Origin of the sequence: Alteriqipengyuania lutimaris, from assembly GCF_003363135.1 — a bacterium.
GTDB lineage: Bacteria > Pseudomonadota > Alphaproteobacteria > Sphingomonadales > Sphingomonadaceae > Alteriqipengyuania > Alteriqipengyuania lutimaris.
Map to the genome: position 1 here is coordinate 2,532,154 of NZ_QRBB01000001.1, position 111,173 is coordinate 2,643,326.

Sequence of the window (111,173 nt, forward strand, 5' to 3'; positions counted from 1 at the left end):
AGGCTCCTTTGCCATTAATGGAGGCGGACGAGAAACCATCATTTTCGTGGGATCGAGATTGCACCGAGACATGGGGACCAAGAAAGACAAACGGCCTCGCCTCGAGACGGCGCAGCGCGACATCGTGATGCTCGGCATCGCGACCGCAGCGATCATCATGTTCGTCGGCATCGGCGGCACGGTGATGCCCCAGGTTGCGCGCCATCTTTTCGACCGGTCGGTCGCCCCACCCGACAGTGCCCTCGTCAATGCCCTCCTCCTCAATATCGCCTTGATCATCTTCGGCTGGCGCCGTTATGCAGACCTCCAGAAGGAAATCGAACAGCGGCGCGAGGCGGAAGAGCGCGCCAAGCACCTCTCTCAGATCGATCCACTGACGGGCTGCTACAACCGGCGCTCGGCAACCGAAAAGCTCATGGAAGCGCTGCGTGCGGTGGGCAGCGCCCACAAGGGCGCAGCGTTCGTCATGATCGACCTCGACGGGTTCAAGGAAATCAACGACAGCAACGGGCACCAGGCAGGCGACGAAGTCCTGCTGGCCATTGCCCGGCGGCTGAAAAGGATCGCGCCGGCCGGAGCGAGCGTCGCGCGCCTCGGCGGCGACGAGTTCGCAGTCATCATCCCCGTGGTAGACCGGGAAGCGGAAGAGCTCGAACTCTGGGCATGCGAAATGACCGGAGCGATCGCGAAGCCGATCGACACCGAAATGGGCCCGCTGGAAGTCACGATTTCGGCGGGCATTGCGATCGAGACGCAGCCCCAGGCGGCCACGGACATGGAACGTGCGGCGCGCAAGCTGATGCACCGCGCCGACCTTGCGATGTACCATGCCAAGAAGGAAGGCCGGAACCGCTACTGCTGGTTCGACAGGGCGATGGAAGTAGAGGCACGGGTGCGCCGCGAGATGGAAAGCGCGATCCGCCACGGGCTGGAGCGCGGCGAATTCACTCCGCATTACGAACAGCAGATCGATCTCGAAACGGGCAAGCTGGTCGGCTTCGAAATGCTCGCACGCTGGAATTCGGCCGAGCTGGGCGAGGTCGCGCCCGACATCTTCATTCCCGTGGCCGAAAACTGCGGCCTGATCGGCCCGCTGTCGGAAACGCTGATCCGGCGCGCGCTCAGCGACGCACGCAGCTGGCACCACAGCCTGACCCTTTCGGTCAATATCTCGGCCATGCAGCTGCGCGATCCGTGGTTTCCGCAAAAGCTCCTGAAGCTCTTGATCAGCAGCGAATTTCCGCCGGCCCGCCTCGATGTGGAAATTTCCGAAAGCTGCCTGCAGGAGGATTTGATCGGGGCCCAGGCGATGATCCTCAGCCTCAAGAATCTCGGCGTGGGCGTCAGCCTCGACGATTTCGGCACCGGTTTCTCGACCCTCACGCAGCTGCGCAGCCTGCCGTTCGACCGGGTCAAGATCGACAAGAGCTTCGTGGGCGAACTGCGCCGCGTGGCCGAAGCGGCACCGGGCGTGGTCAAGAACCGGAGGGACGAGGACCACATCGTCAGCACGCTCGTCTCGCTCGGCAAGGGGCTCCAGATCCCCGTGACCGCCGAAGGGATCGAGGATGCCTCGATCCTCGAAACGCTGCGCCAGATGGGCGAGATGAAAGGCCAGGGCTACCTCTATGGCAGGCCCGAGGACGCGGCGGCAGTGATGACGCGGCTGAGAGAGCTGGACATGCTGGCCGAAGGCAACCAGCCGCCGCCACCCCAGGGCGAAGAGCGCAAGCGCGCCTGAGCGTCGCTCCATTGGGGCTCAGGCTCCAACCGGGCCCAAGCGGCCTTTACCTTGCCCCTGCCCCACCATAGATGCTTGGCATCATGCGGGTTCCCTTCATCAAGATGCACGGCCTCGGCAATGATTTCGCGATCCTCGACGGGCGCGAGATCGATCTGCCGCGCCTGTCCGACGCGCAGGTTCGTGCGCTGGCGGACCGGCATCGCGGCATCGGCTTCGACCAGCTGATCCTGCTGTCGCCTTCGCGAGAAGCAGACATGACGATGCGCATCCACAATGCCGACGGCGGCGAAGTAGAAGCCTGCGGCAATGCCACGCGCGCGGTCGCGGTGCTTCACGGCGCGCCTGCCAGCATACAGACCACTGGCGGTGTTCTGCAGGTGCGCCCGGCGGACGGCGCGGCGGAAGTCGCGATGGGCCGCCCCCGCTTCGGCTGGGAGGAGATCCCGCTCGCCTATGCGATGGACACGCGCGACATGCCGCTGGGCTGGGACATGCTCGAGCGGCCGGGCGCGGCGAATGTCGGCAATCCGCACGTCGTCTTCTTCATAGACGATGTGGACGCCGTGCCGCTCGACCGGCTCGGCCCCGAGATCGAGATCGACGCGCTCTTCCCCGAGCGGATCAACGTGAACGTCGCGCAGGTCGTATCGCGCGATGCGATCAGGCTGCGCGTGTGGGAGCGCGGCGCGGGCCTTACGCTCGCCTGCGGCACGGGCGCCTGCGCCACGGCTGCGGTCGCATACCGGCGCGGGCTGGTCGACGCAGAGGTTTCGGTCACCCTCCCCGGCGGCACGCTGACGATCCGCCACGACGAAGACGGCGGCATCCACATGAGCGGGCCCGCGACCGAGAGCTATCGCGGGACCTTCGAGCTGGACGATTTCACGTGAGCGCGCGCCAGGTCATTTCGCTCGGCTGCCGGCTCAACCATGCCGAGAGCGAACGGATCGCCGCCCTCGTCGACGGCGAGCGCGATCTCGTGGTGGTCAATTCCTGCTCGGTCACGCGCGAGGCGGTGCGCCATACGCGCCAGGCGATCCGACGGGCGCGCAAGGCGAACCCCGATGCCCGGCTGCTGGTGACCGGCTGCGCGGCGGAGACCGAGCGCGAGGCGCTCTCCGCGATGGAAGAGGTCGACGGGCTGGTCGGCAATGGTGCCAAGCTCGATGCGCGCAGCTGGAACCTGCCCGAACCGCAGGTGCCGCTGCGCCAGGCGGGCACCCGCGCCTTCATCGGCGTGCAGAACGGCTGCGACCATTCGTGCACCTTCTGCAGCATTCCCAAGGGCCGCGGGGCGAGCCGTTCGGACCCGGTTTCCACGGTTTTGCAGGCGGTCGAGGCACGGCTTGCCGAGGACGTAAAGGAGATCGTGCTGACCGGGGTGGACCTGACCTCGTGGGGTCACGACCTGCCCGGCGAACCGCGCCTGGGCACGCTGGTGGGGGCGATCCTCGACCGCTTCCCGCAATTGCCGCGCCTCCGGCTGTCCTCGGTCGACGGGATCGAGATCGACGACCGGCTCTTCGAACTTATCGCCTCGGAACAGCGGCTTATGCCGCACCTGCACCTCTCGCTCCAGCATGGCAGCGACCTGATGCTGAAACGCATGAAAAGACGGCACAGCCGTTCACAAGCGCTTTCACTGGTGGCACAGCTGAAGCAACGTCGCCCTGACCTCGCCATCGGCGCAGACCTGATCGCGGGCTTCCCGACAGAGGACGCATCGCACCACGCGGACAACCTCTCGATCATCGCAGAGTGCCAGATCGTCCACGGCCACATCTTCCCCTACTCGCCACGCGAGGGCACCCCTGCTGCGCGGATGCCGCAGCTCGACCGGCAGACGATCAAGGCGCGCGCTGCCGAACTGCGCTCCGCCGTCCGCCGGACGCGCGATGCCTGGCTCGAAAGCCTGATCGGCCACGAATACGAAGTTCTCGCGGAAAAGGACGGCAGCGGCTACACGCCGCACTTCGCCCGCGTCGCGTTGCCCGAGGGGACCGCGCCGGGCGCGATCGTCACAATCCGCCCCACCCGGATCATCGAAGGAATGCTCGCATGAGCGACGACGGCTCCTCCAGCTGGAGCGACCGCCTGCTGGGCGGATTTCGCAAGACATCGGATCGCCTGAGCGAGAACATCGCCCCGGTAAGCCAGGCGCGCGGAAACACGCGGCTGGACGACGCCACGCTCGACGAGATCGAGGATGCGCTGATCATGTCCGACCTCGGCCCCGAAGCCGCGGGCCGCGTACGCGCGGCGCTGCGCGAACAGCGCTTCGGCGCCGAGATTACCGAACGCCAGCTGCGCGAAGCCGTCGCGGAGGAAATCACCGCGATTTTGCGCCCGGTGGCCAAGCCGCTGGAGGTCACCGCCTTCCCGCGCCCGCAGGTGATCTTGGTGATCGGCGTCAACGGCAGCGGCAAGACGACCACCATCGCCAAGCTCGCGCACCTGTTCATGGAAGACGATTACGAGGTGATGCTGGCGGCGGGCGACACCTTCCGTGCCGCCGCCATCGGCCAGTTGCAGACCTGGGCGGACCGCGTGGGCGTGCCGCTAGTGCGCGGACCCGAGGGCGGCGACCCGGCCAGCATCGTGTTCGACGCGGTCAAGCGCGGGACCGACGAGGGCACCGACGCGCTGATTGTCGACACCGCAGGCCGCCTCCAGAACAAGCGCGAGCTGATGGACGAGCTGGCGAAGATCCGCAAAGTGCTCGGCCGCCTCAATCCCGAGGCGCCGCACGACGTCGTGCTGGTGCTCGATGCGACCAACGGCCAGAACGCGCTCAGCCAGATCGACGTGTTCAAGGAGGTGGCAGGCGTCACCGGACTGATCATGACCAAGCTCGATGGCACCGCCCGCGGCGGCATCCTGGTCGCGGCGGCGCAGAAATACGGCCTGCCGATCCATGCCATCGGCGTCGGCGAACAGCTCGACGACCTGCGTCCCTTCGATCCCGATCTCGTCGCACGCGTGATTGCGGGCGTGGCGTAACCCGGCCTCGTCATTGCGAGGAGCTGCAAGCGAAGAAGCAATCCACGGCGCCCCGCTTTTCCGCTAGAGTATCATCATGGATTGCCGCGCGGCTGCGCCGCTCGCAATGACGAAGAAAGAACCCGATGACCGAACCCGCTACCCCCGAACCCACCAAGACCAAATCCGGCTGGCTCAATGTCGCGATCGATTACGGTCCGCTGATCGTCTTCCTCGTCTCGTTCTACCTCTTCCGGCCCGATGGCGAGGACTCGGTGGGCACCCTGCTCGCGATCATGAAGTCGACCGGCGCGTTCATCGTCGCCGCCATCGCCGCGCTGATCGCGAGCAAGCTGCTGACGGGGCAAGTCTCCAAGATGCTGATGCTCTCGACCGTGCTGATCGTCGGCTTCGGCGGGATGACGATCCTGCTGCGCGATCCGTTCTACGTGCAGGTGAAGCCGACCGTGCTCTACGCGTTCTTCGGCATCGTCCTGTTGATCGGCTGGATGCGCGGCCAGGCCTATCTGCGCTGGTTGCTGGAGGCGGCGTTCGAGGGGCTGAGCCAGGAAGGCTGGCTCAAGCTGTCGCGCAACTGGGGCTTCTTCTTCCTGTTCCTCGCCGTGCTCAACGAGGCCCTGCGCATGTCGGTGAGCTTCGAGACCTGGCTCTGGGCCAAGCTGTGGGTCTTCATGGGCCTGAGCTTCGGTTTCACGCTGGTCCAGCTGCCGATGCTGCTGCGCCACGGGCTGGACCCGGAGCGCAAGGAAGGCCTGGTCGAGGAAGAGCCGCATACGGGGGCTTGAGGCTGAGACGTCATCCCAGCGAACGCTGAGATGACGCAAACCATGAAATCGGCGCCCGTTATTCGCCGGGTTCGATAGGCGGAGTGTCGTCTTTCCTTGCTTTCCGCCGGCTTCGTTTCACAACCCGGTCGGAACGCGAGGTGGAAAAGCTCCCGATGCCAGCGAGCTGACGCTGCAAAATCCAGAAATAGATTCCGGCCGAAAGCGCGAAGCCAACGGACAGGATCGCAATGCCCCATTCGTAAGAGAAACGCTCAACCAACGTGACCGGAATGAGTAGAATTGCCGAAGGAGCCAGTGCGATCAAGCGATGACCTAGCGTAGGCGAACCTGCCCAATCTACCTTGATCCACTCACGATCGATGAGTCGGCGCAGATAGGCGATCGGCCCTGTCACAACCCTAAATCCGCACCTGCGAACCCAGCTCCACCACGCGGTTGGTCGGCAGGCGGAAGAACTGCATCGCGCTGGCGGAATTCCTCAGCATCCACGCGAAGATCTTCTCGCGCCAGATCGGCATGCCCGGCTTCTCGCTCGGCAGTAGGGTCTGGCGGCTGAGGAAGAAGCTCGTCTCCATCATGTCGAACTTGCCGCCGCAGCGGCTCATGCTCTTGAGGCCTTCGGGCACGTTGGTCTCGTCCATGAAGCCGTAACGCAGGATCGCGCGGTAGAAGCCGCTGCCGATCTCGGTGAATTCGCAGCGATGGTCGGGATCCACGTAAGGCACGTCTTGGATCTCGACCGTCAGGATCACCACGCGTTCGTGCAGCACCTTATTGTGCTTGATGTTGTGGAGCAGCGCGGAGGGAACCCCGGCGGTGCTCGACGCCATGAAGATCGCGGTGCCGGGCACGCGCGTGGCGCTGTTCTGCGCGGACTTGGCGAAAATCTCGATCGGCAGCGCGACCTCGCCCATCCGGTCGCGCATCAGCTTGCGCCCGCGCGCCCATGTGGTGAGCAGGAGGAAGGCGAAGGCGCCCACCAGCAGCGGGAACCAGCCCCCATCGGCCACCTTGGTCAGGTTCGCGGCGAAATACGCCCCGTCGACGATCAGGAACAGCAGCACGATCGGCGCGGCGACGTACCACTTCCACTTCCACACGCCGACGAACAGCACGCCCATCAGCATGGTGTCGATCGTCACCGCCCCGGTCACCGCGATGCCGTAGGCGCTGGCGAGGTTCGAAGAGTTCTGGAAGGTCAGCACAAGGATGATGACCGCGACCAGCAGCGCCCAGTTGATCGAGGGGATGTAGATCTGGCCCGCTTCGGTCTCGCTCGTATGGCGGACCGCGAGGCGGGGGATATAGCCCAGCTGCATCGCCTGGTGCGTGATCGAGAACGCGCCCGAGATCACCGCCTGGCTGGCGATGAAGGTCGCGAACGTGGCGAGGAAGACGAGCGGCAGGCGCCATTGCTCCTGCGCGAGGAAGAAGAACGGGTTCTGGATCGCTTCGGCCGCGGCCTCGGGCGGGAGGCTGATGACCATCGCGCCCTGCCCGAAATAGTTGAGCAGCAGGCAGGGCATGACGAAGCCGAACCAGCTGAGGCGCATCGGCCCGCGCCCGAAATGGCCCATGTCCGAATAGAGCGCTTCGGACCCGGTCACTGCCAGCACGACCGAGCCGAGCGCGAGGAACGCGAGCCAGCCGTCGAGGATGAAGAAGTTGACCGCGTACCATGGGTTGAGCGCCCACAGCACTTCGGGATGCTGGAGGATCTGCCAGCTGCCGAGCAGCGCGATGACCGTGAAATAGACGATCATCACCGGCGCGAAGAGCGCGCCGACCTTGGCCGTCCCGCGGCTCTGCAGCAGGAACAGCGCGACCAGCAGGCCGAGCGCAATGGGGATGACGAAATCCTCCAGCCCCTCGTCCACCACGGTCAGGCCCTCGACCGCCGAAAGCACCGAAATCGCGGGCGTGATCATCGAGTCGCCGTAGAACAGCGAGGTCGCGAAGACGCCCAGCAGGATCGCCAGCCAGCCATATCTGGACTTGCCGATCGAGCGCGAGATCAGCGCGACGAGGGCCAGCGAACCGCCCTGCCCCTTGTTATCCGCGCGCATCAGGATCGAGACGTACTGGATCGCCACGATCAGCGTCATCGACCAGAAGATCAGACTGACCACGCCCAGCACGTGCTCGGTGTCGAGCGCCAGCGGATTGGGCCCGACGAAGGTCTCGCGAAACGCGTAGAGCGGGCTGGTGCCGATATCGCCGAAAACGATCCCGATCGCCCCGAACGCAAGCGTCGCGGTGGAGGCGTGGTGCGCAGTCGTGCCCTTGGCGGGCGGGGCCGCGCCGGGGCCGCCGCTAGGTTCTTGCGCTGGTGCGGAATCGCTCATGAAACAAATGCCAGTCTCAAGCCTGCGAGCCCTCGGCAGGCGTGGTCTTCACTCTTTCGAGGAGAGAGGCGCGCGGTTAGCAGTGCCAGTGTGCACTTGCAACATTGCTTGCATCGATGGCTCAGGACCCGGGCTGCGGCGCAGCAGGGGTGCGCTGCATCGCTCCGGGTTGTCCGGCCCGCTCGCCCAGCACCTCGACCACGCCCTCCAGCCGTTCGAGCTGCGCGGCCACGTAATCGCGGCCCTTCGCATCGGGCGATGAATCCTCGACCGCCTGCCGCCAGAAATCGCGCGCTTCGCCCAGCGCGCCGCCGCGCATGGCGATCAGGCCCTGGAAATAGGCCGGAGCCGGATTGCCGGGCGATTCCTCGCGCGCGCGCTGGAACGCATAGGCGACAGGCGGCGTGATCCGCCCTCGCGTATGCTCGACCAGCGCCATGCCGAGCGCGAGCCACGCCTCGCCATCCTGGGGATTCTCGTGGACCCCGTTGCGCAGCAGCCCCGCCGCATCGGCATGCTGGCCGCGCCGCGAAAAACCGTCTGCGGTCACGACATAGCGCGAGGGCAAGATTCCCTCGACATTGTAGAACCGGCGCCGTGCCTCGATCATATTGTCCGACGTCGGCGAAACGTCGCGCGAGGCCTGTGTGGGCGAGCCGGCGACATCGGGCGAACCCTGCCAGGCATAGCCCGTCAGCGCGAAAACCAGTGCGGAGGCGAGCAGCGCCCAGACCTTGCGCCCTTCCCCCGCGACAAGAAACCCTGCCCCGAACACGACGAGGGCGAGGATGCCGACCGCGATCCACACTCCGATCATTCGCCGCGCCTCCCCAGCCGCCGGAACAGGATGACCAGCGCGATCAGCACGAAAAGCAGCGGCAGCGCGTAGAGCGGCCAGGTCGCGGCCCCAAGGCCCGGGCGGTAGGTGACGTAGTCGCCATAGCGCTCGACCAGCCAGGCGCGGACGTCCTCGGGGCTTTCACCCGCGGCAATCCGGCTGCGGACCTGGTGGCGCATGTCGCCCGCCATCGGCGCGTCGCTGTCGGCGATCGATTGCGACTGGCAGGTGAGGCAGCGCAGCTCTTCCATCAGTTCCTGCGCGCGGGCCTCGGCCTGCGGGTCCTCGAGCTGGACATTGGCCAGCGGCGCGGAGGAGACCGCCTGCCCCTGGGCAAACGCCGCCCCCTGCGCGCCGAGCGCCAGAAGCGCGGCGACCATGAGCGCGAGCGGCCTCATCGCGCATCCTCCCACGCCGCATAGATCTCGTCCACGTCGTTTGCGCGGATGTCGCCGATATGCTGGTAGCGGATGACACCCTCGCCATCGATCACGAAGGTCTCGGGCACACCGCTGGAACCGAGCGCGAGCTGCACCTCGGCAATGTCGTCTTTGGCGATGGCCGCGTAGGGATTGCCGTAATTGTCGAGGAACTGCGCGATCGTTTCGGGTTCGTCGCGGATCGCCACGCCCACGATGGGCACGCCGCGCTGCGCCAGCTCCTCCAGCTGCGGTGCCTCGGCAATGCACGGGAGGCACCAACTCGCCCAGATATTGAGCAGGCGCGGCTGGCCATCGGCGAAATCGGTCGATTCAAGCCGCGGGGCCGCCTCGGGCGCGCCTTCGGGGACAAAAGCGGGCAGATCGAAGGCGGGCAGCGGCTTGCCGATCATCGTGCTGCGCACGAACTCGTCCTTGGGCTGGCTGAGCTGATAGCCGGCCACGCCGAGGAAGAGGGCGAACAGCGCGAGCGGGAGGATGACCCAGAGCTTCTTCATGCCGCAGTCCTCGCGTCCTTCTCGGCCCTGCGCCGCGCGACTTCCTCGCGGATCTTGCGCCGCCGCGCGCTCGCCCGCAGGTGGCCGAAGATCGAGAGGATGCCGCCCAGCGCGATCAGGATGCCGCCATACCAGATCAGCGTGACGAAGGGCTTCCACCACAGCCGCAGCTGCCAGCGCTCCCCGCCATTCTCTCCCGGCTCGGCCGCATCGCCGAGAATGGCGTAGAACTGCCCGTTCCAGCGCGTCATCAGCGCGGATTCGCTGGTGCTCTGCTCGGGCTGCGTGAAATAGCGGGCCTCGGGCTGCAGAACCGTCTCGCGTCCCCCGTCCGACACCGTGATCCGCGCCTGCAACGCGGTCCAGTTCGGCCCTGCAACCGGCTCGACCGCTGCGAGCGTGGCCTCGTACGGGCCCACCGCCACGCTATCGCCGCTGCGCAGCGCGACCAGCCGCTCGGTCGAGAAGGCACTCTCGCTGGCCATCCCGGCGAGCGAGACGGCGATGCCGAAATGCGCGAGCATCGAGCCCCACAGCGCCAGCGGCACCAGCTTGAGCCTGCGCCCGCGCAGCGGCAGCCAGCTGGCCAGCGCCAGCGCGGCGGCGATCGCCAGCCCGATGATCGCGAGCACGCCCGCCCCGGTGAACAGCACCAGCACGGTGACCGACGCGGCCAGGATCGCGCCCACGATGGCCAGCGGCACGGCGACGCGCGAGAGCGAGTCACGCTTCCACCGCAGCAGCGGGCCGACCAGCAGGGCGAGGAACATCGGGACCGCGAACACGGCGGTGACGGGGTTGTAATAGGGCGGGCCGATCGAGACGCGCGTGTCGAACGCCTCGGTCAGGATCGGGTAGAGCGTGCCCAGCAGCACGACCGCCAGGATCGCGCTCAACATCACATTGTTGAACACCAGCGCGCCTTCGCGGCTCACGGCGGCGAAGCGCTTGCCTTCCGACAAGGCGCCCGCGCGCCACGCGAACAGGCCGAAGGCGCCGCCGATATAGAGCGTCAGCAGCACAAGGATGAAGGCGCCGCGCTCGGGATCGACCGCGAAGGTGTGCACGCTCGTCAGGATGCCCGAGCGCACCAGAAAAGTACCGATCATGCTCATCGAGAAGGCGACGACGCCCAGCAGGATGGTCCAGGTGCGCAGCGCGTCGCGCGTGGCCAGCACACTGACCGAATGGAGCAGCGCGGTTGCAGCGAGCCATGGGAGGAGCGAGGCATTCTCGACCGGGTCCCAGAACCACCAGCCGCCCCAGCCCAGCTCGTAATAGGCCCAGTAGCTTCCCGCCGCGATGCCCAGCGTCAGCGCGACCCACGCCGCCAGCACCCACGGGCGCATCACCCGCGCCAGCTCGGGCCCCGCCTGCCGCGTCAGCAGGCCGGCGACGACGAAGCAGAACGCGACCGACAGGCCGACATAGCCGACGTAGAGAATCGGCGGATGCAGCGCGAGGCCGATGTCCTGCAGCAACGGGTTGAGCCCGGCGCCGACCGCGGCGGGCGGATCGAGCCGCTCGAAAGGATTGGAGCTGAACAGCAGGAAGGCGAGGAAGCCGAGCGCGACGAAGGCCTGCGCGGCCAGCACCGCCTTCATGAACCGCTCTTCCATCCGCTGCTCGAACGCGGCCACCAGAGCGCCGCTGATGCCGAGGATCGTCACCCACATCAGCATCGAGCCTTCGTGGTTCCCCCAGGCGCCCGACAGGCGATAGATCAGCGGCTTGTCGGTGTGGCTGTTCGCCGCAACCAGCGCGACCGATAGGTCGGTATCGACGAACACCCGCAGCAGGCACGCAAAGGCGATCACCAGCACGAGGCCCTGGACGATGGCGGCGGGCCGCGCGAGCCCGGCAACCGGCCCTGCGCCCGTGCCGCGAAGGCCGCTCGCCCCCGCCAGAAGCTGCAACACGCACAGCCCCATGGCGAGCCACAGGGCGGCAAGGCCGACTTCGGCGATCATTGCGCGGGGTATTCGGGTGTAGCGGCTGCGCTTTCTTCGAGCACGTCGTGCATCGCCTCGTCGCTCAGCCCTTCGAGCTCGCGCGGGGTGTAGTTCTCGTCATGCTTGGCGAGCAGGGTTTCCGCCTCGAAGGTGCCGCCCTCGTCGAAGCGGCCATTGGCGATCACGCCCGACCCTTCCACGAACAGGTCGGGCACGATCCCGCGATAGGTCACGGGGATCGCGTTGGCGCCCCGCCCGGTCACGCTGAAGGATATGGTCACCCCGTCGGGCAGCGTCTGGATAGAGCCTTGTTGCACCATCCCGCCGAGGCGGATCGCGCGGCCCGGCTCGGGCGGGTTTTCGGCGACGTCTTCGGGCAGGTAGAAATAGTCGGCCTGGCTGCGCAGTCCCCACGCGGCGAGCATCGCGGCCGCGATCAGCACGATCAGCGCCACCATCACGAGCACCAGCCGCTGGTGCTTCGGGGCCATCTTGCCGAGGGGGCCGCTCATTGCCCGCGCCCTTTGCGGCGCGATTCCTCGCGCGCCACATCACGGGCACGCTCCGCCCGGCGCATTCGCAGCCAGCTGAGGATCAGCAGCGCGGCAATGGCGGGGATGGCGATCGCATAGGCGGCGATCACATAGTCCCACTGGTTCAGCGATTCGCGGATCATGCGGCTTCGGCCTCCATCGCGCGGCGGCGCAGGCGCGCCTCGGCCTGCGCTTCCGCCAGCAGCGCGCGCATGTTCATCAGCATCGTGGCGGCGAACAGGCAGGTGAAGCCGAGCAGCGCGACCATCATCGGCCACAGGAACACGCCGTCGATGGCGCTGCCGCCGGTGGTGATGCTGGGCGGCTGGTGGAGCGAGTTCCACCACACAACCGAACGGTTGATGATCGGGATGTTGATCGCGCCGACGAGGCCGAAGATCGCGGGGATTCGCGGCGATGCGCCCTCGCGCTCGACCGCTTGGCTGAGCGCGATATAGGCGAGGTAGAGGAAGAGCAGGATCAGCATGCTGGTCAGCCGCCCGTCCCACACCCACCAGGTCCCCCAGGTCGGCCGCCCCCAGATCGACCCGGTGACGAGGCACAGGGCGGTGAAGACCAGCCCGGGGATCGCCGCTGCACGCGCGGCGAGCGCGGCGAGCGGGTGGCGCCAGACGATGAAGGCAAGGCTTGCGCCCGCAATCGTGGCCCAGCCCGCCATGCCCAGCCAGGCGGTGGGCACGTGGATGAAGATGATCCGCACGGTCTCGCCCATCAGCCGGTCGGGCGGCACCATTGTCAGCCCCCACGCGACCGCGCCGATCGACGCGACCAGACCCACGATCAGGAGGATCGGCGTCAGCGTCCTGGCAAGCTTCAGAAAGCGGCGGGGATTGGCGAAACCATGCATGATTTTACGCTGGTTCCTATGGGGTCAACGGCCTTGGCACGCAAGGTGGATACAAAGGTGGGTACAGGGGCAAGGCACCGGCGCGAACCGGGCGCGATCAGCCCCGCCCGATTACTTACGTCCGATCAGTTCCTGGGCCATCGCATCGGCGACGCGATCGGGCGAGGAACCGCTCGCCTCGCTGTCTTGCCAGATCTTCGTCAGACGCTCGGGGATCAGCGCGATCCGCTTGCGCACTTCGTTGATGTCGCAGGGCGCATCGTCGCGGCGGCACAGATATTCCATCGTCACGCTGATGATGCCGCCCGCATTGATGACGTAGTCCGGCGCATAGAGAATGCCGCGCTGCGCCAGCGTCGTCCCGTTGCCGGGCCGCGCGAGCTGGTTGTTCGCCCCACCCGCCACGATCTTGCAGTCGAGCCGCGCAATGCCTTCCTCGTCGAGGATCGCGCCCAGCGCGTTGGGGCTGAAGACGTCGCACCCGACCGACATGATCGCATCGGGGGCGACCGTGTCCGCACCCAGTTCCTGGGCCAGAGCTTCCACCTCGTCGGCGTCGATATCGGCCAGCGTCAGCTTCGCGCCGTCCTTGGCCAGCAGGCGGGCCACGCCGCCGCCCACGCTGCCGATGCCCTGCATGGCGACATGCACGCCTTCGACGCTGTCCGTTCCAAGCTTGTGCTGCACCGCGGCCTTGATGCCCAGATAGATGCCCAGCGCGGTGAAGGGGCCGGGATTGCCGCCCGCCTCGCCTTCCGCGACCGGCAGGCCGGACACATGATCGGTCCGCTGGTTGACCGCGACCATATCCGCCACCGTGATGCCGACATCCTCTGCGGTGACGTATTTCCCGCCGAGACCGTTCACCGCATCGCCGAATGCGGCGAGCATTTCGGGCGTCTTGCGGCGGTCTTCGTCGGCCAAGATCACCGCCTTGCCGCCGCCCATGGGCAGGCCGGCCATCGCGTTCTTGTAGCTCATCCCGCGCGACAGGCGCAGCGCATCGCGCATCGCGTCGCCGGGCTTGGCATAATGCCAGAAGCGGGTGCCGCCCGCAGCCGGGCCGAGATGGGTGGAATGCAGCGCGATAATCGCCGTCAGGCCCCGCTTTTCGTCACGAACGAAGTGGACGACCTCGTGGTCGTCGAAGTCGGGCTCTGTCCAGAAGGCATTCATCGTGATGTGCATCATCCCCAGGGTCGAAATTATCGACGGGCCTGACGGGACATGCGAGGAAAATGGGGCGATCGAGGGGTCTCGAACCCCCGACCTCCGGTACCACAAACCGGCGCTCTAACCAACTGAGCTACGATCGCCATATGACCCGGCGCGACCACGCCAAGATGGCGGCAGTTACGCGCACGAATCTCCGCGTCAAGTGCGGAACGCATGCGCGATATTCGCTTGCGGGCAAAAAGCCAAACACAAAGCGAAACCGGCTTTGGATCGGGCTGCCGCGCATCATTATTACGTGGCTTGCAAAGGGCGCGTCGCATCGCGCATGGGGATGGCATGCGCAATCCGGGCGAATCCGATGCAGGCGAACTGGCGGCCAAGGGCATGCAGCGCCTGCCCTTCCCCAAGCTGGAGCTGCTCCAGAAGCGGAATTTCCTGACGCCCGATTTCTGCGCCGAGCTGATCGCCATGATCGATGCCAAGCGCCGCCCCTCCACGCTCGCCGACCACGACGGCGACATGTATTTCCGCACCAGCGAGACCTGCGACCTGCCGCTGGAGGACCCGCGCACGCAGCGCCTCGACACGATGCTGGCCGAATTGTCGGGCATGGACCCCGCGCATGGCGAGCCGCTGCAGGGCCAGCGCTACGCCGTGGGGCAGGAGTTCAAGGCGCACTGCGACTATTTCAACCCGGACGGGCAGGACTGGGAGAAATACTGCTCGGTCGCGGGCCAGCGCACCTGGACCTTCATGATCTACCTCAACGAACCGGAAGCGGGCGGCGCGACGCGCTTCAAGGTCGTGAAGAAGAGCTTCCAGCCCGAAACGGGCAAGCTGATATGCTGGAACAACCGCCGGCCCGACCAGACCACCAACCCCAACACGATGCACCACGGGATGAAGGTGCGCAAAGGCACCAAATACGTGATCACCAAATGGTATCGCGAGCGGCCCTGGGGGTGGTGAGCAGGGGCAACTGGATCGCCTTGGCGACGACGATTGCCATGATTGCAGTGCTGATCGTCGGAGTCTTCTTCGTCGCTTCCTTTACGATCATCCACGATCCCCATGGCGTCGTGGTTGACGCGCGCCAGGTTTGGACTGGGGGATCAAAGCCCATGACCAAATTACCTTGGGGCGGGTTCATCGTCTATGTCGAGGGCGACGGCGCCGTCGAAGTCACATGCCGCGATGGTTCGGTGAGCGAAGGCGGCTACGTGACGGGTTTCATGGCCGACGACTACTCTGTCAGCGCCGACTGCGAAATCGTGCCCTAGCGCAAACGAAAAGGGACGGCCCGGCAGGACCGCCCTCCCCGTCTCGTTGTCCCGGACTTGATCCGGGACAGGGCTTCTTCCTTCCTACGGTCAGCAGAAAAAGAAGCACCGACCCCGGATCAAGTCCGGGGTGACGCCGAAGGGTAGTTCGCGCGCAGCAGCGAACCCGATCCGCCGAATGAAAAAGGGCGGCCCCGTCGGACCGCCCTTCCCTCGCGGCACGAGGCCGCAAAGCGCGTAAACGCGTTATTTCTTGAGGCTGAGCCCGCCGAAGCGCTTGTTGAACGCGGCCACGCGGCCACCTTCCTGAAGCTGCTGCTTGCCGCCGGTCCACGCCGGGTGGCTGGTCGGGTCGATTTCCAGCGTCAGCGTGTCGCCTTCCTTGCCCCAGGTGGAGCGGGTCTGGAATTCGGTACCATCGGTCATCTTGACGTTGATGGTGTGGTAGTCGGGGTGACCTTCGGCCTTCATGTCATATCTCCATAGCCACGGAACGGTGCCGACCGGTCCAGCTGTCTGGGTGGGAAAGGCGCGCGGATAGCGATGGCGCACCGCAATTGCAAGGTTATTTGGTGTCGTCGTCCGGCGCGTTCATCTTGTCCAGCTTCGCCTGCTGCTGGGCGAGGGTTTCGACACCGGCGCCTTCCCTCAACGTGTCGGACAACAGCTCCGGATCGTAGCGCCCCTGATTCGCAGGCTCGCCCGGGAAGCGACTATACTGCGTCCCATAAACCTGCGGCCGGGCGATGGCCTGGAGATACCGGTCCAGCGTTGCCGCCGCGATCCATTCCGCCTTCGCCATCCCGAGGCCGAGCGCGCGCACGGCGAGAGTGTGGGCGAGGAGGTAGTCTTCGGGTTCGCGGCCATGTTGGAACACGAACGCAGCGGCGTAGAAATCCTCCGCCGTAGTCAGCGCGCCCGCATCGAGCAGCTCGCGCGTTCTGGCGCGGCGCTCCGCATCCGCCCGCGAAACCGCAGCCCAATCCTTTACGCCACCCTGCCGCGCCTCCTGATCGGCGGCGAAGATGGCCTCCATCTCCGCATTGGCGACCGGCTCGGCATCGCCCGCCATTGCCGGAGAGGCCATCAGAAGAGCGAGGACGGCGAACAGGCGCATCATCCCTCCGGCGGATCCGCAATCATCGCCGTAAACTCGCACTCGCAGGTCGTCTTGCCGTTCACGCTCGCCTTGCCGGCGAATTTGTAGACCCGGCTGCGCTTCTGCAGGAACGAGACATGCAGGTCGAGCAGGCAGCCCGGGGTCACGGGCGAGCGGAACTTGGCGTTCTCGATGCCCATGAAGAACACGAGCTTGCCCGTGCCCGCCAGCTCCAGCGTCTCGATCCCGAGGATTGCGGCGGCCTGCGCCAGCGCCTCGATCTGGAGGACGCCGGGCATGATCGGTGCGCCGGGAAAATGGCCCTGGAAGAATTCCTCGTTGAAGGTCACCGCCTTCACCGCGTGGATATCTTCGCCCAGGTTCATGTCCTCGACCCGGTCGACCAGCAACAGCGGGTAACGATGCGGCAGGGCCTTCAGGACCTGCCGCACGTCCATGCTACGCGCTTCTTTCGCGCCGTTGTCTTGTGCGTCGGCGATGGGATCAACGCCCGGTCGGCTGTGCGGGAGCCTGCGGCTGGGCGCCCTGCTGCTGCTGCGCGATCGCCTGCTGCTGCGCGAGGCCGAGCAGGATCTGCTGCATGCGCTGCTGCAGGGTCAGGCTCTGCTGGTCGGGCTGCCAGCCTTGGGGCGGCGTGGTCTGGACCGAGGGCATGCGCTGGTCGAGCGCGGCCACGATGTCGCGCGTCACGTTCGCGGCATCGGGCGCATACTGCACCACGTCCGGCGTCAGCAGGATCTGGATGTTCTTGTTCTGAATCACCTGATTCTGCGCGTTCTCGTAATCGGCGACCAGCTGCTGGATGGCGTAGGCCTGGGCCAGCGCGATCGGCGTGTAGAGCTGGTTGATCTGCTGTTCCTTCTGCCGGATCTGCGTCACGACATTGGGGTTCGCCTGCACTTCGGCATCGGTCACCTGACCGTCCGAATTGGTGTCGAGGCTCTGCTGCAGCGTATTGAGTTCCTGCCGCGCGGTGCTGACCTGCTGGATCTGGCTGGCGTAGGTCTGGCCGATCTGCTGGTACGCGTTCACGCGCGCCTGGCTGTTGAGGATCACGGCTTCGGGATTGCTGATCGCGATCCCGTTGACCTGCGCGGCTGCGGGCACGGCGGCGAGCGTCGCGCCGAGAGCTGCGCCGAGGGCGAGAGTGGCTTTGGCGAGTTTCATCAGAATTGCGTCCCTACGTTGAATGAGAGGGTCTTGGTGTCGTCGCCCTCTTCCTTGAGGATGACATGCGAAAGATCGATCCGGAAAGGACCGAAGGGCGAGTTCCAGTTCACGCCGAAGCCCACCGAAACGCGGGGGCTGGCGCTGTTCCCGAGGAAGACCTCTTGGAACGGAGAGATCGTCCGGTTGAGCGGTGACAAGGGATTGCCGTCCGCATCGACCGTATCCGTCGTAGCACCGCCATTAGCGCCGATGAACAGCGGATTTCCGTTGTTGTCGCGCAGCTGGTACTGGATACCGTCGGGAAACGGGCTGTTCTGCAGTTGCGGAGTCTCGACATCGAAGAGCGAGCCTACATCAACGAAGAAGGACGGGCGCAGGCCCAGCTCGCGCGCACCGGAGCCGAGCGGAATTTCCAGCTCTGCCCGGCCGAGATAATAGGCATTGCCGCCGATGGCATCCTCGCGGATCCGATCGCGATCGGTGATCACCAGCGGATTGCCCTCACCATCGTCGATGATCGGTTGACGCAGCACACGCGGACCAACCCCGCGAACGTCGAAGCCGCGGAACTGCGGCTCACCCAGCTGGAACCGATCGGTGAGCAACACGTCGTCGCGCCCAGGCACGTCTTCGAGGCCCTTGATGTAGCCGCCTTCCAGCGAAAGCGAGAAGATGAAGTCGCCCAATACCTGCCAGTACTTCGAGGCCTGGCCACGCACGCGCACGTATTTCACGTCCCCGCCGAGACCGGCGAAATCGAGCCCCAGGTTGATCCGCTCGCCCCGGGTCGGGCGATAATAGCTGTTGAGCGAGTTGTAGATGTAGTTGAGGCCGAGGATCGAGCTGACGCGATCGCCCACCACGTCGCAGATGTAGCGCGTGGCGAGGAGCGGCTCGCACTCGCGGATGCCGTCGCCATCGAAATCCTCGAAGAACTCGTTCTCGTTGATCGTGACCTGGTCGTAATTGAGCGTGTAGCTGGCGACCAGCGAGGAATATTCGGTCAGCGGCACGCCGACCCGGGCCGATCCGCCGGTGGTCACCTGCTTGTAGCGCGTCTGGTCGCGATCGTTGAGACTGTAGCTGTTGACGTCCTGGCGGTAGAGATTGAGGCCCAGCGATATGTTGCGATCGAACAGGTAGGGTTCGGTAAAGCTGAGATTGACCGAGTTGGAGAAGCGCGAGACCTGCGCCGATGCGCCGATCGTCTGGCCGCGCCCGCGGAAGTTGCGCTGGCGGATCGAGCCGGAGAACAGGAAGCTCTCGATCGACGAGAAACCCGCGGAAAGCTGCAGTTCGCCGGTCGGCTGTTCCTCGACATTCGCCTCCAGGATAATCCGGTCGGGCTCGGCCGTCTGGACCTGCTGGACCTCGAAGCCTTCCTGGAAGAAGCCGAGCGAATTGATACGCGCCGTGGTCCGGTCGATCGCGGTCGAATTGAAGGCATCGCCCTCGGCGGAGCGGAACTCGCGCCGGATGACCTTGTCCTGCGTCAGCGTGTTCCCGTTGACGTCGATCCGTTCGATATAGACGCGCGGTGCCTCGTTGATCAGCAGCGTCACGTCCATCGTGCGTTCGTCGGGATTGCGACGGAACTGCGGGCGCACGTCGGCAAAGGCGTAGCCGAAGCGCCCGGCCAGCTCGCTCAGCTGCTCGACCGTGTCCTCGATCGTCTTGGCGTTGTACCACTGCCCCTCTTCGATGGTGAGGCTGTTGGTCAGCGCATCGCCGTCGAAATCGCGGATCTCGCTGGTCACCTCGACATCGCCGAACTGGTAGCGATCGCCTTCCTCGACGACGTAGGTGATGATGAAGTCGCGCTTGTCGGGGGTCAGCTCGGCCACCGCCGACACCACGCGGAAATCGACGTAGCCCTGGGTCAGGTAGAATTCGCGCAGCTTCTGCTGGTCGAAGGCGAGCCGGTCGGGGTCGTAGCTGGTATTGCCGCTCAGGAAGCTGAACAGGCTGGTCTCCTTGGTGACCATCTCGCCCTTCAGCTCGCCGTCGGAAAACTCGTCGTTCCCGATGATGTTGATCTGCTGGACGCGCGACTTGGGCCCTTCGGTGATCTCGAACACGAGATCGACGCGGTTCTGGCTCAGCTGCACGGTCTTGGGTTCGACCGTGGCGGCGAAGCGGCCCTGGCGCTTGTAGAGCTCGATGATGCGCGCAACATCCGCGCGGACCTTGGAACGGGTGAAGATCTGGCGCGGCGCGAGGCGGATTTCGGGGACGATCTTGTCGTCCTTGAGCCTTTCGTTGCCTTCGAGGATGATGCGGTTGATGACCGGGTTTTCCACCACCTCGATCAGCACGTTCCCGTTCTCGTTGCTGATCTCGTAATCGGAGAACAGCTCGGTCGCGGCGAGGTCTTTCAGCGCCTGGTCGGCAGCCGCAGTCGTGTAAGGCTCGCCCGGGCGCAGGCGCACGTAGCTGAGGATGGTCTGCGGCTCGAGCCGCTGGACGCCCTGCACCGAGATCGTCCGGATGGTGTCGCCCTGTGCCGTGTCCGCCGCGGCGTCGGGCTGCGCGTTTGCGTCCTGCGCCGTGGTGGGGGACTGTGGCTGGGCCTCAACCCCGGTGTCCTGCGCGAATGCCACTTGCGGCAGCCCCGCGAGAGTCGTGCCCGCCAGCAGGGCGAACGCGAATTTCGGAATGTTGCGCAGGCGGCGCGAGGCGCCCGTTTCGATGGCCGTCATTGGCGAAGATGTCCCGTCAAATTTACTAGACCCGGATCGCACCATGCTCTGTTTAGCGTACCGGCGTCCGGATCGAAGGTCCGGCGCCCTGTGCCCGATACGCAGGCCCCTTTCAAGCAGGTGCAAATCGCTGGTGGGTCCGCCTCTCTTGTCCCTGACCCGGTCTGCCTCAGCCGAACAGCGTGAGGCTCGCCAGGTCGTTGATCGTCACGAACAGCATCAGCGCGAGCACGAGAGCCACACCGGTGCGATACGCCATTTCCATCACGCGGGGGCCGACCGGCTTCCGGCGGATCGCTTCCGCCGCGTAGAATGCCAGATGACCTCCGTCGAGCGCCGGGATTGGCAGCAGGTTAATGAATGCCAAATTAAGTGAGATGAGCGCCACGAAATTGACGAAGGCCGAGAACCCTAGGCTCAGCTGTTCGCCCGAGAACTTGGCGATCTTCACCGGCCCGCCCAGCTCGCGCACGGAGCGCTGACCGGTCACGATCTGACTGAGGCCGGTGATCATCATCGAAAACGTGTCGATCGACTGTTCGACCGAGCCCGACAGCGCCGCGATCGGCCCCTGCGGCACGAAATCATATTCGACCCCCGCCGACTCGACGCCGAGCAGGCCGATACGCGACGTATTGCCGAAGCGATCCTCGACCTCGCGGCTCATCGTGGTGAGCGCGAAGCTCATGGTCTCGCCATCGCGCTCGACGCCCAGCTCCATGCGCTGTTCGGGGTGCAGCATGACCGCCTGCTGCAACTCTCCGAAGCTCTCCACCCGGTCTCCGTCGAGAGTCACGATCCGGTCGCCCACCTCGACCCCGGCGACCTGTGCAGGCGAGGGATCGCTGAAGCCCGCGACTGTCAGCTGCTGGGTCGCGTCGACCGGTACCGGGCGGCCGATCAGCATGAAAAAGCCCGCGAAGATCGCCAGCGCGATCAGGATATTGGTCACCGGCCCGGCGGCCACGATCAGCGCGCGCTTCCACAGCGCGGCGTTCTGGAACGCGCCCTCTTCCGCAGGCGCGGAGGGATCGGGGACGCTCGCGGGGTTCATGTCGCCCTTGAACTGGACATAGCCGCCCAGCGGCAGGGCGGAGAGGCGCCAGCGCGTTCCCTGCCGGTCGTTGAAACCGACCAGTTCCTTGCCGAAACCGACCGAAAAAGTCTCCGCCTTCACGCCGAGCATTCGGCCCACGAGCAGGTGGCCGAGCTCGTGCAGCGTCACCAGCGGGCCCAGCACCAGCAGGAAGCCGAGGACCCACATCCAGATAGGTGGCTGTTCGATCATGCGTTCTCCAGAATGGCCTGGGCCTGCCGACGGGCAGAGCTATCGATCGCCAGCACGTCGTCGAGCGTGGCGGGGCGCGAAGCATCGTTCGTGCGTTCCAGGACGTCTTCGACCACTGCCGCAATGCGGGTGAATGGAATGTGACCGGCGAGGAAGGCGGCAACCGCTACCTCGTTGGCGGCGTTGAGAATTGCTGGGCGTGCCCCGCCCGCCTCGCACGCATTGCGCGCCAGCCGGGTGGCGGGAAACCGCTCCTCATCCGGGGCGAAGAACGTCAGCTGGCCGAGCTTCGCGAGATCGAGCGGCTCGCACGGCGTCTCCATCCGCGCGGGCCACGCGAGGCACGAGGCAATGGGCACCATCATGTCCGACGGGCCGAGCTGCGCCAGCGTTGACTGGTCGCGATATTCGACCATCGAGTGGATCACGCTTTGCGGGTGGACGATGATGCGAATCCTGTCGAGGCCGACGGGGAAGAGGTGATGCGCCTCGATCAGTTCGAGCCCCTTGTTCATCATCGTGGCCGAATCGACGCTGATCTTCGCGCCCATGTCCCAGTTGGGATGCGCGACCGCCTGATCGGGCGTGACCCGCTGCAATTCTTCCGCAGAATGCAGCCTCAGCGGGCCGCCACTGGCGGTCAGCGTGATCATCCGCACCTCGGACAGCTTGTTGCCCGCCAGGCACTGGAAGATCGCGTTATGCTCCGAATCGACCGGCAGCAGCGTGGCGCCGTGCTTCGCGACCGCCTTGGTCATCACCTCGCCTGCGGAAACCAGCGCTTCCTTGTTGGCGAGTGCGATCGTGCCGCCCTGCTCGATCGCGGCCATCACGGGCGCGAGGCCTGCGCAGCCGACGATCGCCGCCATGGTGATATCGACCGGGCGGCTCGCCGCCTCGATCAGCGCGGTGCGCCCGCCGGCCGCCTCGATCCCGCTACCGCTGAGCGCATCGCGCAGTTCGGGCAGGCATGCCTCGTCGCCGACCACCGCGATCTTCGCGTCGAATTCGCGCGCGAGCGCGGCCAGCTTGGTGGCACTGCAATGCGCGGTCAGCGCCTCGACCCGCCATTCGTCGCGGTGCTGGCGCAGCAGTTTGAGCGTCGAATCACCGACCGAGCCGGTGCTGCCGAGGATGGAAATCGAACGCAAAGGTTACAGACTCACGGACACGACGATGCCGACCACGATGGCAACCGGAAGCACGCCATCGAAGCGATCCAGAAAACCGCCGTGCCCCGGGATGAGACTGCTCGAATCCTTCACCCCCGCCTTGCGCTTGAGCCAGCTTTCGAAGAGATCTCCGGCGAGCGATACGGCGGCGAGCACCGGCCCCGCGATCAGGATGCCGATCAGCATCTGCATGTTGAAATATTGCTGCGCGAGATAGGCGATGACGAACAGCGGCATGAGCGCGAGGGTCGCGCCGACCATGCCGCCCAGCAGCCCGGCCCAGGTCTTGTTGGGCGACACGCGCGGCAGGATGCGCGGCCCGCCGATCAGCGTGCCGAAGCCATAGGCGAAGACATCGGCGAAGATCACGCTGGCGAGCGTGATGTAGAGCGGCTGCAGGTCGAAATCGATCAGGATGACCGCGGCCAGCCCGATATAGGCAGCGCCGGCAAGGATGCCCGCAAGGCGAAACGGTATATTCGCCGTCGCCTTGATGACGAGGAAGATGAATTCGAGGAAGCAGATGGCCGCGACGGCGGCGATGACGATATCGATGCCCCGGTCGCCGAGGAAATACCAGGCCGCAGCCACGATGCCGAGCATCACTGCCGCCGAGACGGCCCTGATCCCCAGCGTCTTGCGCCGCGAATGCTCGCGCACTTCCTTCAGCGTCGGCGCATCCTCGCCCCCTACGCCGGTGTCGTTCTCGTCGACCGCGTCGGCGCGGGCTTCGCTATCGGCCGCCATAGCGCCTCTCCCTCTTGGCGAAATCGCCGATCGCCTCCTGCAGGTGCTGCGGCGTGAAGTCTGGCCACAGCGTATCGACGAACATCATTTCCGCATAAGCCATTTGCCATAGCAGAAAATTCGACAGGCGCACCTCGCCGCTGGTCCGTATCAGAAGATCGACCGGCGGAAGGTCTGCAGTGAACAGATTGCGCTCGATCGCTTGCGGAGTGATCTCGCCCTGCTCCGCCGCGGCTCTCGCAGCCGCCGCGATCTCCTGCTGCGAGCCGTAATTGAGCGCCACGGCCACGGTATGCGTGCCGTTCGCCGTGCGCTCCAGCGCATCCTCGAGCATGACGACGATATCGGGATCGAGCGCACGCCAGTCGCCCACGATCTTCAGCTTCACGCCATTGGCGACGAATTCCTCGAGATCGGTGCGGATGAAATTGCGCATCAGGTTCATGAGGTCCGAAACCTCGTCTTCCGGGCGCTTCCAGTTCTCCGACGAAAAGGCATAGAGCGTGACGCACTCGATCCCGCTGCCCTTGAGGCTGCGGACGAGCGTGCGCACGGCCTCCACCCCGCGCTTGTGGCCCATCGCGCGCGGCAGGCCGCGGCGCTTGGCCCAGCGGCCATTGCCATCCATGATGATGGCGACGTGGCGGGGTGGCTGGTCCTTGCTCATATGCCCGACCCTCGCGCCGCCGGATCACGGCGATCGGTGGCGCAAGCGATGCTCACTGCGTCATGATTTCCTTCTTCTTCGCTTCCACGGCCTTGTCCACTTCCTCGACATACTTGTCGGTCAGCTTCTGGACGTCGTCTTCCGAACGCTTGCGGTCGTCCTCGGAAATCTCTTTCTTCTTCTCGTCTTCCTTGAGCGCTTCCATACCGTCGCGGCGCACGTTGCGGATCGCGATCTTCGCGTTTTCGCCGTACTTGTCCGCCAGCTTGGCCAGATCCTTGCGGCGCTCCTCGGTCAGGTCGGGCATCGGAATGCGCAGCGTCTGGCCGTCCTGCATCGGGTTGAGGCCGAGGTTCGCGTGGGCAATGCCCTTTTCCACCGCGTTCACATTGCCCTTGTCCCACACCTGCACGCTGAGCATGCGCGGCTCGGGCGCGGAAACGGTCGCCACCTGGTTCAATGGCATCATCGATCCGTAGACCTCGACCTGCACAGGATCGAGCAGGCTGGTGTTCGCACGCCCCGTGCGCAGGCCCGCCAGATCGCCCTTCAGGCTATCCACCGCACCCTGCATACGGCGTTCGATATCGTTCTTGTCGTATTTCGCCATTTTCGGCCTTCCTACATCCTCGTGAAATCAAATACCTGAAATCAGTCGCTCTGCACGATCGTCTGGGCGCCCTGCCCTGCAAGCACCCGGGCCAGATTGCCCTTCTCGCGGATCGAGAAGACGACGATCGGTATGTTGTTGTCGCGGCACAAGGCCACGGCGCTGGCGTCCATCACCTTCAGGTTGTCGGCCAGAACCTTGTCGTAACTTACTGTATCGTAACGCTTGGCGTCAGCATTTTTCTTCGGGTCCGAATTGTAGACCCCATCGACGCTGGTGCCCTTGAACAGCGCGTCGCAGCGCATCTCGGCCGCGCGCAACGCCGCGCCGCTGTCGGTGGTGAAATAGGGTGCGCCGACGCCCGCAGCGAAAATCACGATGCGGCCCTTCTCGAGGTGCCGCTCCGCCCGGCGGCGGATCACCGGCTCGCACACCGTATCCATCTGCACTGCCGACTGCACGCGGGTGGGCACGCCCAGCTGCTCGAGCGCGCTCTGCATCGCGAGCGCGTTCATCACGGTGGCGAGCATGCCCATGTAATCGGCCTGCGCGCGCTCCATCCCCTGCGCCGCGCCCGCCATGCCGCGGAAGATATTGCCGCCGCCGATGACGAGGCAGATTTCCCAGCCTGCGTCCTTGGCCTGCTTCACTTCCTTCGCCAGTTCGGCGACGAAGGCGGGATCGATGCCGAACTCCTGCTCGCCCATCAGCACCTCGCCCGAGAGTTTCAGGAGGATACGCTTGGCGTTACTGATCGGCATGGGGGCAGGACTCGACGTTTAGGGGCAGGCGCTTGGCCCTAACGCGCGGGGATGCGAGTGGCAACGGCATGGACGGCATTTGATCGCGTGCTTGTCTGCCTGCCGCGCTTCGACCATCAGTGAACGGTGCTTCGACGGATCATCCCCACCGGCCGCGCGCGGATAATCGCGCTCGTCATCCTTGGCGCAATTCTGGTGGTGGGCGGGCTCGTCGCCTGGAAGGCGTGGCACGATACGATGTCCGATCCGGTGGTCCGGCGCACCAGCGTGACCCTGCCCGGTATGGCACCGGGCAGCGAACCCGTGACCGTCGCGCTCATCTCCGACATCCATGTCGCCGGGCCCGACATGCCTCCCGCCCGGCTCGAGCGGATCGTCGCGCAGATCAATGCGCTGCAGCCCGACGCGGTCCTGATCGCGGGCGACCTGGTGAGCGACAAGACGCTCGCCACCCACGTTTACGAACCGGCGGAGATCGTCGCGCCGCTGGGCGGCCTCGACGCACCTCTCGGCACATTCTTCGTGCCCGGCAACCACGACCACTGGTTCGATCTGGAAGGCCTCGCCTCGCAACTGGCGCAGCGCGGTATCACGATCCTCGCCAACGAAGCCGCCAAGGCGGGGCCACTGGTCATCGGCGGGCTGGACGACGACTATACCGGGCACGACGATATCGCCGGAACGCTGGCCGCGATGAACCGGCTGGACGGCGCACCCGTGTTCCTCAGCCACAGTCCCGATCCGCTGCCCGACTTGCCGGAAGGGTCGGTGATCCTCGCCGGCCACACCCATTGCGGACAGGTGCAATTGCCGCTGGTCGGGATCGTCTTCACCCAGTCGCGCTATGGCAAGCGCTACGCATGCGGGCGCACCGACGACCCGCACGGCATCGCCATCGTCGGCGCAGGGCTCGGCACCAGTGGTCTCCCGCTGCGGTTCGGCGCGCGGCCCGAGGTCTGGCTGATCCAATTCAGGCCGACCGAGGAATAGCTAAAGCTCGACCGTCCTGCCCTCCCGGGCGCTCTGCATCCCGGCTTCGAGCACGTGCATCGCGCCCATGGCCTCACCGATCGGCACGGGATTTGCGCCCTCGCCGCGCAGGGCGGAGGCGAGCGCATTCCAGAACACGCTATAATCGCCGCGCTCGTTGGGCACCTCGCCATGCGAATGGATATCCTCGGCGGGCGTGTAGATGCCCGGGATCGGGTCGAGGCCCAGCTCCGCATCGCCCGGCTGCGCGCCGGCAATGATCGCGGGTTCCTGCGTATCGGCCCCGTGCTTGATCCAGCTGCCGCCGGTGCCGTGCACCGCGAAGCGCAGGCCGTCGTCCGCGCTCAGCTTGCTCGAATGCAGCACGACGCGGCGGGTCGGATAGCGCAGGATCGTGTGGAACCAGTCGGGCGCGGGGCCGCCCGCCCGCAAGATCGCGAGGTCGAGCGTCACCGCCTCGGGCATGCCGAACAGGCACAGCGCCTGATCGACCAGATGCGGGCCGAGGTCGAACCACGATCCGCCCTCGCGCGCATCCTTCCAGCGCTCCGGCACATCGGGTTTCCAGCGATCGAAGTGGCTCTCGAAATGGACGATGTCGCCCAGCAGCCCTTCGCCGATCACCCGCCGCAGGGTGAGGAAATCGGCGTCCCAGCGCCGGTTGTGGAACACCGTAAGCATTCGCCCCGCCTGCGCGGCGGCGCCTTCCATCCGCTGCGCATCGGCAAGGCTGGTCGCCACGGGCTTCTCGACCAGCACGTGCTTGCCCGCCTCCAGCGCGGCGATCGCGTGTTCGGCATGCAGATCGTCGGGACTGGCGACAATCACGAGGTCGATGCCCGACTCGGCCAGCAGAGCCTCGATCGAGGGCACGACCGTCATGCCCGGCAGAGATTCCCGGACCTGTTCGGGTTTACTGGAGACGACCGCGCGCAAGCCCATCCCCTCGGTCGCCTGCACGAAGGGCGCATGGAAGACGCGCCCGCTCAATCCATACCCGACGAGGCCGACCCCGATCTGCGTCATGCGAAGCTTCCCTGTACTGGCGTGTTCATGCGCGGAGCATAGCAGAAACGAAAACGGCCGCCGGGCAGGAACCCGGCGGCCGTGAATTTTGCGCAGTGGAGAAAGGCCTCAGCCCTTCACGGCTGCCGCGACTTCGGCTGCGAAGTCGCTTTCTTCCTTCTCGATCCCTTCGCCGAGCTGGAAACGGACATAGTCCTTCAGGACGATCGGCTTGCCGGCATCCTTGCCTGCCTGCGCCACGACCTGTTCGATCGGGGTCTTGTTGTCCATCACGAACACCTGGCTGAGCAGCGCGTTTTCCTTGGCGAACTTGCCGATCGCGCCTTCGACCATCTTTTCCTGCACGTTCTCGGGCTTGCCGCTCTCGGCTGCCTTTTCCTTCGCGATCGCACGCTCGCGCTCGATCAATGCGGGGTCGAGGCCTTCGGCATTGAGCGCCTGCGGGAACGCGGCGGCGATGTGCATCGCGAGCTGGCGGCCGAGCGTTTCGAGCGCGTCCTTGTCGGCTTCGCTCTCGAGCGCGACGAGCACGCCGATCTTGCCGAGGTTCGGCGAGACGGCATTGTGCACGTAAGGCACGACGAGGCCGTTTTCGACCGCGACGGTCTTCATCCGGCGGACCTGCTGGTTCTCGCCGATGGTCGCGACATTGTCGGTCAGCTTGTCGCCGATCGTGCCGCCATCGGGGTGCGCCATGCCCTTGAGCGCTTCGACATCGTCGCTGCTTGCGGAAAGCGCGGCCTGCGTGGTCTTGCGCACGAAATCCTGGAACTGGTCGTTCTTGGCGACGAAGTCGGTTTCCGAGTTCACTTCGACCGCGACACCCCTGGTGCCTTCCACGGCCACGCCGACGAGGCCTTCGGCGGCGGTGCGGCTGGACTTCTTCTGCGCGGTGGCGAGGCCCTTGGCCCGCAGCGCGTCGACCGCGGCTTCGACGTCGCCGTCGGCGGCTTCGAGAGCCTTCTTGGCGTCCATCATGCCCGCGCCGGTCTTCTCGCGCAGTTTCTTCACATCAGCGGCGGTAAAAGCAGCCATCGATCTGTTCCTTGAAATGTCTTGAATATGGTGAGCGGCCCCGGAAGCGAGACAGTTCGCTACCGGGGCGCTAGTCAGCGATTGTGAAGCGGCGGTTACGCGCTGGCTTCGGCAGTCTCGGCGGCCGCCTCGGCGGGCGGGTTTTCCATCTCGCCCACGCCCGGATCGTTCGAAGCGTCCTTGCGTGCTGCTTCGCTGAAGGCGTCGCAGTACAGGCGCACGGCGCGGCTCGCGTCGTCGTTGCCGGGAACGGGGAAGGCGATGCCGGTCGGGTCGGTGTTCGAATCGAGCACCGCGACGACGGGAATGCCGAGCACGTTGGCTTCCTTGATCGCGAGGTCTTCCTTGTTGGCGTCGATCACGATCATGACGTCGGGAATGCCGCCCATGTCGCGGATGCCGCCGAGCGAAAGCTCGAGCTTGTCACGCTCGCGCGTCAGGTTGAGCACTTCCTTCTTGGTCAGTCCGCCGGTGTCGCCCGAAAGCTGTTCCTCGAGCGTCTTGAGACGCTTGATCGAACCACTGATGGTCTTCCAGTTGGTCAGCATGCCGCCCAGCCAGCGGTGGTTGACAAAGTGCTGGCCGGCCATGCGGGCGGCCTCGGCCACCGGCTCCTGCGCCTGGCGCTTGGTGCCGACGAACAGGACCTTGCCGCCGCCCTGCGCGGTCGCCGCGACGAAATCGAGCGCACGCGCCATCAGCGGCACGGTCTGCGACAGGTCGATGATGTGGACACCGTTGCGCGCGCCGAAGATGTACGGCTTCATGCGCGGGTTCCAGCGGTGGGTCTGGTGGCCGAAGTGTGCGCCGGCCTCGATCAATTGCTGCATCGTGACGGTAGGAGCCGCCATAGGTAAATTCCTTTCCGGTTGAGCCTCTGGAAAGCAGGAACCCGAGGCGGATGGCCCGCCAAAGGCACCGGTATGATGCGCCTTCCATGTGGATTTTCCCGCAAAACACCTCGCGGGAGGGCGCCCCTTAGCGGGCTGGACGTCGAAAATCCAGCCCTATTTTCCCGCCCCGACGCGACGACAGGTCCAATTCGGCCTTGACCGGCCGGAACAAATAGGGAACAAAGGTGCTCATCAGCGGAACATCGTGAGTCGCTGACCCATTATCAGCATGTTTTCCACAGCCGGTCCATCGCTTTTGCACCGGCCCCGTGGGGAACGAAGGCCGGAGAAAGACCATGATTGCAGTTGCCATCACGTTCCTGCTCGCACTGAGCGCGATCGTCGCGCTGGTTTCCGTGGCCCACAGCGTGCTGCGCGGCTGGCATTCCTACCGCGCGCTCGCCTCCGAATTGTGCGCGGTGCGCGCGGCTGGAAACCGGCCCGGCGCTGTCACGCGCGGCCTGCGCAAGGCGAGCGCCCGTCCTGCCCCGCGTACGGCCTGCCGCCGTCACCGCGCGGCGAGCGGCATCCGCGCCGCCGCCTGATTTCACCGATTACTGCTGGAGGCCTTCCAGCGCGACCGTTTCGCCCAGCCTGCCGATCACGGTTTCGCCCGCGATCACCCGCTGGCCCATCAGCACCTGGGGCGAGGTCCCTGCCGGCAGATAGAGATCGACCCGGCTGCCGAAACGGATCAGCCCGACCCGTTGCCCCGCCGCGACGATGTCGCCCGGCTTCACGAACGGCACGATCCGCCGCGCAAGCAGCCCGGCGATCTGCGTGATGCCCAGGATCACGCCGTCGCCGCGCTCGATCAGCAGATGCTGCCGCTCGTTCTCCTCGCTCGACTTGTCGAGCTCCGCATTCACGAACTTGCCCGGAACGTAGCTCATCCGGCCGATCGTGCCCGCGCAGGGGCTGCGGTTGATGTGCACGTCGAAGAGGCTGAGATAGATCGACACCCGCGTGAAGGGGCCGCGCCCCATGCCGCCATCGGCATCCTGGAACTCGATCGGCGGATCGACCTGCGCGATCTGCGTCACCGTCCCGTCGGCAGGCGACAGGATCAGGTTTTCCCCGCGCGGCACCACCCGCTCGGGATCGCGGAAGAAGGCGAGGATGCACAGCGAGAGAAAGCCCAGCGGCCACGCGATCGTCTCCCACGCCAGCAGCGCGGCGATGAGAGAGATGCCAGCGCAGATCAGCGCATATTTGCGCCCCTCGGGATGGACCGAGGGTAGCGCGGCACGCGCCTCTCCCCCGCCCTTGTTGTCCATGATCTCACCGGCCACGGCGTGTCGCCTCCACCCTGCGGTCCCGACGGATCGTGTGTTTCGTCATCGCGCCCACCATCATTGCGCCCGCCGCACGAAGACCGCGCCTGCCGAATAGCCTGCGCCGAAGCTGCAGATCAGCCCGGTATCGCCTGCCGCCAGATCGTCTTGGTGGAGGTGGAACGCGATGATCGAGCCCGCGCTCGACGTATTGCCGTAGGTGTCGAGCACAGTCGGGCTTTCGTCCTCGTTCGCCTCGTGGCCCAGCACGCGCTGCGCGATCAGCCGGTTCATCCCCGCATTGGCCTGGTGCAGCCAGAGCCGCCGCAGCGCCTTGGGATCGAGCGACAGGGCTTGCGCCTCGGTCACGATCATCTCCGCCACCATCGGCACCACTTCCTTGAAGACCTTGCGCCCTTCCTGGACGAACAGCTTGTCGTCGCTGCCCATGGTCTCGGGCTCGGCGCGGTTGAGGAAGCCGAAATTGTTGCGGATATTGTTGGAAAAGACGGTCTTCAGCTTCGTGCCGAGAATGTCCCAGTGGCCCGGGGGCGCAATCTCGGCATCCTCGACCAGCACGGCGGTCGCGACGTCGCCGAAGATGAAATGGCTGTCGCGGTCGCGCCAGTTGAGATGCCCGCTGGTGATTTCGGGGCTGACGACCAGCACGCTCTTCGCATTGCCCGAGCGGATATAGTCCGCTGCGGTCTGGATGCCGAAGGTAGCGGAGGAGCACGCGACGTTCATGTCGAAGGCGAAGCCGTCGATGCCCAGCGCCTGCTGGATCTCGATCGCCATTGCCGGATAGGGGCGCTGCATGTTCGATGCGGCGCACAGCACCGCGTCGACATCGCTCGCCTCTCGCTCCGCCCGCGCCAGCGCATCGCGCGCGGCGGCGACTCCGATCTCGGCCATCATGGAAAGATCGTCGTTCCCGCGCGGCTCGTGGCGCGGTTCCATGATCGCAGGATCGATCAGCGGCGGCTTGTTGATGACGTGGCGCGCCTTGATCCCGCTCGCCTTCTCGATGAATTCGACCGAACTGTGCACCAGCGGCTCGACCTCGCCCGCCTCGATCGCGTCGGCATGCTCGGCATTGTGCCGGTCGACATAGGCGTTGAAGCTTTCCACCAGCTCTTCGTTGCTGATGCTGTCCGCCGGCGTGAATAGGCCGGTGGCGGAGATGACGGGCCGTCCCGCCCGGGGTGTATCGTGCGCACTCATTGTGGGAATGGGACTAGCCAAGCGCGCCATGCGCGGCAAGCCGGATGGCTTGGTGTTCCGGCTCGATCGCGTTCATCGGATGAGAAATGGTGGACAGGGCTGGATTCGAACCAGCGTACGCTTGCGCGGGCAGATTTACAGTCTGCTGCCTTTAACCACTCGGCCACCTGTCCACAGGGTCGGTTTGCTTGGAGCAATGCAAGAAACGGAGCGCCCGTTCCGGGGCGACCGATTGCCGAGGTGCGCCCCTTTGAAGAACCTGTGCTTGCCTGTCAATGGCCGTGCTGGCAGGGCGGCTGCCATGGCAAAACCGGAAAGAAAGAAGCCCCTGCGCGGTCGTGCGGGGCGAATGAAGGGCGGACGCGGCAGCGGGCGCGCAAGTACGGGTCAGGTGCGGCTGTGGGGCCGCCACGCGGTCGAGGCCGCGCTCCTGAATCCGGAGCGCAAGCATCGCAAGCTTTGGGCGACGCGCGAGGGGATCGAATCGCTCGACGGCGAACTGCCGCCCGATTTCCCGATCGAATATGCCGATACCGGCGATCTCGACCGGCTGGTGGCGCGCGACGCGCCGCATCAGGGGCTCGTCCTCGAATGCGCGGCGCTGGAGGAACGCGACCTGATCGAAGCGATCCAGGCTGCGCCCGGCCGGCCGGTCGTCGTGCTCGACCAGGTGACCGACCCGCATAATGTCGGCGCGATCCTGCGTTCCGCCGCGGCCTTCGATGCTGCCGCCATCGTGACGCAGGACCGGCACTCCCCGCCCGAAAGCGGCGTGGTGGCCAAGTCCGCCTCGGGCGCGCTCGAGAGCGTGCCGTGGGTGCGGGTCGTCAATCTCGCCCGCGCGCTCGACGATCTGACCGCGCACGGGTTCTGGCGAATCGGAATGGCGGGCGAGGCCGAAATGACGCTGGCGCAGGCCATGCCCACCGGGCCGATCGCAATCGTCATGGGGGCCGAGGGTGCAGGCCTGCGGCACAATATCGCGGGCCATTGCGACGCGCTGGCGAAGCTGCCGATTTCGGACCGGATCGAAAGCCTCAACGTATCGAACGCCGCAGCGATCGCGCTCTACGCGCTGGCGACGCGCGAGGGCTGATCGCCCCGCGCGCGCACATCTGCCAAAGACACAAAAAAGCCCCGTCGATCCACCACTCGACGGGGCTTTTTCTGTATCGGCGCCCCGCCGAAGCGGGGCGCGAAGACCCGCGAAGGCCTTAGTTCACGGCATCCTTGAGGCCCTTGCCAGCCTTGAACTTGGGCTGGTTGGAAGCCTTGATTTCCATCGGTTCGCCGGTGCGCGGGTTGCGCCCGGTCGAAGCCTTGCGCTTGGCAACCGAGAACGTGCCGAAACCGACGAGCCGAACCTCTTCGCCACCGGCGAGGGCCTTCTGGATCGCGTCGAACACGCCTTCCACGGCGTTCGAAGCGTCGTTCTTGGAAAGGCCGCAGGATTCGGCAACGGTGCCGATCAGTTCATTCTTGTTCATTAGGAAAAACCCCTCAGTCCCAGACTTTAAAATGTGGTGATCCGCGTGATGCGAATGACCCCACCTGAAACCTTCGTCACGAGTCTGTCAAAGGCATTCTTGCAGAAAAGCGCGGAATTGAGGGATTTCTTCCTTGATATGCATTAACCTTGTGGAAAAACCCGGCCCATTACGGGAACATCTCGAGAACGCATCGGACATCAATGAGTGGTCTGGCCGCTCTCCGCGTAGGGCGGACCGGCGACCGGCTGGCTCGCGAGATCGTCCGCCTCGGTCCATTCGATGGCCTCGGGCACCCGGACGAGCGCATGCGCGAGCACTTCGTCGACATGGCTCACCGGCACGATCTCGACCCCTTCCGTGATCCGGTCGGGAATGTCGGCCAGGTCCTTCACGTTCTCTTCGGGGATCAGCACCTTGGGAATACCGCCGCGCCGTGCAGCCAGCAGCTTTTCCTTCAGCCCGCCGATCGCGAGCACGCGGCCCCGTAGCGTGACCTCGCCCGTCATCGCGATATCGGGCCGGACGGGCACGCCCGCCAGCGTCGAGACGATGGAGGTCACCATGCCGACACCCGCACTCGGCCCGTCCTTGGGCACCGCGCCTTCGGGCAGGTGGATGTGGATGTTCTTGCGGCGGAAGATCGACGGCTTGATGCCGTAGGCGGGCGCCCTCGCCTTCACGAAGCTGAAGGCGGCGGCGACGCTTTCGTTCATCACCTCGCCCAGCTTGCCGGTCGTCTTGATCTCGCCCTTGCCCGGCGTGGTGACGCTTTCGATGGTCAGCAGTTCGCCGCCCACCTGCGTCCACGCGAGCCCGGTGACGGCACCGATCTGCGCTTCCTTTTCCGCCAGACCATGCTTGTGCTTGCGCACCCCGGCGAACTCGCCGAGGTTTTCGGGCGTGATCTCGACGCTGGTGGCCTGCTTTTCGAGGATCTTGCGCAAGCTCTTGCGCGCCAGCTTGGCGATCTCGCGCTCCAGCGTGCGCACCCCGGCCTCGCGCGTGTAATAGCGGATCAGGTCGCGCAGCGCGTCGTCGGAAAGCGAGAACTCGCCTTCCTCCAGCCCGTGGTCGGCAATCTGCTTGGGCAGGAGGTGGGACCTGGCGATCTCCACCTTCTCGTCCTCGGTATAGCCTTCCAGCCGGATGATCTCCATCCGGTCGAGCAGCGGCTGCGGCAGGTCGAGCGTGTTGGCGGTGCACACGAACATGATGTCCGACAGGTCGAAATCGACCTCCAGATAGTGGTCCTGGAAACGTGCGTTCTGTTCGGGGTCGAGCACTTCGAGCAGCGCCGAGGCGGGATCGCCCCGGAAATCCTGGCCCAGCTTGTCGATCTCGTCGAGCAGGAAGAGCGGATTGGTGGTGCCCGCCTTGGTCAGGTTCTTGACGATCTTGCCCGGCATCGAGCCGATATAGGTGCGGCGATGGCCGCGAATTTCGGATTCGTCGCGCACGCCGCCTAATGACTGGCGCACGAATGCGCGGCCCGTCGCGCGCGCGATCGACTTGCCGAGGCTGGTCTTGCCGACGCCCGGAGGGCCGACGAGGCACAGGATCGGCCCCTTCAGCTTGTTGGTCCGCGCCTGCACCGCGAGATATTCGATGATCCGCTCCTTCACCTTCTCGAGCGCGTAGTGATCGTCGTCGAGGATGGTCTGCGCCGCCTCGATATCGCGGTTGAGCTCGCTCTCCTCGCCCCATGGCAGGTCGAGCAGCACGTCGAGATAGTTGCGGATGACGGTGGCTTCGGCGCTCATCGGCTGCATCGCCTTGAGCTTCTTGAGCTCGCTTTCGGCCTTCGCGCGCGCCTCTTCCGACAGTTCGAGCTTCTCGATCTTTTCCTGCAGCTCGGCGATTTCGTCGCCCTCGCCGCCCTCGCCCGAACCGCCCAGCTCGGTTTGGATCGCCTTGAGCTGTTCGTTGAGGTAATATTCGCGCTGCGTCTTCTCCATCTGCCGCTTCACGCGGCCGCGGATCCGGCGCTCCACCTGCAGCACCGACAGCTCGCCTTCCATGAAGTTGAGCAGCATTTCGAGCCGCTTGCGCGGATCGGGCTCGGTCAGCAGGGCCTGCTTGTCGGTCACCTTGATGTTGAGCGCGGCGGACACGGCGTCGGCCAGCGCGCCCGCATCGTCGACATCGCTCAGCTCTTCGGCCGCGCCTTCGTTCTTCTTGGACAGCGCGGAATATTCGGCGAACTGCTCGACCACCGAACGCATCAGCGCGGTGACCTCGCTGCCCGAGACGGTCATCTGCTCGACGGCGCGCACTTCCGCGATGGTCAGGTCGCCCTCATCATGCAGCGCGGTCAGATGCGCGCGGCTCGCGCCCTCGACCAGCACGCGGACCGTGCCGTCGGGCATCTTGAGCATCTGGAGGACCTGCGCGACCACGCCGACATCGTAGAGGTCCGAACCATCGGGCTCGTCGCAGGATGGATCGAGCTGGGCGAGCAGGAACACGTCCTTGTCGCCTTCCATCGCCGCTTCGAGCGCGGCGACGGACTTTTCGCGCCCGACGAAGATCGGCACGACCATGCCGGGGAACACCACGATGTCGCGCAGGGGAAGCAGGGGATAACGTTGAGTCATATGTATCTTTTAGCGCACGGATTGGTCGCGCGCCCGTCCTTGAGCCAGAATATGGGTCGAACCCCGGGCGCCTGCAATGGCAGGCAGCGGCGAGCTGTGGATGCGCCCCGGTGGGGGACCGCAGGGCTGCTCGCTCCGCCTTCGGGCTTTCCTACAGCGAACCGCGCCGGTAGCCTTCTCCCCGGCTCCTTCTCATTGTCGCTCGAAACGCCGAAAAACCCGTGGTCGCGCGCGGGAGGTATGCCACGCCGATTGCGGCCCGGCGCGTTAAAGAAATCGCGTTAGAAAAATCGCGCGCAAAAATGCGAATCTGTCACCCAAAGCATGCCAAACCCTTGTGGGGTAACGCAAAATTCAGGGTGACACGTGGGTGACACGTGTCACCCGCGTCACCCTCGGCACGCAGGATACCCGCGCGCTCCGCCCGATCGGGGTTACACCCTGTTCGGGGCGCCCTTCAGCCCATGCCGGGCAGGTTGAAGCCGGGGGGCAGGCCCATACTGCCCTGAATCTTCTGCATTTCCTCGTTCGAAACGCGATCCGCCTTGCCGCGCGCATCGTTGAACGCGGCGGTGACGAGATCCTCGACCATCTGCTTTTCTTCGGGCTTCATCAGGCTCTCATCGATATTGACGCCCATGATCCGGCCGCGCGCGGAGCACTTCACGGTGACGAGGCCGCCGCCCGCGGTGCCTTCGACCTCGATCGCGTCGAGCTTGGTCTGCATCTCGCCCATCTGGTTCTGGATCGTCTCGGCGGCCTGCTGCGCGGCGGCCATCATCTCTTCCATCGATTTCATGCTTGCTTGCTCCATTGGCGGGGGTTGGCACTGGCGGCCCGCTCCTTTTCGTCGAGCAGTTCCGCCTGGGGGAAGGCGGCGCGCGCCGCCTGCATCAGCGGGTGATCTTCCACGGCCCGGCGCGCAGCTGCGGCCTCGGCCTGCGCGGCCTCGGCCATGCTCGGCGGCGCTGCGGGGTCGGACACCTCGGTCAGGACCCACGCGCGGCCGGTCGCCTTGCCCAGCGCGCTGCGCAGCTCGGCCTCGATCTTGTCGGTGAATTCGGGAGCGCGCGCGAAGGTGATCGCGCCATCTTCGAGCGCGACGACCCGCATCTGCAGGCGCATGATGCTGGCCGCGATATATTCGCCCGCATCCTCCACTTTCTCGACGAGCGCGGCGAAATCGGCGGGCGCGGAGCGGGCCGGCGCACTGGCCGTCGGTCCGGGAGCAGGCGCGGCGGAGCCGGTCTCGGCCGAGGCGGCGGGCATATCCTTCGCCAGCTCCTCCAGCCGCTTGACCAGCGATCCGGGGTCCGGCGCATCGGCGGCGTGGATCAGCCGCAGCAGCGCCATCTGCGCGGAAACCAGCGGATCGGGCGCGGTCTTGACCTCGTCGTAGCCTTTCAGGAGCAGCTGCCATAACCGGTGCAGCTGGCCCGGCGTCAGCCGCTCGGCCCAGTCGGACAGCGCGCCGCGCTCTTCCTCTCCGGCGAGGTCGGGCATCGCCCCGCCGATCTGCATCACGGTGATCCGGTGGACGATCTCCATCAGCGAACGGACCAGCGCGAGCGGTTCGACGCCCAGCGCATACTGGTCCGCCACCGCGTCGAGCATCGCCTTGGGCTCGCCCTCCAGGATGCAGCCGAGCAGGCGGCGCTGCGCCCCCGCTTCTGCCAAGCCCAGCATGTCGCGCACCCGCGCGGCGGTGACCATGCTGCCGCCCTCGGCGCCTTCGTCCAGATCGGCATGCGCAATCGCCTGGTCGAGGATCGACAGACCGTCGCGGACCGATCCTTCGGCCGCCGCCGCGACCAGCGCCAGCGCCTCGTCCTCGGCCTCGACGCCTTCCTGTTCGCACACCCATGCGAAATGCTGGGCCAGCCGCTCGGTCGGGATGCGGCGCAGGTCGAAGCGTTGCGTACGGCTGAGCACCGTGACCGGCAGCTTGTCGACCTCGGTGGTCGCGAAGAGGAACTTCACATGGGCAGGCGGTTCCTCAAGTGTCTTGAGCAAGGCATTGAAAGCATTGCGAGACAGCATGTGGACTTCGTCGATGATGTAGATCTTGTAGCGCGCGCTGACCGCGGCGTAACGCACCGCCTCGATGATCTCGCGCACGTCGTCGACGCCGGTATGGCTGGCCGCGTCCATCTCGATCACGTCGATATGGCGCCCCTCCGCGATCGCGCGGCAAGGCTCGCACACGCCGCAGGGATCGATCGTCGGCCCGCCCTCGCCATCGGGCCCGATGCAGTTCAGCGCCTTGGCGATCAGCCGCGCGGTGGAGGTCTTCCCGACCCCGCGCACGCCGGTCATCAGGAAGGCATGCGCCAGCCGGTCGCGCCGGATCGCATTGGCCAGCGTCTGGACCATCGGCTCCTGACCGATGAGCTGGCTGAAGGTCTGCGGCCGATATTTGCGCGCGAGCACGCGGTAGGGCTGCGCCGGGTCGGCTGCTGGCGCGGGTGAGGTTGCGGGTGCTGGAGCGGAAGGCTGCGGCTTCGGCTCGGCGTCCCCGAACATCGCGTTTTGCCCCGCGGCCTCGAGTTCGGCGGCGGAGGGCGCTTCGGTATCGCTATCGGGAAGATCGGAATCGGACATGAGACATCAATCTAGGCGCGGCAGCCCGCTTTGTCGAAGCTTGACTTTTAGGTTTCAATCCGCAACCTACTGGCTTTCAGGGGAACATGGCCATGGGTGTTATCGCCGGACGCAAGACCGCTGCATTTTCCGGCCCGCTGGTGGTGTTCGTCATCGGGATGCGGATCAACCATTTCCACAAGATCGGCCAATGGCTCCCCGTGATGCGGGCCATGCCGCCGATGCTGGAGGAGCTCGCCAGCAACCCCGAAAGCGGGTTCCTCGGTTCGCAAAACCTGCTCGCGGGCCTGCGCCAGGTCTGCCTGCTGCAATACTGGCGCGATTTCGACAGTCTGGAGGCCTACGCCCGCTCGCGCGACCAGCAGCACTGGCCCGCATGGGTCGCCTTCAACAAGCGGGTCGGCAGCGATGGCACGGTCGGAATTTTCCACGAGACCTATGCCGTCGATGGCGGACGCTACGAGACGGTCTACGCCAACATGCCCGAATGGGGCCTGGGCAAGGTCGCGGGACTGCGAGACGCGAGCGGATCGCGCAACGAGGCGCGCTCGCGCATGAAAGCTACCGCAGAATAGGAAAAGGAGCCGAGCGACCCGCCGCAATTCACCTGGGCTGCTTCCTTCCGGACCTGACCCGGTGAGCGAACGCAAACGTCCACCCGACTCCCGCTGCCCATATGTCTCCGCTCGACGCGGAAATCAATATCAGCGAAAATTATCCGCGTAGGCCTGCAGCTTGAGCTTCTTGGGTGGAGTCGTGTGGACGCGCGCGGGGATGCCGTATTTCTCGGCATAGGCCTTCGCCTCGTCCTTGCTGGGGAAGGTCAGCTGCACCTGCACCTGCGTGTCGCCGCTGCCGGTCCAGCCCATCAGCGGATCGGCGCGGCGCGCCTCGGACTGCTCGAACTCGAGCACCCACTCATCGGTCCGTGCCTTGCCGGACTGCATCGCGCTCTTGGGACGTTGGTAGATTCTGGCTGCCATGGCGCGGTTCCTAATTCAGCCTCGCGATTTTGAAAAGGCGTTCTTCGTCTTCAGGCTCGCAACCTCGGCCCAGGGTTCCTCGGGCCAGCGATGCTTGGGATAGCGGCCCTTCATGTCCTTGCGCACATCGGCCCAGCTCCCGCGCCAGAAGGCAGGTAGATCGCGCGTCGCCTGCACCGGGCGCCCGGCGGGGCTGGTGAGCTTGAGCAGCAGCGGCACGCCCTGTCCCTTTGGCCCGATCATCGGATGGCGATCGAGCCCGAACAGCGCCTGCACCCGCACTTCGACAGCGGGGGCATCCTGCCCGGTATAGTCGATCGCGTGATGGGTGCCCGCGGGCGAGGCGAATTCGCGCGGAGCCGCCTCGTCGAGCCGCTGGCGTTCGTTCCAGTCGAGCATGCCGAGCACCGCATCGACCAGCCTGCCCCTGCCCACCGCCAGATCGCGGCGTCCGGCGAGCAGCGGCGCGAGCCAGAGATCGGCGGATGCGCGCAGGTTCTCGCGCGAAAGCCCCTCGATCCCCGCGAAGCGCGCCCGGGCGACGAGTTCGGGCGGGAGCAGTTCTCCCTGCCGTTCCCCCAGCTTTTCCAGAGCCTTTTCCACAAGCAGCGCCTGCACTGCATCCATATCCGGATCGGGGTCCGGGCCCTTCGAGAGAACCAGCGCACCCAGCCGCTCTTCTCGCCGCGCCTCGACCCGCTCGCCCGTCCAGCGCAGGGTGCGGTGAAGCTCGATCCTTTCGCCGTGCCATTGGCGCAAATCGCTTTCGTCGAGCGCCGCCGCCGTCGTGATCCGCGCGCCCTGCGGCGAACCCTGCGCATCGCCGATCACGCAGTATTCGGCTCGTGCGACCGGCGAGGTCGGGTCGAGCCGGTAGCCGCGACCGTTGGCCGCCAGCCATTGCTCGCCCGAGGTGCCGCGCCGCTTCGCCACGAAGCCCGGGCGGCCTGCGGCGAGAATAATGGCGAGGGGAAGTCCTGCCCCCGTTCGTGGTGAGCCTGTCGAACCGCGAACGTCGCGCTGCGCCCGCCGTTGGGGGTTCACCCCCTCTTCGAGTCCGACAAGCTCAGGACGAGCGGAGATCAGTTTACAAGCCAGATCGGCCCACCGGCCCGCAAGCTTGCGGCTGGCCTCGGCGCGCCCTCCCCGCTCGCCGTTCCAGCGCGAGAGCCGCGCATCGAGATCTTCGCCGCGACCGCCAAGCCCGCGCTCCTGCAACAGCAGCACCGCCCGCGCGGCCCGCTCCGCGGTGCCGTGCCGCGCTCCGAACAGCACCATCGCCGCCCCCGCCGGGTCTAGCGGTAGCTGCGCCATCGCTTCGCCCTGCGGCGTGATCCGCCCCTCGTCATCGAGCGCGCAGAGCGCCTGCAATTCGCCGCGCGCGGTGGCGAGCGACGCCTCGGGCGGCGGGTCGAGCCAGCGCAGCGCAGCCGGCTCGCTCTCGCCCCATTTCGCCAGCGTGAGCACCAGCGGAGCGAGGTCGCTGGTGGCGATCTCGGGCGGTTCGAAGGCGGGGCGACCGGCATGCGCCGGCTCGGCCCAAAGGCGATAGGCCACCCCCGGCGCCTGCCGTGCCGCGCGCCCTGCCCGCTGCGTGGCCGAGGCCTGCGAGGCCTGCACCGTCACCAGCCGGTTGCCGCCCGCCGCGCGGTCGTATTCGGCCCGCCGCGAGAGCCCGCCGTCGACCACCACGCTCACCCCGTCGAGCGTCAGCGAGGTTTCGGCGATCGCGGTCGCCAGCACGATCCGGCGGCGGCCTTCCTGATCGCGGCGGATTGCCGCGCGCTGGCCCGCGGGATCGACCAGCCCGTGCAGCGGCAGGATCAGCGCATCGCGCAGACGCTCCTCCAATCGTTCGCGCACACGCTCGATCTCGCGCACGCCGGGCAGGAAGGCGAGGATGTCACCGCTCTCCTCGCGCCACGCCTGCGCGACCGCATCGGCCATCGCATCCTCGAAACGGTCTGTACCGCTCGATCCAAGCCATTGAATACGAAGCGGATGACTGCGCCCTTCACTCTCGATCACCGAGCAGTCATCCATAAGACCTGCGAACCGCTCCCCGTCGAGCGTCGCGGACATGACCAGCAGGCGCAGGTCCTCGCGCAGCACGGCCTGCGTCTCCAGCGCCAGCGCAAGGCCGAAATCGCTGTCGAGGTGCCGCTCGTGCGCCTCGTCGAACAGCACGGCGGAGACGCCCGGCAGTTCGGGATCGGCCACGATGCGGTTGAGGAAGATCGCCTCGGTCAGCACGGTGATGCGGGTGCGCGCGGAGCGCTTGCTGTCGAGCCGGGTGAGGTAGCCGACCGTCTCGCCCGGCTTCTCGCCCAGCATGGCCGCCATCCGCTCCGCCGCGGCGCGCGCGGCGACCCGGCGGGGCGAGAGCAGCAGGATTTCGCCCTCGCACCAGTCCTCGTCCAGCAGCGCGGGCGCGACGGCGGTGGTCTTGCCCGCCCCCGGCGGGGCGACGAGCACCGCGTTGGGTCCGGCCCGCAGCGCGGCCTTCAAATCCGGCAGAACGGCGTGGATGGGGAGACTGGAATCGCCGGGCATTCGTCCGCCTCTAACCCAAGCCGTCACCCCTGCGAAGGCCGGTCGAAAACCGTCACTCCCCCTCCCAGCCGAACACGTCCTCCACTCCGCACCCGAACAGCCGCGCGATGCGGAAGGCGGTTTCGAGGCTGGGGGAATAGCGCCCCTGTTCGATCGCGATGATCGTGTGGCGCGTCACCCCCACCGCCTCGCCCAGCGCGGCCTGGCTCATCTTCCCGTGCGCCTCGCGCAGGTTCCGCACGCGGTTGGTGATCGGCGGGCGCTTACCCATCGGAGCGCCCCCTCATACCGGGCGCCGGAAGAAGTAGATCTGGAACGCGTATTCGGCGAGCTGCGCCACGATCAGCGCACCGATGATGTGGTGGAACAGCATCGTGCCACTGGGCAGCGCGACATAGGTGATGCACGAAGAGATCGCCAGCACGCCGAGCACCACGCCCGACCAGTGCCCGGCCTTGTCGATCGCGGGCTGCTCGCGCTCGTCGGCGGGAGCATTGGCTTCGCCGGGGGACGACAGCGCGAGCACCGTCTGCGCGACGATCGACAGGACGATCACCGCGAGCACATAGGGGATCAGCGGGCCGATCACCGGCGCCTGCGGCGCGGTGTAGACGAGGTTGGCATAGAACAGCCCGGTGACGAGCATGATCGCCCCCATCACCCAGGCGGATTTTTCCTTGAACGACATGGCAGCGAATCTCCTCCGTTATGTAGAACATTTTTTACATAGGAGGACGCGGGCTGGATGTCGAACATTTTTGACATCATCCCCTTGCGACAAGTATCCACAGTTGCCGTCTCACGATTAAAGGAGTGCGGTGATATGAGAGGTGGATGGGCAAGATTTCACTTTCCTCTGGTGCAGGATCAGGCGGGTTGGGTCTAATCTTGGCAGGAGCGGCGGAAGTGATCGGTGCTCGCACGGACCAAGATTGGCTACGCTACATTGGCTGGGCAGGGATGGTACTCGGCCTCGTTACCATTATCGCTAGCGTCCGTTGGAACGATAGAGAATGGTGGAAGCGCAGACCTAAAGAAGCCCTCACAACGATTGCAGCGCCGCTTCGGCTAAATAATTCGTCCACCGCGGTCTTTAGACGCTACGACGATGAACATCGCGGTTCAGCGGTAACAAACTCTTATCGGGCCTCGGACTGCCGGATAGACCTAATGGAAGCTTCACTATACTGGCCTCCGCCAAAAAGATTTCCCCGAAGAATGGTTGAGTTTGCACAAAGCATACCGGAAGATCAGCGCGAGAATTGGCTGACCACACAGGCAGCCAGCGAAGAAGTGACGAGGCTAATTTCCAGCGCGATACAATCTGGGGAATTGCCTGTTTGGGTCGCGCCGAACGACGGCGACGAAAAGTTGGTGGACCCTGGGGCAATCATAGAGATGGATCATGCTTCGGTTGTATCTGGCGTCTACCGACCGCCGAATGATCGTGGCTGGCTCTACGGGCGCCCGCTGTTCGTGAAGAAAACTGATTGGATTGAGTTTGTCGCATCGGTGCAGGCTATGAAAGGTGCCCCGAAAAGGTGGCGAAAAAAGAAAAGAAGAAAGACGATGTCAGCAGGCTTCGCTGGTATCCTAGCGGCTAGGAACGGCTCGTGCGCTGAAAAGCCATAATCAGTTAGTTGAGCATCGACTCAGGAGTCTCCAAGAGATTGTGACGAAACTTAAGCTCGTCCAGATATTTCGGAAGATGCTTCGCGGGCAAACGAGAGCATGCGCCCCGCTGCTCCCGCCATCTACGGGGAAGCACGAGCGTCAGAGCAAACCCTAATGCCCCCGCGCCACCGCAAACTGCGCGGCTTCGACCATCGCCTCACGCGCCTTGCCATCCGGAAAGATCGACAGCGCATCGGCCGCGCGCTGGGCGAAGTGCTGGGCGCGTTCGCGGGTGGCGGTGACGCAGTCGTGGCGGTCGACCAGCGCGACCGCGTGGGCGAGGTCGTCGTCCGAGGTCCTGTGCCCCGCGATCGCGGCTTCCCAGAAGGTGCGCTCTTCGGCGTCGCCGCGGGCGTAGGCGAGGATCACGGGCAGGGTCATCTTGCCCTCGCGGAAATCGTCGCCCCGGTCCTTGCCCATTTCCGCCGCGTCGGACGAATAGTCGAGCGCATCGTCGACCAGCTGGAACGCGATGCCGAGGTTGCGGCCGTAATCGTCGAGCGCCTGTTCCTCGCTGTCGCTGCATTCGGCGACCACGGCGGCGATGCGGCTGGCGGCGGCGAACAGTGCGGCGGTCTTCGCGCCGATGATGTCGAGATAGCGCTGTTCGCTGGTGGCGACCTTGCGCTGCGCGGTCAGCTGCGCGACCTCGCCCTCGGCAATGATCGCGCTGGCGGAGGAGAGGATCTTGAGCACGCGCAAGGACCCGTCCTCGGTCATCAGCTCGAACGCGCGGCTGAACAGGAAATCGCCGACCAGCACGGTCGCCGGATTGCCGAAGATGATGTTGGCGGCGGCCTTGCCCCGGCGCATCTCGCTGCCGTCGACCACATCGTCGTGCAGCAGCGTGGCGGTGTGAATGAACTCGACCGAGGCAGCCAGCTTGTGATGCCGCGTGCCCTGGTAGCCGACCAGCTCCGCCCCCGCGAGCGTCAGCATCGGGCGCAGACGCTTGCCCCCGCCCGAGATCAGGTGCCCGGCAAGGCGCGGAATCAGCGGAATCTCGCTCTGCATCCGGTCGAGGATCACGGCGTTGACGGCATTGAGGCCCGGCGCGGTCAGCGCCAGCATCGCGTCGATCGAGGCTTCGGGCTTGCCCGCCGCATTGGCGAAAGGAAGGATCTCGGCGGTCATCGGCATCGCAATGGCCAAGCCGCGCGGGTATTTCAAGCGCATTAGAGGCACGCGCGTGTCGCGTCGCACGGAACGCAGCTCCCGGACCGACCGCCCCGATTGCGGCACAAGTGTGTTATTTTGATCGCAGCCGAGCGTCTCTCTGGCCGAAATCGGCGAAAGGCGGTTGCGAGCAACTTTCACATGTCATACTCGAAGACGCTCAGGGCACTTATTGGAGAGTTTGAGATGAAGCTTGGCAAAACCTTTGCCGTAGTCGCCGCAGCCACCCTCGCCACCGCGCCGATCGCGGCGCAGGCGGACGTCCGCGCGAGCGCACCCGTCGATGGCGAAAGCGAAGTGGGCGGTGGTGCCTACACCCCGCTCATCCTCCTCGCGATCGTCGGCATCGGCATCGGCATCGCCGCATCGGGTGGCGACGACGAGGCCGTCAGCCCGTAAAATTCATCGATTTTCGTCGAGAAGGGGGGTGCGGAGCGATCCGCGCCCCCTTTTTCTTTTCCGGCCCTTCTTCGCATTGGACATGAGCGCGCGGGGGGTGCCGGGGTTCCGCGTTCCGTCGGTTCGGCGCTACACCGCCTCTTTTCGTCACCGATTGAACTATTTAGGGAACCGCAAGCGGAGCTATGGCTTGTTATCCCGTCGCCTGCGAATTCGTTCGCCAGGGACGGCCTGCAATCCGAGAAGGAAGCACGACCATGACCAATCCACGCCTAGTTGCCGCACTTGCCGGCGCCGCCCTCGCTGTAACCCCCATCGCAGCCCAAGCGGAAGCGCGCTCGGCAGCGCCCGTCGACGGTGAAAGTTCGCTGGGCGGTAGCCCGGTCGCCGCCATTATCGCGGCCGCCATTGCCGGCCTGATCGTCGTCGCCACGGTCACCTCGACCGATGACGAAGACGACGCTGTCAGCCCCTGATCGCACGACAGATATGATGAGGAGAGGGCGCTGCGGCGCCCTCTTTTTTTTGCGCGGTCGGTATTAGGCGCGAGGCAGCGAGAGTCGCACCAGCAGCCCGCCCAGATCCTCGCTCTCGGCCAGGTCGACCGAACCGCCATAGATTTCGGCCACATCGCGGACGATCGCCAGGCCCAGGCCGGTGCCAGGTTTGCCGGTATCGAGCCGTGCGCCGCGATCGAAGATCTCGATCCGCTTTCCTTCGGGGATGCCCATCCCGTCATCCTCGATCCAGATCACGCAGCGGCGATCTTCCGGCTCGGCATCGATCGTGACGAACACGCTCCCGCCGCCGTATTTGGCGGCGTTCTCGATCAGGTTGCCGAGGATTTCATCGAGGTCCTGGCGTTCTATCGCGACGCGCGCCTCGCGCGATCCGTCGAGGTCGAAACGCACGTCCGGGTAGAGCCGCTCGACCGCGCGCCGGACCGCCTCGGCACTCTCGCAAACGGGCGTCTGCGCATGGCCGACTGCACGGCGCCCGACGGCGCGCGCACGGGCAAGGTGGTGGTCGACATGACGGCGCATCGTGCGCGCTTCCCGGATCACCGTGCTGGCGAGATCGGGCGCATGCGCGGTCGCGGCATTGTTCACGACCGTCAGCGGGGTCTTAAGCGCATGTGCGAGGTTGCCCGCGTGCGTGCGCGCTTCTTCCGCCTGCCGCTCCGAATGTTCGAGCAGCATGTTCAATTCCTGCACCAGCGGCTGGACCTCCAGCGGCAGCGGATCGGTCACCCGGTTGCTACCCGAGGTGCGGATATGCTGGATCGCCGCCTCGATCCGGCGCAGCGGACGCAGGCCGACATAGCTTTGCAGCAGCACGAGAACCATCAGGCCGAGGCCGAGGATGACGAAGCTGATGACGAGAATGCGCTGGATGCGGCCGATCTGCTCGTCGATTTCGCTGCGAGACGAGGCGACGGCGAAGGTCCACATCGTGTCCCTTCCCGGCAGCGTCGTGTCGCGCTGGGCAATCCGCAGCGGTTCGCCCCGGAACTGCTCGCTGTCGTAATAGAGCGGCTCGTCCTCCAGCGAATCGCGCAGGTCGAGCGCCTCGTCCCACAATGATCGCGATGGCAGGACATCGGGATCGTTCAGGTTCACCGGCTCCCCGGCGGGGCTGATCTGGTAATAGAGGCCCGAATTGGGTTCGAGAAAACGCTGGTCGCCCATCGGCCGGATCAGCCAGATCTCGCCGGTCTGCTGGATTTCGGCCGATGCGATCAGCGCGGTCAGATTGTTGTCCAGCTGGGTATCGAAGTTGCGCTCCAGCAGGTTGGTCAGCGTGCGATCGAGCGCGAGGCCGCCGCCGAGCAGCAGGACGACGATCCAGATCGCCGAAATGGCGATCATCCGCCATGTCAGGCTGCCCGTGTGCGGCGCGACGAAATCGCGCGGGCGCTCGCGATGCGTTTCGCCCGCCACCCGGTCAGGCGCGCGCGGATCGCGCCTGCCCGAACGGCTCGCGCCGGCAGCCGCCCCCTCGCGGGGTGCGTCGGCCGCGGCGCTATGCCCGGGGGGCGTCGGCGGGGTCGTCGAGGCTGTAGCCAAGGCCACGGATCGTTGTGATGACTTCCGCGCCCAGCTTCTTGCGGATGCGCGTGACGAAGACCTCGATCGTGTTCGAATCGCGGTCGAAATCCTGATCGTAGATGTGCTCGATCAGCTCGGTGCGGCTGACCACCTTGCCCTTGTGGTGCATCAGGTAGCTCAGCAGCTTGTATTCCTGCGCGGTCAGCTTCACCGGATCGCCGCCACGCGTGACGCGGCCCGATCGCGTATCCAGCCGGACGTCGCCGGCGGTCAGCTCGCTGCTGGTGTTGCCCGAGGCACGACGGATCAGCGCGCGCAGGCGGGCGATCAGTTCTTCGGTCTGGAACGGCTTGGCGAGGTAATCGTCCGCGCCCGCGTCCAGTCCCGCGACCTTGTCCGACCAGCTGTCGCGCGCGGTCAGCACCAGCACGGGGAAGGTGCGGCCTTCCTTGCGCCACATGCCGAGCACGGTTAGCCCGTCGATCTCGGGCAGGCCGAGATCGAGGATCACTGCGTCGTAATTCTCGCTCGAGCCCAGGTAATGCCCGTCTTCCCCGTCGGTCGACAGGTCGACGGCATAGCCGTTCTGCTCGAGCGTCGATTTGAGCTGTTCGCCCAGCGTGGGCTCGTCTTCCACGATCAGGATGCGCATTGGCGTCTTGTCCTCGTCACTCGCCCGGTTTCACGAACACGGCGTTTCACTTGCAAGCCCGCTCCTTGAAGCGAATGGCGCATCATCGTCAACAACGCCGCCTGTTTTTCTGCCAGATTGCTCGCCACGCTGGCCTAGCGTGCACGATTGAGCACGCGGCCCGTGCGCGCATCGATGTCGACGAAGGTTACCCGGCTGTTGCGCATGAACTTGAGGCGGTAGGCCATTTCGCCCGGATCGTAGGCGGGGCCGAGATATTCGTAACAATCGCGCCCGTCGCGCGTGTTCGAACACAGCGGCGCGCCCAGCGTCCGGAACACGATCGCCTCGATCTGCCGCAACGGCAGTGCCCTGCCCGATTGCGTGTCGCGACGCGCCGCTTCCTGTGCCGCATTGCTTTGCGCAAGGACAGGAGCGGACGTCGCGACAAGCGCGCAACCGAGCAGCAGGGGGGCGATGATCCATTTCATTCTGCTGCCCTCAATGGCGTGAAACCATTGAATGGCCTCTGAATGTTGCCCACTGCCATACGTTCAGAATTATGCACGATTTTATTAACGATAGCGCTAGTTCACGGCTTCGTAGGTGACGGCAACGGTCACACCGGTTTCGACCATCCCGGGCTGAACGGGCGGAGCACCACCGACGCGCGAACCGGTCACCACGATGCTGTCGGCCGAGTACATCTCGCGCGCCTGCCCTTGCACGCTCTCGGAGATCTGGAGCACGCGCACGTTCGAATAGCCCGCGACCCGTGCGTAATCCAACGCCATCGTCCGTGCGCGCTCCAGCGCGCGGCGACGCGCCTCGGCCTTGGCTTCGGTATCATCCGAGACCGAGAAGCTCGGCCCGTTGATGTCGTTCGCGCCCGCCTGGACCAGTGCATCGAGCACCCCGCCCACTTCTTCGGTATCGCGCAGCAGGACGCGGACCTGGTTGGTCGCCTCGTAGCCGCGGAAAACCTGGCGCCGCGTCTGCTGGTCGTAATCGAACCGCGCGCCGAGATTGATGCGGGTGGTCTGTATGTCGCGCTCGGGAATGCCGAGCGAGCGCAACCGGTCGATCACGCGCTGCATCTGGGTGGAGTTCTGCGACAGCGCCTCCTGCGCGCTCATCGCTTCGGTGCGCACGCCCGCGCTGATCGTGACCTCGTCCGGCTCGACCTCGACCCGTTCGTTGACGACGAGTTCGATCACCGGGCCGGTCGCCTGAACCTCGATTTCGGCGGCCTGCGAAGGCTGGGCCGAAAGCGCGACGAGCGCGAGTGACAGGGGCAAGGCGGTTTGGCGGATCATCGGCATTCTCCAAAAGATTGTTCTTCGGTGTCTTAACCGCAAGCAAAGCATCGCGGAAGGCTTGTGGGATAGGCGCGCCAGCCTTAACTCGCCGCAACCATGGCGCAGCCTCCAATTCTTTCCTGGGAAAATCTCGGCCTCCAGCAGGGCGGCCGCTGGCTGTTCGGCGGGCCCGAGCAGGACAATATCGACCTGCATATCGGCCCGCGCGACCGGCTGGCGCTGATCGGCCGCAACGGAGCGGGCAAGACCACGCTGTTCCGGCTGATCGACAACAAGCTCGATGCCGATCAGGGCCAGCGCAAGGTCAAGCCCGGCACGCGCATCGTGGTGCTGGAGCAGGACCCGGACGTATCGGCCTACGACACCCTCATGGATTTCGCGCTCGGCGGCGAGCATGCCCCTGCGGAACACGAGGTCGAGGCGATCGCAGGCCAGCTCGGCATCGACATGAGCCGCGAGGCCGCGGGTGCCAGCGGGGGCGAGCGACGCCGCGCGCAGATCGCCCGCGCGCTGGCGCAGGACCCCGACCTGCTGCTCATGGACGAGCCGACCAACCATCTCGACCTCGCGGCGATCGACTGGCTGGAAAGCTGGCTCGACCGCTATACCGGCGCGTTCGTCGTCATCAGCCACGACCGCACCTTCCTCAAGCGCCTGACCCGCGCGACGCTGTGGCTCGACCGCGGCACGATGCGGCGCAAGGAGGTCGGCTTCGGCGGATACGAGGCGTGGGAAGAACAGGTCTATGCCGAGGAAGCGCGCGCGGCGGAGAAGCTCGACGCGAAGTTGAAGCTGGAAGCGCACTGGCTCGAACGCGGGGTCACCGCGCGGCGCAAGCGCAATCAGGGGCGGCTGGAAGCGCTCTACAAGATGCGCGCCCAGCGCGCCTCGATGATCGACACGTCCGGCACCGCCAAGTTGAAGCTGGCGACCGAGGAGGACTTCAAGAGCAAGTCGGTGATCGTCGCCGACAACATCTCCAAGAGCTACCCTACCCCGGAGGGCGAGCAGCGCACGATCATCCGCGACTTCAGCTTGCGCATCCAGCGTGGCGACCGGATCGGGATCGTCGGCTCCAACGGCGCGGGCAAGACGACGCTGCTCAAGATGCTCACCGGCGAGATCGAGCCGGATAGCGGCCGCGTGGACATCGCCAAGACGCTGACCGGCGTGATGATCGACCAGCAGCGCAGCCTGCTGGGCCAGGGCAAGACCGTGCGTCAGGTGCTGGCCGAAGGCGGCGACTGGATCGACGTGCGCGGAAACCGCAAGCATGTGCAGGGCTACCTCAAGGAGTTCCTTTTCGATCCCGGCATCGTCGATACCAAGGTCGATATCCTGTCGGGCGGCGAGCGTTCGCGGCTCCTGCTGGCCCGCGAATTCGCGCGCGCGTCCAACCTCCTCGTGCTGGACGAGCCGACCAACGATCTCGACCTCGAGACCCTCGACCTGCTGCAGGAGGTCATCGCGGACTACGAGGGCACCGTGCTGATCGTCAGCCACGACCGCGACTTCCTGGACCGGACGGTCACCGTCACGCTCGGCCTCGACGGGTCGGGCAAGGTCGACGTGGTTGCGGGCGGGTACGAGGACTGGGTCGCCAAGCGGCGCACGCCGATCGTGGGCAAGTCCAAGGCGGCCGCCAAGTCCGCTCCGCCGCCTCCCCCACCCCCGCCGCCGCGCGCGGACAAGCTCTCCTTCAAGGACCAGCGCGACTACGATACGCTGCCCGCCCGGATCGAGGAGCTGGAGCTGGCCATCGCGCGGGGCGAGGAGATCCTCGCCGATCCCGACCTGTACGCGCAGGATCCGCAGCGTTTCGCCAACATCTCCAAGGGCGTGGAGAACGCGCGGGCCGAGAAGGACGCGGCGGAAGAGCGCTGGCTGGAGCTCGCGGAGCGGGTCGAGGGTTGAGCACCCAGGAGCTCCACCGCCAGATCGCCGCATGCCGCATATGCGAGGCCGCGCTCGGCTTTGCGCCGCGCCCCACGGTCCAGTTCTCGTCCACCAGCCGCATCCTCATCATCGGGCAGGCGCCGGGCAGCAAGGTCCATGCGAGCGGCATTCCGTGGGACGATGCCAGCGGCGACCGCTTGCGCGAATGGACCGGGTTGAGCCGCGAACAGATGTACGACCCCGAGACCGTGGCGCTGGTGCCGATGGGCTTCTGCTACCCCGGCAAGGCCAGCGGCGGGGACAAACCGCCCCGCCCCGAATGCGCGCCGAAGTGGCACGACCGCGTGCTTGCCACCCTGCCCGAAGACCGGCTGACGCTGCTCGTGGGCACCTATGCGCAGGCCGCCAACCTTCCCGAGACCAAAGGCTGGACGATGCAGCGCCGGGTCGAGCAGTGGCGCGATTTCGCGCCCGATGTCTTCGCCCTTCCTCATCCCGCATGGCGTTCAACCATCTTCATGCGCAGGAACCCGTGGTTCGAGGCCGAAGTGCTGCCTGCGCTGCGCGAGGCGGTCGCGGCGAGGGTCAGCTGAGCCCTTCGGCCTTCATCGCCTGCTGCACACTGTCACGCTGGCTGTTCCGGTCGCGGAACGCCTGCAGCGACTGCGGCACGTCGATCCCGAACTTGTCCGCCCACAGGAGCGTCACGAACAGGTAGTTGTCGGCCACGGTCGGCCCTTCGGCCACCAGCCAGTCGCGGCCGTCCAGCAGCGTTTCGGCTAGCTGGTACTTCTCCGCCACGGTCTGTTTCGCCTTGGCTTTGGCATCACCGTCGGCCCCGCCGAACAGCGGGCCGTAGGCGCCGTGGATCTCGGTCCCGATGAAGCCGATCCATTCGTGCAGGCGGAAATGCGCTTCGCCGCCGGGCAGCGTGCCCGTGGCGCTGGCGAGATAGGGAAGCACCGCCGAATTCTCGGTCAGCAGGCCGAATTCGTCGGTGACGATCGCGGGCACGTAGCCGCGCGGGCTGATCGCGTAGAAATCCTCGCCATGCTCGGTTTCGTGCTTGGAGAGATCGACTTTGGTCGCCTCGAAATCCGCGCCGCTCTCGATCAGGGCGATGTGGCTGGCGAGGCTGCAGGCGCCGGGCGAAAAATAGAGCTTCATGGTCGGGTCTCCTCGGGTTGCGTATCCTGCACCAACAACGACGAAGACGCCCGCACGATCCGCGCAAGACTGCGAAGCACGCCGACGGCCTGACACACCTGACACAGTGTCCAGGGGCAAAAAATGCCGCCTCACCTTATGCGGTAGAAATCGGCCACCCGTTCGAGCGCGAGTTTGAGCACCAGCTTGCCCGAGCGCGCGGGCCATTGCAGCGCGCGCTCGGCTGCCGGCAGGCTCTCGCACGCACACACCACGCGCCACAGCACGTCGGACAGGCCGCTGCCCGCCGCCGCCAGCGCGCCGTCGAAACGTTCCTTCGCCGCCATCTGCCGCTCGGTCGGGGAAAGGCCGGCATCGGGCCCGCCCTTGATCCGCACCGGGTCCCACCGCATCGTGACCGAGGGGGCAAGCTGCGCGCGTTCGTAATCCATCCGCAGACGCTCGCCCGCATCGAACAGCCGGTCGCTCAGGTGCCCGCGCGCATGCAGCCAAGAGAGCGGACTTTCGGCGACGTTGAGGGTGACCGAACGGCGGCGCGCGTGCACGCCGCCGTCCTTCCCGCGCCGGGGGCCTTCGCTGGTGAGTTCGCGTTCGACGAGTTCGCGGGTCATGACTGGCTCTCCTGTGTGCAAGACGATGCAGCGGGATTGCCAAATGCGCTTGTCTGTAGGAAAGCGATTTCACCAATCTGGTAAAACAGGCACGCCCTCGATGATCAACCGCATCCGCGACATGCGCCGGCAGAAGAACTGGACGCTTGCCGATCTGGCGGCCGCGTGCGACCCGCCGACCACTGCACAGACGATCGGGCGGCTCGAGACGGGCACGCGCAACCTCTCGCTCAAATGGATGGAGCGGATCGGTGCGGCGCTGGGCGTAGACCCCGAAATGCTCGTCCGCTCGGACAAGGCCGAAGACGGTACGGCGGTCGTCGCGATGCTCGACGAGAACGGCCCGCACGCGCTGACGAGACCGCGCGAGGCGGTCGGGCCGGAGCGGATGGGCCGCGCGGGCAACCGCATGGTGATGCAGGTGAGCGCGAGCACGGGTGCCTACCGCGCGGGCGACGAGGTGTGGCTCAGCCGGATAGCGCCCGAGAATGCGGCCCGCGCGATGAACCGCGACGTGCTGGTCCCGCGCCGCGCCGGGCGCTTCGCCTTCGGGCGTCTGGTCGACCACGAACCCGGGCGGCTGGCCTTGCTGCCGACCGAGCCGGGGCGCAAGCAGCTGATCGTGGAAGACCCCGCCTGGCTCGCGGTTGCCGAAATGCTGGTCCGGCGGCTGTAACCGGATGCCCCGCCTGCTCTCCATCGCGACGCTCTATCCGAGCCGCGCGCGCCCGCACTTCGGCACCTTCGTCTCGCACGCGCTCGACGCGCTGGCCGCGCGGCCCGGTTGGGACGTGACCGTGATCAACCCCATCGGCCTGCCGCCGGTTCTCGCGGGCGAGTACCGCGCGCTGGCCGATGCGGCGGTGGACGAGCTGGACGGCGAGGTGGCGGTGCATCGCCCGCGCTTCACGCTGATTCCGCGCATCGGCGGGCGCTTCAATCCGGGACTGATCGCGCACGCCGTGCTGCCGCTGGCGCGCCAGCTTCACGCAGAAGCCCCGTTCGACATGGTCGATGCGCAATTCTTCTATCCCGACGGGCCTGCGGCGGCGGCCATCGCCGAGGAACTCGGCCGGCCGCTGGCGATCAAGGGGCGCGGGGCGGATATTCACTACTGGGGCGCGAAAGGCTTTGCCCGCGCCAAGATGCTGCGCGCCGCCCGCCAGGCCTCGCGCCTGCTCGCGGTCAGCGGCGCGCTGGCTGAGGATATGGCCGCGCTGGGCATGGATCGCGGCAAGATCGCGGTGCACCATACCGGGCTCGACCGCGATCGCTTCCGGCCGCTGCAGAACGCGGGCCTGCGGCGGATGCTGGGCGAGCGGCTGGGGGTCGCCCTGCCCCAGAAAGAGCCGATCCTTGCCAGTGTCGGCGCGCTGATTCCGCGCAAGGGGCAGGACCTGGTGCTGCGCGCGCTGGCCGATCTACCTGATGCCAAGCTGCTGCTGGTCGGGCATGGGCCCGACGACGCCATGCTGCGCGGTCTGGCCGAAGAGCTGGGGATCGCAGGCCGGGTCCACTTCCTCGGCTCGGTCGATCACGACCTGCTGCCGCTGATCCTGTCTGCCGCGGATATCATGGTGCTGCCGTCGCGCAGCGAGGGGCTCGCCAATGCCTGGATCGAGGCGCTGGCCTGCGGCACGCCGATCGTGATCGCGGATGTCGGCGGCGCACGCGACGTGGTGCGCGGGGCCGAGGCGGGCCTGATCGTGGCGCGCGATCCTGCGGCCATTGCCGAAGGGGTGCGCACGATCCTCGCCCACCCGCCGCAACCGCGGGATACCGCCGCGCTGGTCGCCGAATTCGGCTGGGCAAGCCATGCCGAGGCGCTCGATGCGATCTATTCGGAAATGGTCGAGACCGACCCCCTACCCCGCTCATGCTGAGCTTGTCGAAGCATCGTACTTCTTGAAGAAAAAGTGAGACCCTTCGGAGTCGTAGACGGCGCAACGCGCCACCGGCTCAGGGTGAGCGGATTGCCAGATACCAGCGGGCCTAAGCCTCGCCGCGCGCGACCTTTTCCTGCTCGTCGGCCTTGCCATCCTGCGGCACGAAGCTGGTCGAGGTCACGCCCAGCCAGATCAGGATCGGCGCGGCCATGTAGATCGAGCTGTAGGTACCCACGAAAATGCCCAGCGTGATCGCGGCGACCATGCCGAACAGGCTCGCCGGGCCGAACAGCAGCAGCGGCAGCAGCGCGATGAGCAGCGTCAGCGAGGTCATCACGGTCCGCGCCAGCGTCTCGTTGACCGACAGGTCGAGCAGCTCTGGCACCGGCATCTTGCGGAATTTCTTCAGGTTCTCGCGGATGCGGTCATAGACGACGATGGTGTCGTTGAGCGAATAGCCGATGATGGCGAGGATCGCGGCGATAATCTGCAGGCTGAACTCCATCTGCGTGAGCGCGAAGAAGCCCATCGTCAGCGAGACGTCGTGGACCAGCGCGAAGAGCGCGCCCACGCCGAACTGCCATTCGAAGCGGACCCAGATATAGATCGCGATCGCCAGCATCGCGGCCAGCAGCGCGTAGAGCGCGCGGTTCCGGAATTCGCCCGAGACCTTGCCCGACACGCTGTCGACCCCGTCGATGCGGATGCCCGAATATTCGCTGTTGAGCGCGGTGGTGATCTCGCGCGTCAGCCGGTCGGCGAATTCCTTGTCGCCCTCCGCCTCGGCCGGGAGCTTGACCCGGATCGAGACCTCGTTGGCCGCGCCGAAGCGCTGGACCACCGGATCGCCCGTGTCGGGCAGCGAGCCGACCGTATCGCGGATGTCCGCGATCGGCGCTTCCTGCTGGTCTGTGAAGGTCGCGCGGATTTCCTGCCCACCGGCGAAATCGACGCCGTAGTTCAGGCCCATGGTGAACACCGCGACCCAGCTCAGCACCATCAGCAGAATGCTGACGACGTAGAAGGGAATCCGCCACTTCAGGAACTTGATGTTGGTATCGTCGGGGACGAGCTTCAGGAGTTTCATGATGTGTCTCTCGTGCCCCGCCTAGATGTTGAGATCGCGCGGGCGCTGGGACTTCAGCCAGCCTGCGACCCACATGCGGGTCAGCGTGACGGCGGTGAAGACGGAAGTGAACAGGCCGATGATCAGGACGACCGCGAAGCCGCGGATGGGCCCCGAGCCGAACATGAACAGCAGCACACCGGCGATGAAGTTGGTGACGTTGGCGTCGTAGATCGCGCGGCTCGCCTCGCGGTAGCCGTTCTCGACCGCGGTCACCACGCGCCTCCCGCGCTTGCGCTCCTCGCGGATACGCTCGTTGATCAGCACGTTGGCGTCGACCGCCGCACCGACGGTGAGGACGAAGCCCGCGATCCCCGGCAGCGTCAGCGTGGTGTTGAGCGCGGCCATGATGCCCAGCACCATGATCACGTTGATGATCAGCGCAGCCGTCGCATAGACGCCGAAGCGGCCGTAGGTCACGATCATCAGCGCGATCACGAGGAAGGACCCGATCGCCATCGCGATGAGGCCGCTGCGGATCGAATCCGCGCCGAGATCCGGCCCCACGGTGCGTTCCTCGACGATCGCGAGGTCCACCGGCAGCGCGCCCGAACGCAGCGAGATCGCGAGCGCGTTGGCGGATTCGGGGGTGAAGCTGCCCGAAATCTGCGCCGCGCCGCCACGGATAGGCTCGTTGATATTGGGCGCGGACAGCACTTCACCGTCGAGGATGATGGCAAACGGCCGCCCGACGTTCTGGGTGGTCAGCTGGGCGAAGCGCTGGCCGCCTTGCTGGTCGAACTGGATATTGACGACGCTCTCGTTTGTCTGCGGATCGACGCCGGCCTGCGCGCCGGTGAGGTTGTCGCCCTGGATCCCGCCGAGGCGGCGCACGGCGATGTTCTGGCCTTCGAAATCCGATCCGGCTGCGTAGGGGAAGATCTCGCTTCCCGGAGGCGCGATGCCCTGTGCGACGTCGTTCGGCAGCGCGTCGGGATCGACCAGCTTGAATTCGAGCTGCGCGGTCTGGCCGAGCAGCGCCTTGAGCTGCTGCGGGTCCTGCAGGCCCGGGACCTGGACCACGATCCGCGTATCGCCCTGGCGGATGATCGTCGGCTCGCGCGTGCCGAGCTCGTCGATCCGGCGGCGCACCACGTCGGTCGCGCTGTCCATCGCCTGCGTCACGGCCGTGTCGATCGCCGCCTGCGAGGGCGTGAGCACCACGCGGTTGCTATCGACGAGCGTGATCTCCCATTCGCGGGTCAGGCCTTCGCCGTTCATCAGCGGGGTGAGGATCTCGCGCGTGCGATCGATCTCGCCTGCATCGTCGAGCATGAAGGACAGGCGTCCGTCAGCAGTCGAGAGGTCGCCGATGCGAATGGCCGGCTCGGCATCGGCGAGCGCGGTGCGCACGCTTTCTTCCATGTTCTCGAGCCGCTGGGCTGCGACCTGATCGCGTTCGGCCTCGAGCAGGATGTGGCTCCCGCCGGCAAGGTCGAGCCCGAGATTGACGGTCGGTTCAGGCAGTTCGTCGGGATAGGACAGGCCGAGGGCGGAGAACAGGGACGGGATGGCGCAGGCCACCACCGCCAGGGTCAGCGCCCAGAGCCAGATTTTGCGCCAGCGCGGAAATTCGAGCATTTGCTGTGACTTTCCGGGGTTAGTCGTTGCTGGCCTTGGGGCCGATCACGTCGCCGATCGTGCTCTTCACGGCCTTGACCTTCACCCCTTGCGCCAGTTCCAGCTCGACCTCGTCGTCGCGCACGGCCACGATCTTGCCGATCAGTCCCCCTGCGGTCACCACGCGGTCGCCCTTCTTCAGGCCGCCGATCTTTTCCTGGTGTTCCTTCTGCCGCTTCATCTGCGGACGGATGATGAGGAACCAGAAAATCAGGATCATGCCCACGAAGGGCAGGAACTGGAGCCAGGCCGGAGGCGCGCTTGCGCTGGCCGCGGCGGTCATGAGATCGAGCATTGAAGGTCCGGATGGCTGTTGAGAATTGCGAGAGCGAAATGGCAAGCCGGGTCGGTGTGTGCAAGCGTCCGGGTGCGGACAAATCCTGCATGCGCCTTCGGGCCAGCCCTGACCGGCGCGCCTAGCAGCCTTGGGGGCACAGAGCAATCCGATGCTGGAGGTCAGCGGCGGCGAAACTGCGCGACCGGAGGGGTACGAAAAATATGCATGCCCGCAGGCCGTCACAGCCATTGCCAGCCGCGATTCTCGCGCCTATAGGCCCCGTTCCACTGCTCGGGAAGTAGCGCAGCCTGGTAGCGCATCACACTGGGGGTGTGGGGGTCGCAGGTTCGAATCCTGTCTTCCCGACCAGTGGAATTCCTCCCCATTATCGAAAGACTTGCCCTACAGATTCGCCCCCGTTTGGGCGATGGTCAGGCTGGTATCGGACGGCCGTGACCCTATGTGGGTGACCATGACGACACGCACCCTCGCCTCGCTCCATCGCGCCATCCGCGACGATATCGACACCCTCGTCACGCGCAGGCCCGTGCCCGGCGCGGGGCTACCACAGGTCGATCCGTTCCTGTTCCTCAACCATCACGGGCCGCAGACCTACCCGCCCGGCAATGGCGGCCTGCCCTTCGGCCCGCATCCGCATCGCGGATTCGAGACCGTGACCTTCATCCTCGAAGGCAGCCTCGCCCATCACGACACCGGTGGGGGCGAGAGCATCGTCGAGGAAGGCGGCGTCCAGTGGATGACCGCCGGCAGCGGCCTGACCCATGCCGAGCTTTCGCCCGAGAGCTTCAAGCGCGAGGGCGGCCCGCTCGAAATCCTGCAATTGTGGGTCAACCTGCCCGCGCGGCTCAAGATGACGACGCCCGCCTACACCCCCGTGACCGCAGCCGAGATCCCGGCAGTCGACATGGCGCCCGGCGTGCGCATGCTTCCCGTTTCGGGCACCGAGGGCGCGCCGATCGAGTCGCTGACCGGCGTCATGCTGGCCACCGTCGAGATGGCGGCAGGCAGTTCGGCCACCCTGCCCGCGCCTGCGGGACGCAACGTGTTCTTCTACACAGTGCGCGGCGCGGCCCGCATCGGCGACGACGCCGTGCCCGAGCATACGCTCGCGAAACTGACCGACGGCGACGGAATCGACGTGGCGAGCGAGGACGGCTGCCTGCTGCTGTTCGGCCACGCGGACCCGATCGGCGAACCGATGGTCGCGCATGGTCCCTTCGTCATGAACACGCGCGAGGAAATCGTGCAGGCGATCAGGGACCATCAGGCCGGCAAGTTCTAGAACCACGCGCGCGATTGGAGGGGATCGCGCGGGTTTGGGCCGACCGCCGCGCGCCCGTTCGGCTTTGCAGCCCCGGCGCTTTGCGGTTAAGGGCGCGGCCATGGCTGCGATCACGATCAACCGCATCGGCAATGATACCAAGGGGCTCTACGTCGCCCAGGTCGAAGGTTCGGACGAGGTCGGCGAGCTGACCTTCTCGCGCGCCAGCGATAGCCTGGTGATCGTCGATCACACCGGCGTGCCCGATTCCCTGCGCGGCAGGGGCGTGGGTGCGGCGCTGGCCGAGCGCGTCGTGGCCGATGCGCGGGCCGAGGGTTTCCGGATCGTGCCGCTGTGCCCCTTCTTCAAGGCACAGGCGCAGCGCCACCCCGACTGGGCCGACGTGGTGCAGTAGACGGCTTCGAGGTTCGCCGGCGCGAACCTGCCCTTTCCGCCAAAAGAAAACGGCGCGGAAGGTTGCCCTCCCGCGCCGTCTGTTCATCGGTGGATTGCGTGGATCAGAAGCCCGCGCGCACCGTGACGCCGTAGGTCCGCGGCTCGGCCAGATAGGCCGAGTAGGTCTGCTGCTCGGCCACGAAGGGCGTGTTGAACGCGACCTGCGTATATTCCTGGTCGAACAGGTTCTGCGCCCACACCTCGATCGCCCACGCTTCGTCCGGTCCGCGCAGACCGACACGTCCGTTCACGAGGAAGAAGCCGTCCTGTTCCTTGCCGTAGAGCAGGTCCGAACCGGTGTTGTAATCGCCGCTCATCCGGGTGTTCAGATAGAACAGGGCGGACAGCCCGCTGTTGCCGATCGGCGGCGTGTAGGACACCGATGCGGTGGCGGTGATCTCCGGCGCGTTCGAGAGGTTGTCACCCGGCAGCAGGCGCAGCGCAGGGTCGAGCGGGGTGCCGCTCTCGTCACCGATCAGGTCGTCTTCGTACCGCGTATCGGCATAGGTGAGGCCGAAATTGGTGGTGAAGAAGCGCGCGGGACGCACGCTCAGCTCCGCCTCGACACCCTTGGCCGTCACACCGGGCTGCACGTCGTCAGGGCTGCAGGCGCCGGTCGTGATGTCATTGTCCAGATCCGCCCCGCCCAGCGACGTGCCGCACGAGTTGACGTTCTGGACCACGAAGACCGAACCGTTGAAGGTGTTGAGCTGGAAGTTGGAGAACCGCTGGTAGAAACCGGCGAGCGACAGCGTCCAGTCGCGGCCGTCGTACTTGGTGCCGATCTCGAACGCGTCGACCGTTTCCTGGTCGAACTGCAGGTTGGCGGTCGAACCGGTCAGCGCCGGGTTTCCGACCACCGGGCTCGCCTGGAGCGCCGAGCGGTCGAGGTTGAAGCCGCCTGCCTTGTACCCGCGCGAATAGCTGGCGTAGGTCAGCAGGCGATCGGTCGGCTTGAACGAGAGGACCGCGGTTCCGGTGAACTCCTCTTCGTCGCGGCTGTCGGACAGCGTCACACCGTCGAGCTCGGCAGTGCTGTTGCCCTGGCACGACAGCGAGATGATCCCGCCGGCGAGCGCGGCGGCTCCGGTGCCGAGCAGCGGCGAAAGCAGCGCGCGGTTGGTCGGGCAGACCGTGTTGTCGTTGCCCAGTGCTGCGTCGAAATCCTTGGTTTCGTTGGTGTAACGAAGGCCAAGGGTCAGGTTCAGCCGGTCCGTGATGTTGAAGATGTTGTGCGTGAAGACCGCGAAGTTGTTGCTTTCCTGGTTGTACACGTCGTTGGTCGAGCCGAGATCGTTGAGCCCCGCGAGGTTATCGAGACCCGCGAAGATCAGCGGCGATGCCGGGCCAAGCAGCGGGGCGACAAGGCCGCGCGCGCCGGCGGAGATACAGCCCGATGCGGCCGGGTTTGCCAGCGCGGGATTGATCGCATTGACCACGCGGCACGGCGCGAAGGCGCCGTACTGCGTGCCGAAGCGCAGGTTGTCGCGTGTTTCCAGCTTCTCGTTGGCGAAATAGCCGCCGATCAGCCAGTCGAGCTTGCCTTCGAAAGCTTCGCCCTGAAGGCGCAGTTCCTGGCTGAAGGTCTTGAACTCGCGCGCACCGGCATTGGGTCCGGGGGCGCGGTAGAGGATATCGACCTGCGTGTAGTCGGTGTCCGAGCCCTGGAAGTTGGCATATTCGCGATAGCCGGTGATCGAGGTCAGCTCCGCGCCGCCCAGATCCCAGTTCGCTTCGAGTGCGACGCCGTAATCCTCGGTCTCGCCGGCATAGCTGCGGCCGGGCGAGACGTAGATATCGCGGTTGAACGTGTCCTGATTGAGCGCGTTGGGATTCTGGCCGAGCGCCAGCAGCACGGGGATGATCGGGTTCGCCGTGCTGGTCAGCGCAGGGGTCGCCGATCCGGGATAGTCGAACTTCGCGTCGGCCGAGAGGACCGGAACATCGTCCGCCAGTCGCGCCAGCGGCGCGAAGCTCGGCTGCACGAAGGTCGCGGCGCAGCACGCTTCGTCCTTCTTCGAATAGTCGCCGGTCAGGCGGACCGAGAGGCCGTCGTTCGGCTCGAACAGCAACTGCCCGCGCACGAGGTAGCGGTCGCGGTCGTTGACATCGACGTCGTTGACGACGTCATTGTAGAAGCCGTCGCGCTTGAAATAGACGCCGTCGACCCGCGCGGCGAGCGTATCGCCGATCGGGCCGGTCAGCCCGCCTTCGACCTTGATCGCATCGTAGTTGCCGTAGGTGAAGGCGCCATAGCCGCCGAAATCGAATTCGGGCGGCGCGGTATAGATGTTGATGAGGCCGGCAGAGCTGTTGCGCCCCCCCAGCGTACCCTGCGGGCCGCGCAGCACTTCGACCCGGTCGATCGGGCCCAGTTCGCTGAGCGCGTTGCCCGAGCGCGAGCGGTAGACGCCATCGACGAACACAGCGACCGAGCTTTCGAGGCCGGGGTTGTCGCCCACGGTGCCGATCCCGCGGATACGCGCGGAGCCGTTGGCCTCGTTACCCGTGGAGGAGACGAGGAGCGAGGGGGCCACCTGGTTCAGTTCGCGAATGTCGGATGCGCCCGAATTGCGCAGTTCCTCGGCCGACACGACGTTCACGGCGACCGGCACGTCGGTCAGCTGCTGCGTACGGCCCTGCGCGGTGACGACGATCGTCGTCTGGCCGTCGAGCTGGTCTTCCAGATCGCCGACGGCGCTCTGCGGCTCGGTGTCCTCGTCCTGGGCCATCGCAACCTGGGGGAATGCAAGGCCGCCAGCGAGCGCACCGAGCGCGATCGAACGGGTAAAAGTGGCTTTCATCGTAACTCCCAATCCCATGTTTTCTCGTCGCGACGGGAAAAGGGACAGGGTTCGACGGCAGGCGCAGACGCTGCCGCGTTATCCTGATGAAGCCAGAGCAATGCGCACGTTTTTTCTTTGCGTCATCACCCGGGCATGCCTTCTCCCAAGCCCAGGCATTCTGCGCTACTTGGAATATTATTACAAGCGACAAACCGAACATACGCCGCCATGTGACACTTTCGTAACACTGCGCGGCGGGTTTGGAGGATTCCGTAAGGTCAAAAGGCCTTCATGGTCGCATAGAGATCGCGCAGATGACTGCTCGACCCCCACGAGGCCTCAAGTATCCGCGCGCGCTTGAGGAAGAATCCGACGTCGTATTCGTCGGTCATCCCGATTCCGCCGTGGAGCTGCAAGCCTTCCTTGCTCATATGATGGAGCAGGTCGTTGGCGCGGGCCTTGGCGAGCGCGGCAGCCTCGGTCACCGCGAAGCCGCTGTCGATCGCCTGAAGCCCGCCCTCGACCGCCGAGCGGCCGAGTTCGAGCTCGGTATAGAGGTCCGCCATACGGTGCTGGAGCGCCTGGAAGGTGGCGAGCACCTGATTGAACTGCACGCGCTGCTTCAGGTAGTCGAGCGTGGTATCGAACACCGCCTGGCTCATGCCGAGCATTTCAGCAGCGGTCAGCACGCGCGCATGGTCGAGGATCTTCTGCGCCAGATCGCTGCCGCCCGCCGCCAGCTTCTGCGCGGGCGCATCGTTGAAATCGATCTCCGCATGGTCGCGCATGTCGACCATCGCGCGTTTCGCGATCGAGACGCCCTTACCCTTCTCCACCAGATAGACGCCGTCCTGCGCCAGCACGATGTAGATCCCGGCGCGGCTGGCCTCGTGGACGAAAGCCTTGGTGCCGGTGAGGCGCCCGTCATGCACGGAGGTGCTGACGTCGAGGCCCGCATGGCGCGGGCCCTCGTCGAAGGCGATCGTGCCGATCAGCTCGCCCGTGGCGAGGCGCGGCAGGAACTCGCTCTTCTGCTCCTCGCTCCCGCCCAGCACGATCGCCGAGGCGGCCAGCGCCGAGGGGACGAGCGGGCCGGCGGCGAGCGTCTTGCCCGTTTCCTCGACCACCAGGCCAAGGCTCAGCCAGCCGAAATCGGTCCCGCCGTGCTCTTCGGGGATGATGATCCCCGCCCAGCCCATTTCGGCCATCGCGGTCCATGCGTCCTCGTCGAACGGCTTGCCCGCGTCGCGCACCTGCCGCCATGCGGCGACCGGGTGCTCGTTCTTCGTCCACTCGCGCGCCATGTCGCGCAGCATTTCCTGCTCTTCGTTCAGTACGGCCATTTTTCTGCGCTCCCTTACTGGTGGTCGAGCATGCCAAGGATGCGCTTGGCGATGATGTTGTTCTGGATTTCGGTCGAGCCGCCGTAGATCGTGGTCGCCTTGCCGAAGAGCCAGGCGCGCGTGCCGTCGAGCTCCTTCTGCTCGAAGCCCTCGCCTTCCCAGCCGAGGCCGCGGAAGCCCATGATCTCGATCATCAGCTCGGCGCGTTCCTGCCCCAGCCTGGTGCCCGCCTTCTTGAGGATCGAGCTGATGTCGGACACGCCGCCCGCCGCCTTGCTTTCCTCCATCGCGCGGCGCGCGGTCAGCAGGAAGGCATTCCAGCGCATTTCGAAATCGGCGATCTTCACGCGCAGCTCGGCATCGGCGAGCTTGCCGTCTTCGCCCAACCCGACGTAATGCTCCGCAATCTTGTGCAGCGGCTGCGCATTGAGCGCGGCGAGCGCGCCGCCGCCCGAAAGATTGGTCCGCTCGTGCTGCAGCAGCTTCTTGCCGATGGTCCAGCCCTGCCCTTCCTCGCCGACGAGGTTATCCTTGGGCACCTTCACATCGGTGAAGAAGGTCTCGCAGAACGGGCTCATGCCCGAAATCATCTTGATCGGCTTCACGTCGACGCCGGGCGCGTCCATGTCGATCAGCAGGAAGGAGATGCCCTTGTGCTTGTCTGCGCGGCTGGTGCGCACGAGGCAGAAGCACTTGTCGGCCCACTGGCCACCGCTGGTCCAGGTCTTCTGACCGTTGACGAGGTAGTGGTCGCCTTTGTCCTCGGCCATCGTCTGGAGGTTGGCAAGATCGGACCCGGCATTGGGTTCGGAATAGCCCTGGCACCAGCGCACTTCGCCCTTGCAGATCGGCGGGATATGCTCGTGCTTCTGTTCTTCGCTGGCGAATTCGAGCAGCGTGGGGCCGAGCATCATCACGCCCATCCCGCCGATCGGGTTCCATGCCCCGACCTTCGCCATTTCTTCCTCGAGCGCGCGCGCCTGCTTCTTGGTCAGGCCGCCGCCGCCATATTCCTTCGGCCAGGTCGGTGTGCCCCAGCCCTTCTCGCCCATCGCGAGACGCCACGATTTTTCCTCGGGGCTTTCCTCGCCGGCTTCCTCGACGCTGCTGAGCAGGTTGTTCTTGCCGCGCAGTTCGGGCGGAAAATTCTCCGCCAGGAATGCGCGCACTTCGTCGCGAAACGCATCGAGATCGGATTTCGTGTCGGGTTCGGCGACACTGGCCATGGCAACTCTCCCCTACCGGCTGGTTTGGCCGGATACCTACGCGCGGCTTTACGCTTTCGTAAAGGGAAAATCGGGAGTGGCCGCGCGGGCGCGATACGGCCTATGCGTCCGGACTGGCCGCCTCGCCGTTGAGCAGCGCGTCCTCGATGAACATGCGCAGCGCCTCGCTCGACGAATGGGCACCCAGCTTGGCGAGCATGTTGGCCCGATGGATCTCGACCGTGCGCGGGCTGATGCCCAGATCGATGCCGATCGACTTGTTCGACCGCCCCTCCGCCATCGAAGCGAGCACTTCGGCCTCGCGCGGACTCAGCCAGCCGAGCTTGACCCGCGCGGCGGCCGCGCGCTGGCGGGCGACTGCGTAGCTCGCCTTTCCCTGCCGCAGCTGCGCGATACTGCGCGTCAGTTCGGCGGCATCGAGAGGCAGGACGAAATAATCGTAGCCGCCCGCGCGCAGGAACCGCACGATGCGCCGTACCGACAGGCGCGAGGAATAGGCGATCACCGGCAGCCAGACGCCCTGCTGGCCAAGCGTTTCGATCACGCCGAAGGCATCCTCCCGATCGTCCGCGACCAGCACGGCCCGGCAGCCGGACCCACGATAGAGCAGGAATGTACGCGCGTCTTCGTAAGGCTCGGCGCGCAAACCCGCCTGTTCGAGGGCGCCAGCCAATTGCCGACGCAGCGTTTCGTCCGGTTCGATCACATCGAGTGTTTCGCGCATGCCCATCAAGTCCCCCCGCAATCCGGCCGTCGCTGGCCCCTACGGAACATCCGCGTTTCTGCGGGTCGGAGAAATACGAGGTACTACGAATGTGGAACGATCATGCGCGCACGGCCTGCAAAGGAGGCATATTCGCGACAGGCGGTGCGGCTTGCGCACTACCTCCGTTTCGGATGCAAACCCGGGAGAAATGCCCGTGGGGCAATCCCCAGGGGAGGATCGGCACCCAGCGCCCCGGGACTGCGTCAGGCGGTCGCCATGCGCCGCATCAGGCGCCGCGCCGCGATCCAGATCGGCGTGCGGGCGGAGGGTGCGAGCATGTCGCAAAGGAAGCTGTCGAACGCCGCGCGATCGCCCTTGGCGGCTGCGATGGCGCAATCGACCAGCAGCATCTCGTCATAGCTCATCCGGTGCTGGCACGGCGGGTTGAGCACGATCGGTTCGGGCCAGGCGCGGCCCGCCTCGTCGAGGAAGACGAGGAAGGCGTGCACCGCTAGCGGCGCACCTAGCTCCTCCGCCAGATCGTCGCAGCAAAAGCCGCGCCCCCTGCGCGCGAGATGCGTGTAGCGCAGCGAACGGACGATCCGGGCGTGTACCGGGGCTACCGTGCGCAGATCGGGCGTGCTGGTGAGAAGATCGAGATCGAAGGCCATCTGGCGCGTGCACTCCTCTGCTTGCTGTACGCAACGCCTAACGCGATCCACGAGAGATGTAAATGCAACGCATTCGCAATAGTGGATTATGGGGAAATGATAGCATAGGCGAGGTGCGTGCCGAAGCCGGAAGTTGCTCAAGTAACGATGCAGGTTCGCCTTGTAAGGCACTGATTGGACGCGATCCGCCCAATCATTCATCGTCCCGGCGCTTGTTCGGCGCGACCAGCGTGTTGCCCTCGCCATAGCGATCCAGCCAGTCGTCGGGCGGCAATGGCAGGGCGCGACTCTCGTCGCTGCGGGCGGGTACGAAGGCCGGTCCCGGGCGCTCGCTGCGAACTTGCTCGAGCCAGAAGACTCCGTCGAACCGCCCGCTGTTGCCGCGCGTGCCGACCAGATCGATGTCGCCGTCGCCGTCCATGTCGCGGGCGATGAAATGGTCGTACATCCCGCGCACCCGGCGCGAGATGTCAAGTCGCCGCCACTCCCCGCCATCCGCGCCGGGGTTCTCGAACCATGCGATCCGCCCCACGCTGTCCGCCGCGGTGACAGACGGCCCGTCCCGATCGCGCGGCGCGCCCGAATAGCCGCCCCTGAGAATGTTGAGCCCCGAATAGCCGCCGGTCACCGCATCGAGATCGCCGTCGCCGTCGAAGTCGGCGAGTTCCACCGCGATGACCATATCGGGCAGGATGTCGCCGATCCGGTGGTAGACCCATGGCGAATCGAGCGTAGTGGGCTGCTCCAGCCAGCCGAGCGCAGGCAGACCGCTGGGTGCACGCGGGTCCCCGCATTGCTCGAACACGCCGACCACAAGGTCGGGCCGTCCGTCATCGCTCAGATCGCGGAAGGCCGACTGAAAGGCGCTGGTCGCGACGGTGCAGCCGGGCAATGCGGGATCGTCGATCATGATCGGATGCGGCAAGAACGCGACCTGTCCTCCATCCGTCCCGCGATTTTCGAGGATGTAGGCCTGCTGCGTGAGCCGCGCGGCGGCGAGCACATCGAGATCGCCATCGCCGTCGATATCCACCGGCATCGCGGTATTGGGCACGTCTTCTTCGAACAGGACCTGCTCGTGCCAGGCTGCCGGATCGAGCGGGTCGCCGCGCAGCGTGAAGAGCGAAGTGGTGCGGTCGGCGCGCGGGGTGTCGGGATCGACGATGTCGCTCGCGCCCTTGTTGGCCGCCGTCACATCGTTCCGCCCGTCTCCGTCGATATCTGCGATGAACACGCGCAGCCAAGATCCGCGTCCCTGCGTGATTGGCGGGATCAGGCCCTCCCACGCGCCCCGGCGCGCCGCGGCTCCGCTGCCCGGATTGCGGAAGTAGGCGAGATGCGTCTCCTCGTTCGCGGCGACCAGATCTGGCCAGCCATCGCCATCGAGGTCGCCCACCGCGATATCCTCGATCGCGCGTACGATATCGCCCGAGGCGACCGTCGCCAGCACCCACGCATCGGGATCGGCGCTGCCGAAGGCGATCCGCAGGTGGTTCGAATCCTCGTGGACCGAAACGATGTCGAGAAACCCGTCGCGGTCGATATCGGCCATCTGCAATCCGTCGCCGCCGCGAACGGGCACGCCGCCCAGCTCCTCGTCGTCGATCCGGTGCTCGCGCCACGAGATGTAGTCGCCCGCCGGGGTGCGTGCTTCGCTCGGTTTGTCCGCCACGGTGGGCGAAGCGGGCAGCGGAGTTGTCGCGCAGCCCGCACCCGCCAATGCGATCAGGACCGCAAGCGACGGGCGCAGGGTGCCCGCAGGTCTCACAAGGCCTCCACCCTGGGTGCCGTGGCTGGGCTGTTGGCGATATCCTCGCGAAGATGCCGGGAGGCGATCAGGTAGTGCACGCATCCCCAGACCGAGGCGATGCAGCCGACGATCAGCATCGCGGTGGGCAGCGCGGCCTCGTACCCTGCAGCGCTGAAGCCGTCGCTCAGGCTCCCCACGAAGAACGGGCCTAGCCCCAGCCCGATCAGGTTGATGAAAAAGAAGAACACCGCCGAGGTCAGCGCCCGCATCCTGAGGCCCACCAGCCCGTGCGACACGGCGAGCGCCGGGCCGAGGTAGGAGGCGGAGAGGAAGTGGAACACGCCCGTCAGCAGCAGCGCCAGCGTGAGGTTGCCGGTCGTGAGCATGACGAGCAGCACGGGGGTGATCGCAAGGATCATGATCGCCGAGCCCCAGACGTACCAGCGGCGGTCGCGCTGGCCCATCCTGTCCGCAAGCCACCCGCCGAAGAAGGAGCCAGCACCGCCGCCGAAGCCCGCCGTCAGGGCCATCCAGACGCCGAGTTGGGCCAGCCCGATCTCGTGATAGCGCAGGAAATACGAAGGCAGCCAGTTGCCGATCGCATAGATGATCATCGCCTGGAGGCTTCCGGCGAGCGCGAGATTGCGAAAGGTCTTGCGCGACCAGAGGAATTTCAGGACCTCGATCACGCCGGGATTGTCGCCGACCTCGGTCTCGCGCTTCTCCGACCAGCCGCGGATCGGCTCGGCCACGGCGAAGCGCAGGAACAGCGCGACGATGACGCCGGGCAGACCGACCACGAAGAAGGCCATTCGCCAGCCGAAGGCGTCGGCGATGAAGCCGCCGAGCGCGAAGCCGGTGAGGATGCCGATATAGATACCGATCGAGTAGATCGAGAGCGCGGTGGCGCGTTCCTTTTCCGGGAAAATGTCCGAAATCATCGAATGCGCGGGCGGGCTTCCGCCTGCCTCGCCCACGCCCACGCCAACGCGCGCGAGCACTAGCTGGGCGTAGTTCTGCGCCAGCCCGCTGACCGCGGTCATGCCGCTCCATACGGTCAGCGCCAGCGCGATGATGTTGCGCCGGTTTCCGCTGTCGGCCCAGCGCGCGATGGGGATGCCGCAGGAGACGTAGAACACAGCGAAGGCCAGCCCCGACAGCAGGCCGAGTTGCGTGTCGGACAGCACCAGCTCTTCCTTGATCTGCTCCTGCAGGATCACGAGCAGCTGCCGGTCGACGAAGTTGAGCGCGTAGACCAGCGTCAGGACGCCCAGCACGAAGTAGCGGTAGGATGCCTTGCTGTACGGCGTTTGCGCCGGGGGCGCTTCGGCCTGCGCGGTCGTTTCGGTAGTGCTCATGGTCGGGCTCTCCCCCTCGGGTTTCCGTTTATTGCTCTTCGTCGGATGGCGGTGCTGGAGTCAGGCCCACCGGCATGCCCCACGAACGACCCGCCGCACGCTCGCGGCGGGCGAAGCTCTCGAGCAGCTCGAACATGCCCGGCTTGTAATCGCGCCCGGCCAGCGGAGCGTCGTCGAAGCGGAGGTAGTGCTCCGCCGCCCCGTAAGGCTGCCAGACCGGATGGCCTTGCGCGGCCGGTCGACCGCTCGCAGCAAAGCTGGTCCAGTACTCGAGCATCGCGTCCGATACCGTCCGGTCGTGATTGCCATCGGGCACCGGCCAGTGCTCGGGCATCGCCGCGGCGCTCAGGTTGCCGAAGGTGAACGGCACTTCGCTGGCGTGGAAGGCGCACAGATCGCGTGCTTCGGCCGACGGGTAACAATGGTCGAAGACGTAGAAGAAGGACGCGAGGCCGAGCGCGTGCTGGCTTCGGGCGATACGCTCTCCCGACCAGCCGAAGATCGTGTCGCCGGTCGCGTCGAGCAGGGCATCGGCGCCTTGCTCGTGCGGATAGATGCGCAGGAACTCGGGCGTGAGATCGCCGAAGGTGGGCGCAATCAGCGCCTCGTATTGCTCGGGCGTCGCGGGCATGCGCAGGCCGAGGCCGCCTTCGGGGCGATATTCGTGCGCATTGTAACCCACGATCACGGGCACGCGCGCCTGCTCGCCCCGGTCGAAGATATCGACCAGCTGATCGGGCAGCACGACGCCGTCGATCGTGCCCTGCGGCGCGAACCCGGCCAGCGTAGCGCGGTTGGTCAGCGCCTGCGCGTCCATGGCGCGCGCGGCTGCGATGTCCGCCGCTCCGAGCTTGTCCAGCAGCGCCACTCCGATCGTCTGCGCCGAGGGCAGTCCGTTGGCAGCTTCGGACAGCCTCGGGAAACTGCGCAGGTTGGTGCTCTGGATGATCGCCTTGTCGAACAGGCCGCGTGCGTGTGGAGCGACCATGAGGTAGGTAGCGCTCAGCGCGCCCGCCGATTCCCCCATGATGGTGACATTCGACGGGTTGCCTCCGAAGGCCGCGATATTCCCGCGCACCCACTCCAGCGCCGCGATCTGGTCGAGCAGCCCGTAATTGCCCGAGATGCCGTGTTCGGATTCCTGGCTCAGGTCTTCATGCGCCATCCAGCCCAGCGGTCCGAGGCGATAATTGAGCGAAACGAACACCACCCCGCGCTGTGCGTAGTTGGCCCCGTCGTACATCGACAGGCTGTTCGCGCCGATTCGCAGCGATCCCCCGTGGATCCACACGATGACGGGTGCATTCGCTGCGTCCGCGGGGGCCCAGATATTGAGATTGAGGCAGTCTTCCGAAGATCTTGCGGGCGGATCATTGTAGAGGCTGCTGGCAGGAACCGGTGGCTGCATGCAGGCCGGGCCGAAGCTGCTCGCGTCGCGCACCCCCTCCCACTGCGCTGTCGGTTGCGGGGGCTTCCACCTCAGGTCGCCGACCGGAGCGGCCGCGTAGGGAATCCCGCGAAACACGTGCAAGCCGGCCTGCGCGCTGCCGCGCAGCGTGCCGTCAGAGGTGGTGACGAGCGGGGCCGCCGGCGCCAGAGGCGTATTGTCCACGCTCGCACAGCCCGCCAGCAGCAGGGCCGACGCGACGATTCCGAGAATCCGCCGGCAAGGGTTCATGCCTTCATCACTCCTCTCCTCGCAGGGGCACGGCGGGTTTGCCCCGCTCGCGCAGCCCCGCGCGCTGCGATCAATCCGCCGCGGCGAACGCTTCCTTCGGCGCACTCCTCGCCGCCGCGACCTCGCGTTCGGCCTGGGTAAAACCATAGTCGGGCACGATCTCGCCCGCACGATCGACGATTTGGGGCCAGCTATCGGCGACCTTCGCGGCGGCATCCGCCCCGCCGCCGATCTGGACGCCGTCGGTCAGTGTAACGTGCGCGGATGCGAAGTGCCCCGCGCCCGCACAGAGAATCGCGCGCGTGGGCGCGTCGTCGCTCGCGAGATGGACGACGCCGGGGCTGACCAGCGCCGGATCGAGCCGCTCGAGCGATTCTTCGGGCAGCACATCGCCGGTCATCTGCGTCGCCGCCGTCGGCGCGAGCGCGTTGACGCGGATGTCGTATTTCGCGCCTTCGATGGCGAGCGTCTGCATCAGACCCACCAGCGCCATCTTGGCCGCGCCGTAATTGGCCTGGCCGAAATTGCCGTAGAGGCCGGAGGACGAGGTCGTCATCACGATCCGCCCGTATTTCCGCTCGCGCATCGGGCTCCACACCGCCTTGGTGCAGATCGCCGCGCCCATCAGGTGCACGTCGACCACCGTGCGGAAGTCCGCGATGTCCATCTTAACGAAGCTCTTGTCGCGCAGGATGCCGGCATTGTTGACGAGGATATCGACCCCGCCCCAGAGATCGATGGTCCGCTCGACCATCCGCGCGACCGCCTGCTCGTCGGTGACGGAACACACGCCGACGATCGCCTCGCCGCCCGCTTCGCGGATCTCCTGCGCCACGGCACCGGCAGCGTCCTCGCCCAGGTCGTTGACGACGACTTTGGCACCGTGCCGCGCCAGTTCGAGCGCGTGGCACCGCCCGAGACCACCACCCGCTCCGGTGACGATCGCAACCTTGCCTTCGAGCATTTTCCTACCGGTCAATTTTCCACCTCGTCCTACTTCTCTATTCATTCACTCTCTAGCGAGTTAATATCATGCCGTGAAGACTCCTCCTCCGGCACAATGCGGTGATTGTCAGACCCGGTCGGTTTTGTCCTCGGCCTGAGCGCCGCAGATTTCCTCGAACCCAGCGGCCATGAACCTTGCCATCCGCGCCTTCACCGCGTCGAAATCCTCCGACTTGGCGAGCCCGCCCGACAGCTTGTCGATGCGCCCCGTCCGCGCCAGCGTCAGCATCAGTGCGCCGGTCGTGAAGTGGTAGCTCCAGAAGAGATCCTCTTCGGAAGCGTGCGGCAGCGCCTTCCTGAGGATTTCGATCAGCCGCAGCACGACCGGATCGAACCATTCGTCGAACATGTTGGCGCCCCATTCGGGCGTGTTCGACACCAGCGCCGCCAGCCTCCCCGAATGGCGCCACTGGTCGCCGCCATCGCCGTAGAGGTCGAGGTTGGTGTCGAGAAACGCATGCAGCGCGCCCTCCACGGTGGGCTTGCCGGCGGTCGCGCGATCATATTCGTCGAGCGCTTTCATGCGCACTTCGTTGGCGACGACCGCGCGGCGGCCGAACACCGCATCGAACAGCTTCTGCTTGTCCTCGAAATAGTAGTTCAGCAGCGTGTGGTGGACACCGACGCGCTTCGCCACGTCCTTCAGCGTGACCCCGTGGAGGCCGTGCTTCGAAAACAGATATTCCGCCTCGTCCAGGATCTGCTCGGTGGTTTCGGCGCGTTGCTCGGCCTTGGTCGGCTTTTTCGTGCGCGCCTTGCTGTTCGACAATTCGTTATTCCTCCGTGCGGCTTGCGCGGGACGCGCCGCAAACTGTTCCGAAACGCTCATGATCGGCCATACTCCGATCTTAGGCGCAGTTTGTCGACTTTTCCCGTCGCTGCCAATGGCATGTGGGCGAGCCGCATCACCGCATCGGGACGCCACCAGCTGGCAACCTTGCCGTCGAGCGTGCCCAACAGGTCCTCGTCGCTGATCTGCGTGCCCTCGCGCAATTCCACCAGCAGGACCGGCCGTTCGCCCCACTTGTCATGCTCGCGCCCGATCACGGCCGCCATCGATACGTCCGGGTGCGCGCCCACGATCGTCTCGATCTCGGCCGGATTGATCCATTCGCCGCCCGACTTGATCAGGTCCTTCGCGCGCCCGGTGATCGCCAGCCGGCCCTTCGCATCGATCCGCGCGAGATCGCCGGTGTCGAACCAGCCATCCTTCGTCGCAGGCGCATCCTGCCCGAAATAGGTTTCCACCACGCTCGGCCCGCGCACCCACAGGTGCCCTTCGGCATCGCGCTGGCCCTCCAGCGGCGTGCCCTCCGCATCGCTCAGCATCAGGTCGATCCCGATCGCGGGAATGCCCGAGAGCGAAGGATCGCGGCCCCGGGCGGTCGGCGGCATTGCGGTGCCGAGCGGCGAAATCTCGGTCATTCCCCATGTCGTCTGCACGCGGATGCCGCGCGCCTCGATCCGCTCCATCAAAGCCGGGGGCATCGGCGCGCCGCCGACCATGATCCGGTCGAGCGTGGGCACGTTCGCGCCGGTCTGGTCGAGATGGTCCATCAGGCCGAGCCACACGGTGGGCACGCCGACGCCGATGGTCACGTCCTCCTCGCGGATCAGCCGCGCCAGCGCCGCGCCGCCCGACACGGTTCCGGGCAGGACCAGCTTGCCGCCGACTGCGGGGACCGAGAACGGCAGCCCCCAGGCATTGGCATGGAACATCGGGACCATCGTCAGCACGCTGTCGTCGTGCGTCAGGCCCGCGACGTCGGCCTGCAACTGGCGCATGGAGTGCAGGTAGTTGCCCCGGTGCGTGTAGGTAACGCCCTTGGGCGCGCCGGTGGTGCCCGAAGTGAAGCACAGGCCGCACGGCGCATTCTCATCGAAGCGCCCCCATTCGACCGTGCCGCCCGCCTGCTCCATGGCGTCGGCCATGTTCGACACCCGGCGCGCGCCATCCGCGAACATGCCGATATCGGTATCGCCATCGATCAGCAGCACGTCCTCGACCAGCGGCGCCTCTGCTAGCACCTTGCCCGCAAGCGCATAGAGGCCCGCACTCGCGATCAGGATGCGCGCCCCGCTCTGGTTGAGCATCGAGGCGAGCTGCGCGGGCAGGAGCCGGGGGTTGAGCGTATGGCAGATCGCCCCCATCCCCATGATCGCGTACCAGCATTCGAGGTGCGCCTGCGTGTTCCAGGCCAGCGTCGCCACGCACTCCCCTTGCGCGACTTCGCGCTGCGCCAGCGCGGCCGAGACGCGTTTCGCATTGGTGCGCAGATCGGGATAGCTCAGCCGCGTAGACGGAGCGGCTTCCCGTGCCGTGACGACCTGCGCATACGGATGCCACTTCGCCGCATGGTCGATGAACTTGTCCAGCGTCAGCGCGTAGGGCTGCATCGTTCCCTGTGTGGTCTGGGGTATCATTGGCAGCCCGTCACGCGAGGCGGCAGCGGCGGGCTCGCGATGCCGACATTCCAGTGCCACGGCTGGTCGCCCGCCGCGCGGCGGCGGCACACGACCGCTTCGTTGAGGGCATAGCGCGTGCCGAGCAGTTGCGAGCCCGCCTGCGCGGTCCCGTCGAACAGGACGAAGGCCCCCTCCGGCCCGTAGGCGGGCCAGTCTATCTGGCCGTGGGCGGAAGGCGCTCCGTCGCGCGCGAAGGTCGTCCAGTATTGCAGCATCGCGTCGGACAATGCGCGCTGTTCTGCCGTGCGCGGAATTTGCGGCCAGTTGGGCGCGGTGTCGTGGATCGTGCCGAAGACGAAGGGGATCTCGGATGCGTGGAAGGCGTGCAGCCCCGCCTCGTCCGCTTCCGGGTAGCCGTGATCGAAAAGGTAGAGGAAGGCGTCCTGCGCAGCCGCAGTCTGCTTGCGCGCCAGCCGCTCCGCCGTCCAGCCGTAGAGCGCGTCGCGGGTGGCGGCGAGCATGCTCTCGTCGACATTGTCTGGCGGATAGAGCGCGAGGAAGACGTCGGCGAGATCGCCGTAGAGTTCGCGGATCTTCTCCTCGTAAGCCGTGCGCGTGTTCGGCGCCGGGGGTAGCAGCCGCCGGAGCGAGCGGATTTCGCCGCTGTTGAACCCAGCGATCAGGGGCACCTGCGCCTGCTCGCCGCGATCGAAAGTCTCGGCAATCTGATGCGGAATCAGCTTTCCGTCGACCGTGGTCCAGGTAAGGAAGCCTGCCCGGGTGGCCCGATTGACGAGCGCGCCAGGCTCCATTTTGCGCAGCGCCGCGAGGTCCGGCGCGTCGAGCTGCTCCTGCAGCCACGTGCCGATCGATTCCGCCGACGGGTGTCCATGCTCGGCCTCCTTCAGCGCGGGCGAGGAGATCATGTAGGCGCTCTGCATGATCGCCTTATCAAACAGGCCTTTCGCAGGCGGAGCGGTCATCAGCCACATGACGCTGAGCGCGCCCGCGGACTCGCCCACGATCGTGACATTGTCGGGATCGCCGCCGAAGGCCGCGATGTTCGCCTCGATCCAGCGCAGCGCGGCGATCTGGTCCATCAGCCCGTAATTGCCCGAGACTCCATCGGGCGATTCCGCGCTCAGTTCGGGATGCGCGAGGAAGCCGAGCGCGCCGAGCCGGTAGTTGATCGAGACGACGACGACGCCCTGCTGCGCCATGCGCGACCCGTCGTACATGTCGAAAGCGCTGGTGCCCGAGACGAGTGCGCCGCCGTGGATCCAGACGAACACCGGCGCATTGGCGGCATCCTCCGGAGCCCAGATATTGAGCGAGAGGCAATCCTCGCTCATCGGCCCCAGTTCCTCGTGGTAGATCGAACTGGCCGCGCCGGGAACGGTCGGCTGGTAGCAGGCCGGGCCGAATTTGGTCCCATCGCGCACGCCGTCCCACGCGGCAGGCTCTTGCGGAGGCTGCCAGCGCAGCTCGCCCACCGGCGGCGCGGCGTAGGGAATGCCCTTGAACGATACCACATCGCCGTCGGCCTCGCCCCGTACGCTACCGGCGGGAGCGGCGATCGTCACCTCTTCGCCATCTTCGGCATGCGCGGGCGCCGCCAGCGTCAGCAGACCCGCACCGATCGAGAGGGCGGCTGCTGCGAGGCTGCGGAATGGGTTCGTATTGGGCACGGGGACATCACCTCAATAGGCCTTGCGTGTCCGCGCGGGCGACGGGCCGTGCGCGGGCGACTGGAAAACTCGTGCGGCTCCGCGACCCGTTTCCGGACCGCGGAGCCTTGTCGTCTAAAACGTAATGTTGGTTCGCACGCCGAAGGTGCGCGGACGCAGACGGCCGTAACGCCCGTCGAGGAAAGCCTCGGGATGGACGTAGTTGATCGCGTCGTTGTTGAAGACGTTCTCGACATAGGCCGTGATCGACAGGTCCGGCGACAGGTTCACCCCGGCATAGGCGTTGGCGTAAACATATTCCTCGGTGAAGTCGTATTGCGGCGACTGCACGCCCGGCTGGCCCGGCACGTTCGGGAACAGTCCTGGGAAGGAGCCGACATAGGCCACGTTGCCGGTGACGAATGCCGTTTCGGTGTCACCCACGGGGAAACTGTAGGTCGCGGTGGCCGATCCCTGGAATTCCGGGGTGGCCAGGCGGATACCGTCCTCGGCGCCCGAAATCGCCGCCTCGACCGGCGACAGATCGTCGATGCGGGCATCGATATAGGCGCCGCTCGCCGCGAGGCGAAGCCCGTCGACCGGCCGTGCGACCAGCTCGAATTCGATCCCCTTGCTCACTGCGCCGCCGATATTGGTGGCGAACTGGACCGCGTCGGACACCCGGTTCGCCTGCACCTGGATGTTGTTCCAGTCGATGTAGAAGGCGGCGAGGTTCGCGGTGAAGCGGTTGTCGAAGAATGATCCCTTCAGGCCGACCTCGTAGTTGGTCAGCTTGTCCGAGCTCGCCCCTTCGGGGATGACGATATCGTTCGGGAAAGCGGCAGGCGGAACGAGACCGGCGCGTGCGTTGACGACCGGCGGGCGGAAACCCGTGGAGACCGTCGCATAGGTGGTCAGGTTGCGGCTCGGCTTGAAGGAAATGCTGCCCTTCCACGACAGCTTGTCGTCCTTGGCCAGCACGCCTTCCGACGGGACGGTATCCGTGACGGTCAGCGGCGGAACGAAGAAGCCGCACTGGGCACGGAAAACCGTACAGAACCCGCGGGTGAGGAAGTTGCTCGTATAGCCGCCGCCGCGGGTCGTGGTCTGCACGTCCACTTCGCCGTAGCGCAGGCCGCCGGTGACCCAGAGGCTATCGCTGAAGCGATAGGTGAGTTCGCCGAAGACCGCTTTTTCGCCGATGTCGGTGTAATTCTTGAAGCTCTGGTAGTAGATGCTGGGAAGACCGGTCGTGTTGGTCTGGGCGAGGAATTCCGGCGTGGTGCGGTAATCGAAATCGACATTGCGCCGCTTGTCGAAGAAGAAGCCGCCCACGATCCATTCGAACGGCCCCTCGTGGCTCGACGCGAGGCGCACTTCCTGGACGATGATGTCGTCATACCCCAGTGCGTCGAGCGAGAACGGGACGAGCTGGTCGTATGTCCCCGCGAGGTCGACGTAGAACAGGCCCGAAAGATCGGAATAGGTGGTCGAACTGACCAGTTCGGCGAAGCCGAAATCGGCGTTGATCGTGGCGTTGATCGCCAGCAGGTCGCTCTGGAACAGGTCGGGCTGCGCCGTTCTGCGCACGTAGGTCCCCAGATCCGGATTGGTCAGCGATGAATCGGCCGGGTTGCTGATTTCCTTGTTGACCGACAGCCTGACCGAGAACCTGCTGCTGGGTTCGATCAGGAGCGAAGCCCTGATGCCGTAGGCTTCGATCGAATTGGCATCGTCGATACCCGTGCCGATATTGTCGACCCAGCCATCTTCGTTGCGGTAGTAACCGACCGCGCGGAAGGCGACCTTATCCTGCGCGATCGGTACGTTGACCATCGCGTTGTAACGCTGGCGCAGGCCGCCTTCCTCGGTATAGCCGAGGTCGACCAGTGCCGAGGCTTCGAACTCGCTCGGGTTGGGTGCCTTGGTGATGATCCGCATGGCACCCGCGAGCGAGCCCGAACCAAACAGCGTGCCCTGCGGCCCGCGCAGGAATTCGACGCGCTCCACATCGTAGAGGTTCGGGTCGAGAATGGTCGAGTTGCCGTTCGCCGAGATCGGCAGTTCGTCGATATAGATCGCGACCGGTGCCTGCAGACCGGCGCTGTAGCCGTTGGTCGAAATGCCGCGTGCGGTGAAGTTGTTGAAGTTCTGCGTCGGGCGGTTGAGCACCACGCCCGGCGTCTCGCGCGCCAGCCGCTCGTATCCCACGATGCCCTTTTCGGTCAGCTCTTCCTGGCTGAACGCGGTCACGCTCACCGGAACGTCCTGCAGGCGTGCCTCGCGGCGGGTGGCGGTAACGATGATTTCGTTGCCTTCGGCCGGCGCGGCGCGCTGGGCGGTCGGTGAAATTTCCTCGGTGGTCTCGGTCTCCGATTCCACCTCGTCCTGCGGCTGGGCGGTTGCCTGAGCGCTGACGGCGGCCGGTAATAGCCCGAACGCGACCGCAGATGCGGACGCCAGAAGCGATCCCCTCATAATCCCTCTCCGTTTCTCCCGGCAGTTGCTCCGCCGCGGTCGTTCACACATCCGCGAATCTCTCGACGATGTCAACATTCACTCTCTTTCGTGTGAATATCTTGCATCGGAGCTCCGCGAAACGGCCCGCTCACAGGGATTTCGCGTGGGGTGACCTAGGACCAGGACGGGGACATCAGATCATCGAGCCGCGTCGGCGTGGGCGCGCTCGGCAACGGCCAGCGACTTTCGCCTTGACAATTATTAACGGTATGGAAGCATCTGTTCAGCTAAATGTTTCAGATTGTTAGTCCCGAGAATAAGTTACAGTGATCCTGGTTGTCGAAGACGAAGCGGAGGTCCGCGAAGAGCTGGTCGAGATGCTCGAACTGCGCAGCTTCGCGGTCTGTGAAGCGGCTTGTGTCGCCTCCGCGCTCGACAAGGTGCGCGAAGCCGCTACCCCGCTGATCCTGCTGACCGATCTTCGGCTGCGCGAGACGAGCGGCCTCAGCCTCATCCGCCAGATCGATTCCGATCCCGACCTGCGCTCCAAGGTTGTCCGTTCGATCCTGATGACCGGGCATATCGACCTGACGGAGCCCACCCAGCGCGATATCACGGGCCAAGAGATTCCGCTGCTTTTCAAGCCGGTCGATTTCAAGGTTCTCCTGCCCCTTCTTGCCGAAGAGTTCCAGGCGTGAGCGACGGCTTCCTCTCGCCCGGGCTGAACAAGATCAAGCCGCCGCTCAGCGCGGAGACGCTCGGCCAGATGACAGCGCGTGGATGGTTTCTCACGCTTGCCCTTTGCGTCATCGCGGTGGCGGCGAGCTCGTTCCGGATCGTCATCGCTCCGGGCTTCGAACTCTATCTCGGTCCGCTGTTCTACCTGCTCGCCTATCGTATGGGCGGGCTGAAGCTGGCGATCCCGATGGTGGTTCTCACGATGGGGGCGTCCTTCTTCTGGTGGGGCCATGTGTTCACCATCATGGTGGCCCTGGCGCACGTCCTCTTCGTCGACCGGGTGCGTTTCGCCGGCCGGTCGCTCGCGATGGCGACCGTCGTCTTCTTCATGACGATCGGCGCGGTCGCAGCCTACCTTTTCCTCCATTTCTATTATGGCGCATCGCCGACGATCATCGCGCTGGCCGTCATCCGCAAGCTGCTCAACGAAGCGCTCATGGCGGCCCTCGTCGATCTGATCGTGTCGCTGCTGGCCGTGAATTTCATGACCGGCCGCGTATACAGGCGGCAAACCATCAGCCTTTCGGAGCTGCTGCCCGCATCCATCACCCTGATCGTGCTGACGTCCGCGCTGGCCCTGTTCGTCGGCAGCGTCGATCGTTTCCCGCGCGATTTCCGGGCCTTCCAGGCGGAGACCAAACTCCAGGTTCAGTTGCGGGTCGGGCGGGGAATATTCCGCGACGAACCTTTCCTCGGACTGGCCGATCTGCAGCAAGACGGGATCATTCGCCACAAGGTCCTGATTTCCGATGATGAAAGCGACCTGCGGACGCAGGCGTCGATGAATATCTTCGGCTGCACACGGATCGATGACGGCTCGCGGGTGACCGGCCCCAATGATCGCAACACCTTCGCCTATTGGGTGTCCGCATGTCACCTCGACCAGGTGCAGATCGCAAATCGCCCGTTCTACTACCTCTATTCGACCAAGCCGCTTGCCGAGAACGCATATCGCGGCGTCCTGCTCCAGATGCTCGGCCCGGGCCTGATCCTGCCCTTTGCGATGTTGCTCCAGCTTTTCGTGACGCGTTCGCTGCGACGCTCGTTGAGGGCGTGGAAGGACATTGCCGAAGGCTTCGGCCGCCCCGGCCTGACCACTCCCGGCAAGCTCGTGTTCAGCGAATTCGAGGGCCCCATCGGAAAGATCGTGGCAGCCAACAACGGCTTCGCCGAGCTGGTCGAAGAGCGCAAGCGCATCATCCGGACGGTGAGCGAACTGAAGCAGGAAATGAATCTGACCTTCGCTTCGGACGTCGTTTTCGACACGACTACGTGTTCCTTGCAGTTCATCGACGTCAACATGGATCGGGCCGCGGTCAGGCGGTCGGAGAGCGTGCACCCGAACGATTGCATGGCCTTCTCGGAAGCGATCAATGCTAGCGATGCATTCATCGAATTCCGCAAAGAGGGGGACGAAACGGGCGACTGGTACCTGCTGGTGGTTCGCGACCTGCTCGCCCCGGGCCGCTGGCGTTCCGGATGGCTGTTACGCCTGCGCCAGTCGAAGCTTGCCCAGAACCGGATACTCCAGCAGGCACGGCTGGTGGAGCTCGGCGGGATGGCATCGGCGCTGAGCCACGAACTCAAGCAGCCGCTCTTCACCATTTCGCTCTGCGCGGAAAACAGCCGGCTGCTGCTCGATCAGGACAATGAAGAGAGCACCCAGCGTGCGCGCGGCAAGCTCGATCGGATCAGCGAACAGGTCGATCGTGCGCGCACGATCATCAGCCGCATTTCGGGCTATGCGCGTATCGATGACAGCGAACCCGAAGCGCTCGATCTGGGCGAGGTGGTCACCGCCGCTCTTTCCTTCATGCGTCCGGTACTGGTGCATTACGATGTCGGCATCAGGGTGATCCTGCCCGACGGGCCCACGGTCCGGATACTCGCGTCGCGTGTCGGCCTCGAGCAGGTCCTCGTCAACACGATCAAGAATGCGATCGACTCCATCGTCATGCGGCGCGAGGCCGAGCCGGGCCTCATAGGAACCATCGAACTGTCGGTCGTCTTCGTGGGCGATGGAATCCGCATGAGCATTACGGATAATGGCGGCGGCCTCGCGCTCAGCCACCCTCAAGGGGCATTCGATGCCTTCACCACAACCAAGGACTCCGATCGGGGAACGGGCCTCGGCCTCTATATATCGCGCCAGATCGTGATGGAAATCGGCGGCCAGATCGCCCTTGAGTCGCGCAAGGCGCCCGAGCGGGGTGCGGTCCTGACGATCGACTTCCCCGGCTTCGTGGTCCTGCCGCAGGAGCAACCTTCCGGCAGCGGGCCGGAGGAGGCAGCGCATGCCTAGGCCCCGCGTGCATATCGTGGACGACGACGCGCGGATCTGTGCCGAACTCGGCGAAGCCCTGCGTGCCTCTGGCTACGAATGCTCGTGGGCGACCTCCGCCGATCGGTTGACCGGGCCCGACAACCGCGATCCCGACATCCTCCTGCTCGATCTGAAACTGCCGGACATCGATGGCTTCGAGGCTATCGAGCGACTGGCCGAGTGGCTGCATCCGCCGACCCTCGTGGTAGCGAGCGGGCAGGAACAGCGCATCGTCGAAGCCGCGATCCGTCATGCGAAGGAAATGGACCTGAACGTGCTCGGTTCGCTCCGCAAACCCTACCCGATTAGCTCGCTGGTCGCGCTCCTCGAGGAACATCGCGCGGCGGCGCAGAAGGCGCCCACGCTTGATGCGACTGCAATCCGTGATTTTGCGCGGAGCGGTGCGCTCGAAAGCAACCTGCGAACCGCCTTTCAGTCCAAGCGCCGACTGTCCGACGGCGCGATTGCGGGATACGAAGCGCTGTTGCGGATTTCGAAGGACGGCCTGACGATCAATCCCGAAGCCGTCTTCACTCCCGAGGTTGGCCTCGCGACCCAGCTTGCGGTGACCAAGGCGGTTCTGGACGATGCATTGCGGTTCGGGGCCGATTTGCGCAGCGCCGGCACGCCCGCGACGGTCGCGGTGAATTGCACTCCGGAAGTCCTGTGCGCGCCCGAACTTCGGGGCATCGTCACCGACGCCCTCGAACGCTGGCGGATACCCGCCGCATCGCTCATGATCGAGATCACCGAGCAGGCGGCCGTTCGCTCGTTCGACGCGGTCGCCTCGGCCGCCAGCCGTCTGGCGATGCGCGGCTGCGGCATATCGATCGACGATTTCGGACGTGGGACCACCAGTCTGGAGCGGCTCTTCGACCTGCCGCTGACCGAACTGAAGATAGACAAGCAGATATTCTGGAAGTGTGTCGAAGGGCGCGAGGCCTGGGGTCTCCTCACGGAAGTCATGCGCTATTGCGAGAAGCGCGGCATCACATCTACGATCGAAGGTATCGAGACCGCCGCTCATCTCGATCATGCCGTTTCACTCGGCGCGAGTTGCGGACAGGGGTTCCTCTGGGACCGGCCGCGCCTCTACGCGCGTGGCACAGCCCTGAATGCCGACCGCCCCTCCGCGCGGGAGGCCGCAAGATGAGCCACACCCCAAGATCAGGAAATTTGAGCGAGGCCTATGCGCAGCATCTACATTGTCGATGACGACCAGGCGATCCGGTCGGAGCTTTACTCGCTGCTATCGGTCTATCCCAACACGCTGCTGCGCTCCTTTGCCTCAGGCGACGAATTTATCGCGCAACTGGACGAGCTGGATCCTGCGCTGATCCTGCTCGACATGAAGATGCCGGGTGCCAGCGGTCTCGATGTCCTTGCCGCGATGGGCGATCGCAAGGACCTGTTGCCGATCGTGCTGACCGGCCAGGGGGACACCCGGATCGCGGTGCAGGCCATGAAGGCGGGTGCCACCGATTTCCTCGAAAAACCCTGCGATCCCAAGACACTCCTTCAGACGATCGACTTGGCCTTCGAGACCCTCGAAGAAACCGAAGCGGTGATCGCGCGCACCGCGCAGGCGCGGGAAAAACTGGCGCGGCTCTCTGCGCGCGAGCGTGACGTGCTCGACGGACTAATCGAAGGAAAATCGAACAAGATCATCGGCTACGAACTCGACATCAGCCCCCGTACGGTCGAGGTCTACCGGGGCAAGATGATGGAAAAGCTGGAAGTGCAAAGTCTTTCGGAAGCACTGCGCGTCGCATTCTCCGCCGGTCTCGTCGAAGGATAGAAGCAAAGGCCACGCGGCGAGCGAAGCAAGCCGCGTGGCCCTGTTACAGGCGGTGACCGGTCAGAAGCTGAACGTCACGTCCGAGAAGAGGTAACGCGTGTCGCCGCTATCGGGCGCATTGGCAGCCTCTTCGAGAAAGCGTCCCTTGGCGAGATAGCCCGCGCCCAGACCCAGGCGGATGGACTTCGGCAAGATCCAGTATCCCAGCGACGCCTCGTACTGCGCGCCTGCGTAGCGGCCGGCATTGCCAAGGGGATCGGCCACGCCCGTTTTCGCGAACGAGTCCGTCTCGTCCTGCAGCCAGGCAAGGCGGGCCGAAAGCGATCCGTCGATGCGCTCGCTGGGCTCGGCCGCGATGCGCAGACCGGGCGAGATAATATTGTTGAACGACAGCGGACCGAAATTGGCGGTCGGTCCGAAGGTCCCGCGGCGCGCGCCGAAGAGCGAATCGAAACGCGTGTAGTTGCCGCCCGCGCTGTCGCCCGAAGCGGCGTCGAACAGCGCTGCGACGCGCAATCCTGCCGCCCCGCCCAGCGAGTGGCCGACTTCCGCATGGAGCATCCAGGCCGAAACGTCCTGCTTGGGCGCAGTGACCGCCTTGCCCGTACGAATCGTGCCCAGCTGGTAGGCCGCTTCGAGATCGAAATCGATCGCGCCGTCCTTGGGCTTGCGCACAAGGCGGATACCCGGCGTGTAAAGGTTGCGGTTGAGCGTCGCCCGGTCGTTGCGATCGTCTTCGATCAGTCCGTAACCATAGAGTTCCATGGTCGCACCCAGCCCGTCCAGCTTGGTTTGGTAGTGGGCGCCGAAGAACTGGAGATCGGTTCCCTCGCGGTCGAGCTCGAACTCGTTTTCGCGAATGGACGCGGCATCGCCGGGGCGACGTTCCTGCGGCATCGTCCAGAAGATGCCCAGTTTGTCGCTTCCGCTGGAAGCGAGATCGGCCCGGACACCGGTGAAGGAGGTGGTTACGTTCGAGAAGCCGACGCGGCCCACCAGACGCCCCGAACCGTCCTTCATCGTGAAGCGTCCCGCCCTGAGGCTGGTCGCCCAGTCGCCTGCCACTTCGCCCGCGTCAAATTCCGCGTATGCCTGGATCGGTTCCAACACATTCACGGTCGAGGTATTCACGGTGGAGCCCGGATCGACGCCGTAGGCCCGCGCGTCGAGCAGTTCGCCGACGAAACGCACGGGGCCGGTCTCGTACTCGGCCTTCACCAGGGTGCGGGTGGACCAGATCGTTTCGTCGGGCAGCTTGCCCGGCCGGTACTCGTTCTCGATCCGCTCCACCCGCGCACGGACGCTGCCCTCGATCGAGAAGCCGCCATCCTGCGCGGTTTCGTCTGCGGCCAGAACCGGTGCCGGCAATGCAAGAAGCGTCGCGATCGCAAGAAGAGGAGCCCGACCGCGGGGCGCTGCGCAAAAGGTCATAATGTACTCCAACTAAAACCTGTGCTGGTCTTATAGTTGGCTCGAACCATGTCTGGCCGACGGGGGGCGGTTATTTCCGCTCAGACGGTCGGTAGATCGCTACCGTATCGATTGGTGCCAAAAATTGCTCGCCACCACCCGCCCCTTCCGCACTCCCTCCTTTCTATAATGGGCGCACAACCCGTTCGGCGCGCTGCCGACAAGAATATGGAGTGAGACCTCAATGCTTAGTCGCCTCAACGACTGGCCCCTGTCGCGAAAGATGATGCTCGCCTTCGGTGCGCTGTTCATCGCGTTCGCGTCCATGGCCACGATATCGTACGTCGCCGAGAAATCCGCGCTTGCCTATGCCGAAGAGTCAAACAAGCGCGGCCTGATGGCGACCACGGCTCTTGCGCGCGTGCAGGACCAGATCAAGCAGTACCGCATCCTCGTATTTGCGCATGTCAACCGCCTCAACGAGGAAGACCGGATCAATACTGAAGAGCGCATGGTCAAGGCGCACGACACGCTTCACGCCGCGATGGCCGACTATGCCGAAGCTGCGGAACTGTCGGAGCGCGAGGGCGAGCCGGTCACCCGCGACTACGCACAGCTCCAGAGCGCGATCGAGCAGCTCGAGGCTACGAACGAAGAACTCGTCGCGATCAGCAGCACCCAGCCGCGCGAGGAAGCGATCCAGTTCCTTCGCACCAACGCCAAGGAAGCATCGCACGCGGCGATCGAGGCCGTCGATACGCTGGTCGCCGAAGTGGTCAACACGCGTGAAGCTGCCTTCGAGGAAGCGCATGCGTTCGGCCAGCGGATGCAACTTTTCTCGATCCTCATCTCCCTTTTCGGGGTCGGCGTGCTTGCCGCGATCTGGTTCGGTCTGAGCCGAAGCGTCGCCGCACCGCTGGCAGCCCTCGCCGACACCACGCAGCGTCTGGCCGATGGCAATGACCTGCCCGTGCCCTCGACCGACCGCTCGGACGAGGTCGGCCAGATCGCCAAGGCGGTCGACAGCTTCCGCATCGCCGCGGCCGAACGTTCCCAAAGCGCGGTCCGCGAGGCAGAGGAACAGCGCGTCGTGACCACCGCACTCAGCAACGGCCTCACCGCGCTCTCCGAAGGCGATCTTACCAGCGAACTGAAGGTCGACTTCCCGCCCGCCTACGCCGAGCTCAAGACCAACTTCAACGACGCGGTCATCGGCCTTCGCGAAATGATCTCGGCGGTCAGCGCCAGTGCGGAAGCCATCGGCACGGGCTCGCGCGAGATTGCTCAGGCATCGGAGGACCTCGCGCGTCGCACCGAAAGCAATGCCGCGAGCCTCGAGGAAACCTCGGCCTCGCTCGCGCAGATCGACGAGCGTCTCCGGGCCTCGGCCAAGTCGGGCACGCAGACCGTTGCGCGCGCCGATACCGCGATCTCCACGGTCAAGGACGGTCGCTCGATCGCCGACGAGGCGGTGCAGGCGATGGGCCGCGTCAGCGAAAGTGCGAAGGGTATCGACGCCGTCATCGAAGGCCTCGACAAGATCGCCTTCCAGACGCGCGTGCTGGCGATGAACGCCGCCGTCGAGGCGGGGCGCGCCGGTGAAGCAGGCCGCGGCTTCGCGGTCGTCGCCGACCTCGTCAGCGCGCTGGCCATGCGTGCCGAGGAAGAGGCCCAGCTCGCCCGCGACCAACTGACCGTGACGCAGACCGACATCGGCACCGCGGTCGGCGCCGTCCAGCGTGTCGACGGTGCGCTGGCCGAAATCACCGAAGGCGTGGGCGAAGTGCACCAGCTGCTCGGCACCATGGCGGCGGACAACCAGACGCAGTCGTCCTCGGTGACCGAAATCAGCTCGGCCATCTCCAGCATGGACCAGTCGACCCAGCAGAACGCCGCGATGGTGGAGGAAACCTCCGCAGCCGCCCGCAATCTGATGAGCGAGGTCGCATCGCTGTCCGAGCGTGCGGCGAGGTTCAACACCGGCGGCGGCGCAGCTGCCCTGCCCAAGCCAGGCAAAGCCCCGGTCAAGGTGACGGCCCCCGCATCGAGCGTGACCGCATCGGCCCGTGGTCGCGAGGAAGGCTATGTGTCGCCCGTCGCACCCCTGCGTTCCAACGGAGCGGACCACGGCGCGGCCGACTGGAACGACTTCTAGTTCCTCTGCCAATGCCAGGCCGGCCACCGTCACGGTGCGACCGGCCTGGCCCACGGCCGCGGCGATGCCTCACTGCCTGGTCGAGCGATACTTGCCTAACCGCGGCATGACGAAGGCCTCCGGTAAACAACGTAGTGGGCCAGAATATGTATCATTCGCCGAATTTGGCGAATGAACCCTTCTATAATGCCCACATTAAAGTTCGGCGGCACAGTCAAACCCAGCGAAGTATCGCATAACTAGAGTGAGGAATTGCCATGCATTGGTTTCGCGCAGTAGCGCCGATCCGGTTGAAACTTCTGGTGGCCTTCGGGTCGCTGACCGCGCTGTGCGCGTCCGTCGGTATCGTCGGGCTGATCATGGGCGATGTCATCACGATGATTGCCGGTGCGGTAGCCGTCGTGATCTCCGCCATTCTCGGCACCCTCTATCGTTCCAATATCGCCGACCCCTACGTCGCGACGGTGGTGCGCATGGAAGGCCTCGCCGCCGGTGACCTCGATTCACCGATCGAATTCGTCGACTACCAGGACTGCGTGGGCCGGATCACACGGGCCATGTTCACCTTCCGCGACGCTGCCGTCGACCAGAAACGGCAGGCCGACGAGCAGGCGGAAGTCGTCCGGGTGCTGGCCGCCCATCTGGCCAAGCTTTCCGAAGGCGATCTGACGGCCGAGGTGAACGCGGAATTCCCGCCCGCCTATGCCGAACTCAAGACCAACTTCAACGAAGCGGTCGTCCGCCTGCGCGAAATGATTTCGGCAGTCGCCGACAGCGCCGAAGCCATCGGCACGGGCTCGCGCGAGATCGCCCAGGCATCGGAAGATCTGGCGCGCCGGACCGAAGGCAATGCCGCGAGCCTCGAGGAAACCTCGGCCTCGCTCGCGCAGATCGACGAGCGTCTCCGGGCCTCGGCCAAGTCGGGCCAGACGACCGTCGAACGGGCCGATTCCGCAATCAGCGTGGTAAGCGGCGGGCGTGCGATCGCCGACGAGGCGGTGCAGGCCATGGGCCGCGTCAGCGAGAGCGCCAAGGGTATCGACGCGGTCATCGAAGGCCTCGACAAGATCGCCTTCCAGACGCGCGTTCTGGCGATGAACGCCGCCGTCGAGGCGGGGCGCGCCGGTGAAGCAGGCCGCGGCTTCGCAGTCGTCGCCGACCTCGTCAGTGCGCTCGCCATGCGGGCCGAGGAAGAGGCCCAGCTCGCCCGCGACCAACTGACGGTGACGCAGACCGACATCGGCACCGCTGTGGGCGCCGTCCAGCGCGTCGACGGTGCGCTGGCCGAAATCACCGAAGGCGTTGGCGAAGTCCATAACCTGCTCGGCACGATGGCGGCGGACAACCATACGCAATCCGCTTCGGTGACCGAAATCAGCTCGGCAATCTCCAGCATGGACCAGTCGACCCAGCAGAACGCCGCGATGGTGGAGCAAACCTCCGCTGCAGCCCGCAACCTGCTGAACGAGGTCGCCTCGCTGTCCGAAAGGGCTGCGCTGTTCCACACCGGCAGGCCGGGCGCTGCTTCGAACAAGGTGACGGTCAGCGCACCGGCCACCAAGGCAAGGTCGCTTCCCGCTCCGGCGCGCCAGGATGCGAAGGAGTACGTATCTCCGGTATCCGCCCTCCCCGCGAATGCGGCCTCGCATAGCAGGACGGACGACTGGAACGACTTCTAGTCAGCCACATCATAGCTGATCGAAAATCGGGCCGTCGCTCTTTTACAGGAGCGGCGGCCCTTTTCGTATTGCGGTGCGGCGCGCTGCGAACGCAGCCTCGGCTGCGTACCCGGAGGTGCGCCGCCCGGCAGACACAACCATACTTAGAATAGACAAAAAAAGGGGGAGCGACAGTCGACCTGTCGCTCCCCTTGCCCGGTGGCTGACGCAGTGGCGTCAGGCGCTTGCGAGACGATGTGCCGCAAGGCCCTCCATCACGGAGCGGTTGACCTCGATCAGATCATCGATCTGCTCGCGCCCGGCGATGACCTCGCTCGAAAAGCGATCGACCCACAGCGCGATCGAGATGATGCTCGCTCGCAGATCACTGGGAAGTCCGTTGCCCGGCGAGGTGCAATCGGCGGAGAATAGGTTCCACATCTCGCGATTGCGATGCAGCGGTTCGACCAGTTCGGCCCGCTCCTTTTGCGCATCGCGGGCGGCGATCATCTCTCCGGTGATCTGCCCCATCAACCGGTGCTCGGTGTCACGGGGCGCTTCGGAGAGTCGGCGAACGCTCTGGTAAGCGGCAAGCGACATCAAAAACTCCTCTGGCGTTGTTTTTCTATTCTAGACGGTCCGGCCTTTTTTCTGTCTCCCGCGACGCATTTTAAGGGCCGTTGCCAACTCCGCCCCCTGCAAACCTCCTATAATCAAAAGGTAACCAATGATCGTTCGAGACAGAGGACTTTCCGATGGATCTGCCCACCCATCCCCACGCCGGGATGCGCCTTGCGCTCAGCGAGACGCTCACGACAGCCGGGGTGACAAGGGTTTGCACCATCGGGCATCCCGACCCGCAGACGCGTGAGGTCCTCGCCCAATTCGCAGGGTGGGGGGGCGAGCTCGACATCCTCGAATGCGCCTGCAACGCAACGGTATTTCCGCCCGCGTCCGGCGCGTGCGCCTGGATCATGCCGCCGGTCACCAACTACTACCACGCCTATCGCCTGCTCCATGGCATCCGCGCGATCTGCACGAAGCAGGAGATGCCTCTCCTTGTGGTGCGCCCGCAGCTGGAAAGCGCCATCGCCCGGCGGGACTACTATCCCGGCATACCCCAAGTGCCGCCCGCCTGGCGCCACTGCTCCGAAAGCTGCGTCATGCATGGCGAGGCGAGCGAGCGCGCGACCGTCAAGGGCGGCCTGCGGAACGGCGTGCTGACCGCGATCGAGGATTTCACCCAGGAGCTTTGGGATGAAGGCACGGCGCTGGCCTACACATGCCTTCCCGCGATCGGCGGCTTCTGCGCCCTGTTCGATGTGGAGGCGGACTGGTCGCCCAAGCTGGCGCACAATCTCTCCAGGTTCCACGACGGCGCCGCCGTTGCGGCAATGAGCGAGCGCGAACTGCGCGAGTACCTCGCCATCATCGAACGGTCCCGCCCCAACCCCAGCACGCGCCCGGACGCGGCGCCGCAATAAACAACGCATCCCATGCCCGGGTCGGGTGGCGCCGATCTATAATTCAACTCAGACCCAGAGTTCACGAAAGCGACTGAGACACCATGATCAATGGTATCGGCCTTATTCTGATCCTCGCTTGCGTGTTCGGCAGTTTTATTCTGGCGGGCGGCAAGATGGACATTATTTCTCATGCGCTGCCGTATGAGATGATGGCTATCGCCGGTGCGGCGATCGGCGCGTTCCTCGTCGCCAATTCGATGTCCGTGGTGAAGAAGGCGGGCAAGGGGATCGTGCGCTCCTTCAAGGGGCCGAAGTGGAAGGAGAGCGATTACCGCGATCTCCTGACCATGCTGTTCACCCTGCTCAACACCTTCCGCAAGGGGGGCGCGACCGCGATCGAGCCGCATCTCGACAATCCGGAAGAGAGCCATCTCTTCAACCGCTATCCGCGAATCCTCGCCGACCATCACCTGGTGGAGTTCATCTGCGACTACCTGCGCATGATGACGGTCGATTTCGAAGACCCCAACCAGATGACCGAAGCCATGGAGAACGACATCGACCGGCATCACCACGAGGAACTGGAGCCGCAGCACGCGCTTCAGGTGATGGCCGACGGCCTGCCCGCCATCGGCATCGTCGCCGCCGTGCTCGGCGTGATCAAGACCATGGGTTCGATCGACCAGCCGACCGAAATTCTGGGGGGCATGATCGGCGGTGCCCTGGTCGGGACCTTCCTCGGCGTTCTGCTCTCCTACTGCTTCGTCGGACCGCTGGCCGCCAAGCTCCTCGAGACGATCGAGTCCGACTCCAAGCCGTTCACCATCGCGAAGACCGCGATCATCGGCCACGCCCAGGGCCTGCCTACGCAGGTCGCCATCGAAATCGCACGGCGCATGACCCCTTCGAGTTACGCGCCCTCCTTCCAACAGCTCGAGACTGCACTTGAAGAGGCGAACAATGAATTCAACGCCCAACCCGCCTGACCAGCAGGGGGAAGCGAAACCGCTTCTCAAGCTGCCCGCCAACGGCACCACCGCCTCCGCCGAGGATCTGCGGGTGCAGCTGGTGATGATCCTCGACCGGCCCGAGCCGGCGCAGATCGACGCCAGCGAGGTGGAGAACGCCGGACAGGCCGTCCTGCAACTGCTCGTCGCCGCACAGGCGGAAGCGCGCGCCGCCGGCCGACCGCTGACTTTCGCAAGCCCCAGCGCGGCTTTTTGCGACCGCGTCGAACGATGCCGACTGACCGATCAGATCGGCCTGGATCCTGAAGGAGTTGTCGCGTGACCAAGCGCATTCTGACTGTCGATGATTCCGCGAGCATGCGAATGCTCCTGAAGGCATCGCTGACCAAGCAGGGATTTCACATCGAAACCGCAGATGACGGCGAGCACGGCCTCTCGCGCATGAGCGAGGTCGCTCCCGACCTGCTGATCACCGATATCAACATGCCAAAGATGGACGGCTTCGAACTGATCGAAGCGGTTCGTAGCATGCCGCAATTCCGTGGAACCCCGATCCTCGTCCTGTCGACCGAATTCTCCGACGAGAAGAAGGCGCGGGCTCGCAGCGCGGGCGCGACCGGCTGGATCACCAAGCCTTTCGATCCCGACAAACTGGGGGCGGCAATCCGCAAGGTGTGCCCATGAGCGACGATCTCGACGACATCCAGGCAATCTTCTTCGAAGAATGCAACGAAGGCCTCGCAGTCGCCGAAGCCGGCCTGAGCACGATGGCCGACGGCGACACCTCGGCCGACGTGATCGCGGGCGTGTTCCGCGCGGTCCATTCGATCAAGGGTGGCGCGGGCGCCTTCGGGCACGAGGCGCTGCAGAGCTTCTCGCACATCTTCGAGAATCTGCTCGACGAAGTGCGCGCAGGCCGGATCGAGCCTAACGCCCACATCTGCAAGAACATGCTGCTGGCCTTCGACGTGCTTTCGGATCACGTGCAGGCGGCGCAGGGCTTCGTGGCCGTGCCGGACGATGCCGCAATGCTGGCCACGCTCGAAGCGCTGCTTGCCGAAGGGTCGGGCGACGCGCCTGCAGAAGATGCAGCCGCCGCGCCCGAAGCGAGCGCCCCCGCGGCCGAAGGCGAAGCGGACGAGTTCGGCTTCATGCCCGTGGTCGTGGATATCGAAGATCTCGACCAGGAACCCGATGCGTTCATGGATCTGGGCGATGGCGACGCGCAAGACAGCGCAGCAGATGCCGGCTGGTCGATCCGCTTCGCACCCTCGCGCGATGCGATGGCCAATGGCAGCGAGCCCCTGCTGGTCCTGCGCGAACTCGAGCGGATGGGCGGCGAAGTCGTCGGCGTGGAAACCGCGCCGCTGCCGCCGCTGCGCGAGCTCGATCCCGAAGCCGCCTACTTCACCTGGTTCGTCAGCGCGCCTGCCACCGTGACACGCTCCGACATCGAGGAAGCGTTCGATTTCGTCGCGCCCGATTCAGGAATCGATATTGTCGAAGGCGTCGCGCCGTCCACAAAGGAGAGCGAGCCCGAGCAGCAGCCGGAGCCCGAAGCAAAGGAAGGCTCCGCCGCGAGCGATGCTGCCCCCAGCGCGCCGCCGGTCGAGAACACTCCGCCTGCGGCCGCCGCGAAAGCCGCACCGCCCGCCCCGCCGGCGGAGGCCAAGGCGATCGAGCCGCCGCAGAACATTCGCGTCGACGTGTCGAAGCTGGACATGCTGCTCAACCTCGTGGGCGAGCTCGTGATCCGCAACTCGATCCTCGCGGACCGCCTGTCTTCGGCGGACCAGCAGCGGGTCGAACTGCCCGAGCTCGCCCGCCTGACGCGCGAGATCCAGGACAACGTGATGTCGCTGCGCGCGCAGCCCATTCGCCAAGCTTTCTCGCGCGTGCCGCGGATGCTGCGCGAACTGTGCTCGGCCACCAACAAGGACGTCGTGCTCGAAGTGTCGGGCGAGGCGACCGAAGTCGACAAGAGCGTGATCGAAAAGATCGGCGAACCGCTGACCCACATGATCCGCAACGCCGTCGATCACGGTATCGAAAGCACGGAAGAGCGTGTCGCGAAGGGCAAGTCTGCGCAAGGCAACCTGCAACTCTCCGCCGAGCAGAAGGGTGCGCGCATCTTCCTGCGCGTGGCCGACGACGGGCGTGGGATCGATCGCGAACGCGTACTCGCCAAGGCGGTCGAGAAAGGTATCGTTGCCCCCGACGCCACGCTGAGCGACGAAGAGATCGACAATCTCATCTGCGCCCCCGGCTTCTCCACCGCCGAAACGATCTCGTCCATTTCCGGGCGCGGTGTCGGCATGGACGTCGTGCGCAGCAATGTCGAGGCGCTCGGCGGACGGATCGAGATCACGTCGGTGCCCGGCAAGGGCACGACCTTCACGATGATCCTGCCGCTGACGCTGGCGATCCTCGACGGCATGGTCGTGCGCCTGTGCGGCCAGCGTTACGTCCTGCCGCTGTCCAACGTGGTCGAGACGGTCCAGCCCGAGCCGGGGCAGATGCGACCGGTCGCCAACAGTTCGGAAGTCATCGACATGCGCGGCACCTACGTGCCCGTGAAGCGCCTGTCCGAACTCTTCCAGCTGCCGCCCGCCGATCGGGAGGACGAGGACAGCGTCGTCATCATCGTCGAGACCGATGCGGGCAACGTGGGCCTGATGGTCGATACGATCGAAGACCGCCGTGAAGTCGTGATCAAGAGCCTCGACCAGAACCTCTACCCGATCCGCGGTCTCGGCGGCGCCACCATCCTCGGCGACGGCTCGATCGCGCTGATCCTCGATATCGAGGCGCTCGTCGCCTCCGCCAACTCTCCCAGCAAATTCGTCCTGAAAGGAATGGCAGCATGACCCCCAATGAAACCGCCGATCTCACGTCGATCACCGATGCCCCCGTAGCAGCCAACGAAGCCGAGTATGGCGAGGACACCGAGCGCAAGATCGTCACCTTCCTCCTCGGCAAGCAGACTTTCGGCATCGACATGTCGGCGCTGATCGAGATCCGCGAGTGGGAAGACCCCACCCCGCTCCCGAGCGTCCCGCCGTACATCAAGGGCGTCACCAACCTGCGCGGCCATGTCGTGCCCGTGGTCGGCCTGGCCGAGCGTCTGGGCTGGGAGCCCAGCGTGCTGCACGCACGCTCGTGCATCCTGGTGGTCAATATCGAAGGCAAGCACGCCGGCTTCCTGGTCGACGAAGTGGCCGACATCGTGTCGGTCGCCGACAGCGCCGTCCAGCCGGCTCCCGAGGTCGAAGTGACCGAAACCAGCGTGATCCGCGGGCTGGTCGAGATCGGCCAGCGCAGCAAGGAAAGCTCGGACCAGAAGGACCTGATCATGGTCTCGCTGCTCGACCTCGACAAGCTCAGCCCCACCCGGCACCTGGACCTGGCCGCCTGATGATGCCCGCGCTCTCTCCCGTCGGCCAGCCTCCCGCATTCGCGCCCGAGGAAGCCCGGCTCGATCAGCGCGATTTCGCAAAGGTCGCTGCCATCGTGGACCGCGAGGCGCGCATTGCGCTTCCGCCCACGAAGGCGACGCTCGTGTTCTCGCGCCTGAGCCGCCGCCTGCGAGAGCGCGGGATGGCGACCTTCCGCGATTACCTGGCACTGGTCGAAAAGGACGCCGAAGAACGCGCGACGATGGTCGAGGCATTGACCACGAACCACACGCACTTCTTTCGCGAGTCACACCACTTCGACCATTTCAGGGAATTCGTCCTCGGCGAACTGCATGGCCGCGCCCGCGCGGGCGAGGCCGTCAGGCTCTGGTCGGCCGGAAGCTCGAGCGGGGAAGAGGTCTACTCGCTGGTCATGTGCATGCTCGGCAAGTCGCGATCCGAAGCGCGCTGGGCGCTCGATGCCAACGTCAGGGTCCTCGCGACCGACCTGTCGGCCCGCGTCGTCGCCACGGCGGCCCGCGCGGTCTATTCCGAGGCCACGGTCAAGCCGATTCCCGAAGAATATCGGCGCCAGTGGCTGCGCCAGGAGGGCGCCGATTTTGCGGTCGTCGACGATGCGCGGCGCCTCGTCACCGCGCGCGAGCTCAACCTGTTCGGCGAATGGCCGATGCGCCAGCAATATGACGTCATCTTCTGCCGCAACGTCATGATCTACTTCGACGACGCTGCGACCTCCGACCTGATCGCCCGCTTCGCGCGGCTCCTGCGGCCCGGCGGGTACCTGTATATCGGCCATTCGGAACGCCTGATCGGCCCCGGTGCCGAGGTGCTCACTCCGTGCGGGCAGACCATCTATCGCAAGGAAGGGAGTACCCGATGACGCCCCCCGTACGCACGCTGGTGGTCGACGACAGCGCGGCGATGCGCGCCATGCTGTGCTCCGCTCTCAACGCCGATCCCGATATCGAGGTGGTCGGCGCCGCACCCGAGCCGCACGCCGCGCGCCAGATGATGCGCGAGCTCGATCCCGACGTGGTCACGCTCGACGTCGAGATGCCCGGCATGGACGGCCTATCCTTCCTCGAGAAGATCATGCGGCTGCGCCCGACGCCGGTCGTGATGTGTTCCTCGCTCACGACCCGCGCGGCCGAGGTGACCATCGAAGCGCTGCGTCTGGGCGCAGTGGACTTCGTGGCCAAGCCGAATGGATCGAGCGGAGACATGGCGCAAGCCGCCGCGGAACTGTGCGAAAAGGTCAAGGCTGCCGCCCGCTCTCAGGTCCGGCTGTCGCGCGGCCCCACCGCTCCCGCGCCTGCGCCTGCCGCCGGAAATGCGTTCTTCGCGGATCGCGTGATCGCCATTGGTTCGTCCACCGGCGGTGTCGATGCGCTGTTCGCGATCCTGCCCTCGCTTCCCGCGGATGCCCCGCCGGTACTCGTCGTCCAGCATATGCCTCCGGCCTTTACCAGCAGCCTTGCGCGGCGGCTCGACGGCTCGTGCGCAATGAAAGTCGTCGAAGCATTCGATCGCGCGCCGATCGAGCGCGGAACCGTCTATATTGCTCCTGGGGGCGAGCGCCACATGGTGCTCTCCGGCCGGACCGTCCGTCTTGTCGAAGGTGACCGGGAAACCGGCCACCGTCCCTCGGTCGACATGCTGTTCCGATCGCTCGCACCGCTCGGTCGCACCGCCCTGGGCGTGATCCTGACGGGCATGGGCGAAGACGGCGCGGCGGGCCTGCTGGCCATGCGTGAAGCGGGCGCCAGGACCTTCGGTCAGGATGCCCAGTCCTGCGTCGTCTACGGCATGCCGCGTGCGGCGGCCGCGATGGGCGCGGTGGAAAGAGAAATAAGTCTGTCTGCGATGCCGATGGCGATCATCGGCGCCTGTCGCAGCAAGTAAGGGGATCGGTTATGCCGGCAGCGGCCGCAATCAAGGTAATGGTGGTCGACGACCAGACCAGCATGCGTGCGATGATCCGCCGCACGCTTCAGGATCTGGGCTTCCGCGACGTGCGCGACAAGGCGAGCGCGTCCGAAGCGCTCGACGATGTGCGCGCGAACCGCGTCCACCTGATCATCTCGGACTACAACATGCCCGAAATGGACGGGCTCCAGTTCCTGCAGGAAGTGCGCAAGGACGCGGTGATCGGCAAGACGGTCTTCATCATGCTGACCGCCTCGGCAGAGAAGGAGATCGTCCAGAAAGCCGCCGAGATGGGCGTCAACAACTACGTCGTGAAGCCCTTCACGCCCGCTGCTCTCAAGGAGAAGATCGAGCGCGTCTTCGGGGCTCTGTCCTGAGCCCATGCGACGCATCTCCATCATCCAGGGCGAACATCGCGTGCTCGGAGAGCCCGATGTCATGCTGACGACGGTCCTGGGATCGTGTGTGGCCGTGTGCCTGCACGATTCCGTGGCCCGCATCGGCGGCATGAATCATTTCCTCCTCGGCGAACCGAGCGCCGGGCACAACCTCCAGCCCGAGGAAATGCAACGCTACGGCGTGCACGCGATGGAACTGCTCATCAACGCGATGATGCAGGCCGGTGCGGTGCGAGAAAGGCTTTGCGGCCATCTCTACGGCGGTGCCAATATCATCGCCGGGCTCGGTTCGATCGGCAGCAGCAACGCCGCCTTCGCCCGCCGCTTCATGGAAACGGAAGGCTTGCAGATCAGGCATTGCGACCTTGGCGGGACAAGTGCGCGCAAGGTCGAATTCCTGCCGTTTGCGGGCAAGGTGCGGTCGAACAAGGTCAACGACGCGCCGCCCGAGCAGCGGCCGCAACGCATCGCCACCAACGACGTCGAGCTGTTCTGAGCTCGAACACCTCTCTGCCGTTCCAGGATCGATCATGAACACTCTCGAAAACCACACCGCCGAACTCTGCCGCGCCATCGCCGAAGAAATTCGCCAGGTCGGACTGCTGGTGGAAGAGCTCGCTGCGGTGCTAGTCTCCGACGAGGAGCTCGCGCTCAAGCACATCCATCGCCTGCAGTCGTTCGATCTCGTGATCCAGAGGACCGGCGAGAGTGCCCGGCTGCTCGACCGCCTCGCTTCGGGCATTCACTCACACCAGGCGATCGACGGCGTCTGCCTCGAAGCGCTGCAGGATCGCCTGCGCGCGGCTACCAGGACCAACTGACCGTGGCGACCAGCGTCTCGGATCGCCCCATCGTCATCCGGCGGGTGAAGAAGGTCGTCGGTGGCGGCCACCATGGCGGCGCCTGGAAGGTCGCCTATGCCGACTTCGTCACCGCGATGATGGCGTTCTTCATGCTGCTGTGGCTGACCGCGAACCCCGACAAGGAGATGCTCCAGGGACTGGCCGAGTATTTCTCGCCCGCCGAAGAGGGCTCGATCGGTCCGGGTACTGTCGGTTCGTCGACGGGATCCGGCAATAATCGTGCGGCGAATTCGAGCGACCCGCGCACCTCCGGCACCCCGGCCATGGAAGCCGCGACCGTCGGCTCGGCCCGCGGCGGGAGTGCGAACGTGCCCGATGCGGCACTACGCGTGCTGGCCCAGGAACTGCGTCTCGCGATCGACAGCACGCCCGACAGCCGGGATGCCGAAAACGTGAAGATGGAAGAGAATGCGGACACGCTGACCATCAGCCTGATGGACACCGCCAAGCGCCCCATGTTCAAGGGCGCTTCGGGCGAACCCAATGCCTATGCCGCCACCCTCCTGACGCGGATCGCGCGGCTGGTCGCCGGGACCGGGGCGAGCGTCTCGATCGAAGGGCATACCGACGCCGGCGGCGGCCTTGGCGAGGCGAACTGGAAGCTTTCGGGCGAACGCGCGCAGGCCGCGCGCCGGATCATGCAGGGCGCCGGTCTCGCCACCGATCGCTTCACGCAGGTCGCTGCGATGGCGAGCACGCGCCCGGTCTATCCCGACCAGCCGATGCGTGCCGAAAACCGTCGGATCGCGATCATCATCAAGGCCGAAGGCTCGGCCCTACCGCCCGACACCAGTTTCGAATTCTAGCGCACTCCAGTTCCGACGGGGAAAACCAATGCCCGGTATCAAACAGATGATCCTGCCGATTGCGCTGCTGATAGGCGGCGTGGGCGTTGGCGGCGGTGCATCCTACGCCACCGCCACGCTCCTCGGCCCTGCAGGCGGCAGTGCCGCGAGCAGTGCCGAAGACGGAGAGGCTGCGACCACCCTTGTCGAGGTGGAAAATGTCATCGCGCCGCTTGTACTGCCCGATGGGCAGCGCCTCGCCGGGTATGTTTCGTTCAAACTCGCGCTGCAGGTACCCGAAGAGGAGGCGGAGGATGTGACCGCCCACCTCCCGCTGCTGCTCCACGAGATCAACATGCGCACCTATCGCGAGCCGATGGCCAGCGGGCCAGACGGCACCCTGCCCACGCTCGAGGTTTTCCGGGCGATCGTGCAGGAAGCAGCCGATGTCGCATTCGACAAGGGCACGGTAAGTGCCGTCGCCATCGCCAGTGCGACGCCTGCCTGACATGACCCGCGAACCAATCACTGCGGTTCCGCACCACCTGCTCGGCGCGTCGTCTTTCGAGACCGACGCCATGCCGGTGCGCGCACCGCTCCCCCGCCATGAACGCACAGTCGCTCTCCTGATGCTCGGACGCATCTGGCGCGGCGGCAGCGACGCGATCTGCCGGATCCGTAACGTGTCTGCGGGTGGTATGCGGATCGATACGTGCCTCGCGCTCGAAGAAGGCGAACGGGTAACGGTCGAGGCGCGAAACGCCCAGCGCATCGAAGGTCGGGTCGCGTGGACCGGCTTCCACTCGGCCGGCATCGCTTTTGCCGCCAGTGTCGATTCCGAGGCACTGCTTCTGCCGCCGGTCGGGCCGTCGGGTGCGCGGGTGGCGACGCGGAGCCCGCGTTTCAAGGCCTCGGTCGTGGCTCATTTCCAGAGCGGTAGCCGGCTGGAGAAGATGCGCGTGATCGACATCTCGCTGGGCGGCTGCCGGGTGGAAAGCAACGCGAGCTTCCCGCGTGATCTCGAAGGCACTCTCGCCATACCAGGCCTCATGCCGCTGGCATGCGCCGGTCGATGGACCACCGGCAACCGATCGGGGCTCACCTTCGTCACGCGGCCCGACTTTGCGGCCTTCGCCCAATGGCTGGAGGCCCCCGATCACCGCTTCGCCGGCACGGCCGTCCTTGCGGCACCTGCCGCCCCCACCCCTCCCCCCGCGGCGCATCTTGCCGCGTTCGACCTGCCTCAGGCCATGCCCTTCAGCCGCCTCCGAAGCTGTTGACCAGCGACCCCGCGACCAGCGCCCAGCCATCGACCAGCACGAAGAACACGATCTTCATCGGCAATGAGATCGTGGGCGGAGGCAGCATCATCATCCCCATCGCCATCAGCACGGCGGAGACCGCAAGATCGATGATCAGGAAAGGCAGCAGCAACAGGAAGCCGATTTCGAACCCGCGCCGCAGTTCCGAGATCATGAAGGCGGGCACCAGCGTCGACAGCGCAAGCTCTTCGCGGCTTGCAGCCGGCTTGCCGGAAAGTTCGACGAAGAGCTGCAGGTCGCTTTCGTTCACCTGGCCGAGCATGAATTCGCGGAAAGGTGCCGCGGTTCGTTCGAACGCCTCTTCCTCCGCGATTTCGCCCTCGGTGTAAGGCGTCACGCCCTGCTCCCACGCCGTTTCGAAGGTCGGTGCCATGACGAAGAACGACAGGAACAGCGCTAGGCTGATGATCACCGGATTGGGCGGCACGCCCGGCGCGCCGATCCCCGTGCGCAGCAGCGAAAGGGCGACGACGATGCGGGTGAACGACGTGACCGTCATCAGGATGCCCGGCGCCAGGCTCAGCACCGTCAGCATCAGCACCAGCTGGATGACGCTGCCCGACATCGAGCCTCCGCTTCCCAGGTCGATGGTGGCGCTCTGCGCCAGCGCATGGGTGGGGAGCACCAGCAAGGCCGCGCCGGTTGCGGCGCGCAGGAAATGGCGGATCGTCATCTCAGTGCTTTCGCTTCGAAGGGGGGCTCTCAGCGCCCGGTTCGGTCGGTTCAGACAGGCTCCGGTCGAGGAGCGCGGTGAAAGATTTGGGGAGCGACCGCCTGGATGGGGCAGCGCTCGTGCAGGCTGCCGTTTCGGCGCGGGGCTCGCGGCATGGCTGCGTCTCGACCACGATCTGGCCTTCGGGGGAGATGATCACGAGATGCTCGCGGTCGTCGCGCCGGATCAGCACGGCCGAACGGCGCTGGTCGATCCCCAGCCGCTCGACAAGTTCGAGGCGCCGCTCGGGATGGCGGACCATCGCGCCGGGCAGGCGCAGGTCGAACCGCCGCACGGCCCACAGCGCGCCGGTAAGCACACCCAGCAGGAGCGCCAGCGCGCCCAGCGTGCGAATGAGGACGATGGCATCCATGCCTAGCGTCCCGGCTTCACGAGAGTGGTGATTTCCATGAGCATCTTGTCGCCATCGACAAGGATCTGCCCCTTCGCGATCAGCTGGCCGTTGATGTAGATCAGCGTGGGATCGTCCTCGTTGCAGTCGAGCGGGATGGTTGCCCCGCGCGACAGCTTGAGGATCTGCTTGATCGGCAGCATCGTCGACCCGAGGGCGATGGTGCAATCGACCGGAACGTCGTTGAGTACGGACATGGCGGCAATCTCCTTGCTGCCATTCTAGGAAGAAAAGTCCGCCCCCCCGGCCCCAGCTAGGCAATATTTTCCTATCAGTAATCTGTCCGCGCCGTGCGGCGCATCACAACCAGGGCCCCCTAATGTCTCTTGATAATTCCATTGGAGTTTCCGCAGCCGGCCTTCGCGCCCAGTCGCTGCGCATGCGCGTGATTGCCGAGAATCTGGCGAATGCCAATTCGGTCGCCGATACGCCGGGCGGCGATCCCTACCGGCGCAAGGTGCCGACCTTCAAGGCGGCGATGGACCGCGAAAACGGCGCGACGACGGTCGAAATCACCGGCATCGCCGCCGACCGGTCCGACTTCAAGCGGGTGCACCAGCCCGGCAATCCGGCGGCAGATGCCGACGGTTACGTCAAAATGCCCAACGTCAATTCGCTGGTGGAAAGTGCGGACATGAAGTCCGCCCAGCGTTCGTACGAAGCCAACCTCAACGCCATCGAAGCGGCCCGCAGCCTGACGATGCGCACCATCGACCTGCTCAAGTAAGGAACCCCCAGATGTCCATCAGTGCTTACGACGCGGCCACCGCCTACAAGACCGGCCTTGGCGGGATTCCCGCTGCGAAGTCCGGCGGAATGTCCGGCCCGCCCGCCGCAGGTGGCGAGGACGGCAGCTTCGGCGATCTGGTCTCCGGGCTCGTCGCCGATACCTCGACCAAGCTGCATGCGGCCGAACAGGCGAGTATCCGCCAGGTCGCCGGCAAGGGCGATCTGATCGACGTCGTCACCGCGATCGGCGCGGCTGAAACCGCCCTCGATACGGTGGTCGCCGTGCGCGACCGCGTGGTCGGCGCATACGGCGAGATCATGCGGATGCAGATCTAGCGACCCCGGGGGGGAGGCAAGCGCCATGAATGCGACCGACGCCATCCAGATCGCCCATGCGGCGCTGATCGTGATCCTCACGATCAGCGGCCCCATGCTGCTCACCTCGCTGGTGATCGGCGTGGCGATCGGCCTGTTCCAGGCGCTCACGCAGATCCAGGAGATGACGCTCACCTTCGTGCCCAAGCTGTTCGTGATGGGCTTCGTCCTGCTGATGTGCCTGCCGATGATCGGCGATGCGATGGGCAATTTCATGGCGCAAGTATCCGACCGGATCGTGGCGGGCTGAGATGCTGGAGGATCTGCCAGCGCAGGTTTCGGGCTTCCTCGTCCTCTTCGCCCGCCTCGGCGGCGTGATGATGGTGCTACCGGTCTTCTCCGACGATGCGGTGCCCGGACGGATCCGCCTGCTGATCGCGGCGGGTGTCTCGCTCGCGCTCTATGGGATGCTTGGCCCGCAGGTGCCCGCCTCCGAAGACAACGTGGCCCTAGCAGCGCTGATCTTGATGGAGCTGCTGGTCGGGCTGGCGCTCGGCACGGTCGTGCGGATCATGTTTCTCGCGATCACCATCGCCGGGTCGATCATCAGCCTGCAGACTGGCCTTACCTCTGCGGTCATGCCCGACGCCGCGCTAGGCGGCCAGCTGCCAGTGATGGCCAAGCTGGTGAGTGTGGCGGCGGCGGTGGTGTGCCTTTCGCTGGGCATCCATCACCTGTGGATCGCGGCGATGGTGAACAGCTATCAGGTCTTCCCCGTGGGCGGCCTGCCGCCTGCCGCCGATTTCGCGCAGCTCGCCATCGCCACCACCACGCGTTCGATGGAACTGGGCTTCTCGCTCGCCGCACCGCTGGTGGTTTACGGCATCGTGTTCAATGTCGCGCTCGGCCTCGCCGCGCGGCTCGCACCGACCATCCAGGTCTTCTTCATCGCCCAGCCGCTCAACATCCTGCTGGGTCTGGCGCTCTTCGCCGCCACGCTGGGTGCGGTGCTGACCGGCTTCGCGATGGCGATGACCGACTGGTTGCAGCAGGGCTGGGTCTGACCGATGGCGGAGAGCGATACCGGCGAGAAGACGCACGACCCAACCGACAAGAAGCTCGAGGACGCGCGCAAGAAAGGCGAGGTCGCGAGCGCGCCGGAGATGCGCCATGCCAGCATGTTCCTCGCCGCGGTCGTGGTGATGGGCGGCATGGGAGCATGGACGGTGTCGCGAATGCTGACGATCTTCGTCGGCCTTTGGGGCGGAGCGAACGGTCTCGACGTGCGCGGCAGCGGGATGACGTTCGCCTCCACGCTGATGGGTCAGGCCGGGCTGGCACTCGGCCCGCTGCTCGCGATGCTGATGGCCTTCGCACTGCTCACGCTGTTCCTGCAGGGCAAACCGACGCTGGCGTGGGCGCGCCTGAAGATCAAATGGAACAAGCTGTCCCCGCTTTCCGGTCTCAAGCGCATGTTCGGCAAGCAGGGGCTGGTGGAATTCGCCAAGACGCTGGCCAAGTTCGGCCTCGTCGCCGGGGTCGCGCTGATCGTGGTGTGGCCGCACGCGCGCGGGATCGAAACGCTGGTCGGCGCGCCGGCGCACGCGGTCGGCAAGGTCGCGGCGGACCTGGTCTTCCGGATGGTGAAGGCGGCGATGATGCTGGTCGCCGCGCTGGCCCTGTTCGATTTCGTCTACCAGCGCCGTGCCTTCATAAAGAAAATGCGCATGTCTCTCAAAGAGATCAAGGACGAGCACAAGGACTCCGAAGGCGACCCGCTGATCAAGGCCAAGGTGCGCGCGATCGGCATGGAGCGCGCCAAGCGCCGGATGATGTCCAAGGTGCCGCAGGCCAGCGTGGTGATCGTCAACCCGACGCACTACGCGGTCGCGCTGCAATATGATCACGGCGCGATGGCCGCCCCGGTCGTGGTCGCAAAGGGCGTCGATGCGGTCGCGCTCAAGATCCGCGAGATTGCGACGGAAAACAACGTCCCGATCATCGAGAAACCGCCGCTTGCCCGTGCGCTGCACGCGAGCGCGAAGCTCGATCAGCCGATCCCGGCGGAGCACTACCTCGCCGTGGCCGAAATCATATCCTACGTGATGAAGCTCGCGAGGCGGGCTGGATAAGCCCCGCCGCCGCCCGGTATTTGCCGGTGGCGGCCGCTAGACCTCGATATCGAATTTCGCCAGCTCGACGCGCACGCGCAGTTCGATCTCGGCGAGAATTTCGGCAAGCACCGGATCGGCAGGCTGTTCGACCTGTGCGACCCACTCGGCCAGTTGCTCGAGCCGTTCGGGCGTCGGCGCACCGGCGACGAGTTCCACCTGCAAAGCTTCCAGTTCGTCGAGACCGTCCGATCCCTGCTCGGCCATCTGTCGCCTCCGTTCGCGATCCGGATCGTAGGCGGCAAGCGTCACCAGCATCTGCACCGAACCCAGCGGCTGGCCAGGCTGCACGGCAGGTTGCTGCGGCACATTCGCGCTGGGCGCGTCCGGCTCTTCCCCGACGCTGAACGTCGGGGACTTGCGGGCGAACCCCGCAAGTATGGCCGGGGCAGGCAACAGCGCGCTGATCTGCACGATAAACTCCTACCGAAGTGCAATTCTCCTACCTTCCTATTCTATAAGAAAAGGAAGCCATTGCGGTAATCGGAATCGATAATATGCGCATCGTGACAATCTTCGTCACTGTCTTCGCCCTGCTTTTTGCAGGGCCCGTGCAGGCTCAGGCCGGCTCGCGGATCAAGGACATCGTCGATGTCGAGAACGTCCGCTCCAACCAGCTGGTCGGTTACGGCCTCGTCGTCGGCCTTGCGGGCACCGGAGACCGGACCCGCAATGTCCCCTTCACCGAGGAATCGCTGCAGGCCATGCTCGAACGCATGGGCGTGAGCGTGCGCGACACGCAATTGCGTACCAAGAACGTCGCGGCCGTCTCGGTCACGGCAACCCTGCCGCCCTTCGCCCGCGCCGGTTCGCGGATCGACGTGCAGGTGTCCGCGATGGGCGATGCCACCAGCCTCCAGGGCGGCACGCTGCTTATATCACCGCTGCGCGCCCTGAACGGCGAGATTTTCGCAGTCGCGCAGGGACCTCTCGCGGTATCGGGCTTCAAGGCGCAGGGCGCGGGCGCGAGCATCAGCCGCGGAGTTTCGACCTCCGCGCGCATTGCCGGCGGTGCGATCGTGGAGCGCGAGGTGCCCTATGCCCTCTACGGCGCCGACAGCCTGAAGCTGGCGCTCAAGAACCCCGACTTCACCACCGCCAAGCGCGTCGCCCAGGCGATCAACCAGCGCTTCCCCGCCGCGGCGCAGATGCTCGACCCCGCGACCGTCGAACTGCGCGCGAGCCCCGGCTTCACCGGATCGCTCGTCGAACTGCTGCCCGAGATCGAGAATCTCCCGATCGAGGTCGACCAGGTCGCGCGGATCGTCGTGAACGAGGCCGCCGGGACCGTGGTGATGACCGCCGATGTCAGGATCAGCCCGGTGGCGATCGCCCAGGGTGGCCTCACGATCAGCGTCACCGAGAGCCCGATCGTATCGCAACCGGCGCCGTTTTCCGACGGGGAGACGACCGTGGTGCCGCGCACCCAGATCGCGGTCGACGATGGCAGCGGTGCCTCGCTCGCCCTGCTGGAAAACGGGACCTCGCTGCGCGCGCTGGTCGACGGTCTCAACCGCCTGGGCGTCTCGCCGCGCGACCTCATCACCATCCTCCATGCGCTCAAGGGCGCAGGCGCACTGCAAGCGGAGATCACGCTCCAATGACGAACGCACTGACGGCGCCCTTGCCGAGCCCGACGGCTCTGCCATCGGCGCCCGATCCATCCGGCGCCTCGCGCACCGATATCGCGAAAACGGCAGAGGAATTCGAAGCCGTCTTCCTCGGCGAAATGTCCAAGCTGATGCTCGAAAGCGTCGACCTGGGCGACGAGTTTTCCGGCGGCCATGCGGAGCAGATCTTCCGCGGGATACTTGCGGAAAAACTGGGCGGCGAAATCGCCCGGACCGGCGGCGTGGGTCTCGCCCCGGCCGTCATGGAACAGATGATCAGAATGCAGGAGGGATCGCAATGATCGATAGCATGCTCGATACCGCCAACTCGCTCGCCTCGTTGATGACCGAGGAGACCGATGCGCTTGGCGAACGGGGCCGCCTTGCGGACCACGAGGAACTGGTTGCAGCCAAGCGTCGCCTGGTGGCGCAGCTCGAAGCCGAGATCGTGCGGCTCAATCGCGAGGTCCCGGCGTGGATGGACGATCTGGACGAAGATCAGGATGCGGCCCTGTCGCAAGCGATGGCCACGCTGCGCGATGCGGCGATCTCGAATGTCGCTGTGGTCGATCGCCAACTGACCCTGTCGAACGATCTCATCGAAGCGGTCGCGGCCGAAGCCCGTCGGCTTACCGGCAATGCGGGGTGCAGCTATCTCGGCAGCGGATCGATGATGCTGCGCGAGGGCACCAGCCCCATCTCGGTCAACACGCAGCTCTGACCGAGCGGCCTTTCTCAGGTCCTACGAAAAGGGGGGCGATCGCATGAAGCGGCCGCCCCCTTTTTTTGGTGTCCCGTCTGCCGGGACTAGCCGTTGCCGCCGCGTCCGGTGGCGATCTTCATCATCTGCATCTGCTTGCGGTAGAGGTTGGTCATTGCGGCGAATTCCGATTGCACCGCACCCAGTTTCAGCACCTGCTCTTCCAGCGTCACATTGTTGCCGTCGGGCTTCGTCTCGACCGTGTTCTGATCGAGGACGATCGCACCCGAGGTCTGTTGGCTTGCGCCCAATGCGCGCATTTCCGCACTGATCCGGACCGTGGGCCGCGCAACGCGGGTCGCGCCGTTCGCATCGACCAGCCCCGCAAAGCTGGGCGCTTCGACTTCGCGGGCCTTGTAGCCGGGCGTATCGCCATTGGCGATGTTCTGCGCGATCACCTGCTGGCGATCGGAAAGATGTCGCATGGCGACCCCGATGCCGCGCATAAGGGCTGGACTCATGTCACTCATACCAAGCTCCCTCGCTCGAATTCCTAGAAGAAGCCGCCGCTATTGTAACCGACGGTAAGGCTGCTGATGCGGGCTAGCGCATCCTGATATTGCGCGATCTGCGCCAGCTGGCGGGGCGATGCCCCACCGGTGGAGGCGGCGCCGCCATTGACGATCGCGGCCTTGCCCGCATCCCAGTACAGGGAACGGTAGGCGGTCTGCGTCATCGAAATCGCGCTCTTGATCTTTCCCAAGGCAAACGCCGCGCCCTCGCGGGTGGAAATGTCGAGCGCATGGGTCAGGCCCAGACCGTAACTTCCGCCCGGCACCACCTTGGGTGCGTCCTTGTCATAGGCCGGCGGCGCGACCAGCTTGGCAGCGGGCAGGCCCAGCTTCGCGAGCGCATCGCGTCCCTCTCCTCCCGGAACCAGCTCGATCGCCTGGCCGGGTTTTGCACTGATGCTGAGCGTGCGGCCATCGTCGCCGATCGGTGTCGTCACCGTCGCCTTGGTGCCCGTGATCCGGCTCACCTTTTGCGACAGCGATGCCAGGGTCTCGTCGGCGGCAATGGTGATCTGCCGCGCGACGCCATCATTGAGCTTGATCGAAAACTGGTCGCCTGCGCGCAGGCTCGTCTGCGCGGTCAGGAGCGTGGAGGCCTGATCGTCGAGCCGGCCCCGCTTGAGACCCAGTGCGCCCAAGACCGTCGAGCCATTGGCTGCAGCCGCGATGCGGACCGGCTCGGCGCTGCGGGTTGTCAGGCCGAACTGCTGGATATTGGCGATGGCGCCCGTGCCGGCGTCCAGCCGCGCGACGAAGCCGTCGCTCGTGCCCTGCCGCGTCCCGCCGAGATCGCCCGTGGTCCGCCCGCCGGCATAAAGATTGCCGTTCATGAAGGTGAGACTGTCGACTCTGTCGCTGCTCGCCGTACCCAGATAGGTCACCCGGCTGGTCGCAAGATCGGCGCTGATCTGCGCGACGAAGCCGTCGCGGCCGCCCGCCATCGCGTTGGTCTGGTCGCCGGTCACCGCCCCCGAGGTCGAGCCGCCCACCCCGATGGTCCCGTCTGCCGCGACCGCAATCACGGTCGCGTCGGCGGTGCCGAGGGCGATCGAGCCCAGATCGGTTGCGAGCGAGGTGCTGTCGATCCGGCGCAGCGTTGCGGCGCCGCCTTCCTTCGTCAGCGCCAGCAGTTCGCCCGAGCTGCCGATCGCCAGCGCGGTCAGCGTGTCGCTGCCACCGCTGTCGAACCGGCGCCGCTCGCGCAGCTGGCCTTCGGCGTCGAGGCGGGCGATGAAGGCATCGCCGCCACCGGCGGCGCTGCGACCACCGACGAAGATCGTGCCGTCAGCGGCAACGGCGACGGACGTCGCGGCATCGCTTCCGACCGCGCGGACCAGGGTGGAAGACAGTTCCGCACCATCGGCGTCGAACCGGGCAACCAGCATGTCGCCATCGGAATCGGCACCGTCGAAATCGCCGCTGACGGTGCCTGCGACCACGATCTGCCCGTTCGGGCCGAGGCTGACGGCCGCACCGCTCGCCGATTCACTCGCGCCAAGTTGCCGCTGCCAGACGACCTGGCCTTCGCTGTCCAGCTTGGTCAGGAACAGGTCCTGCGAACCTGTCACGCGATTGGCATCGAGATCGCCCGCCGTCGTCCCGACGACGTAGCTCGATCCGTCCGGCGCGGTTACGATCGATTGCGCAGATGTGGGCGCGAACCGATCGGTGGAGGGTGGCTCCACGCCTTCGATGGTCTTCTGGCCGGACGCAGCCAGTGTGGCGCGTTCGGTGGCCAGCCGGTCCAGTCCTGCGATCTGCGTCAGGGTCGAACGAGTGGGGGTGCCGGCGGGGTCGGTGACCCGCATCACCTGCGCCGAGGTCGGCGTTTCCGGATCGGTTATCCCGGTCACGACCATCAGCGCGTCGGGGGCGCCGACCTGGTCGATGGAAACCTCTTCCAGTCCCGGATTCTCGATCTTGAAGCCCCAGCTGCCGGTGCTCTTGTCGGGTACGAAACGGACCAGCCAGCGCGGCACCGGATTGCCGTTCTCGTCGAGATTGACGCTGCCGTCGGGAGCGCGCAGCGGCACGGCGGCGATCGCATCGTTGATCGATGCGGAAATGGAATCGAGCGTCGGCGGCTGCGGCCCGCCGGTGAGGTCGACGGCGATCGTGTCGCTCGCCTCGCCGCGGCGGATGGTGACGGCAAACCGCTCCGTGCCGACAAGCGCAGCAAGCGGCGCATCGCGCGCTTCGGCGACACCCTTGCCCGCGATCCCGCCCACAGGGTTTGTCTCCTGTATCGCGACCGAGCGCGTCGTGGTGGAGGACTTGTCGAAGGCGAGCGACAGCTTCTCGCGCGGTGCGGAGGCCACGAAACCTTCGAGGTCGCGCAGTCCCTTGTCGAAGACGTCCTGCAGCGTTTCGCGGACCGAGCTGGTCGGCCCGGCGACCGCGGCTTCGGCCAGCGCGCGAAGCCGGTCGAGAGCGCGGTAAGTGGTGAAGGCGCTCGCCACATCGACCGGCAGCTTGCGGGTGTTTGCGGCATTGGCGTCGACGATGGAGGACATGCGCCGGATCGCGGAGACCTGCGAGGACAGCGAACTGCTACGCTCCGGCTGCTTCCAGGGCGGCGTCGTATCGGGCGTGGTGAAGGCGGCCTTCGCCCGGCGCACCGCGAGCGTTTCGAACCCCGGCGAGCCAGTCCCGAAGGTCGCGAAACTGTTCGTTCCGCTCAGCAGGCTGAGGCCCGCCAGGCTGCTGTTGAGATTTAGAGTCACCTTCGTGCTGCGTCCGTCCAATCGGCTTGTGTTGCCTCTATAATAGGACGTGCGCCCCCAACATGCGGGCGGGCGCGCGCATTTCTTTACCTGGGGAGTCTGACATCACCATGGCCGCCACTCTTGTAGAGCCAGCCGAGCTCAAGAAATTTTCCGGACCGCAGCGTGCGGCCGCGCTGATGCTTGCTTTGGGCCAGGAATACGGAGCGCCCATCTGGGAGCAGCTGAACAACGACGAGATCAAGGAGCTGTCCGCGGGGATCTCGCAGCTCGGTCGCCTGCCCGCCGTCGCGGTGGAGCACCTGCTGGTGCAGTTCAGCAGCGAAGTCTCCAGCATGGCGTCGCTGCACGGCTCCTTCGAAACGACCGAGCGTCTGCTCAACGGCATCCTCGACAAGGACAAGGTCCGGGAGATCATGGAGGACATCCGGGGTCCCTCCGGCCGCACGATGTGGGACAAGCTGTCCAACGTCAACGAGGCGGTCCTCGCCGCATACCTTCGCAACGAGTATCCGCAGACGGTCTCGGTGATCCTGACCAAGCTGCGACCCGAACATGCGGCAAGGGTGATTTCCGAACTACCGAACGACTTCGCAACCGACGTCATCCAGCGCATGCTGCGGATGGAACCCGTGCAGAAGGAAATCGTCGCCGAGATCGAGCAGACGTTGAAAAGCGAATTCATGACCAATCTGGCGCGCTCGCAGAAACGCGATCCGCACGAGGTCATGGCCGAAGTGTTCAACGCCCTCGACCGCACGACCGAAGAGGAGATGCTCACGGCACTCGAGGCCTGCAATCCGGAATCGGCCGAACGCATTCGCGCGCTGATGTTCACCTTCGAAGATCTGGCCAACCTGCTGCCCGCATCCATCGCCATGATCGTCAAGAATGCCGACAAGCGCGAGATGGCGCTGGCACTGAAAGGCGCGCCGGAGGAAATGCGTCAGCTGTTCATGGGTGCGATGACCGAGCGCGCCGCCAAGATGCTGCGCGAGGACATGAGCGCCATGGGTCCGGT

Annotated in this window: 114 protein-coding genes, 3 tRNA genes and 1 other RNA gene (1 of these 118 running past the window's edge); 50 read left to right on the forward strand and 68 right to left on the reverse strand. The window is 65.7% G+C overall.

What is annotated here, in order from left to right; translation table 11 throughout:
• Positions 1–70: 70 nt before the first annotated feature.
• The 5 genes from DL238_RS12180 to DL238_RS12200 all read left to right on the forward strand — a co-directional run bounded on the left by DL238_RS12180 (position 71) and on the right by DL238_RS12200 (position 5,529).
• Complete coding sequence (locus DL238_RS12180; RefSeq protein WP_115492511.1) at positions 71–1,741, forward strand: putative bifunctional diguanylate cyclase/phosphodiesterase; 1,671 nt, start codon at positions 71–73, stop codon at positions 1,739–1,741.
• 83 nt (positions 1,742–1,824) lie between these two features.
• Positions 1,825–2,634, forward strand: a complete 810-nt coding sequence (dapF, locus tag DL238_RS12185; protein ID WP_115492908.1) for a diaminopimelate epimerase — start codon at positions 1,825–1,827, stop codon at positions 2,632–2,634.
• Positions 2,631–3,806 carry a MiaB/RimO family radical SAM methylthiotransferase gene (locus tag DL238_RS12190; RefSeq protein WP_115492512.1) on the forward strand — a complete coding sequence of 392 codons (1,176 nt, stop codon included), beginning with the start codon at positions 2,631–2,633 and terminating at the stop codon, positions 3,804–3,806. The genes dapF and DL238_RS12190 overlap by 4 nt, the downstream gene beginning before the upstream one ends.
• Complete coding sequence (gene ftsY / locus DL238_RS12195; RefSeq protein WP_115492513.1) at positions 3,803–4,744, forward strand: signal recognition particle-docking protein FtsY; 942 nt, start codon at positions 3,803–3,805, stop codon at positions 4,742–4,744. Before DL238_RS12190 ends, ftsY begins: the two co-directional genes overlap by 4 nt.
• Before the next feature lie 125 nt (positions 4,745–4,869).
• Entirely contained in the window at positions 4,870–5,529 is a 660-nt protein-coding gene (locus DL238_RS12200) for an inner membrane-spanning protein YciB (protein WP_115492514.1), read from the forward strand.
• 58 nt (positions 5,530–5,587) lie between these two features.
• Here DL238_RS12200 and DL238_RS15935 read toward each other — a convergent pair whose 3' ends face one another.
• From DL238_RS15935 to DL238_RS12245, 11 genes are all read right to left on the reverse strand, one after another.
• A complete protein-coding gene (locus tag DL238_RS15935) occupies positions 5,588–5,926 on the reverse strand; it encodes a hypothetical protein (RefSeq protein ID WP_147291017.1) in 339 nt (112 codons plus the stop codon).
• 4 nt (positions 5,927–5,930) lie between these two features.
• A complete protein-coding gene (locus DL238_RS12205) occupies positions 5,931–7,877 on the reverse strand; it encodes a potassium transporter Kup (protein WP_115492515.1) in 1,947 nt (648 codons plus the stop codon).
• A gap of 121 nt (positions 7,878–7,998) precedes the next feature.
• Positions 7,999–8,694: a tetratricopeptide repeat protein gene (locus DL238_RS12210; protein ID WP_115492516.1), complete on the reverse strand. Its 696-nt coding sequence runs from the start codon at positions 8,692–8,694 to the stop codon at positions 7,999–8,001.
• The gene (locus DL238_RS12215) at positions 8,691–9,113 is read right to left on the reverse strand and encodes a cytochrome c-type biogenesis protein (protein ID WP_115492517.1); all 423 of its coding nucleotides are present in this window, start codon (positions 9,111–9,113) and stop codon (positions 8,691–8,693) included. The genes DL238_RS12210 and DL238_RS12215 overlap by 4 nt, the downstream gene beginning before the upstream one ends.
• Entirely contained in the window at positions 9,110–9,652 is a 543-nt protein-coding gene (locus DL238_RS12220; protein WP_115492518.1) for a DsbE family thiol:disulfide interchange protein, read from the reverse strand. The genes DL238_RS12215 and DL238_RS12220 overlap by 4 nt, the downstream gene beginning before the upstream one ends.
• A complete protein-coding gene (locus tag DL238_RS12225; RefSeq protein ID WP_115492519.1) occupies positions 9,649–11,622 on the reverse strand; it encodes a heme lyase CcmF/NrfE family subunit in 1,974 nt (657 codons plus the stop codon). The genes DL238_RS12220 and DL238_RS12225 overlap by 4 nt, the downstream gene beginning before the upstream one ends.
• Complete coding sequence (gene ccmE / locus DL238_RS12230) at positions 11,619–12,116, reverse strand: cytochrome c maturation protein CcmE (RefSeq protein ID WP_234031062.1); 498 nt, start codon at positions 12,114–12,116, stop codon at positions 11,619–11,621. The genes DL238_RS12225 and ccmE overlap by 4 nt, the downstream gene beginning before the upstream one ends.
• Positions 12,113–12,280, reverse strand: a complete 168-nt coding sequence (locus DL238_RS16160; RefSeq protein ID WP_181883905.1) for a hypothetical protein — start codon at positions 12,278–12,280, stop codon at positions 12,113–12,115. The genes ccmE and DL238_RS16160 overlap by 4 nt, the downstream gene beginning before the upstream one ends.
• Positions 12,277–13,005 (reverse strand): heme ABC transporter permease CcmC, encoded by a 729-nt coding sequence (ccmC, locus tag DL238_RS12235; protein WP_115492520.1) that lies wholly within the window; start codon positions 13,003–13,005, stop codon positions 12,277–12,279. The genes DL238_RS16160 and ccmC overlap by 4 nt, the downstream gene beginning before the upstream one ends.
• Before the next feature lie 111 nt (positions 13,006–13,116).
• On the reverse strand, positions 13,117–14,181 hold the full coding sequence (locus DL238_RS12240; RefSeq protein ID WP_115492910.1) for a Leu/Phe/Val dehydrogenase: 1,065 nt from the start codon (positions 14,179–14,181) through the stop codon (positions 13,117–13,119).
• A 63-nt stretch (positions 14,182–14,244) separates the two neighbouring features.
• Positions 14,245–14,321 (reverse strand) — tRNA-His (locus tag DL238_RS12245).
• 196 nt (positions 14,322–14,517) lie between these two features.
• Between DL238_RS12245 and DL238_RS12250 the strand changes: the two genes are divergently transcribed.
• Both DL238_RS12250 and DL238_RS16165 read left to right on the forward strand, forming a co-directional pair.
• The gene (locus DL238_RS12250; RefSeq protein WP_115492521.1) at positions 14,518–15,150 is read left to right on the forward strand and encodes a prolyl hydroxylase family protein; all 633 of its coding nucleotides are present in this window, start codon (positions 14,518–14,520) and stop codon (positions 15,148–15,150) included.
• Positions 15,151–15,302: 152 nt separating this feature from the next.
• Positions 15,303–15,461, forward strand: coding sequence for a hypothetical protein (locus tag DL238_RS16165; RefSeq protein ID WP_181883906.1), 159 nt, complete (start codon positions 15,303–15,305; stop codon positions 15,459–15,461).
• 246 nt (positions 15,462–15,707) lie between these two features.
• On the opposite strand, the gene rpmE is transcribed toward DL238_RS16165, so the two are convergent.
• From rpmE to pyrH, 11 genes are all read right to left on the reverse strand, one after another.
• Positions 15,708–15,932 carry a 50S ribosomal protein L31 gene (gene rpmE / locus DL238_RS12260; protein WP_010412358.1) on the reverse strand — a complete coding sequence of 75 codons (225 nt, stop codon included), beginning with the start codon at positions 15,930–15,932 and terminating at the stop codon, positions 15,708–15,710.
• 94 nt (positions 15,933–16,026) lie between these two features.
• On the reverse strand, positions 16,027–16,578 hold the full coding sequence (locus tag DL238_RS12265) for a hypothetical protein (RefSeq protein WP_199798047.1): 552 nt from the start codon (positions 16,576–16,578) through the stop codon (positions 16,027–16,029).
• Positions 16,578–17,018 (reverse strand): 3-hydroxyacyl-ACP dehydratase FabZ, encoded by a 441-nt coding sequence (fabZ, locus tag DL238_RS12270; RefSeq protein WP_115492524.1) that lies wholly within the window; start codon positions 17,016–17,018, stop codon positions 16,578–16,580. Before fabZ ends, DL238_RS12265 begins: the two co-directional genes overlap by 1 nt.
• A 46-nt stretch (positions 17,019–17,064) precedes the next feature.
• A complete protein-coding gene (locus DL238_RS12275) occupies positions 17,065–17,748 on the reverse strand; it encodes an OmpH family outer membrane protein (RefSeq protein ID WP_115492525.1) in 684 nt (227 codons plus the stop codon).
• The gene (gene bamA, locus DL238_RS12280) at positions 17,748–20,450 is read right to left on the reverse strand and encodes an outer membrane protein assembly factor BamA (protein ID WP_115492526.1); all 2,703 of its coding nucleotides are present in this window, start codon (positions 20,448–20,450) and stop codon (positions 17,748–17,750) included. Before bamA ends, DL238_RS12275 begins: the two co-directional genes overlap by 1 nt.
• Before the next feature lie 169 nt (positions 20,451–20,619).
• On the reverse strand, positions 20,620–21,738 hold the full coding sequence (gene rseP / locus DL238_RS12285; protein ID WP_115492527.1) for an RIP metalloprotease RseP: 1,119 nt from the start codon (positions 21,736–21,738) through the stop codon (positions 20,620–20,622).
• Positions 21,735–22,889, reverse strand: a complete 1,155-nt coding sequence (gene dxr / locus DL238_RS12290) for a 1-deoxy-D-xylulose-5-phosphate reductoisomerase (protein ID WP_115492528.1) — start codon at positions 22,887–22,889, stop codon at positions 21,735–21,737. The genes rseP and dxr overlap by 4 nt, the downstream gene beginning before the upstream one ends.
• A 3-nt stretch (positions 22,890–22,892) precedes the next feature.
• Positions 22,893–23,657, reverse strand: coding sequence for a phosphatidate cytidylyltransferase (locus DL238_RS12295; RefSeq protein WP_115492529.1), 765 nt, complete (start codon positions 23,655–23,657; stop codon positions 22,893–22,895).
• Entirely contained in the window at positions 23,644–24,324 is a 681-nt protein-coding gene (uppS, locus tag DL238_RS12300) for a polyprenyl diphosphate synthase (protein ID WP_115492530.1), read from the reverse strand. Before uppS ends, DL238_RS12295 begins: the two co-directional genes overlap by 14 nt.
• A 52-nt stretch (positions 24,325–24,376) precedes the next feature.
• Positions 24,377–24,934: a ribosome recycling factor gene (frr, locus tag DL238_RS12305; protein ID WP_115492531.1), complete on the reverse strand. Its 558-nt coding sequence runs from the start codon at positions 24,932–24,934 to the stop codon at positions 24,377–24,379.
• A gap of 41 nt (positions 24,935–24,975) precedes the next feature.
• The gene (pyrH, locus tag DL238_RS12310) at positions 24,976–25,695 is read right to left on the reverse strand and encodes a UMP kinase (RefSeq protein WP_115492532.1); all 720 of its coding nucleotides are present in this window, start codon (positions 25,693–25,695) and stop codon (positions 24,976–24,978) included.
• 126 nt (positions 25,696–25,821) lie between these two features.
• On the opposite strand from pyrH, the gene DL238_RS12315 reads away from it, so the two are divergent.
• Positions 25,822–26,685, forward strand: coding sequence for a metallophosphoesterase (locus DL238_RS12315; RefSeq protein WP_234031063.1), 864 nt, complete (start codon positions 25,822–25,824; stop codon positions 26,683–26,685).
• Here the strand turns inward: DL238_RS12315 and DL238_RS12320 are convergent, their stop codons facing one another.
• The 3 genes from DL238_RS12320 to rpsB all read right to left on the reverse strand — a co-directional run bounded on the left by DL238_RS12320 (position 26,686) and on the right by rpsB (position 29,597).
• Positions 26,686–27,711 carry an oxidoreductase gene (locus DL238_RS12320; RefSeq protein WP_115492533.1) on the reverse strand — a complete coding sequence of 342 codons (1,026 nt, stop codon included), beginning with the start codon at positions 27,709–27,711 and terminating at the stop codon, positions 26,686–26,688.
• Between the two features lie 108 nt (positions 27,712–27,819).
• Positions 27,820–28,746, reverse strand: a complete 927-nt coding sequence (gene tsf / locus DL238_RS12325) for a translation elongation factor Ts (protein WP_115492534.1) — start codon at positions 28,744–28,746, stop codon at positions 27,820–27,822.
• 95 nt (positions 28,747–28,841) lie between these two features.
• Positions 28,842–29,597 carry a 30S ribosomal protein S2 gene (gene rpsB, locus DL238_RS12330; protein WP_115492535.1) on the reverse strand — a complete coding sequence of 252 codons (756 nt, stop codon included), beginning with the start codon at positions 29,595–29,597 and terminating at the stop codon, positions 28,842–28,844.
• A gap of 338 nt (positions 29,598–29,935) precedes the next feature.
• Here rpsB and DL238_RS12335 point away from each other — a divergent pair, with 338 nt between their 5' ends.
• A complete protein-coding gene (locus DL238_RS12335) occupies positions 29,936–30,184 on the forward strand; it encodes a hypothetical protein (RefSeq protein ID WP_115492536.1) in 249 nt (82 codons plus the stop codon).
• A gap of 9 nt (positions 30,185–30,193) precedes the next feature.
• On the opposite strand, the gene DL238_RS12340 is transcribed toward DL238_RS12335, so the two are convergent.
• The 3 genes from DL238_RS12340 to DL238_RS12350 form a co-directional block, all read right to left on the reverse strand.
• Positions 30,194–30,931 (reverse strand): phosphatidylserine decarboxylase, encoded by a 738-nt coding sequence (locus tag DL238_RS12340; RefSeq protein WP_115492537.1) that lies wholly within the window; start codon positions 30,929–30,931, stop codon positions 30,194–30,196.
• A 60-nt stretch (positions 30,932–30,991) separates the two neighbouring features.
• A complete protein-coding gene (locus tag DL238_RS12345; RefSeq protein WP_115492538.1) occupies positions 30,992–32,137 on the reverse strand; it encodes a beta-ketoacyl-ACP synthase III in 1,146 nt (381 codons plus the stop codon).
• A gap of 87 nt (positions 32,138–32,224) precedes the next feature.
• A tRNA-Tyr gene (locus DL238_RS12350) sits at positions 32,225–32,310 on the reverse strand.
• Between the two features lie 128 nt (positions 32,311–32,438).
• On the opposite strand from DL238_RS12350, the gene rlmB reads away from it, so the two are divergent.
• Positions 32,439–33,233, forward strand: a complete 795-nt coding sequence (gene rlmB / locus DL238_RS12355; protein WP_115492539.1) for a 23S rRNA (guanosine(2251)-2'-O)-methyltransferase RlmB — start codon at positions 32,439–32,441, stop codon at positions 33,231–33,233.
• A 118-nt stretch (positions 33,234–33,351) separates the two neighbouring features.
• Here rlmB and DL238_RS12360 read toward each other — a convergent pair whose 3' ends face one another.
• The 4 genes from DL238_RS12360 to DL238_RS12375 form a co-directional block, all read right to left on the reverse strand.
• Positions 33,352–33,624, reverse strand: coding sequence for an HU family DNA-binding protein (locus DL238_RS12360; RefSeq protein WP_115492540.1), 273 nt, complete (start codon positions 33,622–33,624; stop codon positions 33,352–33,354).
• 200 nt (positions 33,625–33,824) lie between these two features.
• The gene (gene lon, locus DL238_RS12365; RefSeq protein ID WP_115492541.1) at positions 33,825–36,221 is read right to left on the reverse strand and encodes an endopeptidase La; all 2,397 of its coding nucleotides are present in this window, start codon (positions 36,219–36,221) and stop codon (positions 33,825–33,827) included.
• Between the two features lie 457 nt (positions 36,222–36,678).
• A complete protein-coding gene (locus tag DL238_RS12370) occupies positions 36,679–37,020 on the reverse strand; it encodes a YbaB/EbfC family nucleoid-associated protein (RefSeq protein ID WP_115492912.1) in 342 nt (113 codons plus the stop codon).
• A complete protein-coding gene (locus DL238_RS12375; RefSeq protein WP_115492542.1) occupies positions 37,017–38,822 on the reverse strand; it encodes a DNA polymerase III subunit gamma/tau in 1,806 nt (601 codons plus the stop codon). The genes DL238_RS12370 and DL238_RS12375 overlap by 4 nt, the downstream gene beginning before the upstream one ends.
• A gap of 86 nt (positions 38,823–38,908) precedes the next feature.
• Here DL238_RS12375 and DL238_RS12380 point away from each other — a divergent pair, with 86 nt between their 5' ends.
• Positions 38,909–39,397, forward strand: coding sequence for a DUF4188 domain-containing protein (locus DL238_RS12380; protein WP_234031064.1), 489 nt, complete (start codon positions 38,909–38,911; stop codon positions 39,395–39,397).
• On the opposite strand, the gene ffs is transcribed toward DL238_RS12380, so the two are convergent.
• From ffs to DL238_RS12405, 5 genes are all read right to left on the reverse strand, one after another.
• An RNA gene (gene ffs / locus DL238_RS12385) (signal recognition particle sRNA small type) lies at positions 39,397–39,491 on the reverse strand. The genes DL238_RS12380 and ffs overlap by 1 nt on opposite strands.
• Before the next feature lie 35 nt (positions 39,492–39,526).
• A complete protein-coding gene (locus DL238_RS12390) occupies positions 39,527–39,805 on the reverse strand; it encodes an ETC complex I subunit (RefSeq protein ID WP_115492543.1) in 279 nt (92 codons plus the stop codon).
• Between the two features lie 15 nt (positions 39,806–39,820).
• The gene (hrpB, locus tag DL238_RS12395; RefSeq protein ID WP_115492544.1) at positions 39,821–42,358 is read right to left on the reverse strand and encodes an ATP-dependent helicase HrpB; all 2,538 of its coding nucleotides are present in this window, start codon (positions 42,356–42,358) and stop codon (positions 39,821–39,823) included.
• A 52-nt stretch (positions 42,359–42,410) separates the two neighbouring features.
• Positions 42,411–42,629: a helix-turn-helix transcriptional regulator gene (locus tag DL238_RS12400; protein ID WP_115492545.1), complete on the reverse strand. Its 219-nt coding sequence runs from the start codon at positions 42,627–42,629 to the stop codon at positions 42,411–42,413.
• A gap of 12 nt (positions 42,630–42,641) precedes the next feature.
• Entirely contained in the window at positions 42,642–43,046 is a 405-nt protein-coding gene (locus DL238_RS12405; protein WP_234031065.1) for a hypothetical protein, read from the reverse strand.
• A gap of 530 nt (positions 43,047–43,576) precedes the next feature.
• On the opposite strand from DL238_RS12405, the gene DL238_RS16170 reads away from it, so the two are divergent.
• On the forward strand, positions 43,577–43,990 hold the full coding sequence (locus DL238_RS16170) for a hypothetical protein (protein ID WP_181883907.1): 414 nt from the start codon (positions 43,577–43,579) through the stop codon (positions 43,988–43,990).
• 153 nt (positions 43,991–44,143) lie between these two features.
• Here DL238_RS16170 and DL238_RS12410 read toward each other — a convergent pair whose 3' ends face one another.
• Positions 44,144–45,166 (reverse strand): polyprenyl synthetase family protein, encoded by a 1,023-nt coding sequence (locus DL238_RS12410; protein ID WP_115492915.1) that lies wholly within the window; start codon positions 45,164–45,166, stop codon positions 44,144–44,146.
• Between the two features lie 228 nt (positions 45,167–45,394).
• Between DL238_RS12410 and DL238_RS12415 the strand changes: the two genes are divergently transcribed.
• On the forward strand, positions 45,395–45,607 hold the full coding sequence (locus DL238_RS12415) for a hypothetical protein (RefSeq protein ID WP_115492546.1): 213 nt from the start codon (positions 45,395–45,397) through the stop codon (positions 45,605–45,607).
• Between the two features lie 257 nt (positions 45,608–45,864).
• Positions 45,865–46,083: a hypothetical protein gene (locus DL238_RS12420; RefSeq protein WP_115492547.1), complete on the forward strand. Its 219-nt coding sequence runs from the start codon at positions 45,865–45,867 to the stop codon at positions 46,081–46,083.
• Positions 46,084–46,146: 63 nt separating this feature from the next.
• On the opposite strand, the gene DL238_RS12425 is transcribed toward DL238_RS12420, so the two are convergent.
• The 4 genes from DL238_RS12425 to DL238_RS12440 all read right to left on the reverse strand — a co-directional run bounded on the left by DL238_RS12425 (position 46,147) and on the right by DL238_RS12440 (position 49,602).
• Positions 46,147–47,679 carry a sensor histidine kinase gene (locus tag DL238_RS12425; RefSeq protein ID WP_407640847.1) on the reverse strand — a complete coding sequence of 511 codons (1,533 nt, stop codon included), beginning with the start codon at positions 47,677–47,679 and terminating at the stop codon, positions 46,147–46,149.
• On the reverse strand, positions 47,630–48,307 hold the full coding sequence (locus DL238_RS12430; RefSeq protein ID WP_115492549.1) for a response regulator transcription factor: 678 nt from the start codon (positions 48,305–48,307) through the stop codon (positions 47,630–47,632). The genes DL238_RS12425 and DL238_RS12430 overlap by 50 nt, the downstream gene beginning before the upstream one ends.
• Before the next feature lie 134 nt (positions 48,308–48,441).
• Positions 48,442–48,777, reverse strand: coding sequence for a PepSY domain-containing protein (locus tag DL238_RS12435; protein WP_115492550.1), 336 nt, complete (start codon positions 48,775–48,777; stop codon positions 48,442–48,444).
• Positions 48,778–48,873: 96 nt separating this feature from the next.
• On the reverse strand, positions 48,874–49,602 hold the full coding sequence (locus tag DL238_RS12440) for an SIMPL domain-containing protein (protein ID WP_115492916.1): 729 nt from the start codon (positions 49,600–49,602) through the stop codon (positions 48,874–48,876).
• Between the two features lie 99 nt (positions 49,603–49,701).
• Here DL238_RS12440 and DL238_RS12445 point away from each other — a divergent pair, with 99 nt between their 5' ends.
• Entirely contained in the window at positions 49,702–51,519 is a 1,818-nt protein-coding gene (locus DL238_RS12445; protein ID WP_115492551.1) for an ABC-F family ATP-binding cassette domain-containing protein, read from the forward strand.
• A complete protein-coding gene (locus DL238_RS12450) occupies positions 51,516–52,094 on the forward strand; it encodes a uracil-DNA glycosylase family protein (RefSeq protein ID WP_115492552.1) in 579 nt (192 codons plus the stop codon). Before DL238_RS12445 ends, DL238_RS12450 begins: the two co-directional genes overlap by 4 nt.
• On the opposite strand, the gene DL238_RS12455 is transcribed toward DL238_RS12450, so the two are convergent.
• Positions 52,087–52,668: a glutathione binding-like protein gene (locus tag DL238_RS12455; protein WP_181883909.1), complete on the reverse strand. Its 582-nt coding sequence runs from the start codon at positions 52,666–52,668 to the stop codon at positions 52,087–52,089. The two genes, DL238_RS12450 and DL238_RS12455, sit on opposite strands and share 8 nt — an antisense overlap.
• A 131-nt stretch (positions 52,669–52,799) precedes the next feature.
• Positions 52,800–53,279, reverse strand: a complete 480-nt coding sequence (locus tag DL238_RS12460) for a DUF6456 domain-containing protein (protein ID WP_115492554.1) — start codon at positions 53,277–53,279, stop codon at positions 52,800–52,802.
• Between the two features lie 100 nt (positions 53,280–53,379).
• Here DL238_RS12460 and DL238_RS12465 point away from each other — a divergent pair, with 100 nt between their 5' ends.
• Both DL238_RS12465 and DL238_RS12470 read left to right on the forward strand, forming a co-directional pair.
• Positions 53,380–53,955: a helix-turn-helix transcriptional regulator gene (locus DL238_RS12465; RefSeq protein ID WP_115492555.1), complete on the forward strand. Its 576-nt coding sequence runs from the start codon at positions 53,380–53,382 to the stop codon at positions 53,953–53,955.
• Positions 53,956–53,959: 4 nt separating this feature from the next.
• Positions 53,960–55,162 carry a glycosyltransferase gene (locus tag DL238_RS12470; RefSeq protein ID WP_115492556.1) on the forward strand — a complete coding sequence of 401 codons (1,203 nt, stop codon included), beginning with the start codon at positions 53,960–53,962 and terminating at the stop codon, positions 55,160–55,162.
• A gap of 109 nt (positions 55,163–55,271) precedes the next feature.
• Here DL238_RS12470 and secF read toward each other — a convergent pair whose 3' ends face one another.
• From secF to yajC, 3 genes are read right to left on the reverse strand one after another with little or no spacing between them, the layout of a single operon-like run.
• Positions 55,272–56,252, reverse strand: coding sequence for a protein translocase subunit SecF (secF, locus tag DL238_RS12475; protein WP_115492557.1), 981 nt, complete (start codon positions 56,250–56,252; stop codon positions 55,272–55,274).
• A gap of 21 nt (positions 56,253–56,273) precedes the next feature.
• Entirely contained in the window at positions 56,274–57,872 is a 1,599-nt protein-coding gene (secD, locus tag DL238_RS12480) for a protein translocase subunit SecD (protein ID WP_115492558.1), read from the reverse strand.
• Between the two features lie 19 nt (positions 57,873–57,891).
• Positions 57,892–58,206, reverse strand: a complete 315-nt coding sequence (gene yajC / locus DL238_RS12485) for a preprotein translocase subunit YajC (protein WP_115492559.1) — start codon at positions 58,204–58,206, stop codon at positions 57,892–57,894.
• A gap of 274 nt (positions 58,207–58,480) precedes the next feature.
• Here yajC and DL238_RS12490 point away from each other — a divergent pair.
• The 3 genes from DL238_RS12490 (at position 58,481) to DL238_RS12500 (ending at position 59,885) form a co-directional block, all read left to right on the forward strand.
• Positions 58,481–58,557 (forward strand) — tRNA-Pro (locus tag DL238_RS12490).
• A 103-nt stretch (positions 58,558–58,660) separates the two neighbouring features.
• A complete protein-coding gene (locus DL238_RS12495) occupies positions 58,661–59,491 on the forward strand; it encodes a pirin family protein (protein WP_181883910.1) in 831 nt (276 codons plus the stop codon).
• Between the two features lie 100 nt (positions 59,492–59,591).
• Complete coding sequence (locus DL238_RS12500; protein ID WP_115492561.1) at positions 59,592–59,885, forward strand: GNAT family N-acetyltransferase; 294 nt, start codon at positions 59,592–59,594, stop codon at positions 59,883–59,885.
• A 103-nt stretch (positions 59,886–59,988) separates the two neighbouring features.
• Here the strand turns inward: DL238_RS12500 and DL238_RS12505 are convergent, their stop codons facing one another.
• From DL238_RS12505 to DL238_RS12565, 13 genes are all read right to left on the reverse strand, one after another.
• Positions 59,989–62,730, reverse strand: a complete 2,742-nt coding sequence (locus DL238_RS12505; RefSeq protein ID WP_115492562.1) for a TonB-dependent receptor — start codon at positions 62,728–62,730, stop codon at positions 59,989–59,991.
• 260 nt (positions 62,731–62,990) lie between these two features.
• Positions 62,991–64,055 (reverse strand): acyl-CoA dehydrogenase family protein, encoded by a 1,065-nt coding sequence (locus DL238_RS12510; protein WP_115492563.1) that lies wholly within the window; start codon positions 64,053–64,055, stop codon positions 62,991–62,993.
• A 14-nt stretch (positions 64,056–64,069) separates the two neighbouring features.
• On the reverse strand, positions 64,070–65,281 hold the full coding sequence (locus tag DL238_RS12515; protein WP_115492564.1) for an acyl-CoA dehydrogenase family protein: 1,212 nt from the start codon (positions 65,279–65,281) through the stop codon (positions 64,070–64,072).
• Positions 65,282–65,381: 100 nt separating this feature from the next.
• A complete protein-coding gene (locus DL238_RS12520; RefSeq protein WP_115492917.1) occupies positions 65,382–66,005 on the reverse strand; it encodes a response regulator transcription factor in 624 nt (207 codons plus the stop codon).
• Positions 66,006–66,250: 245 nt separating this feature from the next.
• Positions 66,251–66,658: a hypothetical protein gene (locus DL238_RS12525; RefSeq protein ID WP_115492565.1), complete on the reverse strand. Its 408-nt coding sequence runs from the start codon at positions 66,656–66,658 to the stop codon at positions 66,251–66,253.
• 193 nt (positions 66,659–66,851) lie between these two features.
• Positions 66,852–68,426 (reverse strand): FG-GAP repeat domain-containing protein, encoded by a 1,575-nt coding sequence (locus DL238_RS12530; protein WP_234031066.1) that lies wholly within the window; start codon positions 68,424–68,426, stop codon positions 66,852–66,854.
• On the reverse strand, positions 68,423–69,766 hold the full coding sequence (locus DL238_RS12535; RefSeq protein WP_115492567.1) for a spinster family MFS transporter: 1,344 nt from the start codon (positions 69,764–69,766) through the stop codon (positions 68,423–68,425). The genes DL238_RS12530 and DL238_RS12535 overlap by 4 nt, the downstream gene beginning before the upstream one ends.
• Before the next feature lie 28 nt (positions 69,767–69,794).
• Positions 69,795–71,444: a carboxylesterase/lipase family protein gene (locus tag DL238_RS12540; RefSeq protein WP_115492568.1), complete on the reverse strand. Its 1,650-nt coding sequence runs from the start codon at positions 71,442–71,444 to the stop codon at positions 69,795–69,797.
• 70 nt (positions 71,445–71,514) lie between these two features.
• Positions 71,515–72,408, reverse strand: coding sequence for an SDR family NAD(P)-dependent oxidoreductase (locus DL238_RS12545; RefSeq protein ID WP_115492569.1), 894 nt, complete (start codon positions 72,406–72,408; stop codon positions 71,515–71,517).
• Between the two features lie 108 nt (positions 72,409–72,516).
• On the reverse strand, positions 72,517–73,278 hold the full coding sequence (locus DL238_RS12550) for a TetR/AcrR family transcriptional regulator (RefSeq protein ID WP_115492570.1): 762 nt from the start codon (positions 73,276–73,278) through the stop codon (positions 72,517–72,519).
• Positions 73,275–74,873, reverse strand: coding sequence for an AMP-binding protein (locus DL238_RS12555; RefSeq protein WP_115492571.1), 1,599 nt, complete (start codon positions 74,871–74,873; stop codon positions 73,275–73,277). The genes DL238_RS12550 and DL238_RS12555 overlap by 4 nt, the downstream gene beginning before the upstream one ends.
• Positions 74,870–76,543 (reverse strand): carboxylesterase/lipase family protein, encoded by a 1,674-nt coding sequence (locus DL238_RS12560; protein ID WP_115492572.1) that lies wholly within the window; start codon positions 76,541–76,543, stop codon positions 74,870–74,872. Before DL238_RS12560 ends, DL238_RS12555 begins: the two co-directional genes overlap by 4 nt.
• 114 nt (positions 76,544–76,657) lie before the next feature.
• The gene (locus DL238_RS12565; protein ID WP_115492573.1) at positions 76,658–79,000 is read right to left on the reverse strand and encodes a TonB-dependent receptor; all 2,343 of its coding nucleotides are present in this window, start codon (positions 78,998–79,000) and stop codon (positions 76,658–76,660) included.
• A gap of 308 nt (positions 79,001–79,308) precedes the next feature.
• Here DL238_RS12565 and DL238_RS12570 point away from each other — a divergent pair, with 308 nt between their 5' ends.
• The 4 genes from DL238_RS12570 to DL238_RS12585 are packed head-to-tail and all read left to right on the forward strand — an operon-like array spanning position 79,309 to position 83,841.
• Positions 79,309–79,680, forward strand: a complete 372-nt coding sequence (locus tag DL238_RS12570) for a response regulator (RefSeq protein ID WP_115492574.1) — start codon at positions 79,309–79,311, stop codon at positions 79,678–79,680.
• The gene (locus DL238_RS12575) at positions 79,677–82,022 is read left to right on the forward strand and encodes a sensor histidine kinase (protein ID WP_115492575.1); all 2,346 of its coding nucleotides are present in this window, start codon (positions 79,677–79,679) and stop codon (positions 82,020–82,022) included. Before DL238_RS12570 ends, DL238_RS12575 begins: the two co-directional genes overlap by 4 nt.
• Positions 82,015–83,196 carry an EAL domain-containing response regulator gene (locus DL238_RS12580; protein ID WP_115492576.1) on the forward strand — a complete coding sequence of 394 codons (1,182 nt, stop codon included), beginning with the start codon at positions 82,015–82,017 and terminating at the stop codon, positions 83,194–83,196. Before DL238_RS12575 ends, DL238_RS12580 begins: the two co-directional genes overlap by 8 nt.
• Before the next feature lie 36 nt (positions 83,197–83,232).
• On the forward strand, positions 83,233–83,841 hold the full coding sequence (locus tag DL238_RS12585; RefSeq protein ID WP_115492577.1) for a response regulator transcription factor: 609 nt from the start codon (positions 83,233–83,235) through the stop codon (positions 83,839–83,841).
• A gap of 60 nt (positions 83,842–83,901) precedes the next feature.
• Here the strand turns inward: DL238_RS12585 and DL238_RS12590 are convergent, their stop codons facing one another.
• Positions 83,902–85,209: an alginate export family protein gene (locus DL238_RS12590; RefSeq protein ID WP_181883911.1), complete on the reverse strand. Its 1,308-nt coding sequence runs from the start codon at positions 85,207–85,209 to the stop codon at positions 83,902–83,904.
• 286 nt (positions 85,210–85,495) lie between these two features.
• Between DL238_RS12590 and DL238_RS12595 the strand changes: the two genes are divergently transcribed.
• A complete protein-coding gene (locus DL238_RS12595; protein ID WP_115492579.1) occupies positions 85,496–87,406 on the forward strand; it encodes a HAMP domain-containing methyl-accepting chemotaxis protein in 1,911 nt (636 codons plus the stop codon).
• Positions 87,407–87,663: 257 nt separating this feature from the next.
• Entirely contained in the window at positions 87,664–89,085 is a 1,422-nt protein-coding gene (locus tag DL238_RS12600) for a methyl-accepting chemotaxis protein (protein WP_115492580.1), read from the forward strand.
• Between the two features lie 216 nt (positions 89,086–89,301).
• Here the strand turns inward: DL238_RS12600 and flaF are convergent, their stop codons facing one another.
• Positions 89,302–89,664, reverse strand: coding sequence for a flagellar biosynthesis regulator FlaF (gene flaF, locus DL238_RS12605; RefSeq protein ID WP_115492581.1), 363 nt, complete (start codon positions 89,662–89,664; stop codon positions 89,302–89,304).
• 155 nt (positions 89,665–89,819) lie between these two features.
• On the opposite strand from flaF, the gene DL238_RS12610 reads away from it, so the two are divergent.
• The 14 genes from DL238_RS12610 (at position 89,820) to DL238_RS12675 (ending at position 100,166) form a co-directional block, all read left to right on the forward strand.
• A complete protein-coding gene (locus tag DL238_RS12610) occupies positions 89,820–90,548 on the forward strand; it encodes a hypothetical protein (RefSeq protein WP_115492582.1) in 729 nt (242 codons plus the stop codon).
• An 83-nt stretch (positions 90,549–90,631) separates the two neighbouring features.
• A complete protein-coding gene (gene motA / locus DL238_RS12615; RefSeq protein WP_115492583.1) occupies positions 90,632–91,516 on the forward strand; it encodes a flagellar motor stator protein MotA in 885 nt (294 codons plus the stop codon).
• Entirely contained in the window at positions 91,491–91,820 is a 330-nt protein-coding gene (locus tag DL238_RS12620; protein ID WP_115492584.1) for an STAS domain-containing protein, read from the forward strand. The genes motA and DL238_RS12620 overlap by 26 nt, the downstream gene beginning before the upstream one ends.
• The gene (locus DL238_RS12625) at positions 91,817–92,182 is read left to right on the forward strand and encodes a response regulator (RefSeq protein WP_115492585.1); all 366 of its coding nucleotides are present in this window, start codon (positions 91,817–91,819) and stop codon (positions 92,180–92,182) included. Before DL238_RS12620 ends, DL238_RS12625 begins: the two co-directional genes overlap by 4 nt.
• A complete protein-coding gene (locus DL238_RS12630; RefSeq protein ID WP_115492586.1) occupies positions 92,179–94,365 on the forward strand; it encodes a chemotaxis protein CheA in 2,187 nt (728 codons plus the stop codon). Before DL238_RS12625 ends, DL238_RS12630 begins: the two co-directional genes overlap by 4 nt.
• Positions 94,362–94,913, forward strand: coding sequence for a chemotaxis protein CheW (locus DL238_RS12635; protein ID WP_115492587.1), 552 nt, complete (start codon positions 94,362–94,364; stop codon positions 94,911–94,913). The genes DL238_RS12630 and DL238_RS12635 overlap by 4 nt, the downstream gene beginning before the upstream one ends.
• A 2-nt stretch (positions 94,914–94,915) precedes the next feature.
• Positions 94,916–95,794 carry a CheR family methyltransferase gene (locus DL238_RS12640; RefSeq protein WP_325048443.1) on the forward strand — a complete coding sequence of 293 codons (879 nt, stop codon included), beginning with the start codon at positions 94,916–94,918 and terminating at the stop codon, positions 95,792–95,794.
• Complete coding sequence (locus DL238_RS12645) at positions 95,791–96,816, forward strand: protein-glutamate methylesterase/protein-glutamine glutaminase (RefSeq protein WP_115492589.1); 1,026 nt, start codon at positions 95,791–95,793, stop codon at positions 96,814–96,816. The genes DL238_RS12640 and DL238_RS12645 overlap by 4 nt, the downstream gene beginning before the upstream one ends.
• Positions 96,817–96,827: 11 nt before the next feature.
• Positions 96,828–97,217 (forward strand): response regulator, encoded by a 390-nt coding sequence (locus tag DL238_RS12650; protein WP_181883912.1) that lies wholly within the window; start codon positions 96,828–96,830, stop codon positions 97,215–97,217.
• Positions 97,218–97,221: 4 nt separating this feature from the next.
• Complete coding sequence (locus DL238_RS12655; RefSeq protein ID WP_115492590.1) at positions 97,222–97,734, forward strand: chemotaxis protein CheD; 513 nt, start codon at positions 97,222–97,224, stop codon at positions 97,732–97,734.
• Positions 97,735–97,768: 34 nt separating this feature from the next.
• Positions 97,769–98,059: a hypothetical protein gene (locus DL238_RS12660; RefSeq protein ID WP_115492591.1), complete on the forward strand. Its 291-nt coding sequence runs from the start codon at positions 97,769–97,771 to the stop codon at positions 98,057–98,059.
• A 2-nt stretch (positions 98,060–98,061) separates the two neighbouring features.
• Entirely contained in the window at positions 98,062–98,907 is an 846-nt protein-coding gene (locus DL238_RS12665) for a flagellar motor protein MotB (protein WP_115492592.1), read from the forward strand.
• 28 nt (positions 98,908–98,935) lie between these two features.
• Positions 98,936–99,394: a hypothetical protein gene (locus tag DL238_RS12670; RefSeq protein ID WP_199801313.1), complete on the forward strand. Its 459-nt coding sequence runs from the start codon at positions 98,936–98,938 to the stop codon at positions 99,392–99,394.
• Between the two features lies 1 nt (position 99,395).
• Positions 99,396–100,166, forward strand: coding sequence for a PilZ domain-containing protein (locus DL238_RS12675; RefSeq protein WP_115492593.1), 771 nt, complete (start codon positions 99,396–99,398; stop codon positions 100,164–100,166).
• Here the strand turns inward: DL238_RS12675 and fliP are convergent.
• Genes fliP through DL238_RS12690 form a run of 3 tightly spaced genes read right to left on the reverse strand, consistent with a single transcriptional unit; the run spans position 100,144 to position 101,529 of the window.
• A complete protein-coding gene (gene fliP, locus DL238_RS12680) occupies positions 100,144–100,881 on the reverse strand; it encodes a flagellar type III secretion system pore protein FliP (RefSeq protein WP_115492594.1) in 738 nt (245 codons plus the stop codon). The genes DL238_RS12675 and fliP overlap by 23 nt on opposite strands.
• 1 nt (position 100,882) lies before the next feature.
• Complete coding sequence (locus DL238_RS12685) at positions 100,883–101,293, reverse strand: flagellar biosynthetic protein FliO (RefSeq protein ID WP_115492595.1); 411 nt, start codon at positions 101,291–101,293, stop codon at positions 100,883–100,885.
• A 2-nt stretch (positions 101,294–101,295) separates the two neighbouring features.
• The gene (locus tag DL238_RS12690; protein ID WP_115492596.1) at positions 101,296–101,529 is read right to left on the reverse strand and encodes a FliM/FliN family flagellar motor switch protein; all 234 of its coding nucleotides are present in this window, start codon (positions 101,527–101,529) and stop codon (positions 101,296–101,298) included.
• 122 nt (positions 101,530–101,651) lie between these two features.
• Between DL238_RS12690 and flgC the strand changes: the two genes are divergently transcribed.
• Genes flgC through flhB form a run of 5 tightly spaced genes read left to right on the forward strand, consistent with a single transcriptional unit; the run spans position 101,652 to position 104,508 of the window.
• A complete protein-coding gene (flgC, locus tag DL238_RS12695; RefSeq protein ID WP_115492597.1) occupies positions 101,652–102,059 on the forward strand; it encodes a flagellar basal body rod protein FlgC in 408 nt (135 codons plus the stop codon).
• A gap of 11 nt (positions 102,060–102,070) precedes the next feature.
• A complete protein-coding gene (locus tag DL238_RS12700) occupies positions 102,071–102,397 on the forward strand; it encodes a flagellar hook-basal body complex protein FliE (protein WP_115492598.1) in 327 nt (108 codons plus the stop codon).
• 25 nt (positions 102,398–102,422) lie between these two features.
• Positions 102,423–102,686 carry a flagellar biosynthetic protein FliQ gene (locus DL238_RS12705; protein WP_115492599.1) on the forward strand — a complete coding sequence of 88 codons (264 nt, stop codon included), beginning with the start codon at positions 102,423–102,425 and terminating at the stop codon, positions 102,684–102,686.
• Between the two features lies 1 nt (position 102,687).
• Positions 102,688–103,440, forward strand: coding sequence for a flagellar biosynthetic protein FliR (fliR, locus tag DL238_RS12710; protein WP_115492600.1), 753 nt, complete (start codon positions 102,688–102,690; stop codon positions 103,438–103,440).
• Between the two features lie 3 nt (positions 103,441–103,443).
• Complete coding sequence (gene flhB, locus DL238_RS12715; RefSeq protein WP_115492601.1) at positions 103,444–104,508, forward strand: flagellar biosynthesis protein FlhB; 1,065 nt, start codon at positions 103,444–103,446, stop codon at positions 104,506–104,508.
• A gap of 36 nt (positions 104,509–104,544) precedes the next feature.
• On the opposite strand, the gene DL238_RS12720 is transcribed toward flhB, so the two are convergent.
• Positions 104,545–104,961, reverse strand: coding sequence for a flagellar assembly protein FliX (locus tag DL238_RS12720; protein WP_181883913.1), 417 nt, complete (start codon positions 104,959–104,961; stop codon positions 104,545–104,547).
• Positions 104,962–105,044: 83 nt separating this feature from the next.
• Between DL238_RS12720 and DL238_RS12725 the strand changes: the two genes are divergently transcribed.
• Genes DL238_RS12725 through DL238_RS12735 form a run of 3 tightly spaced genes read left to right on the forward strand, consistent with a single transcriptional unit; the run spans position 105,045 to position 106,878 of the window.
• Complete coding sequence (locus DL238_RS12725) at positions 105,045–106,151, forward strand: flagellar basal body P-ring protein FlgI (RefSeq protein WP_115492603.1); 1,107 nt, start codon at positions 105,045–105,047, stop codon at positions 106,149–106,151.
• Positions 106,148–106,459 carry a rod-binding protein gene (locus DL238_RS12730; RefSeq protein ID WP_115492604.1) on the forward strand — a complete coding sequence of 104 codons (312 nt, stop codon included), beginning with the start codon at positions 106,148–106,150 and terminating at the stop codon, positions 106,457–106,459. The genes DL238_RS12725 and DL238_RS12730 overlap by 4 nt, the downstream gene beginning before the upstream one ends.
• A complete protein-coding gene (locus tag DL238_RS12735) occupies positions 106,456–106,878 on the forward strand; it encodes a flagellar protein FlgN (RefSeq protein ID WP_115492605.1) in 423 nt (140 codons plus the stop codon). Before DL238_RS12730 ends, DL238_RS12735 begins: the two co-directional genes overlap by 4 nt.
• Positions 106,879–106,964: 86 nt before the next feature.
• Here DL238_RS12735 and DL238_RS12740 read toward each other — a convergent pair whose 3' ends face one another.
• Positions 106,965–107,387, reverse strand: a complete 423-nt coding sequence (locus tag DL238_RS12740) for a flagellar basal body protein (RefSeq protein WP_181883914.1) — start codon at positions 107,385–107,387, stop codon at positions 106,965–106,967.
• Between the two features lie 23 nt (positions 107,388–107,410).
• Positions 107,411–110,152 carry a hypothetical protein gene (locus DL238_RS16175; RefSeq protein WP_234031067.1) on the reverse strand — a complete coding sequence of 914 codons (2,742 nt, stop codon included), beginning with the start codon at positions 110,150–110,152 and terminating at the stop codon, positions 107,411–107,413.
• 110 nt (positions 110,153–110,262) lie between these two features.
• Here DL238_RS16175 and DL238_RS12745 point away from each other — a divergent pair, with 110 nt between their 5' ends.
• A protein-coding gene (locus DL238_RS12745) for a flagellar motor switch protein FliG (RefSeq protein WP_115492606.1) crosses the window boundary here: on the forward strand, positions 110,263–111,173 show its 5' portion. It continues 118 nt past the right edge of the window; only the first 911 of its 1,029 coding nucleotides appear in the window; its start codon is at positions 110,263–110,265; its stop codon lies beyond the right edge, outside the window.

Excerpts from the sequence above, each read along its gene's own strand:
- fabZ (WP_115492524.1), bottom strand. The coding sequence starts at position 17,018 with ATGGACGTGCGGCAGGTCCTGAAGGCCCTGCCGCATCGTTACCCGCTG.
- ccmC (WP_115492520.1), bottom strand. The coding sequence starts at position 13,005 with ATGCATGGTTTCGCCAATCCCCGCCGCTTTCTGAAGCTTGCCAGGACG.
- lon (WP_115492541.1), bottom strand. The coding sequence starts at position 36,221 with ATGACTCAACGTTATCCCCTGCTTCCCCTGCGCGACATCGTGGTGTTC.
- flgC (WP_115492597.1), top strand. The coding sequence starts at position 101,652 with ATGTCTCTTGATAATTCCATTGGAGTTTCCGCAGCCGGCCTTCGCGCC.
- DL238_RS12700 (WP_115492598.1), top strand. The coding sequence starts at position 102,071 with ATGTCCATCAGTGCTTACGACGCGGCCACCGCCTACAAGACCGGCCTT.
- DL238_RS12390 (WP_115492543.1), bottom strand. The coding sequence starts at position 39,805 with ATGGCAGCCAGAATCTACCAACGTCCCAAGAGCGCGATGCAGTCCGGC.
- DL238_RS12545 (WP_115492569.1), bottom strand. The coding sequence starts at position 72,408 with ATGCTCGAAGGCAAGGTTGCGATCGTCACCGGAGCGGGTGGTGGTCTC.
- DL238_RS12360 (WP_115492540.1), bottom strand. The coding sequence starts at position 33,624 with ATGAACAAGAATGAACTGATCGGCACCGTTGCCGAATCCTGCGGCCTT.
- DL238_RS12550 (WP_115492570.1), bottom strand. The coding sequence starts at position 73,278 with ATGAGCGTTTCGGAACAGTTTGCGGCGCGTCCCGCGCAAGCCGCACGG.
- DL238_RS12555 (WP_115492571.1), bottom strand. The coding sequence starts at position 74,873 with ATGATACCCCAGACCACACAGGGAACGATGCAGCCCTACGCGCTGACG.
- DL238_RS12200 (WP_115492514.1), top strand. The coding sequence starts at position 4,870 with ATGACCGAACCCGCTACCCCCGAACCCACCAAGACCAAATCCGGCTGG.
- DL238_RS12345 (WP_115492538.1), bottom strand. The coding sequence starts at position 32,137 with ATGAGTGCGCACGATACACCCCGGGCGGGACGGCCCGTCATCTCCGCC.
- DL238_RS12535 (WP_115492567.1), bottom strand. The coding sequence starts at position 69,766 with ATGAGCACTACCGAAACGACCGCGCAGGCCGAAGCGCCCCCGGCGCAA.
- DL238_RS12335 (WP_115492536.1), top strand. The coding sequence starts at position 29,936 with ATGATTGCAGTTGCCATCACGTTCCTGCTCGCACTGAGCGCGATCGTC.
- DL238_RS12435 (WP_115492550.1), bottom strand. The coding sequence starts at position 48,777 with ATGAAATGGATCATCGCCCCCCTGCTGCTCGGTTGCGCGCTTGTCGCG.
- DL238_RS16170 (WP_181883907.1), top strand. The coding sequence starts at position 43,577 with ATGGTTGAGTTTGCACAAAGCATACCGGAAGATCAGCGCGAGAATTGG.
- DL238_RS12205 (WP_115492515.1), bottom strand. The coding sequence starts at position 7,877 with ATGAGCGATTCCGCACCAGCGCAAGAACCTAGCGGCGGCCCCGGCGCG.
- DL238_RS12440 (WP_115492916.1), bottom strand. The coding sequence starts at position 49,602 with ATGATCCGCCAAACCGCCTTGCCCCTGTCACTCGCGCTCGTCGCGCTT.
- flaF (WP_115492581.1), bottom strand. The coding sequence starts at position 89,664 with ATGTCGCTTGCCGCTTACCAGAGCGTTCGCCGACTCTCCGAAGCGCCC.
- motA (WP_115492583.1), top strand. The coding sequence starts at position 90,632 with ATGATCAATGGTATCGGCCTTATTCTGATCCTCGCTTGCGTGTTCGGC.
- DL238_RS12410 (WP_115492915.1), bottom strand. The coding sequence starts at position 45,166 with ATGACCGCCGAGATCCTTCCTTTCGCCAATGCGGCGGGCAAGCCCGAA.
- DL238_RS12470 (WP_115492556.1), top strand. The coding sequence starts at position 53,960 with ATGCCCCGCCTGCTCTCCATCGCGACGCTCTATCCGAGCCGCGCGCGC.
- DL238_RS12375 (WP_115492542.1), bottom strand. The coding sequence starts at position 38,822 with ATGTCCGATTCCGATCTTCCCGATAGCGATACCGAAGCGCCCTCCGCC.
- DL238_RS12655 (WP_115492590.1), top strand. The coding sequence starts at position 97,222 with ATGCGACGCATCTCCATCATCCAGGGCGAACATCGCGTGCTCGGAGAG.
- DL238_RS12515 (WP_115492564.1), bottom strand. The coding sequence starts at position 65,281 with ATGGCCAGTGTCGCCGAACCCGACACGAAATCCGATCTCGATGCGTTT.
- DL238_RS16160 (WP_181883905.1), bottom strand. The coding sequence starts at position 12,280 with ATGATCCGCGAATCGCTGAACCAGTGGGACTATGTGATCGCCGCCTAT.
- DL238_RS12265 (WP_199798047.1), bottom strand. The coding sequence starts at position 16,578 with ATGCGCCTGTTCGCCGTCCTCGCTCTTCTGATGGCCTCTCCGGCAATG.
- DL238_RS12465 (WP_115492555.1), top strand. The coding sequence starts at position 53,380 with ATGATCAACCGCATCCGCGACATGCGCCGGCAGAAGAACTGGACGCTT.
- DL238_RS12220 (WP_115492518.1), bottom strand. The coding sequence starts at position 9,652 with ATGAAGAAGCTCTGGGTCATCCTCCCGCTCGCGCTGTTCGCCCTCTTC.
- DL238_RS12275 (WP_115492525.1), bottom strand. The coding sequence starts at position 17,748 with ATGAAACTCGCCAAAGCCACTCTCGCCCTCGGCGCAGCTCTCGGCGCG.
- DL238_RS12620 (WP_115492584.1), top strand. The coding sequence starts at position 91,491 with ATGAATTCAACGCCCAACCCGCCTGACCAGCAGGGGGAAGCGAAACCG.
- DL238_RS12580 (WP_115492576.1), top strand. The coding sequence starts at position 82,015 with ATGCCTAGGCCCCGCGTGCATATCGTGGACGACGACGCGCGGATCTGT.
- DL238_RS12610 (WP_115492582.1), top strand. The coding sequence starts at position 89,820 with ATGGATCTGCCCACCCATCCCCACGCCGGGATGCGCCTTGCGCTCAGC.
- frr (WP_115492531.1), bottom strand. The coding sequence starts at position 24,934 with ATGGCGAAATACGACAAGAACGATATCGAACGCCGTATGCAGGGTGCG.
- DL238_RS12685 (WP_115492595.1), bottom strand. The coding sequence starts at position 101,293 with ATGGATGCCATCGTCCTCATTCGCACGCTGGGCGCGCTGGCGCTCCTG.
- DL238_RS12540 (WP_115492568.1), bottom strand. The coding sequence starts at position 71,444 with ATGAACCCTTGCCGGCGGATTCTCGGAATCGTCGCGTCGGCCCTGCTG.
- DL238_RS12675 (WP_115492593.1), top strand. The coding sequence starts at position 99,396 with ATGACCCGCGAACCAATCACTGCGGTTCCGCACCACCTGCTCGGCGCG.
- pyrH (WP_115492532.1), bottom strand. The coding sequence starts at position 25,695 with ATGCCGATCAGTAACGCCAAGCGTATCCTCCTGAAACTCTCGGGCGAG.
- DL238_RS12600 (WP_115492580.1), top strand. The coding sequence starts at position 87,664 with ATGCATTGGTTTCGCGCAGTAGCGCCGATCCGGTTGAAACTTCTGGTG.
- DL238_RS12250 (WP_115492521.1), top strand. The coding sequence starts at position 14,518 with ATGCGCAATCCGGGCGAATCCGATGCAGGCGAACTGGCGGCCAAGGGC.
- DL238_RS12660 (WP_115492591.1), top strand. The coding sequence starts at position 97,769 with ATGAACACTCTCGAAAACCACACCGCCGAACTCTGCCGCGCCATCGCC.
- DL238_RS12505 (WP_115492562.1), bottom strand. The coding sequence starts at position 62,730 with ATGAAAGCCACTTTTACCCGTTCGATCGCGCTCGGTGCGCTCGCTGGC.
- DL238_RS12520 (WP_115492917.1), bottom strand. The coding sequence starts at position 66,005 with ATGCGCGAAACACTCGATGTGATCGAACCGGACGAAACGCTGCGTCGG.
- tsf (WP_115492534.1), bottom strand. The coding sequence starts at position 28,746 with ATGGCTGCTTTTACCGCCGCTGATGTGAAGAAACTGCGCGAGAAGACC.
- DL238_RS12400 (WP_115492545.1), bottom strand. The coding sequence starts at position 42,629 with ATGGGTAAGCGCCCGCCGATCACCAACCGCGTGCGGAACCTGCGCGAG.
- DL238_RS12380 (WP_234031064.1), top strand. The coding sequence starts at position 38,909 with ATGGCCATGGGTGTTATCGCCGGACGCAAGACCGCTGCATTTTCCGGC.
- DL238_RS12585 (WP_115492577.1), top strand. The coding sequence starts at position 83,233 with ATGCGCAGCATCTACATTGTCGATGACGACCAGGCGATCCGGTCGGAG.
- secD (WP_115492558.1), bottom strand. The coding sequence starts at position 57,872 with ATGCTCGAATTTCCGCGCTGGCGCAAAATCTGGCTCTGGGCGCTGACC.
- yajC (WP_115492559.1), bottom strand. The coding sequence starts at position 58,206 with ATGCTCGATCTCATGACCGCCGCGGCCAGCGCAAGCGCGCCTCCGGCC.
- DL238_RS12445 (WP_115492551.1), top strand. The coding sequence starts at position 49,702 with ATGGCGCAGCCTCCAATTCTTTCCTGGGAAAATCTCGGCCTCCAGCAG.
- flhB (WP_115492601.1), top strand. The coding sequence starts at position 103,444 with ATGGCGGAGAGCGATACCGGCGAGAAGACGCACGACCCAACCGACAAG.
- DL238_RS12735 (WP_115492605.1), top strand. The coding sequence starts at position 106,456 with ATGATCGATAGCATGCTCGATACCGCCAACTCGCTCGCCTCGTTGATG.
- DL238_RS12705 (WP_115492599.1), top strand. The coding sequence starts at position 102,423 with ATGAATGCGACCGACGCCATCCAGATCGCCCATGCGGCGCTGATCGTG.
- DL238_RS12650 (WP_181883912.1), top strand. The coding sequence starts at position 96,828 with ATGCCGGCAGCGGCCGCAATCAAGGTAATGGTGGTCGACGACCAGACC.
- DL238_RS12725 (WP_115492603.1), top strand. The coding sequence starts at position 105,045 with ATGCGCATCGTGACAATCTTCGTCACTGTCTTCGCCCTGCTTTTTGCA.
- ccmE (WP_234031062.1), bottom strand. The coding sequence starts at position 12,116 with ATGAGCGGCCCCCTCGGCAAGATGGCCCCGAAGCACCAGCGGCTGGTG.
- DL238_RS12210 (WP_115492516.1), bottom strand. The coding sequence starts at position 8,694 with ATGATCGGAGTGTGGATCGCGGTCGGCATCCTCGCCCTCGTCGTGTTC.
- DL238_RS12240 (WP_115492910.1), bottom strand. The coding sequence starts at position 14,181 with ATGAATGCCTTCTGGACAGAGCCCGACTTCGACGACCACGAGGTCGTC.
- DL238_RS12640 (WP_325048443.1), top strand. The coding sequence starts at position 94,916 with ATGCCCGCGCTCTCTCCCGTCGGCCAGCCTCCCGCATTCGCGCCCGAG.
- DL238_RS12430 (WP_115492549.1), bottom strand. The coding sequence starts at position 48,307 with ATGCGCATCCTGATCGTGGAAGACGAGCCCACGCTGGGCGAACAGCTC.
- fliP (WP_115492594.1), bottom strand. The coding sequence starts at position 100,881 with ATGACGATCCGCCATTTCCTGCGCGCCGCAACCGGCGCGGCCTTGCTG.
- secF (WP_115492557.1), bottom strand. The coding sequence starts at position 56,252 with ATGAAACTCCTGAAGCTCGTCCCCGACGATACCAACATCAAGTTCCTG.
- DL238_RS12595 (WP_115492579.1), top strand. The coding sequence starts at position 85,496 with ATGCTTAGTCGCCTCAACGACTGGCCCCTGTCGCGAAAGATGATGCTC.
- rpmE (WP_010412358.1), bottom strand. The coding sequence starts at position 15,932 with ATGAAGGCCGAAGGTCACCCCGACTACCACACCATCAACGTCAAGATG.
- DL238_RS12460 (WP_115492554.1), bottom strand. The coding sequence starts at position 53,279 with ATGACCCGCGAACTCGTCGAACGCGAACTCACCAGCGAAGGCCCCCGG.
- bamA (WP_115492526.1), bottom strand. The coding sequence starts at position 20,450 with ATGACGGCCATCGAAACGGGCGCCTCGCGCCGCCTGCGCAACATTCCG.
- DL238_RS12370 (WP_115492912.1), bottom strand. The coding sequence starts at position 37,020 with ATGAAATCGATGGAAGAGATGATGGCCGCCGCGCAGCAGGCCGCCGAG.
- DL238_RS12405 (WP_234031065.1), bottom strand. The coding sequence starts at position 43,046 with ATGTCGTTCAAGGAAAAATCCGCCTGGGTGATGGGGGCGATCATGCTC.
- DL238_RS12510 (WP_115492563.1), bottom strand. The coding sequence starts at position 64,055 with ATGGCCGTACTGAACGAAGAGCAGGAAATGCTGCGCGACATGGCGCGC.
- DL238_RS12225 (WP_115492519.1), bottom strand. The coding sequence starts at position 11,622 with ATGATCGCCGAAGTCGGCCTTGCCGCCCTGTGGCTCGCCATGGGGCTG.
- rpsB (WP_115492535.1), bottom strand. The coding sequence starts at position 29,597 with ATGGCGGCTCCTACCGTCACGATGCAGCAATTGATCGAGGCCGGCGCA.
- hrpB (WP_115492544.1), bottom strand. The coding sequence starts at position 42,358 with ATGCCCGGCGATTCCAGTCTCCCCATCCACGCCGTTCTGCCGGATTTG.
- uppS (WP_115492530.1), bottom strand. The coding sequence starts at position 24,324 with ATGAGCAAGGACCAGCCACCCCGCCACGTCGCCATCATCATGGATGGC.
- DL238_RS12645 (WP_115492589.1), top strand. The coding sequence starts at position 95,791 with ATGACGCCCCCCGTACGCACGCTGGTGGTCGACGACAGCGCGGCGATG.
- DL238_RS12495 (WP_181883910.1), top strand. The coding sequence starts at position 58,661 with ATGACGACACGCACCCTCGCCTCGCTCCATCGCGCCATCCGCGACGAT.
- DL238_RS12295 (WP_115492529.1), bottom strand. The coding sequence starts at position 23,657 with ATGGCGGCCGATAGCGAAGCCCGCGCCGACGCGGTCGACGAGAACGAC.
- ftsY (WP_115492513.1), top strand. The coding sequence starts at position 3,803 with ATGAGCGACGACGGCTCCTCCAGCTGGAGCGACCGCCTGCTGGGCGGA.
- DL238_RS12690 (WP_115492596.1), bottom strand. The coding sequence starts at position 101,529 with ATGTCCGTACTCAACGACGTTCCGGTCGATTGCACCATCGCCCTCGGG.
- DL238_RS12500 (WP_115492561.1), top strand. The coding sequence starts at position 59,592 with ATGGCTGCGATCACGATCAACCGCATCGGCAATGATACCAAGGGGCTC.
- DL238_RS12565 (WP_115492573.1), bottom strand. The coding sequence starts at position 79,000 with ATGAGGGGATCGCTTCTGGCGTCCGCATCTGCGGTCGCGTTCGGGCTA.
- rseP (WP_115492527.1), bottom strand. The coding sequence starts at position 21,738 with ATGATCGAACAGCCACCTATCTGGATGTGGGTCCTCGGCTTCCTGCTG.
- DL238_RS12630 (WP_115492586.1), top strand. The coding sequence starts at position 92,179 with ATGAGCGACGATCTCGACGACATCCAGGCAATCTTCTTCGAAGAATGC.
- DL238_RS16165 (WP_181883906.1), top strand. The coding sequence starts at position 15,303 with ATGACCAAATTACCTTGGGGCGGGTTCATCGTCTATGTCGAGGGCGAC.
- dapF (WP_115492908.1), top strand. The coding sequence starts at position 1,825 with ATGCGGGTTCCCTTCATCAAGATGCACGGCCTCGGCAATGATTTCGCG.
- DL238_RS12415 (WP_115492546.1), top strand. The coding sequence starts at position 45,395 with ATGAAGCTTGGCAAAACCTTTGCCGTAGTCGCCGCAGCCACCCTCGCC.
- DL238_RS12215 (WP_115492517.1), bottom strand. The coding sequence starts at position 9,113 with ATGAGGCCGCTCGCGCTCATGGTCGCCGCGCTTCTGGCGCTCGGCGCG.
- DL238_RS12740 (WP_181883914.1), bottom strand. The coding sequence starts at position 107,387 with ATGAGTGACATGAGTCCAGCCCTTATGCGCGGCATCGGGGTCGCCATG.
- rlmB (WP_115492539.1), top strand. The coding sequence starts at position 32,439 with ATGGCAAAACCGGAAAGAAAGAAGCCCCTGCGCGGTCGTGCGGGGCGA.
- DL238_RS12455 (WP_181883909.1), bottom strand. The coding sequence starts at position 52,668 with ATGAAGCTCTATTTTTCGCCCGGCGCCTGCAGCCTCGCCAGCCACATC.
- DL238_RS12420 (WP_115492547.1), top strand. The coding sequence starts at position 45,865 with ATGACCAATCCACGCCTAGTTGCCGCACTTGCCGGCGCCGCCCTCGCT.
- DL238_RS12670 (WP_199801313.1), top strand. The coding sequence starts at position 98,936 with ATGCCCGGTATCAAACAGATGATCCTGCCGATTGCGCTGCTGATAGGC.
- fliR (WP_115492600.1), top strand. The coding sequence starts at position 102,688 with ATGCTGGAGGATCTGCCAGCGCAGGTTTCGGGCTTCCTCGTCCTCTTC.
- DL238_RS12525 (WP_115492565.1), bottom strand. The coding sequence starts at position 66,658 with ATGGCCTTCGATCTCGATCTTCTCACCAGCACGCCCGATCTGCGCACG.
- DL238_RS12320 (WP_115492533.1), bottom strand. The coding sequence starts at position 27,711 with ATGACGCAGATCGGGGTCGGCCTCGTCGGGTATGGATTGAGCGGGCGC.
- DL238_RS12635 (WP_115492587.1), top strand. The coding sequence starts at position 94,362 with ATGACCCCCAATGAAACCGCCGATCTCACGTCGATCACCGATGCCCCC.
- DL238_RS12180 (WP_115492511.1), top strand. The coding sequence starts at position 71 with ATGGGGACCAAGAAAGACAAACGGCCTCGCCTCGAGACGGCGCAGCGC.
- DL238_RS12730 (WP_115492604.1), top strand. The coding sequence starts at position 106,148 with ATGACGAACGCACTGACGGCGCCCTTGCCGAGCCCGACGGCTCTGCCA.